The sequence below is a fragment of the Geodermatophilus sp. DSM 45219 genome, assembly GCF_900104025.1.
In the GTDB taxonomy this organism is placed as follows: Bacteria; Actinomycetota; Actinomycetes; order Mycobacteriales; family Geodermatophilaceae; genus Geodermatophilus.
The window spans coordinates 337,678-453,020 of record NZ_FNIQ01000001.1 but is presented as its reverse complement, the minus strand read 5'-3'; the positions used below and the strand labels follow the sequence as shown (position 1 = coordinate 453,020).

Annotated in this window: 104 protein-coding genes and 3 tRNA genes (2 of these 107 only partly in view); 58 read left to right on the top strand and 49 right to left on the bottom strand. The window is 74.0% G+C overall.

The features are described 5' to 3' along the window. The 6 genes from BLR12_RS02175 to BLR12_RS02150 all read right to left on the bottom strand — a co-directional run. Positions 1 to 1,231: the 5' end (the start) of a putative bifunctional diguanylate cyclase/phosphodiesterase gene (locus BLR12_RS02175; RefSeq protein ID WP_091372841.1), read on the bottom strand. It extends 1,259 nt beyond the left edge of the window; only the first 1,231 of its 2,490 coding nucleotides appear in the window; the start codon lies at positions 1,229 to 1,231; the stop codon falls past the left edge of the window. A gap of 154 nt (positions 1,232 to 1,385) precedes the next feature. After that, on the bottom strand, positions 1,386 to 3,182 hold the full coding sequence (locus tag BLR12_RS02170; RefSeq protein WP_143018680.1) for a S8 family serine peptidase: 1,797 nt from the start codon (positions 3,180 to 3,182) through the stop codon (positions 1,386 to 1,388). Positions 3,183 to 3,402: 220 nt separating this feature from the next. Next, positions 3,403 to 4,344 (bottom strand): septation protein SepH, encoded by a 942-nt coding sequence (gene sepH / locus BLR12_RS02165; RefSeq protein ID WP_091372836.1) that lies wholly within the window; start codon positions 4,342 to 4,344, stop codon positions 3,403 to 3,405. A 206-nt stretch (positions 4,345 to 4,550) separates the two neighbouring features. Continuing rightward, on the bottom strand, positions 4,551 to 6,002 hold the full coding sequence (locus tag BLR12_RS02160; RefSeq protein WP_255363245.1) for a family 14 glycosylhydrolase: 1,452 nt from the start codon (positions 6,000 to 6,002) through the stop codon (positions 4,551 to 4,553). Positions 6,003 to 6,196: 194 nt separating this feature from the next. After that, on the bottom strand, positions 6,197 to 7,309 hold the full coding sequence (gene serC / locus BLR12_RS02155) for a phosphoserine transaminase (RefSeq protein WP_091372833.1): 1,113 nt from the start codon (positions 7,307 to 7,309) through the stop codon (positions 6,197 to 6,199). Positions 7,310 to 7,406: 97 nt separating this feature from the next. After that, the gene (locus BLR12_RS02150) at positions 7,407 to 8,531 is read right to left on the bottom strand and encodes a citrate synthase 2 (RefSeq protein ID WP_091372830.1); all 1,125 of its coding nucleotides are present in this window, start codon (positions 8,529 to 8,531) and stop codon (positions 7,407 to 7,409) included. Between the two features lie 174 nt (positions 8,532 to 8,705). Between BLR12_RS02150 and pdxH the strand changes: the two genes are divergently transcribed. Next, on the top strand, positions 8,706 to 9,356 hold the full coding sequence (gene pdxH, locus BLR12_RS02145) for a pyridoxamine 5'-phosphate oxidase (protein ID WP_091372828.1): 651 nt from the start codon (positions 8,706 to 8,708) through the stop codon (positions 9,354 to 9,356). 138 nt (positions 9,357 to 9,494) lie between these two features. Beyond that, positions 9,495 to 10,778 (top strand): MFS transporter, encoded by a 1,284-nt coding sequence (locus BLR12_RS02140; RefSeq protein ID WP_255363244.1) that lies wholly within the window; start codon positions 9,495 to 9,497, stop codon positions 10,776 to 10,778. 141 nt (positions 10,779 to 10,919) lie between these two features. Here the strand turns inward: BLR12_RS02140 and BLR12_RS02135 are convergent, their stop codons facing one another. Further along, positions 10,920 to 11,363 carry an organic hydroperoxide resistance protein gene (locus BLR12_RS02135; RefSeq protein WP_091372822.1) on the bottom strand — a complete coding sequence of 148 codons (444 nt, stop codon included), beginning with the start codon at positions 11,361 to 11,363 and terminating at the stop codon, positions 10,920 to 10,922. A 135-nt stretch (positions 11,364 to 11,498) separates the two neighbouring features. Further along, positions 11,499 to 12,176: a UdgX family uracil-DNA binding protein gene (locus BLR12_RS02130; RefSeq protein WP_091372819.1), complete on the bottom strand. Its 678-nt coding sequence runs from the start codon at positions 12,174 to 12,176 to the stop codon at positions 11,499 to 11,501. 88 nt (positions 12,177 to 12,264) lie between these two features. On the opposite strand from BLR12_RS02130, the gene BLR12_RS02125 reads away from it, so the two are divergent. From BLR12_RS02125 to BLR12_RS02110, 4 genes are all read left to right on the top strand, one after another. Further along, positions 12,265 to 13,176, top strand: a complete 912-nt coding sequence (locus BLR12_RS02125; protein ID WP_091372815.1) for an ABC transporter ATP-binding protein — start codon at positions 12,265 to 12,267, stop codon at positions 13,174 to 13,176. Then, on the top strand, positions 13,173 to 14,363 hold the full coding sequence (locus BLR12_RS02120) for an ABC transporter permease (protein WP_091372812.1): 1,191 nt from the start codon (positions 13,173 to 13,175) through the stop codon (positions 14,361 to 14,363). Before BLR12_RS02125 ends, BLR12_RS02120 begins: the two co-directional genes overlap by 4 nt. Before the next feature lie 47 nt (positions 14,364 to 14,410). Then, positions 14,411 to 15,391, top strand: a complete 981-nt coding sequence (locus BLR12_RS02115; RefSeq protein ID WP_091372809.1) for a TIGR03557 family F420-dependent LLM class oxidoreductase — start codon at positions 14,411 to 14,413, stop codon at positions 15,389 to 15,391. A gap of 89 nt (positions 15,392 to 15,480) precedes the next feature. Then, on the top strand, positions 15,481 to 16,338 hold the full coding sequence (locus tag BLR12_RS02110) for a tetratricopeptide repeat protein (RefSeq protein ID WP_091372807.1): 858 nt from the start codon (positions 15,481 to 15,483) through the stop codon (positions 16,336 to 16,338). An 806-nt stretch (positions 16,339 to 17,144) separates the two neighbouring features. Here BLR12_RS02110 and BLR12_RS02100 read toward each other — a convergent pair. Beyond that, positions 17,145 to 17,585: a hypothetical protein gene (locus BLR12_RS02100; protein WP_143018679.1), complete on the bottom strand. Its 441-nt coding sequence runs from the start codon at positions 17,583 to 17,585 to the stop codon at positions 17,145 to 17,147. Between the two features lie 129 nt (positions 17,586 to 17,714). Beyond that, positions 17,715 to 17,948: a hypothetical protein gene (locus BLR12_RS23865; RefSeq protein WP_143018678.1), complete on the bottom strand. Its 234-nt coding sequence runs from the start codon at positions 17,946 to 17,948 to the stop codon at positions 17,715 to 17,717. Between the two features lie 1,696 nt (positions 17,949 to 19,644). Here BLR12_RS23865 and BLR12_RS02095 point away from each other — a divergent pair. Further along, positions 19,645 to 20,133, top strand: coding sequence for a DUF4304 domain-containing protein (locus tag BLR12_RS02095; protein ID WP_176832306.1), 489 nt, complete (start codon positions 19,645 to 19,647; stop codon positions 20,131 to 20,133). 84 nt (positions 20,134 to 20,217) lie between these two features. Here the strand turns inward: BLR12_RS02095 and BLR12_RS02090 are convergent, their stop codons facing one another. The 3 genes from BLR12_RS02090 to BLR12_RS02080 form a co-directional block, all read right to left on the bottom strand. Continuing rightward, positions 20,218 to 20,886 carry a hypothetical protein gene (locus BLR12_RS02090; protein WP_091372796.1) on the bottom strand — a complete coding sequence of 223 codons (669 nt, stop codon included), beginning with the start codon at positions 20,884 to 20,886 and terminating at the stop codon, positions 20,218 to 20,220. 18 nt (positions 20,887 to 20,904) lie between these two features. Next, on the bottom strand, positions 20,905 to 21,228 hold the full coding sequence (locus tag BLR12_RS02085; RefSeq protein ID WP_143018676.1) for a hypothetical protein: 324 nt from the start codon (positions 21,226 to 21,228) through the stop codon (positions 20,905 to 20,907). A gap of 212 nt (positions 21,229 to 21,440) precedes the next feature. Next, complete coding sequence (locus tag BLR12_RS02080) at positions 21,441 to 22,373, bottom strand: SMP-30/gluconolactonase/LRE family protein (protein ID WP_091372792.1); 933 nt, start codon at positions 22,371 to 22,373, stop codon at positions 21,441 to 21,443. A gap of 125 nt (positions 22,374 to 22,498) precedes the next feature. Between BLR12_RS02080 and ppc the strand changes: the two genes are divergently transcribed. Together ppc and BLR12_RS02070 are read left to right on the top strand one after the other, a co-directional pair. After that, positions 22,499 to 25,294, top strand: a complete 2,796-nt coding sequence (gene ppc, locus BLR12_RS02075) for a phosphoenolpyruvate carboxylase (RefSeq protein ID WP_218120505.1) — start codon at positions 22,499 to 22,501, stop codon at positions 25,292 to 25,294. Further along, on the top strand, positions 25,287 to 26,396 hold the full coding sequence (locus BLR12_RS02070; RefSeq protein ID WP_091372789.1) for an inositol monophosphatase family protein: 1,110 nt from the start codon (positions 25,287 to 25,289) through the stop codon (positions 26,394 to 26,396). The genes ppc and BLR12_RS02070 overlap by 8 nt, the downstream gene beginning before the upstream one ends. 92 nt (positions 26,397 to 26,488) lie before the next feature. Here the strand turns inward: BLR12_RS02070 and BLR12_RS02065 are convergent, their stop codons facing one another. The 10 genes from BLR12_RS02065 to BLR12_RS02020 form a co-directional block, all read right to left on the bottom strand. Continuing rightward, complete coding sequence (locus tag BLR12_RS02065; protein ID WP_255363243.1) at positions 26,489 to 27,907, bottom strand: FAD-dependent oxidoreductase; 1,419 nt, start codon at positions 27,905 to 27,907, stop codon at positions 26,489 to 26,491. Positions 27,908 to 28,105: 198 nt separating this feature from the next. Further along, entirely contained in the window at positions 28,106 to 28,921 is an 816-nt protein-coding gene (locus BLR12_RS02060; protein WP_218120504.1) for a hypothetical protein, read from the bottom strand. Positions 28,922 to 28,960: 39 nt separating this feature from the next. After that, positions 28,961 to 29,770: an Fpg/Nei family DNA glycosylase gene (locus BLR12_RS02055; RefSeq protein ID WP_091372780.1), complete on the bottom strand. Its 810-nt coding sequence runs from the start codon at positions 29,768 to 29,770 to the stop codon at positions 28,961 to 28,963. Positions 29,771 to 29,851: 81 nt separating this feature from the next. After that, the gene (locus BLR12_RS02050) at positions 29,852 to 31,216 is read right to left on the bottom strand and encodes a cryptochrome/photolyase family protein (RefSeq protein WP_091372777.1); all 1,365 of its coding nucleotides are present in this window, start codon (positions 31,214 to 31,216) and stop codon (positions 29,852 to 29,854) included. Between the two features lie 53 nt (positions 31,217 to 31,269). Next, positions 31,270 to 31,590: a GNAT family N-acetyltransferase gene (locus tag BLR12_RS02045; protein ID WP_091372774.1), complete on the bottom strand. Its 321-nt coding sequence runs from the start codon at positions 31,588 to 31,590 to the stop codon at positions 31,270 to 31,272. 293 nt (positions 31,591 to 31,883) lie between these two features. Beyond that, positions 31,884 to 32,180: a hypothetical protein gene (locus BLR12_RS02040; protein ID WP_091372771.1), complete on the bottom strand. Its 297-nt coding sequence runs from the start codon at positions 32,178 to 32,180 to the stop codon at positions 31,884 to 31,886. A gap of 135 nt (positions 32,181 to 32,315) precedes the next feature. Beyond that, positions 32,316 to 33,821, bottom strand: coding sequence for an MFS transporter (locus BLR12_RS02035; RefSeq protein WP_218120503.1), 1,506 nt, complete (start codon positions 33,819 to 33,821; stop codon positions 32,316 to 32,318). Between the two features lie 364 nt (positions 33,822 to 34,185). Beyond that, the gene (locus BLR12_RS02030; protein WP_091372769.1) at positions 34,186 to 34,545 is read right to left on the bottom strand and encodes a DUF6578 domain-containing protein; all 360 of its coding nucleotides are present in this window, start codon (positions 34,543 to 34,545) and stop codon (positions 34,186 to 34,188) included. 119 nt (positions 34,546 to 34,664) lie between these two features. Next, a complete protein-coding gene (locus BLR12_RS02025) occupies positions 34,665 to 35,294 on the bottom strand; it encodes a dihydrofolate reductase family protein (RefSeq protein WP_091372766.1) in 630 nt (209 codons plus the stop codon). A gap of 49 nt (positions 35,295 to 35,343) precedes the next feature. Beyond that, a complete protein-coding gene (locus BLR12_RS02020) occupies positions 35,344 to 36,360 on the bottom strand; it encodes an RNA polymerase subunit sigma-70 (RefSeq protein ID WP_091372763.1) in 1,017 nt (338 codons plus the stop codon). Positions 36,361 to 36,486: 126 nt separating this feature from the next. Between BLR12_RS02020 and BLR12_RS02015 the strand changes: the two genes are divergently transcribed. After that, entirely contained in the window at positions 36,487 to 36,672 is a 186-nt protein-coding gene (locus tag BLR12_RS02015) for a hypothetical protein (protein WP_091372760.1), read from the top strand. A 134-nt stretch (positions 36,673 to 36,806) separates the two neighbouring features. On the opposite strand, the gene BLR12_RS02010 is transcribed toward BLR12_RS02015, so the two are convergent. After that, positions 36,807 to 37,208 (bottom strand): DUF4345 domain-containing protein, encoded by a 402-nt coding sequence (locus BLR12_RS02010; protein WP_091372756.1) that lies wholly within the window; start codon positions 37,206 to 37,208, stop codon positions 36,807 to 36,809. Positions 37,209 to 37,301: 93 nt separating this feature from the next. Between BLR12_RS02010 and BLR12_RS02005 the strand changes: the two genes are divergently transcribed. Both BLR12_RS02005 and BLR12_RS02000 read left to right on the top strand, forming a co-directional pair. Continuing rightward, positions 37,302 to 37,748, top strand: coding sequence for an SRPBCC family protein (locus tag BLR12_RS02005; protein ID WP_091372753.1), 447 nt, complete (start codon positions 37,302 to 37,304; stop codon positions 37,746 to 37,748). A 249-nt stretch (positions 37,749 to 37,997) separates the two neighbouring features. Continuing rightward, positions 37,998 to 38,219, top strand: coding sequence for an NADPH-dependent FMN reductase family protein (locus tag BLR12_RS02000; RefSeq protein ID WP_091372749.1), 222 nt, complete (start codon positions 37,998 to 38,000; stop codon positions 38,217 to 38,219). A 520-nt stretch (positions 38,220 to 38,739) separates the two neighbouring features. Here the strand turns inward: BLR12_RS02000 and BLR12_RS01995 are convergent. Then, complete coding sequence (locus tag BLR12_RS01995; RefSeq protein WP_143018675.1) at positions 38,740 to 39,129, bottom strand: hypothetical protein; 390 nt, start codon at positions 39,127 to 39,129, stop codon at positions 38,740 to 38,742. A 759-nt stretch (positions 39,130 to 39,888) separates the two neighbouring features. Between BLR12_RS01995 and BLR12_RS23860 the strand changes: the two genes are divergently transcribed. After that, entirely contained in the window at positions 39,889 to 40,200 is a 312-nt protein-coding gene (locus tag BLR12_RS23860) for a hypothetical protein (RefSeq protein WP_143018674.1), read from the top strand. Positions 40,201 to 40,511: 311 nt separating this feature from the next. On the opposite strand, the gene BLR12_RS01980 is transcribed toward BLR12_RS23860, so the two are convergent. Together BLR12_RS01980 and BLR12_RS24980 are read right to left on the bottom strand one after the other, a co-directional pair. Then, entirely contained in the window at positions 40,512 to 44,012 is a 3,501-nt protein-coding gene (locus BLR12_RS01980) for an NACHT domain-containing protein (protein WP_143018673.1), read from the bottom strand. Positions 44,013 to 44,073: 61 nt separating this feature from the next. Further along, positions 44,074 to 44,199 (bottom strand): hypothetical protein, encoded by a 126-nt coding sequence (locus BLR12_RS24980; RefSeq protein ID WP_255363242.1) that lies wholly within the window; start codon positions 44,197 to 44,199, stop codon positions 44,074 to 44,076. Positions 44,200 to 45,015: 816 nt separating this feature from the next. On the opposite strand from BLR12_RS24980, the gene BLR12_RS23855 reads away from it, so the two are divergent. Both BLR12_RS23855 and BLR12_RS01975 read left to right on the top strand, forming a co-directional pair. Then, positions 45,016 to 45,498 (top strand): hypothetical protein, encoded by a 483-nt coding sequence (locus BLR12_RS23855; RefSeq protein WP_143018672.1) that lies wholly within the window; start codon positions 45,016 to 45,018, stop codon positions 45,496 to 45,498. 1,306 nt (positions 45,499 to 46,804) lie between these two features. Continuing rightward, a complete protein-coding gene (locus BLR12_RS01975) occupies positions 46,805 to 47,158 on the top strand; it encodes a hypothetical protein (protein WP_143018671.1) in 354 nt (117 codons plus the stop codon). Positions 47,159 to 47,165: 7 nt separating this feature from the next. Here BLR12_RS01975 and BLR12_RS01970 read toward each other — a convergent pair whose 3' ends face one another. Further along, positions 47,166 to 47,516 (bottom strand): hypothetical protein, encoded by a 351-nt coding sequence (locus BLR12_RS01970; protein WP_091372729.1) that lies wholly within the window; start codon positions 47,514 to 47,516, stop codon positions 47,166 to 47,168. Between the two features lie 470 nt (positions 47,517 to 47,986). Here BLR12_RS01970 and BLR12_RS23850 point away from each other — a divergent pair, with 470 nt between their 5' ends. Continuing rightward, on the top strand, positions 47,987 to 48,991 hold the full coding sequence (locus tag BLR12_RS23850; RefSeq protein ID WP_143018670.1) for a hypothetical protein: 1,005 nt from the start codon (positions 47,987 to 47,989) through the stop codon (positions 48,989 to 48,991). 660 nt (positions 48,992 to 49,651) lie between these two features. On the opposite strand, the gene BLR12_RS01965 is transcribed toward BLR12_RS23850, so the two are convergent. Next, positions 49,652 to 51,574: an AAA family ATPase gene (locus BLR12_RS01965; RefSeq protein WP_091372726.1), complete on the bottom strand. Its 1,923-nt coding sequence runs from the start codon at positions 51,572 to 51,574 to the stop codon at positions 49,652 to 49,654. Between the two features lie 565 nt (positions 51,575 to 52,139). Between BLR12_RS01965 and mobF the strand changes: the two genes are divergently transcribed. From mobF to BLR12_RS01945, 4 genes are all read left to right on the top strand, one after another. After that, the gene (gene mobF / locus BLR12_RS01960) at positions 52,140 to 55,766 is read left to right on the top strand and encodes a MobF family relaxase (protein WP_091372723.1); all 3,627 of its coding nucleotides are present in this window, start codon (positions 52,140 to 52,142) and stop codon (positions 55,764 to 55,766) included. A gap of 161 nt (positions 55,767 to 55,927) precedes the next feature. After that, complete coding sequence (locus BLR12_RS01955) at positions 55,928 to 56,149, top strand: helix-turn-helix domain-containing protein (RefSeq protein WP_091372720.1); 222 nt, start codon at positions 55,928 to 55,930, stop codon at positions 56,147 to 56,149. Between the two features lie 285 nt (positions 56,150 to 56,434). Further along, positions 56,435 to 56,758 (top strand): hypothetical protein, encoded by a 324-nt coding sequence (locus BLR12_RS01950; RefSeq protein ID WP_091372718.1) that lies wholly within the window; start codon positions 56,435 to 56,437, stop codon positions 56,756 to 56,758. Between the two features lie 69 nt (positions 56,759 to 56,827). Next, the gene (locus tag BLR12_RS01945) at positions 56,828 to 57,937 is read left to right on the top strand and encodes a tyrosine-type recombinase/integrase (RefSeq protein WP_091372714.1); all 1,110 of its coding nucleotides are present in this window, start codon (positions 56,828 to 56,830) and stop codon (positions 57,935 to 57,937) included. A 24-nt stretch (positions 57,938 to 57,961) separates the two neighbouring features. Here BLR12_RS01945 and BLR12_RS01940 read toward each other — a convergent pair. Next, a tRNA-Arg gene (locus BLR12_RS01940) sits at positions 57,962 to 58,034 on the bottom strand. 95 nt (positions 58,035 to 58,129) lie between these two features. Here BLR12_RS01940 and BLR12_RS01935 point away from each other — a divergent pair. Beyond that, positions 58,130 to 58,507: a hypothetical protein gene (locus tag BLR12_RS01935; protein WP_091372711.1), complete on the top strand. Its 378-nt coding sequence runs from the start codon at positions 58,130 to 58,132 to the stop codon at positions 58,505 to 58,507. On the opposite strand, the gene BLR12_RS01930 is transcribed toward BLR12_RS01935, so the two are convergent. After that, positions 58,396 to 59,292 (bottom strand): alpha/beta fold hydrolase, encoded by an 897-nt coding sequence (locus BLR12_RS01930; protein WP_091372708.1) that lies wholly within the window; start codon positions 59,290 to 59,292, stop codon positions 58,396 to 58,398. The genes BLR12_RS01935 and BLR12_RS01930 overlap by 112 nt on opposite strands. A 123-nt stretch (positions 59,293 to 59,415) precedes the next feature. Between BLR12_RS01930 and BLR12_RS01925 the strand changes: the two genes are divergently transcribed. Genes BLR12_RS01925 through BLR12_RS01910 form a run of 4 tightly spaced genes read left to right on the top strand, consistent with a single transcriptional unit; the run spans position 59,416 to position 62,077 of the window. After that, on the top strand, positions 59,416 to 59,862 hold the full coding sequence (locus tag BLR12_RS01925; RefSeq protein WP_091372706.1) for an SRPBCC family protein: 447 nt from the start codon (positions 59,416 to 59,418) through the stop codon (positions 59,860 to 59,862). 40 nt (positions 59,863 to 59,902) lie between these two features. After that, positions 59,903 to 60,772 carry an NAD-dependent protein deacetylase gene (locus tag BLR12_RS01920; protein ID WP_176832305.1) on the top strand — a complete coding sequence of 290 codons (870 nt, stop codon included), beginning with the start codon at positions 59,903 to 59,905 and terminating at the stop codon, positions 60,770 to 60,772. Next, complete coding sequence (locus BLR12_RS01915) at positions 60,769 to 61,083, top strand: ParB N-terminal domain-containing protein (RefSeq protein WP_091372701.1); 315 nt, start codon at positions 60,769 to 60,771, stop codon at positions 61,081 to 61,083. The genes BLR12_RS01920 and BLR12_RS01915 overlap by 4 nt, the downstream gene beginning before the upstream one ends. 31 nt (positions 61,084 to 61,114) lie before the next feature. After that, complete coding sequence (locus tag BLR12_RS01910) at positions 61,115 to 62,077, top strand: MSMEG_6728 family protein (RefSeq protein WP_091372698.1); 963 nt, start codon at positions 61,115 to 61,117, stop codon at positions 62,075 to 62,077. Here the strand turns inward: BLR12_RS01910 and BLR12_RS01905 are convergent. The 3 genes from BLR12_RS01905 to BLR12_RS01895 are packed head-to-tail and all read right to left on the bottom strand — an operon-like array spanning position 62,047 to position 63,697. Beyond that, positions 62,047 to 62,922, bottom strand: coding sequence for a phosphotransferase family protein (locus BLR12_RS01905; RefSeq protein WP_091372696.1), 876 nt, complete (start codon positions 62,920 to 62,922; stop codon positions 62,047 to 62,049). The two genes, BLR12_RS01910 and BLR12_RS01905, sit on opposite strands and share 31 nt — an antisense overlap. Then, positions 62,919 to 63,338 (bottom strand): PaaI family thioesterase, encoded by a 420-nt coding sequence (locus BLR12_RS01900; RefSeq protein WP_218120502.1) that lies wholly within the window; start codon positions 63,336 to 63,338, stop codon positions 62,919 to 62,921. The genes BLR12_RS01905 and BLR12_RS01900 overlap by 4 nt, the downstream gene beginning before the upstream one ends. Beyond that, positions 63,335 to 63,697, bottom strand: a complete 363-nt coding sequence (locus BLR12_RS01895; protein WP_176832304.1) for a VOC family protein — start codon at positions 63,695 to 63,697, stop codon at positions 63,335 to 63,337. Before BLR12_RS01895 ends, BLR12_RS01900 begins: the two co-directional genes overlap by 4 nt. 91 nt (positions 63,698 to 63,788) lie before the next feature. On the opposite strand from BLR12_RS01895, the gene BLR12_RS01890 reads away from it, so the two are divergent. Then, positions 63,789 to 64,484, top strand: a complete 696-nt coding sequence (locus BLR12_RS01890; protein WP_255363241.1) for a YbaK/EbsC family protein — start codon at positions 63,789 to 63,791, stop codon at positions 64,482 to 64,484. A 12-nt stretch (positions 64,485 to 64,496) separates the two neighbouring features. Here BLR12_RS01890 and mscL read toward each other — a convergent pair whose 3' ends face one another. The 5 genes from mscL to BLR12_RS01865 form a co-directional block, all read right to left on the bottom strand. After that, a complete protein-coding gene (gene mscL / locus BLR12_RS01885) occupies positions 64,497 to 64,922 on the bottom strand; it encodes a large conductance mechanosensitive channel protein MscL (protein WP_091374215.1) in 426 nt (141 codons plus the stop codon). A gap of 4 nt (positions 64,923 to 64,926) precedes the next feature. Next, complete coding sequence (gene cpaB / locus BLR12_RS01880; RefSeq protein ID WP_091372689.1) at positions 64,927 to 65,574, bottom strand: Flp pilus assembly protein CpaB; 648 nt, start codon at positions 65,572 to 65,574, stop codon at positions 64,927 to 64,929. A gap of 88 nt (positions 65,575 to 65,662) precedes the next feature. Continuing rightward, positions 65,663 to 65,989 carry an FmdB family zinc ribbon protein gene (locus tag BLR12_RS01875; RefSeq protein ID WP_091372684.1) on the bottom strand — a complete coding sequence of 109 codons (327 nt, stop codon included), beginning with the start codon at positions 65,987 to 65,989 and terminating at the stop codon, positions 65,663 to 65,665. Positions 65,990 to 66,124: 135 nt separating this feature from the next. Next, entirely contained in the window at positions 66,125 to 66,688 is a 564-nt protein-coding gene (locus BLR12_RS01870) for a TetR/AcrR family transcriptional regulator (protein ID WP_091372682.1), read from the bottom strand. Continuing rightward, positions 66,685 to 67,281, bottom strand: coding sequence for a sugar O-acetyltransferase (locus BLR12_RS01865; RefSeq protein WP_091372679.1), 597 nt, complete (start codon positions 67,279 to 67,281; stop codon positions 66,685 to 66,687). The genes BLR12_RS01870 and BLR12_RS01865 overlap by 4 nt, the downstream gene beginning before the upstream one ends. Positions 67,282 to 67,397: 116 nt before the next feature. Between BLR12_RS01865 and BLR12_RS01860 the strand changes: the two genes are divergently transcribed. Next, positions 67,398 to 67,865, top strand: a complete 468-nt coding sequence (locus BLR12_RS01860; protein ID WP_091372677.1) for a nuclear transport factor 2 family protein — start codon at positions 67,398 to 67,400, stop codon at positions 67,863 to 67,865. Between the two features lie 74 nt (positions 67,866 to 67,939). After that, entirely contained in the window at positions 67,940 to 68,437 is a 498-nt protein-coding gene (locus BLR12_RS01855; RefSeq protein WP_091372672.1) for a MarR family winged helix-turn-helix transcriptional regulator, read from the top strand. Here the strand turns inward: BLR12_RS01855 and BLR12_RS01850 are convergent. The 4 genes from BLR12_RS01850 to BLR12_RS01835 form a co-directional block, all read right to left on the bottom strand. Beyond that, positions 68,430 to 69,137, bottom strand: a complete 708-nt coding sequence (locus tag BLR12_RS01850; RefSeq protein ID WP_091372669.1) for an AAA family ATPase — start codon at positions 69,135 to 69,137, stop codon at positions 68,430 to 68,432. The two genes, BLR12_RS01855 and BLR12_RS01850, sit on opposite strands and share 8 nt — an antisense overlap. A gap of 92 nt (positions 69,138 to 69,229) precedes the next feature. Continuing rightward, positions 69,230 to 70,750 carry a carboxyl transferase domain-containing protein gene (locus BLR12_RS01845; protein ID WP_091372666.1) on the bottom strand — a complete coding sequence of 507 codons (1,521 nt, stop codon included), beginning with the start codon at positions 70,748 to 70,750 and terminating at the stop codon, positions 69,230 to 69,232. Then, positions 70,747 to 71,925 carry a CaiB/BaiF CoA transferase family protein gene (locus BLR12_RS01840; RefSeq protein ID WP_218120500.1) on the bottom strand — a complete coding sequence of 393 codons (1,179 nt, stop codon included), beginning with the start codon at positions 71,923 to 71,925 and terminating at the stop codon, positions 70,747 to 70,749. The genes BLR12_RS01845 and BLR12_RS01840 overlap by 4 nt, the downstream gene beginning before the upstream one ends. A 210-nt stretch (positions 71,926 to 72,135) precedes the next feature. After that, positions 72,136 to 72,720, bottom strand: a complete 585-nt coding sequence (locus BLR12_RS01835) for a 5-formyltetrahydrofolate cyclo-ligase (RefSeq protein ID WP_091372660.1) — start codon at positions 72,718 to 72,720, stop codon at positions 72,136 to 72,138. Between the two features lie 182 nt (positions 72,721 to 72,902). On the opposite strand from BLR12_RS01835, the gene galU reads away from it, so the two are divergent. The 5 genes from galU (at position 72,903) to BLR12_RS01810 (ending at position 76,975) form a co-directional block, all read left to right on the top strand. After that, positions 72,903 to 73,817 carry a UTP--glucose-1-phosphate uridylyltransferase GalU gene (galU, locus tag BLR12_RS01830; protein ID WP_091372657.1) on the top strand — a complete coding sequence of 305 codons (915 nt, stop codon included), beginning with the start codon at positions 72,903 to 72,905 and terminating at the stop codon, positions 73,815 to 73,817. 41 nt (positions 73,818 to 73,858) lie between these two features. Beyond that, positions 73,859 to 75,268: a molybdotransferase-like divisome protein Glp gene (gene glp, locus BLR12_RS01825; protein WP_255363240.1), complete on the top strand. Its 1,410-nt coding sequence runs from the start codon at positions 73,859 to 73,861 to the stop codon at positions 75,266 to 75,268. An 8-nt stretch (positions 75,269 to 75,276) separates the two neighbouring features. Beyond that, positions 75,277 to 75,897 (top strand): GNAT family N-acetyltransferase, encoded by a 621-nt coding sequence (locus BLR12_RS01820; protein WP_091372656.1) that lies wholly within the window; start codon positions 75,277 to 75,279, stop codon positions 75,895 to 75,897. A 155-nt stretch (positions 75,898 to 76,052) separates the two neighbouring features. Next, positions 76,053 to 76,754, top strand: a complete 702-nt coding sequence (locus BLR12_RS01815; protein ID WP_091372653.1) for a divisome protein SepX/GlpR — start codon at positions 76,053 to 76,055, stop codon at positions 76,752 to 76,754. Positions 76,755 to 76,901: 147 nt separating this feature from the next. Then, positions 76,902 to 76,975 (top strand) — tRNA-Ala (locus BLR12_RS01810). Positions 76,976 to 77,040: 65 nt separating this feature from the next. Here BLR12_RS01810 and BLR12_RS01805 read toward each other — a convergent pair. The 3 genes from BLR12_RS01805 to BLR12_RS01795 form a co-directional block, all read right to left on the bottom strand. Next, complete coding sequence (locus BLR12_RS01805; RefSeq protein ID WP_143018669.1) at positions 77,041 to 78,027, bottom strand: hypothetical protein; 987 nt, start codon at positions 78,025 to 78,027, stop codon at positions 77,041 to 77,043. Between the two features lie 102 nt (positions 78,028 to 78,129). After that, entirely contained in the window at positions 78,130 to 78,912 is a 783-nt protein-coding gene (locus BLR12_RS01800) for an enoyl-CoA hydratase/isomerase family protein (RefSeq protein WP_091372649.1), read from the bottom strand. A gap of 16 nt (positions 78,913 to 78,928) precedes the next feature. Continuing rightward, positions 78,929 to 80,443 carry a dolichyl-phosphate-mannose--protein mannosyltransferase gene (locus tag BLR12_RS01795; protein ID WP_091372647.1) on the bottom strand — a complete coding sequence of 505 codons (1,515 nt, stop codon included), beginning with the start codon at positions 80,441 to 80,443 and terminating at the stop codon, positions 78,929 to 78,931. Positions 80,444 to 80,606: 163 nt separating this feature from the next. Here BLR12_RS01795 and rsmI point away from each other — a divergent pair, with 163 nt between their 5' ends. From rsmI to BLR12_RS01775, 4 genes are all read left to right on the top strand, one after another. Continuing rightward, positions 80,607 to 81,470, top strand: coding sequence for a 16S rRNA (cytidine(1402)-2'-O)-methyltransferase (gene rsmI / locus BLR12_RS01790; protein WP_091372644.1), 864 nt, complete (start codon positions 80,607 to 80,609; stop codon positions 81,468 to 81,470). 108 nt (positions 81,471 to 81,578) lie between these two features. Beyond that, positions 81,579 to 83,579, top strand: coding sequence for a primary-amine oxidase (locus tag BLR12_RS01785; protein ID WP_176832303.1), 2,001 nt, complete (start codon positions 81,579 to 81,581; stop codon positions 83,577 to 83,579). Then, a complete protein-coding gene (locus BLR12_RS01780; RefSeq protein WP_255363239.1) occupies positions 83,576 to 85,057 on the top strand; it encodes an APC family permease in 1,482 nt (493 codons plus the stop codon). The genes BLR12_RS01785 and BLR12_RS01780 overlap by 4 nt, the downstream gene beginning before the upstream one ends. 14 nt (positions 85,058 to 85,071) lie before the next feature. Next, positions 85,072 to 85,557, top strand: a complete 486-nt coding sequence (locus BLR12_RS01775; RefSeq protein WP_091372641.1) for a hypothetical protein — start codon at positions 85,072 to 85,074, stop codon at positions 85,555 to 85,557. 18 nt (positions 85,558 to 85,575) lie between these two features. Here the strand turns inward: BLR12_RS01775 and corA are convergent, their stop codons facing one another. Further along, complete coding sequence (gene corA / locus BLR12_RS01770; protein ID WP_091372639.1) at positions 85,576 to 86,682, bottom strand: magnesium/cobalt transporter CorA; 1,107 nt, start codon at positions 86,680 to 86,682, stop codon at positions 85,576 to 85,578. 105 nt (positions 86,683 to 86,787) lie between these two features. On the opposite strand from corA, the gene BLR12_RS01765 reads away from it, so the two are divergent. The 8 genes from BLR12_RS01765 (at position 86,788) to BLR12_RS01730 (ending at position 96,254) form a co-directional block, all read left to right on the top strand. Next, positions 86,788 to 88,290, top strand: coding sequence for an amino acid permease (locus BLR12_RS01765; protein ID WP_091372636.1), 1,503 nt, complete (start codon positions 86,788 to 86,790; stop codon positions 88,288 to 88,290). 102 nt (positions 88,291 to 88,392) lie between these two features. After that, positions 88,393 to 89,028, top strand: a complete 636-nt coding sequence (locus BLR12_RS01760) for a hypothetical protein (RefSeq protein WP_091372634.1) — start codon at positions 88,393 to 88,395, stop codon at positions 89,026 to 89,028. Between the two features lie 32 nt (positions 89,029 to 89,060). Next, positions 89,061 to 90,860, top strand: a complete 1,800-nt coding sequence (metG, locus tag BLR12_RS01755) for a methionine--tRNA ligase (RefSeq protein ID WP_091372631.1) — start codon at positions 89,061 to 89,063, stop codon at positions 90,858 to 90,860. Then, a complete protein-coding gene (locus BLR12_RS01750) occupies positions 90,857 to 91,741 on the top strand; it encodes a TatD family hydrolase (protein ID WP_091372628.1) in 885 nt (294 codons plus the stop codon). Before metG ends, BLR12_RS01750 begins: the two co-directional genes overlap by 4 nt. A 102-nt stretch (positions 91,742 to 91,843) precedes the next feature. Continuing rightward, positions 91,844 to 92,683, top strand: a complete 840-nt coding sequence (locus tag BLR12_RS01745; RefSeq protein ID WP_091372626.1) for a hypothetical protein — start codon at positions 91,844 to 91,846, stop codon at positions 92,681 to 92,683. Positions 92,684 to 93,317: 634 nt separating this feature from the next. Next, complete coding sequence (locus BLR12_RS01740; protein WP_091372623.1) at positions 93,318 to 94,421, top strand: resuscitation-promoting factor; 1,104 nt, start codon at positions 93,318 to 93,320, stop codon at positions 94,419 to 94,421. A gap of 145 nt (positions 94,422 to 94,566) precedes the next feature. Then, positions 94,567 to 95,292 carry a 16S rRNA (adenine(1518)-N(6)/adenine(1519)-N(6))-dimethyltransferase RsmA gene (gene rsmA, locus BLR12_RS01735; protein WP_255363238.1) on the top strand — a complete coding sequence of 242 codons (726 nt, stop codon included), beginning with the start codon at positions 94,567 to 94,569 and terminating at the stop codon, positions 95,290 to 95,292. Continuing rightward, on the top strand, positions 95,289 to 96,254 hold the full coding sequence (locus tag BLR12_RS01730) for a 4-(cytidine 5'-diphospho)-2-C-methyl-D-erythritol kinase (protein WP_091372621.1): 966 nt from the start codon (positions 95,289 to 95,291) through the stop codon (positions 96,252 to 96,254). The genes rsmA and BLR12_RS01730 overlap by 4 nt, the downstream gene beginning before the upstream one ends. Before the next feature lie 96 nt (positions 96,255 to 96,350). Here BLR12_RS01730 and BLR12_RS01725 read toward each other — a convergent pair whose 3' ends face one another. Then, complete coding sequence (locus BLR12_RS01725) at positions 96,351 to 96,956, bottom strand: TetR/AcrR family transcriptional regulator (RefSeq protein ID WP_091374200.1); 606 nt, start codon at positions 96,954 to 96,956, stop codon at positions 96,351 to 96,353. A 101-nt stretch (positions 96,957 to 97,057) separates the two neighbouring features. After that, on the bottom strand, positions 97,058 to 98,047 hold the full coding sequence (locus BLR12_RS01720; protein WP_091372619.1) for an acyl-CoA desaturase: 990 nt from the start codon (positions 98,045 to 98,047) through the stop codon (positions 97,058 to 97,060). A 167-nt stretch (positions 98,048 to 98,214) separates the two neighbouring features. Between BLR12_RS01720 and BLR12_RS01715 the strand changes: the two genes are divergently transcribed. The 13 genes from BLR12_RS01715 to BLR12_RS01655 form a co-directional block, all read left to right on the top strand. Continuing rightward, a tRNA-Gln gene (locus BLR12_RS01715) sits at positions 98,215 to 98,287 on the top strand. Between the two features lie 25 nt (positions 98,288 to 98,312). Continuing rightward, positions 98,313 to 99,809 (top strand): bifunctional UDP-N-acetylglucosamine diphosphorylase/glucosamine-1-phosphate N-acetyltransferase GlmU, encoded by a 1,497-nt coding sequence (glmU, locus tag BLR12_RS01710; RefSeq protein ID WP_091372616.1) that lies wholly within the window; start codon positions 98,313 to 98,315, stop codon positions 99,807 to 99,809. A gap of 50 nt (positions 99,810 to 99,859) precedes the next feature. After that, positions 99,860 to 100,840: a ribose-phosphate diphosphokinase gene (locus tag BLR12_RS01705; protein ID WP_091372613.1), complete on the top strand. Its 981-nt coding sequence runs from the start codon at positions 99,860 to 99,862 to the stop codon at positions 100,838 to 100,840. A gap of 356 nt (positions 100,841 to 101,196) precedes the next feature. Then, positions 101,197 to 101,901: a 50S ribosomal protein L25/general stress protein Ctc gene (locus tag BLR12_RS01700; protein WP_091372611.1), complete on the top strand. Its 705-nt coding sequence runs from the start codon at positions 101,197 to 101,199 to the stop codon at positions 101,899 to 101,901. A gap of 83 nt (positions 101,902 to 101,984) precedes the next feature. Further along, complete coding sequence (gene pth, locus BLR12_RS01695) at positions 101,985 to 102,551, top strand: aminoacyl-tRNA hydrolase (RefSeq protein ID WP_255363237.1); 567 nt, start codon at positions 101,985 to 101,987, stop codon at positions 102,549 to 102,551. 198 nt (positions 102,552 to 102,749) lie between these two features. Further along, complete coding sequence (locus BLR12_RS01690) at positions 102,750 to 104,246, top strand: sugar transferase (protein ID WP_255363236.1); 1,497 nt, start codon at positions 102,750 to 102,752, stop codon at positions 104,244 to 104,246. 153 nt (positions 104,247 to 104,399) lie between these two features. Next, the gene (locus tag BLR12_RS01685; RefSeq protein WP_218120498.1) at positions 104,400 to 105,650 is read left to right on the top strand and encodes a DUF1972 domain-containing protein; all 1,251 of its coding nucleotides are present in this window, start codon (positions 104,400 to 104,402) and stop codon (positions 105,648 to 105,650) included. Beyond that, entirely contained in the window at positions 105,647 to 106,396 is a 750-nt protein-coding gene (locus BLR12_RS01680; RefSeq protein WP_091372603.1) for a CDP-alcohol phosphatidyltransferase family protein, read from the top strand. Before BLR12_RS01685 ends, BLR12_RS01680 begins: the two co-directional genes overlap by 4 nt. Continuing rightward, a complete protein-coding gene (locus BLR12_RS01675) occupies positions 106,393 to 107,076 on the top strand; it encodes a hypothetical protein (RefSeq protein WP_091372601.1) in 684 nt (227 codons plus the stop codon). The genes BLR12_RS01680 and BLR12_RS01675 overlap by 4 nt, the downstream gene beginning before the upstream one ends. A gap of 224 nt (positions 107,077 to 107,300) precedes the next feature. Beyond that, a complete protein-coding gene (locus BLR12_RS01670) occupies positions 107,301 to 111,809 on the top strand; it encodes a PKD domain-containing protein (protein WP_091372598.1) in 4,509 nt (1,502 codons plus the stop codon). A 267-nt stretch (positions 111,810 to 112,076) separates the two neighbouring features. Continuing rightward, a complete protein-coding gene (locus BLR12_RS01665) occupies positions 112,077 to 114,188 on the top strand; it encodes a glycosyltransferase (protein WP_143018668.1) in 2,112 nt (703 codons plus the stop codon). Further along, complete coding sequence (locus tag BLR12_RS01660; protein ID WP_091372595.1) at positions 114,185 to 115,180, top strand: glycosyltransferase family 2 protein; 996 nt, start codon at positions 114,185 to 114,187, stop codon at positions 115,178 to 115,180. Before BLR12_RS01665 ends, BLR12_RS01660 begins: the two co-directional genes overlap by 4 nt. After that, positions 115,177 to 115,343, top strand: the 5' portion of a protein-coding gene (locus BLR12_RS01655; protein WP_091372593.1) for a polysaccharide deacetylase family protein. Its footprint extends 577 nt past the window's final position; the window shows 167 of its 744 coding nt (coding positions 1-167); the start codon lies at positions 115,177 to 115,179; its stop codon lies off the right edge, out of view. The genes BLR12_RS01660 and BLR12_RS01655 overlap by 4 nt, the downstream gene beginning before the upstream one ends.

Here is a 115,343-nt window from a genome sequence, read left to right as displayed (position 1 = left end):
GCAGGAAGTGCCGGCGGTTGGGCAGGCCGGTGAGCGGGTCGTGCAGCGAGCGGTGTTCCTGGGCCGCGGCCTCGGCCGCGAGCCGGTCGACCAGGTGCGCCTTGTGCAGCGACAGGCCGGCGTGGTTGGCCAGCGAGACGAACAGCCGCAGGTCGGCCTCGCCGAAGGTGTCCAGGTGGTCGGGCCGGTCGGTGACCAGCAGGACGCCGACGACGGTGTCCTCCACCCGCAGCGGCGCGGCGATGCCGTCCCGGGGCGTGCCGTCACCGGCCGGGCGCAGCAGCGGCTCACCGTCCAGGGCGGGCGTCCACCAGGCCGGCGCGGCCTCGAACGGCACCGGGACGACGGTCGTGCCGGTGAGCCTCAGGTGGGTGCCGGGCTCGGTGCCGGTGGGCAGCAGCACCAGCTCGGCGGACTCCGCAGCGAGCTCGTCGCGGGCTTCGACGAGCACGGCCTCGGCCACCCGCTCGGTGCGGACCGCGCCGCCGATGCGGTCGGTGAAGCGGTACAGCGACTCCAGCCGGGCGTGGCCGCGGCTCAGCGTCGAGTAGCCGCGGTAGGCCACGACGAGCACGGCGACGACGACGAGCAGCGGGACCAGGGCGCCGGGGCGGGTGACCAGCAGGACGACGCCCAGCAGCCCCACGCTGGCGTTGCCGAGCGACACGACCAGCACGGAGACGACGGCCTCGCGGAGCGCGCCCTCCGGGAAGCGGCCGGCCTTGACCGCGATGACCCCGATCAGGGTGGGCGCGCTGATGGCCTGGGTGGCCACGATGGCGGTGACCGCCGCGACGAGGCCGCGCACGCTCGTCGGGTCCCCGCCGGCCAGCACCGCGTGGTAGATCGTCTGGGAGAGCGCGGCCTCGAAGGCGAACAGCGCGAGGTTGAACAGCAGGGCCAGCCCGAACCGCCGCTGCCAGAGCAGGCCGAGCGCCGAGCCGAGGACGCTGGCCGCCACGTACCCGGTGGGGTCGCAGAAGGCCAGGCCGAGGACGAGCGGGATCTCGGCGGGGGTCGCCGAGATGGACTCCCGGCGGACCTGCAGGTGCACGACGCACAGCTCGGCGGCGAGGAACAGGGGGACCAGCGCCCACCAGGGGACCTCGTGGCTGGCCACGGCGGCGTCCACGCCCCGCAACGGCCCGGTCACCAGGGCGAGGGCGCCCGCGGCCAGTAGTCCGGTGGCCAGGACGACGACGACGTCGCGCCAACGTTCGCGCGCGGCCACGCAGCCACCTCCTGTCGCCGGTCCGGCAGTTCCTCCTCGGCATCGACAGGGGACCGACGGGTCTTGAGCCGGCCCCCCGGCGACTCACCCCCGAGGGGCGGACGCGCCAGGGGCGGGGAGCCCGGTGGACCCCCCCGCCCCTGAGCTCAGCAGCTCACCAGCCGTCGGCGACCCGCCAGCGGGCCCGTGACCAGTCGTCGGACCGCCAGCGCGCCCGCGTCCAGTCGTCGCCGCGCCACCGCGCGCGCTCCCAGCCGTCGGACTCGAACCGCATCTGCGTCCAGGTCCGGTCGCTCCACGCGATGCCGGTCCACGACGGCGTCGTCCAGGCGACCGGCGCCCAGGCGCCGCCGACCCAGCCGCCGCCCGCCCAGGTGGAGCCGCGCCACACGCCGCCCTGCCAGGCGGTGCCGGTCGTCGACGCGGCCGCCCAGCTGCGGGCGTCCCAGGCCGCGCCGAAGACGTCCTGCTCGCCGGTGAGCAGCGCGCCGGTCAGCGGGTCGGCGATGTGGCTGCCGCCGCGGGAGGCGTCGAGCGAGCCGGTGCCGGTGGAGCGGGCGTGCGTCTGCGTGTAGCCGGGCACCGAGCCCTTCTCCAGCAGCTCGACCGCGCCCTTGACGTCCAGCACGCCGGCGCCCTGCACCGGGCTGGCGTCCCGCATGAGCCGGTCGGCGCTGGCCGCGAGCAGGCCCTTGACCTGGTCCGGCGTCAGCCTCGGGTTGCGCTGCAGGAGCAGGGCGGCCGCACCGGAGACGACGGCTGCCGACTGCGAGGTGCCGGTGCCGCGGAAGAGCCGCTGCGTCGGGTCACCGGGCACCAGGCCCTCGGGGTGGCCGACGTCGGCCCACGAACCGGGCACGCGCAGGCTGACCACGGACTTGCCGGGCGCCAGCACGTCGGGACGGCGGGTCGTCGTGCCGGAGTTGGTCCAGGCGCCGACCGTGTCGTCCTCCGGCTGCGCGGTGCCCCGGTTGTCGCTGGACCCGACCGCGATGACGTACGGGTCGATCGCCGGCATGGTCAGGGGCCGGGGGCCGGACTCGCCGTCGTTGCCGGCGGCCACGACGACCACGATCCCGGCCCGCCAGGCGCTCTCGACCGCGTGGGCCAGCGGGTCCAGCTGGGAGGACTGGGTCGAGTCGGTGCCGTACGACAGGTTCAGCACCCGGATGTCGTGGCTGGCCCGGTTGGTGACGACCCAGTCGATGCCCGCAACGACCTGCGAGACGTCGACGGCGCCGTCGGAGGCGCCGGCCTTGACGTTGACGATCTTCGCGTCGGGGGCCATGCCCGCGAACCACTTCTGGTCGGCCTCGTTGCCGCGCGGGGCCGCGGAGTCGCGGCCGGCGATCAGCCCGGCCATGTGGGTGCCGTGGCCGTAGGCGTCCAGGGAACGGGTGTTGGCGGCCTGCGAGTCCAGCGACAGGTCCGGCCCGTCGACCACCTTGCCGGCCGCGTCGAGGCCCGGCACGCGGGTGACGCCGGTGTCGAGCAGCGCGATGCCGACCCCGTGACCGGTCAGCTTGCGGTTGCCGTCGTTCGGGTCGGACTTGCCCCACACCGTCTGCGCACCGGTGTCGCGGGTGATGCTGAAGATCGAGCCCATGTCGTGGGCGGCCTGCCACGTGCCCGTCGACAGCGTGGCCTGCAGGCCCTCGCCCGTGGTGTCGTCGCCCCAGCGCTCGTCGAGCGGGACCAGGGTGCCGTCCGGGGTCACCGCCCGCACGCCCTCGACCTGGGTCAGCGCCGCCAGGCGGTCGGCCGGTACCCGGGCCTGCAGGCCGTCGAGGACGTCCAGCCGGAGGTCGACCACCCCGCCCAGCCGCTGCACCTCGGCCGCGGCTGCATCGGCGCTCCCCTCCACGATCACGGGCACCAGGGGACCCTCCGGTGCGGTGGCGGCCGCGGCGGTGGGGGTCACCCCCATGCCCACCAGCGTGGCCGAGGCCATCGCCAGCACCGTGGCACGTGCGGCGGGGCGCGGCCGTGCCTCCTTGCCTGGTTGTCTCGCGGTCATGCGAGCCGTCCCCCTTCGTCCGTGATGAGTCCAGGACGACTGTGGGACGTGCACTGCGCATCTGACCAGGTACGGAGCGTGAGATCACCCGATGGGGAGGGCAACCCGCGGGTGCGCCGCAGGGCATCCGCGAGGGAGCCGCAAGGCGGCACCCTCAGCGGTGCCGGCGGACCCCGAAGACGATGTCCTCCCACGCCGGGATGCGGGCGCGCGGGTCCTCGTCGTCGTCCCCGTCGCCGCCCGGGCGGCCCAGGACGACGGTGTCGTGCTCGCTCACGTCGTCCTCGTCGGCGGGCACCGCGGGATCGGTGCGCCGGGTGCCGCTGTCGACGGGCAGCACCCGCCGCACGTCGTCGTCCTGCCCGGTGTCGTCGTCCTCGTCGCGGGCGAGCCGGGACGAGGCGGGCGCGGCCACGCCGTCGTCGTCGGGGACGACGACGGCTACCGGCCGGCCGCGGTGCACGGGGGCGGGCCGGTCGGCCGGCACGTGCGGGACGACCCGGACCAGGCGGGTGCCCTCGGCGAAGTCGGTGGTGGCGGCGTCGACCGGGGTGACGGTGCGCGCGGGGATGTCGTAGGCCCAGCGGGTGACGCCGGACTTGGCGCCGGCCTGCCAGGCGGCGGTGACCTGCCAGACGCCGTCGCCGGCGCGGTGGGCGTCCCAGCGGACGGCGTCGAGGTCGGCGCCGAGCAGCCGCAGCCGCTCGGACATGAACTGCTGCAGCGGGACCGACGGCGTCCCCTCGGACAGCCGCACCCGGGCCTCGCGGGCCTGCTCGGCCACCCGCTCGCGCTCCTGCAGCACGGGGTGGGCGAAGCGCATGATCCGCTCGACCCGGATGCCCGAGGCCTGCGCCACCTGCTCCGGGGTCTCCCCGGCGCGGATGCGGGCCTGGATCACCCGCGGCGGCAGGGTCACGCCGATCTCCACGTCGATCTGCCCCAGCCGGCGGGCGTCCCCGCGCGCCGCGGCGCGGACCCGCTCGTCGACCGGCAGCTCGAAGCGCTCGCCCTCCTCGCCCGGCTCGGCGCCGTCCAGGGCGAGGACCAGGTTCTGGCCGTCGTCGGAGAGGCCCACGAGGCGCAGCGTGCGCATGGGCGGCCTCCTGGTGCGTGCGCGGGGTCGGGGACGGCGGGCGGACCGACCCCGGGATGGGGGAGTCCACTACCGAGGCTATCCGCGCGCGCGGGACCGCGTCGGCAGGCTCGCCCGGCGTGGCGCACCGGTCCCCCCGCGACGTCCCCGGCCCCGTCCCGGGCACCGCCCCGAGCCGGCGAGGGGTGGGGAGGACGGGGCCTCCCTCACGCGTCGGGGCGGTACTCCGCGATGAACTCCGCGTACCGGCGCTGCCCGGTGCCCGAGGCGACGTCGTCCATCCGGAGCACGGTGAGGCCGAGGTAGCCCCACGTCGCGAAGGCCTCCTCGATGTTGTCCCAGCCCTCGTCGGACCGGACCCCGCCGGCCAGCGCGTTCTCGCCCTTGAGCTCGACGCCGGCCCGGTACGCGTGGTCGCCGACCCACTCGACCAGCGTCTGGGCCAGCGAGTACTGCGGCGGGACGTCCTGGTCGTCCATCTCCAGCGCGGTGAAGTGCAGGACCACCTCGCGCCGGCCGCCGTCGAAGCGGTTGGCCAGCTCGACGACCCGCTGGTAGCCGTGGCCGGTCTCCCACGAGTCCAGGTCGACGCTGGTCTGGACGAGCCCGGTGGTCACCTCGGCGGCCCGCGGGTGAGCCGGGTTCGTCATCGACCAGTGGATGCCGGGGACCTTGTAGCCGATGTCGGCCTCCGGGAAGTCCTGCCCCAGGGTGCGGATCACGGTACGGAGCACCCGCTCGCCGTGGTCGACGAGCGAGCCGTTGTACCAGTCCACGAAGTCGCGGCTGTACTGCGTGTCCCGGTACGCCAGGCTGGCGAAGAAGGCCTCGGCGTCCTCGGGCGGGCCGATCTCGTCCACCGACCCGAGGTCGGTGCCCCAGGCCCGGTTGACCGCCTCGAGCGAGCCGTACCGGCGCAGCGTCTGCACCTGCAGGTCGCGCACGGCCAGCGGGGAGTACGCCTGCAGTGCGCCCCGGGTCGGGTAGCCGGTGCCCTCGTCGTGCTGGTTGTAGGAGGGGTAGCGCAGCTCCCCGGACGGGCCCAGCGAGACGTTGACCTCCACGACCTCCTCGGCGTAGCGGTCGCCGTACTGCCGCTCGAAGGCGCGGGTGAAGTCGCGGTACTCGCCCATCACCACCCGGTCGGCCCAGCCCTGCACGCTCTCGGCGCTGGTGTTGCCCTGCTCGCTGCGGTGCTGCAGCCCGGTCGGGCCGAGGAGGACGCCCCGGTGTGTGACGTCGGCGTACTTCTCCCACAGCCACGACGGCAGCAGGCTGGTGTAGTCGTCGCCGACGTTCCCGCCGGCCTGGTGGAAGGACAGGATCGGCGCGAGGTCCAGGCCCTCGGCCGTGATCGCCTCGAACACGCGGTCGTAGTAGGCCCAGTCGAACCGGTTGTCCGCCGCGCCCTCGACGTCGCCCCACCACACGTCGACGCTCACCGCGTCCACGCCGTACCCGGCCACGGCCTCGAGGTCGGCCTCGAACGCCGGCCAGTCGGTCACCTTCAGCGGAGCCATGACGTTGGCGGTGAACTCCGGGTTCCCCAGCGCGACCGGGCCGGGCGGCACCGGGCCGTCGGCAGGGGTGGCTCCGGCGGGGCCGGCGCCGGCCAACAGCAGGCCGACCGCGGACAGGACGACCGTGATGCGCCTCACCCCGACGATGCTGCCGGACGGCCGGCCGGCCGTCGCGGGTCGGCTGGGCCCGGTCGGCGTGTCCCACCCGACACGCGGCCCGCGGCGGCCACCCTTCAGGGCCCCGCCGGCCCCGTTCAGAGGCTCGCCGCGAGCCTGCGAGCGGTGAGGAGGACGGGGTCCTTCTCCGAGGCGTGGGGGGAAGGGTGGTCCTCCTAGAGCTTCCCGACGACGAAGTCGATGCAGGCGGTCAGCGCGCTCACGTCGTCGGGGTCGACGGCCGGGAACATGCCCACCCGCAGCTGGTTGCGGCCGAGCTTGCGGTAGGGCTCCACGTCGACGACGCCGTGGGCCCGCAGCACCTTCGCCACCTCGGCGGCGTCGACGGAGGCGTCGAAGTCGATCGTCCCGACCACGTAGGAGCGGTGGTCGGGGTCCTTCACGAACGGCGTGGCGAACTCCGACTGCTCGGCCCACCCGTACAGCCGGGTGGAGGAGTCCTGGGTGCGCGCCACCGCGCCGGACAGCCCGCCGAGGGACAGCAGCCAGCGGATCTGGTCGGCCAGCAGGAACAGCGTCGCCACCGCCGGGGTGTTGTACGTCTGGTCCTTGCCGGAGTTGTCGACGGCGATCGACAGGTCGAGGAAGCCGGGGACCCAGCGGCCCGAACCCTTGACCTCCGCCACGCGGTCCAGGGCGTCGCGCGACATGAGCGCCACCCACAGCCCGCCGTCCCCACCGAAGTTCTTCTGCGGGGCGAAGTAGTAGACGTCGGTCTGTGAGACGTCCACGGGCAGCCCGCCGGCGGCGCTGGTCGCGTCGATGAGCACCAGCGCGTCGTCGGTGCCGTGCGGCCGCTGCACCGGCGCCATGACGCCGGTGGAGGTCTCGTTGTGCGCCCACGCGTAGACGTCGACGCCGTCGGTCGCGGTGGGCAGCGCCAGCGACCCGGGGTCGGCCTTGGCGATCACCGGGTCGCCGAGGAAGGGCGCCTCTGCCACGCCGGAGGCGAACTTCGCGGAGAACTCGCCGTAGGTGCCGTGGGCGCTGCGCTCGCGGATCAGCCCGATGATCGCGGCGTCCCAGAACGCCGTCGTCCCGCCGTTGCCCAGGACCACCTCGTAGCCGTCGGGCAGGTCGAACAGCTCGGTCAGGCCTTCGCGCACCTGGCGCACCAGGCCCTTGACCGGCGCCTGCCGGTGGGAGGTCCCCATGAGGGTCGCGCCGCTGGCGGCCAGCGCCTCGAGGGCCTCGGGGCGCACCTTCGACGGACCGCAGCCGAAGCGGCCGTCGGCAGGCAGGAGGTCGGCGGGGATGGTGATGCTCATCCGGGAGGACTGCCTCTCAGGGGTCGGGTCGAGCTGTGGCCCCGCTGCAGGGTCCCGCCGCGAGCTGGCGAGTGGTGGGGGGCAGCGGGGTCCTTTTTCAGGCCGGCTGGTCGACGGCCTTGACCGTGATCGTGTCGAAGCCCTCGACCTCCTCGGGCTTGCGCGGGGCCGGGCCGACGTAGCGGGCCGACGGGCGCACGAGGCGGCCGGTGTTCTTCTGCTCGAGGATGTGCGCGCACCAGCCGGCGGTGCGGGCGCAGGTGAACATCGAGGTGAACATGTGCGCCGGGACCTCGGCGAAGTCCAGGACGATCGCGGCCCAGAACTCGACGTTGGTCTCGATCGGGCGGTCGGGACGGCGCTCGCGCAGCTCCTTGAGCGCGGCCTGCTCCAGCGCCTGGGCGGCCTGGAAGCGCGGGGCGCCCAGCTCCTCGGCGGCCTTGCGCAGCACGCGGGCGCGCGGGTCCTCGGCGCGGTAGACGCGGTGGCCGAAGCCCATCAGCCGCTCGTTGCGGTCGAGCAGGCCCTTGACGTAGGTCTCGGCGTTCCCGCTCTGCTCCACGCCGTCGAGCATGTGCAGCACGCGGGACGGGGCGCCGCCGTGCAGCGGGCCGGACATCGCGCCGATCGCCCCGGACATGGCGGCGGCGACGTCGGCGCCGGTGGAGGCGATGACGCGGGCGGTGAAGGTGGAGGCGTTCATGCCGTGCTCGGCGGCCGACGTCCAGTAGGCGTCGACGGCGGCGACGTGGCGGGGGTCGGGCTCGCCGCGCCAGCGGACCATGAAGCGCTCGACGATCGTGGCGGCCTCGTCGACGCGCGCCTGCGGGACGGCCGGGACGCCGATGCCGCGGGCGGACTGCGCGACGTAGGACAGCGCCATGACCGCGGCGCGGGCCAGCTGGTCGCGGGCGGTCTCGCTGTCGATGTCCAGCAGCGGGCGGTAGCCCCAGAACGGGGCCAGCATCGCCAGGGCGGCCTGGACGTCGACGCGCACGTCGCCGCTGTGCACCGGGATCGGGAACGGCTCGGCCGGCGGCAGGCCCGGGCCGAACTTGCCGTCGACCAGCAGCGCCCAGACGTTGCCGAAGGTCACCCTGCCGGCCAGGTCCTCGATGTCGACACCCCGGTACCGGAGCGAGCCACCGTCCTTGTCCGGTTCGGCGATCTCCGTCTCGAAGGCGATGACGCCTTCCAGGCCTGGTACGAAGTCGTCGGCCATCTCGCATGCTCCTCTGCGCGCGGGACTCGTGCGCGCACGAGGGGCGGCGCACGACTGCGGTTGCGACCCTAGGCCGTGCCGACGCGCCGGGGACAGGCGGGGCGGGGAGGGCCGCGCGCCCGTCCGGCGGGCGGTGACGGCACGGGCCGCGGGCCCGGCTGGGAACATGAGGTGGTGGCCGACCTCTCCCGCATGCGCAGGGACTACGCGACCCGGGGGCTCCGCGAGGACGACCTCGCCGGCACCTGGGTCGAGCAGTTCGACCGCTGGTTCGCCGACGCCGTGGCCGCCGAGCTGCCCGAGCCCAACGCGGTCGTGGTCGCCACCGCCGACGCCGACGGGGCCCCCGACGCGCGGATCGTGCTGGTCAAGGGCTACGACGAGGCGGGGTTCGTCTTCGCCACCAGCTACGCCTCCGCCAAGGGCGCCCAGCTCGCGGTGAACCCGCGGGCCGCGCTCGTCTTCCCCTGGCACGCGCTGCAGCGCCAGGTCCGGGTGACCGGACGGGTGGAGCGGGTCGGGGAGGCCGCCAGCGACGACCTGTGGGACCCGCGCCCCCGCGGTGCGCAGCTGGCCGCCGCGGCGTCGGTCCAGTCGACGACGGTGGACTCGCGCGCGGAGCTGGTGGAGCGGTTGCGCCGACTGGACGCCGAGACGCCGGAGGACGAGAAGCTGCCGCGCCCGGCGGTCTGGGGCGGCTACCGCGTGGTGCCCGACTCGGTCGAGTTCTGGCAGGGCGGGGCCGACCGGTTGCACGACCGGCTCCGTTTCGTGCGCGACGACGCGGAGGGGGGCGGCTGGTTCGTCCAGCGCCTCGCGCCGTGAGCGGGCCGGAGCGCGGACATCGCAGCGAGCGACGAGCGGAGCGTCCCGCGGGAGCGGACCGGTGACGGTGTGAGCGGTCCTCCGGGAGCGCCCCACCCGGTCGACCCGGTCGAGGGCGGCGGCCCCGTCGAGGAGCCGGTGCCGCTACCGCCCCGGGGCCGCCGCCGCGCCTGGACCATCGACACGACCCCGCTGCAGGACCCGCACTACCGGCGGCTGTTCTGGGGCGTGGCGGCCACCATGGTCGGCCAGCAGATGACGCTGGTCGCCGTCCCGTTCCAGGTCTACGCGCTGACCGGCTCGTCGCTGCTGGTCGGCGTGACCTCGCTGGTGGCGCTGGTCCCGCTCATCGTGTTCGGCCTGGTGGGCGGCGCGATCGCCGACTCGATGGACCGCCGGCGGCTGATGCTGGTCACTGGGGTGGGGTCCGCGGTGACCAGCGCGCTGCTGGCCGTCCAGGCGCTGCTGCCCGGCGGTGGACACCTGTGGCTGCTGTGGGCGCTCACCGCCGCCCTGTCCGGGTTCACCGCGGTCAACCAGCCGACCCGCAGCGCCGTCATCCCGGCGATCGTCGGGGCCGAGGGCGTGCCGGCGGCCAACGCGCTGGCCATGACCGTGCGCCAGGTCGGCGTCATCGTCGGGCCGCTGCTGGCCGGCCTGCTCATCGGCTTCGGCAGCCTGCCGGTCACCTACGCGGTCGACGCGCTCGGGTTCCTGGTCGCCGTCCTGCTGCTGCGCGGCCTGCCGCCGCTGCTCCCCAGCCGGGACGCCGTGCCCCTGCGGCTCGGTGCCGCGGTGCGCGGGGTGGGGGAGGGCTTCGCCTTCCTGCGCACCCAGCCGGTGCTGCTGATGACCTTCGTCGTCGACGTCGTCGCGATGCTCTTCGCCTGGCCCCAGGCGGTGTTCCCCGAGCTGGCCGCCGGCCGGTTCGCCGACTCGCCCAACGGCCTCGGCTGGCTGTTCGCCGGCATCTCGATCGGCGCGCTGCTCATGGGGGTGACCTCGGGTTGGGTGTCCCGGGTGGACCGGCAGGGCGCGGTCGTGGTCGTGGCGATCGCGGTGTGGGGCCTGGCGATCATCGGGTTCGGGCTCGCTCCGACGCTGTGGCTGGCGGTCCTCTGCCTGGCCGTGGCCGGCGCCGGCGACATGGTGAGCGCGGTGCTGCGCTCGTCGATGCTGCAGCTGGCCGCGCCGGAGGAGATGCGCGGGCGGATGCAGGGGGTCTTCCTGGTCGTCGTCGCCGGCGGGCCGCGGCTGGGCGACCTACGGGCCGGCGCGGTGGCGAGCGCGGCCGGGGTGACCGCCGCGATGGTCTCCGGCGGCGTGGTCGTGGTCGTCGCGATGGCGGTCGTCGCGCTCGCGGTGCCCTCGTTCTGGCTCTTCCGCGCCTCCCGCTCGGCGCAGCCCTCCACCCGGGACTGAGGACGTCGAGTCCCACGGACTCGTGGCGATCCCGGCCTGATCACCACGAGTTCGCAGCACTCGATGACGAGGGGCGCCAGGGCGGCCCCGGCAGGGACCCGCCGCGAGTTCGCGGGCGGTAGGGGGGCAGGAGGTCCTGTCTCAGGCGGCGGAGGCCGCCGGGACGACGTGCAGCCCGACCGCGACGTTGCCCGCCGTGGCGCGCGAGTAGGGGCAGACGGTGTGCGTCTTCTCCATGAGCCGGAGCGCCTGCTCGTCGTCGAGCCGGGGGAGCCGGGCGAAGAGGTCGACGCCGAGGCCGAAGTCGCCGGGGGCTCCCCGCAGGAAGTGGACCTGGGCGGTGACCGAGGAGCCCTCCAGGGCCTCCGGGGTCAGCCCGAGGTCGCGCAGGCCGAAGCGCATGGCGCTGTGGAAGCAGGCGGCGTAGCCCGCGGCGAACAGCTGCTCGGGATTGGTGCCCGGGCCGCCGTCCCCGCCCATCTCCGCGGGTCGGGACAGGCTCGCGGTCAGCCGGCCGTCGGAGGTGCCCACCTCCCCGGTGCGGGCTCCGGACGCCGTTGCCTCGGCCGTGTAGACGCGATCCATGGGCACCGTCCTACCCGCTGCGAGGAACCTGCGCAGGTCGATCGCCCGGCCGGCCTCGCCCGCCCCCGAGAGGGGCGAGGACCGGCCGGGAGTCCACATCCTCCTGAGTCCGGTCCGGCCGCTGCCACCGGGGCGTCAGGCGAGGGCGTGCGCGACGACCCGCAGGTCGGCGACGAGGGCGTCGTAGGCGGCCGCCCGTGCCTCGTCGGGGGTGCGCAGGATCGCCGAGGGGTGCGTGGTCGCCAGCATCCAGGTCTGGTGCGGGGCGTCCTCGTCCTCGTCGGCCGCGGCGGCGAACAGCGTGTCGGCGCCCGGCGGGGTCCACGGGAGCAGCTGGCCGCGCTCCTTGGTGATCCGGAAGGACGGCGAGATCAGCGCCTTGGCGGCGGTGGCGCCCAGGCAGACGACGACCTCGGGTTGCAGGACGGCGAACTCCGCCTCCAGCCACGGCCGGCAGGCCCGCAGGTGCTCCGGGCCGGGCGTCTGGTGGATCCGCCGCTTGCCGGTCTGCGTGAAGCGGAAGTGCTTCACGGCGTTGGTGATGTAGGCGTCGCTGCGCTCGATGCCGGCGTCGCCGAGCGCCCGGTCCAGCAGCCGGCCGGCCGGGCCGACGAACGGCTCGCCCTTGCGGTCCTCCTGGTCGCCGGGCTGCTCGCCGACGAACACGACGCGGGCGGTCTCCGGCCCCTCGCCGAACACCGTCTGGGTCGTGCCCTGCCACAGCTCACAGGCCTTGCACCCGGCGGCCGCCGCCCGCAGCCCGTCCAGCCCCACGCCGGTCGGCGGCTGCGCCGGCACGTTCTCCTGGCTCATGCCCCGATGACACCCCACGCGGCGTCCCGGCGCGACAGCAGCCGGCCGATACCGTTGCCGCCGGCAACGGACGGGGGCAGGAGGACGGGTGCTCGAGTTCGACGGGCTGCACAAGAGCTACGGGCCGAACCGGGTGCTGGACGGCGTCTCCTTCGCCGTCGCGCCCGGCTCCATGTTCGGCTTCTGCGGGTCCAACGGCGCCGGCAAGACGACGACGATGCGGATCGCGCTCGGCCTGGTCCGCGCCGACGCCGGTGAGGTCCGCTGGCAGGGGCGGTCGCTGGACCAGGCGCTGCGCCGCCGCATCGGCTACATGCCGGAGGAGCGCGGCCTCTACCCCAAGATGCGGGTCGGCGAGCAGCTGGCCTACTTCGCCCGGCTGCACGGGCTGGACGGCGCCGCGGCCGCCCGCGCCGCCGAGCACTGGGCCGGGCGGCTCGGCCTCGGCGAGCGCCGCCGTGACCCGGTCGAGAAGCTGTCGCTGGGCAACCAGCAGCGGGTGCAGCTGGCCGCGGCCCTGGTCAGCCGGCCGGAGGTGCTCATCCTCGACGAGCCGTTCTCCGGCCTGGACCCGGTCGGCGTCGACGCGCTGGCCGAGGCGCTCCTCGAGCAGGTCCGCGGCGGCGTCCCGGTCGTGTTCTCCAGCCACCAGCTCGACCTGGTCGAGCGGCTCTGCGACGCCGTCGGCATCCTCGCCCGCGGGTCCATGGTCGCCGCCGGACCCGTCGCCGAGCTGCGCCGCCGCGAGTCCGGCCGGCTGCTGCGGGTCGTCGTCCCCGACGCGCCGCCGGGCTGGGCGGCCGTGCTGCCCGGCGTCCGGGTGGTGTCGGAGCAGGCCGGCGACACCCTGCTGGAGCTCGGCCCCGGCGCCGACGACCAGGCCGTGCTGGCCGCCGCGCTGCGCACCGGGAGGGTCGCGCACTTCGCCTGGCGGGAGCCCAGCCTGGTCGAGCTGTTCCGCGAGGCGGTCGCCGAGCCGGCCGGCGAGGCGGCAGCGTGACGTCGTCCGGTCCCCGCACGCCGGGCAGCGCCGCGCTGGTCCGGATGGTCGCGGCGCGGGAGGTCTCCAGCCGCCTCCGCGACAAGAACTTCATCGTCAGCTCGGTGGTCATCCTCGTGCTGCTGCTGGGGATGATGGGCTTCCAGGTGGCGGTCAGCGGCGGCGACGAGCCCAGCCGGCTCGCCGTGGTCGCCGACGACGGCCGGCTGGGGCCCGCCCTCGAGGCGCAGGGCGAGGCCGTCGGAGTCGACGTCGAGGTCGTCGACGTCCCCGACGAGGCCGCCGCGCGGGCCGCGGTCGAGGCCGAGGAGGTCCAGGCCGCGCTCGTCGACGGGACCGGCCCCGCCCCGGAGCTGGTGCTGGCCGACCGGGACCCCGCGCTGGAGGCGGTCGTGGGCGGCGCGGTCAGCGGGCTGGCCGTCTCCGACCGGCTGCTGGAGGCCGGCGTCGACCTGCAGTCCCTCCCCGAGGTGGCGGTCAGCCCGATCGGCGGCGAGGAGGGCGACGGCCAGCAGGTCGTCGTGGCGATCATCGGCGTGGTCCTGCTCTACGGCCTGCTGATCCTGTTCGCGCAGTTCGTCGCCCAGGGCGTCGTGGAGGAGAAGGCCAGCCGGGTGGTGGAGCTGCTGCTGGCCACCATGCGGCCGTGGCAGCTGCTCGCCGGCAAGATCCTGGGCCTGGGCCTGCTCGGGCTGGGGCAGATCGTCGTCATCGCCGTCGTGGGGGTGACCGGCGCGCTGGCCCTGGACCTGGTCGACGTCCCCGGGGAGCTGATCGGCACCGTGGCCTCCGTCGTGGCCTGGTTCGTCCTCGGCTACGCCTTCTACGCCTGCGTGTTCGCCGTGGCGGCCTCGCTGGTCAGCCGGCAGGAGGACCTCGGCAGCGTCCTCGCGCCGGCGTCCATGGTGCTCGTCCTCGGGTTCTTCGTGGCGCTCCAGGCGGCCGGCGACCCCGACGGCACGCTGGCCACGGTGACGTCCTTCGTGCCCGGTCTCTCGCCGCTGGTGATGCCGGTGCGCCAGGCGGCCGGGGAGGTGACGGGAGGAGAGGTGGCGCTGGCCGTCGTCCTCATGCTGGTGACCATCGCGCTGGCCGTCCGGCTCGGCGGGCGGGTGTACTCCGGCGCCCTGCTGCGCACGAGCGGGAAGACCAAGCTGCGGGAGGCGCTGCGCGCCGAGCGCGGCTGAGCGCCGCCACCGGGTTGCCTCCCGCCGGCCCCGGGTAGCGCGGCGCCATGGGCATGCAGCTGGGCTACACGATGATGACCGAGCAGGCCGGGCCGAAGGACCTGGTCCGGCACGTGGTCGGCGCCGAGGAGGTGGGCTTCGACTTCGCCGTCAGCAGCGACCACTTCTTCCCGTGGCTGGACGAGATGGGCCACTCGCCGAACGCGTGGGTGACCCTCGGCGCCGCCGCCCAGGCCACCAGCCGCATCGACCTGATGACCTACGTGACCTGCCCGATCATCCGGTACCGCCCGGCCGTGGTGGCCCAGCAGGCCGCGACCCTGCAGCTGCTCGCCGACGGCCGCTTCACCCTGGGCCTGGGAGCGGGGGAGAACCTCAACGAGCACGTCGTCGGGGAGGGCTGGCCGCCGGTCGCCGTCCGGCACGAGATGTTCGCCGAGGCGGTGCAGATCATCCGCGAGCTGCTGACCGCCGACGGCTACACGACCTTCCACGGCGACCACTACTCCGTCGACGGCGGCCGGCTCTGGGACCGCCCCGAGGGCGGCGTGCCCATCGGCATCGCGGTGTCCGGGGAGAGGTCGGTGCAGCTGGCCGGCGAGTTCGGCGACGTGCTGATCGCGACCGAGCCGAGGTCCGAGCTGGTCGAGGGCTTCGACGCCGCCGGCGGCGCCGGCAAGCCGCGGGTGGCCCAGATGCCGATCTGCTACGACACCGACCGCGCCGCCGCCGTCACGCGCGCCCACGCGCTGTTCCGCTGGTTCGGGCTGGGCTGGAAGGTCAACGCCGACCTGCCCGGGACGGCGGGCTTCGCCGCCGCCAGCCAGTTCGTCCGCGAGGAGGACGTCGCCGGGAGCATCCCGTGCGGGGACGACGTCGACGCGGTGATCGAGGCGGCCCGGGCGTACGCCGACGCGGGCTTCACCCACCTCGCGCTGGTGCAGATCGGCGGGGACCACCAGCAGCCCTACCTGGAGTGGACGGAGAAGAGCCTGATGCCGGCCTGGCGGGAGGCCTTCGGCAGCTGACCACCGCCGGGTGACCGGCACTTCCTCCGACGGGTGAGAACGCCCGTCCGGAGGACGACGGCGCGTCGGGCCGCCGCCATGATCGCCGCATGCGGGAGGACCTCGACGGGCGCCTCCGGCGGCTGCGAGCCTGCCGGGACGCCGATGCCGTCATCGAGCTGGGTTGCGACCTGGCCGATGCCGGGCGCGACGCCGACGCCGAGCGCTGCTTCCGCCGGGCCGCCGAGCTGGGGCACGCGCTCGGCTGGTTCAACCTCGGGAACTCGCTGGCCGCGCGCGGCCGGGTCGAGGACGCCGTCGACGCCTACGAGCGCGCGCTGGCCGGCGGTGAGCGCGACGCGTGGGTGAACCTCGGCCTGGTGCTCGAGGAGCTCGGCGACCTGGCCGGCGCGATGCGCGCCTACCGCGGCGCGGGCGCGGCCGGGGACACCCAGGGCGGGCTGCAGCTGGCGTTCCTGCTGTACGAGCAGGGCGAGCACGACCAGGCGCTCGCGGTCGCGCAGGTCCACGCCGCGACGGGGGACGACGTCGCCGCCGCGGTGGTCGCCTGCTGGCGGTGGGCCGCCTCGCACGACACCTCCCTGGAGGCCGACCTGCGCGCCGGCGCCGACCGGTTCCCCGGCGCGCGGGTCGCGCTGGCGTCCCTGCTGCGGGTCACCGGCCGGGCCGGCGAGGCGCGCTTCACCCTGGAGCGCGGCGCGAAGCTGGGTGAGGCCCAGGCGTGGCTGCCGCTGGGCAACTTCTACGCCGAGCACCTGCGCGACGAGGAGGCGGCCGAGGAGGCCTACCGCGCCGGCATCGCCGCCGGCGACACCTTCTGCCACCACAACCTCGCCGTCCTGCTGGCCGACCGCGGCGACCTCGACGGCGCGGTCGAGCACTTCCGGCTGGGCGCCGCCGACGGGGACGACCTGGCAGCGCAGGCCCTGCGCGAGCTCGGCGGCTAGAGCCTGTCCTGCGGATCTCGTGCGCCAGCACTGCTGTCCGTGTCCCGGAGCGGCCCACATGAGGACGACAGAAGACGTCCTCCGGCGGCGAACCTCGCACCGTGGTCCGCGTGAGACAGTGCGCCAGCCATGGTGACGCGGGAAGAGCGCGACTTGCTCCAGTCGGTCCTCGGTGACCTTTCGCAGCCGGACCCCTACCCACAGACTGCCAGCCCCGACGAGCACGATGCCTGGATGGGCCGGGAGGAAGCGGAGTCCGCGCTTGCTGGTCTGATCAGCACGGTGCTGGCCGATGGTCGTGTGGACGAGACGGGTCTGGACAAGGCTCGAGTCCTCGCTGGTCTGTCCGAGACTCGCGCTGGCACCGACAGGACCGAGGCAGCGCTCAGCGTTCTCACTCGATGGACCTGATCGGCCGCCAGTTCCACCGACTGGATGACAGCGTCCTGGTGGCGCCGAGCGGCCTCGAACACACCCCCTAGCCTCCGAGGCATGCAGCGGCCGTCGTGGCGTAGCCCTGTGCGTTGGTGGTTGATCACTGTCTTCGCCCTGATCGGGTTGGCCGCGGCCATCATGGGCCTCTGGTGGACGGCAGTTGGTATGGCCTCCTTCGTCGCCGCTCAACTTGCCAGCATCGCTCACGAGCGCCGCAAGGCAGTGAGACAGGATCTCCGAGCCGACCCGTGATCCTGAGCGGTCCACTGACGAACACGGGTGTCCCTTCAGGCCGCCTTCACGGCGAGCCCGGCTGGGTGTCCCATAGCGGCCCACTTTGGGATGCCCTGGCCTCCTCGGAAGGACGGCGGCTACCCGTCCCGTAGCACCCCGTCGGGTAGGTCCTCGGGCGGGTAGGAGAGCTTGAGCTTCGTGACGAGGCGACCCAACGCCTCCAGGACCGTCGGCAGAAGCAATGCGTGCCGGGCTTCCTTCGGCACCTCTTCCACTCGTCCGGCGTCAAGGTGCAGCCGGACGAAGTGCTGCTTGCGGCCCCGTGCGATCCGCTCGGGCAAGAACCAATCATCCGGCGGGGTCTTGTCAGGCCAGACGACCGCGATGCTGAGGTCCAAGGCGGGCGCTTTGCTCGTGGACGTCCACCAGGCGCGCCACTCGGCGCTCTCATTGAAGAGTGGCTCGACCCGCGCGGCCTCTCGGAAGATGTGGCGGGTCAAGCCGTTGTGAACTCCCATGCCTTCCCAGAGTTCGAATCGCAGCCAGCGCTGGTCGACGGTCTCAGGGGACTCGGCCACTGGCGCAGGGTAGCCAGGCGGTGCGGCTGCGGGCGGCATCACTGGAAATGCCCCATAGGCCGCCCTCGAGGTCAATCTCGGCCTGCGTCCCACAGCGGCCCACTACGGGACAGCGAACGCGGCGGGTCTTCACCGACGGCGACAACCCGTAAGCCAGCGACGGGCAGGCGGCGTGCTCAGGATCAACAAGCCGATCAGGCCGCCGACCGCCGGCTCTATCGCCGGCTCGACATGCTCGGGGTTGATCCAGTAGGCGACCCCTACAACAACGGTGACGATGCCGACATAGGCGACCGAGAGCACAGCCAAACCAGTGCGTAGCGACTGGCTGTCATTCGTCGGCTTGGGTCCGCGTGCCTTCATCCCGCCAGCATGAGTCGCGCCATGAGTCGCGCGCCGACTCTGAGGCGGACGCGGCAGCCGAAGTCCCTGAACGAGTGAGCGCTCGCACCGCGGAGCGGATGTCTTTGGTACCGCCCTCACGGCGAGCCGGCGATGGTGGTCCCGAGAGGCCTACTTCGGGACAGCTGACACCCGCTCTCTAGCGCTCGGCTAGCCATCCCCTGACACGGGTGACGCCGCCAAGACCCCAGCAGCAATGGGGACCAGGCTCGCTAAGGCCACCCAGACCAAGACCCCGGCGATGCCGTCAGCACGGAGCTCTGGGTCTAGGAACGCTCCGACGCTCACGATGACGAGCGCACCGACAGCGCCAGGAGTCAGTAGGGTCCGACCGCGCCGACTGAGAAGTCGCCTCGCCCCTACAGCAACACCGTCACGATGACTGCCGACGGCACCCACAGCCAGGTCGCGACCGGCGAGTCGCTGAAGAGACGTGCAGCGCCAGCCATGAGGACCGTCATCGCGGCCGCTGCAATGCCCAGCCAGCCAGCGGCTGTAGCTGTCGACGGTCGTGCTTCGCCCAGGGGCCACATCGCGTGAGGTGGCGCATGTGGCGGAGTCGCACCGGGTGGGCCCACCGAGGTCACGCCGCCAAGGTGCCCACCTAGGGACACCGGGCTACTGCCGCCTGGCCTTTGCTCTTCATCGTTGAGCGACCGTCACAACGACGAGGGCCAGCGACCCCGCCAGGAGCAGGACGTACACCCAGTCTGGCCAGGACCCGCTGTTAGACCACCAACTGTTCGCGAAGAGCACGGCGGACAGCGCGGCAGGAACCAACACCATCCACAACAGGGGTCGGGGTCGGCTGCGAGAAGACCCGGCCTCGTCCCGTGCCTGACCCGGACGATCCCCGGAATCCGGCTCCATGATCGTCACCTTGCGGTGCATGACTGCCGAGTGCAACCGAGGACGCCCTCTCGTGCCCTCTGGGGCCGCCCTCTGACCGGGCCGACGCCGGCGCCTCGAACGGGCCATTCAGGGGCTGCCGTGCCGAGATGAGCGGTGGCCGGGGTGGGCGTTGGAGAGTTCCGGCGCGCCCACCCCGGGTGCCTGCGCAGGCCCGGCTCGAACGGGCAGCTCCCCTCCACAACGGACGCATGGGCCAGGCGTGGCAACCCATGCGCCGAGGCTGCGGCCAAGGCCGTCGGGCCACCAACCCCGTCGGCGCATCCAATTCTGGCAGCACGCAGCGGCCCGCCGCGTCATCAATTGGTGCGTCCCAAAGCGGCCCAGTCAGGGACGCGGTCTGCGCGTTCGTCGTCCCAGGGCGACCCTGGCGATCCCCCTCTACTAGCCTCGCGCAGTGCGATTCTGGCCCAGAAAGAGAGGGCAACCGGACGAGCCCGACGACGTGCGGTGTCCGCGCTGTGGACATTCGACCCGGCTCCATCCACGGCCAGAGCAGACCGACTTGACGGCTTGCGCCCAGTGCATCTGGGAAGAGGACCACGACAAGCGGGACGACACCGACATGTGTCGCCTCCGCTACGGGCGGGTTTGATCGGGTACCCGCCGGGGCGCTGTGGACCAGTGCCCACAGGCCGCCTTCACGGCGAGCACGGCCGGTGCCCCGGAGCGGCCCACTCTGGGACACGAGGGGATGAAGGAGGCGCCTCTCCCGGTGCCCCACGCAGCCATCGTTCACCATGCGCGTGTGGCCCTCGCACCGGATCGGTACAAGCGAATGCTTCGGCAGGAGATTGCCCCCGCGCTCCGCGACCTGGGCATGACGGGCTCCTCGGCCAACTTCGTCTTGCCGGACCCGGACCACTACCTGCTCGTGGGCTTTCAGGGTTCCCGGTCCAACACTGCAGCGGGAGCTCGCTTCACCGTGAACCTGGCTGTGATCAGCAAGGCGGCGTGGAGGGAACGATGGCGGCCGTGGTGGGGCAAGCCCTCGGCCACAGTGCAGGGTCCCGTAGGAACCTACATGCGACTGGGCGAACTGATGCCCAAACACGACGACGTGTGGTGGGGGCTGACACCTGATAGCGGCACCGCGACGCTGGCGGCGGAGGTGGTCCAGGCCGTACAGCAGTTTGGTCTTCCCTGGCTGTCGCAAGTCCGCCACTGGAGGAACGGAGCGAGCCTGCCGGTGTCCTGTAGCGGCCCACTTTGGGACATCGAGGATTGCGGAGGGTGACTGGCCGGCTGAGTGCTCAACCACGTGCGCGGCCGCGCCCGGGCGGAGGTTCACTGCGACGTGTGCGTTCCCGTTCTCTGCGACCTAGGCCCAAGCGAGGACGGTGAGTTCGCGCTCGCCTGACCAGTAGATGGCTCGGGGCCTTCGGCGCCAGGGCACCGGCCACGCGCTGGTGCGGTGTTGCCCCAGTAGCCGAAGCGAGGGGGAATCGACCAGGGCCAGGCCCTGGGCTGTCGTGAGGACGACCCGGCCCGCGTTGTCGGCAGTGAGCCGCACAGCACCCCGAACATCCGGGTCCTGGAGTATTTGCCAGAGCCAGCTCGCCTTGTCCGAGGCGACCTCGGTCAAGTCGTCATCGAGTAGCGCCAGACGGAGCCCCGCATACGGGGATCGCAACTTGTGTAACAGCCCGCCTGGTGCGACGTCGCGCACCAGCGCGTGACCGAAGCTCTCGTCATGGCCGATATCGACCATGCCGAGCACGGCCACCGTGCCCTGCGGGGTCCGGCAAGCCGCCAGCCCACGCGGCGCCTCCTCCCTGCTGACCGTGTGCCATGTCCGCTCGTCGAGCGTGAAGACGGCTCCACTGCCGAGCGCCCATAGGCGGGCACGACCCGTGGCCGTGGGCAGGAGGAAGAACGGCGGCTCTGCGGGCAGCCTTCGCAGGACCTCGCCCGTCACGGTGTTGATGAGCTTGGACGTCGGTCGAAACCAGCGGCTGACGACCGCCACCCCCGAGCCGAGGTCCAGCATCGTCTGTTCGTGCTCATCTTAGCCGGTGCCGAGGCCAGCGCCTCGGCTTGTCCCGACGAGTGGCTTCGGGATGACGCTGACGGGCGTGAGCCCGCGGTAGGTCAGTAGCAGGCCGCTGCCGTCTGCCCGGAGGTGTCCGTCAGCGATGGGTGTCAGCTTGCGCCCCACGGTCGCGGTGCCGCTGTCGACGTCGACGACCACCCACGGCCCGACTGCCGCGTTCGACTCGAGAGCCGCGAGCACCAGGGGACCGTCGTCCTGGCAGACCAGCCGGCTCCAGGGGTCGATCGGTGCCGGGGCGGTGTGGACGGCGAGCGCGGACTTCCTGAACTCCGTCATCACCGTCCGATCGCCATGTCTCCCCGTGCCGTAGCGGTGCCGTCCCGAAGTGAGCGGCCCGCGACAGGTCATCGGCGAGCGGAGGGATGGCCCTGTGTTCCGTCGGTTGCCGCGGTGTCCCTGAAGCCGCCCTTGGGACGAGGGCGGTGACGTACACGATCCGCACGACAGGCCCTCGGAACCCACCGGTCGAGCCGATGCCGAGTCGGCCGGCCTCATCCCTCCTGTCGCAGCGCCCCCAGCGGGCCGCGGTACGGGGACGCCGGCGGGCCGGTGACCCCGGGGTGGGCGGTGAACAGCCGGCCGGCGTCGGGCTGGGCGGCCCGCGCGGCGTCGTCCAGCCCCTGGGCGGACGTGCTCACCACCAGCACGTCGCGCCCCGGCCCGGCGAACGCGCAGCTGGAGGTCTGCTCCACCGGGACGTCGACGACGGCGAGCGGCTCCCCGTCGGGCGACCAGCGGCGCACCTGCCCGCCGCCCCACAGCGCCGTCCAGAGGCAGCCGTCGTCGTCGACGGTCAGCCCGTCGGCGACGCCGTCGCCCCCGTCGAACTCGAGCAGCACCCGGCCCGTCCCGAAGGCGCCGGTCGCGAGGTCGTAGTCGAAGGCGTGCACCACGCCGGGGCCCGAGTCGGCGAGGTAGACGGTGCGGGCGTCGGGGGACCAACCGATCCCGTTGGAGACCGTCAGGCCGTCGAGGACCGTGGTGACCGTGCCGTCGAGGTCCAGGCGGTAGAGGGCGCCCGCGCCGGGCCGCTCGTCGAAGGCCATGGTGCCGGCGAAGAACCGGCCGGCCGGGTCGCAGGCCGCGTCGTTCATGCGGGTGCCGCCGTCGGCCTCGGTGCCGCCCTCGCCGGTCAGGGTGAGCAGCACCCGCGCCTCGCCGTCCCCGGTCAGGTGCGTGAAGCCGCCGCCGGCGGCGAGCAGCCAGCCGCCGGCGGCCGCGGGGACGACGGCGCCCACGGTGTCCCCGCCGCGGTGCGTGGCGACCTCGGTCAGCGCCCCGTCGGTGGACACCGCGGCCCGGCGGACCAGCCCGGCGGTGATGTCGACCCAGAGCAGCTCGCCGCGCCCGGCGTCCCACGTCGGGCCCTCCCCGTGGGCGGCGGCGGGCACGGCGGCGGCAGGGGTCGCGGAGATCCGGTGCACGTCCCCATCGTCGGGGGAGCGGCGTGCCGGCGCGACACGCTGCCGTGCAGGTGCCTTCCGCGCGCGAGAGGCACCTCGGACGGGCGCGACATCACCGCGTCACACGGGCGGTCGATACTCACCGCGTGTCCGAAGCCACCGTCGACGTCGCGGACCTGCGCCACCACGGGGGAGGCGGGACCGACGCCGCCGACGCCCCGCTCCGGGAGGACATCCGGCTGCTCGGCCGGGTCCTCGGCGAGGTGATCGGCGAGCAGTCGGGGGACGACGTCCTCGCGCTCGTCGAGTCCACCCGCGTGGAGGCCTTCCGGCTGCGCCGCTCGGAGGTCGACCGCACCGACGTCGCCGCCCGGCTCGGCGGCCTCGACGTCCGCTCGGCCAACCACGTCATCCGCGCGTTCGTGCACTTCTCGCTGCTGGCCAACCTCGCCGAGGACGTCCACCACGAGCGGCGCCGCCGGTTCCACCGCATCGAGGGCTCCCCACCGCAGCAGGGCAGCCTGGCGGCCACGTTCGACCGGCTCGACGCCGCGCACCTCGACCCCGGCGTCGTCGCGCGCGAGCTGGCCGGCGCCCTGGTCGCCCCGGTGGTCACCGCCCACCCGACCGAGGTCCGCCGCCGCACGGTCTCCCGCGTCCAGCGGCAGATCACCGAGCTGATCCGGCGACGTGACCGTTCCATCCCGGGCGAGGTCGACGACGCGGCATGGACCGCGGAGCTGCACCGTGCGGTGCTCACCCTGTGGCAGACGGCGCTGCTGCGGCTGTCCCGGCTGCGCCTGGCCGACGAGATCGACGAGGCGCTGCGCTACTACGAGCTGTCGCTGTTCGAGGTGGTCCCGGCGATCAACACCGAGCTGCGCCGGGCGCTGCGCGAGCGCTGGCCCTCGGCCGGGCTGGACCGGCCGGTGCTGCTGCCCGGCTCGTGGATCGGCGGGGACCGCGACGGCAACCCGTTCGTCACCGCCGACGCCGTCCGGCTGGCCAGTACGCGGCAGGCGGAGACGGCGCTGGGTCACCACCTGGCCGAGCTGCTGGCGCTGCACGACGAGCTGTCGGTGTCCGACCGGCTGGTCACGCCGACGCCCCAGCTCGCGCACCTCGCCGAGGTCTCCGGCGACGACTCCCCGTTCCGCGCCGACGAGCCCTACCGGCGCGCTCTCCACGGCGTCCACGCCCGGCTGGCCGCCACCGCGCAGCGGGTGCTCGGGTCGGTGCCCGGCCAGGCCCCGCACGCCGTCCTCGAGCCGTACGGGACACCCGAGGAGCTGCTGGCCGACCTCGCCACGATCGACGCCTCGCTGCGCACGCACGGCGCCGGCGCGCTGGCCGACGACCGGCTGGCCCGGCTGCGCGAGTCCGTGGAGGTCTTCGGCTTCCACCTGGCCGGGCTGGACGTGCGGCAGAACTCCGCCGTCCACGCCGAGGTGGTCGCCGAGCTGCTCGCCTGGGCCGGGGTGTGCCCGGACTACGCCGCGCTGAGCGAGGAGCAGCGGGTCGAGCTGCTGGTCGGCGAGCTGCGGATGCGCCGACCGCTGGTGCGCCCGGACGCCGCGCTCTCCGACCTCGCCCGCGGCGAGCTCGACGTGCTGCTCGCCGCCGCCGGCCAGGTGCGCGCCCTCGGCCCGCAGGCGGTGCCGAACTACGTGATCAGCATGTGCGAGTCGGTGAGCGACGTCCTCGAGGTCGCCGTCCTGCTCAAGGAGGTCGGCCTGCTCGACCCCGGCGGGGAGGGCGGACCGACCTGCCCGGTCGGGATCTCCCCGCTGTTCGAGACGATCGGCGACCTGCAGCGCGCCGCGGAGACGACGGCCGCGGTGCTCGGCCAGCCGCTCTACCGGACCCTGCTGCGCAACCGGGGCGACGTGCAGGAGGTGATGCTCGGCTACTCCGACAGCAACAAGGACGGCGGGTACCTCGCGGCCAACTGGGCGCTGTACCGGGCGGAGCTGGCCCTGGTCGAGGTGGCCCGGCGCGAGGGCGTCCGGCTGCGGCTGTTCCACGGCCGCGGGGGAACGGTCGGCCGCGGCGGCGGCCCGAGCTACGACGCGATCCGCGCCCAGCCGCCCGGCGCGGTCGCCGGCCAGCTGCGGATCACCGAGCAGGGCGAGGTCATCGCCGCCAAGTACGCCGAACCCGACCGAGCCCGGCGCAACCTGGAGGCCATGGTCGCCGCCACGCTGGAGGCCAGCCTGCTCGACACCGAGAACCTGGGGGACGACGCCGAGCCCGCCTACGCGCTGCTCGACGACCTCGCCGCCCGGGCGCAGCAGGCCTACCGGGCGCTGGTGCACGAGACGCCGGGCTTCGTGGAGTGGTTCCGCGCGGCCACCCCGATCGGCGAGCTGGCCGAGCTGAACATCGGCAGCCGCCCGCCGTCGCGCAAGGCCGGGGACTCCATCGCCGACCTGCGCGCGATCCCGTGGGTGTTCAGCTGGTCGCAGGCGCGGATCATGCTGCCCGGCTGGTACGGCACCGGGTCGGCCTTGGAGAGCTGGGTCGCGGGCGACCCGGCACGGCTCGCCCGGCTGCAGGCACTGCACAGGCGCTGGCCGTGGTTCCGCACGATGCTGTCCAACATGGGCATGGTGCTGGCCAAGACCGACCTCGACCTCGCCGCCCGCTACGCCGGGCTGGTGCCCGACGAGGCGCTGCGGCACCGGGTGTTCGACCAGCTCACCGCCGAGCACGGGCGCAGCTGCCGGATGCTGCTCGCGGTCACCGGCGACGACCGGCTGCTGGCCGACAACCCCTCGCTCGCGCGGTCGATCCGCAACCGGTTCCCGTACCTGGAGCCCCTGCACCACCTGCAGGTGGAGATGCTGCGCCGGCGCCGGGGTGGAGACGACGACGAGCTGGTCCGCCGCAACATCCAGCTGACCATCAACGGCATCGCCACGGCCCTGCGCAACAGTGGCTGAGCCGGAGGCGGCCTGGCCGGCCGGACCGCACCCGGCCGCGCTCCGGGTCGCCACCGGCGGCGCCGAGGTCCGCGCCGCCGCCGAGCGGCTGCGCGTGCCGGTCGCGGCGCTGGCCACGGCACTGCTCGACCCGGGTCAGCGGCTGCTCGTCGACGGCTCGGGGCTGTCCGGGCTGCTGCGGCGGCAGTGGGCGGACGACGGCGTGGCCGAGGCCGTCCTGGTCCGCCGGCTCGGCGTCCGGGCCGACCACCCGGCCGTGGTCGCCGCCGCGGCGGCCTGGGGCTGCGAGCGGGTGCGGGACGGGCACGACGACGACCGGCTGGCGGTGCCCCCGCCGCCGGACGGCGCCCCGCTGACCGACCGGTTCCTGCACGCCGCCGCGCTCGCCGCCACCCGGGTCGAGGTGGCCGTGGCGCTGGCCCGCGACGCCGGCCAGGACACCACCAAGTCCGACGGCAGCCCGTCGCTCGGTGCCGACGAGGCCGCGCACCTGGCCGCGGCGCGCGCGCTGCGCCCGCTGGGGGTGACCGTGCTGAGCGAGGAGCGCTCCGACCGGCCGGTCCCCGGCGACGAGCCGTGGGTGGTGCTCGACCCGCTCGACGGCACCGGCAACTTCCGGGCCGGACTGGCGCCGTGGGCGTTCTCCGCCGCGCTCGTCCGGGACGGCCGCCCGGTCGCCGGCCTGGTGGCCGACCTCTCCTCCGGCCGCCGGTGGTCCGGCGCGGTGGGGTCCGGGGCGCACCGCGACGGGGTGCCGGTGCGCCCGCGGGACGCCGGGACCGTCGTCGCGCCCACCGCGCCGTCCGGGTCGGCCGTGCAGGTCCCGCGGAGCGCGCGCCGCGTACGGGTCACCGGCTGCACCGCCGTCGACGTCTGCCTGGTCGCCGACGGTGCCGCGGGCGCCTGGCAGAACCTCGACCGCAGCGGCACGCACGTGCACGACGTCGCCGGCGGGCTGGCCCTCCTCGCCGCGGCCGGAGGGGTCGCGCTCGACCCGGACGGCGACCCGCTGCACCTGCGGCCGGACACCGAGAGGCTGATCCGCTTCGTCGCCGCCGGGACCGAGGAGCGGGCGCGGGAGCTGCTGCGCGAGCTCACCTGACCGCCGACACAGGAGGAAACACCCACGCCCACGGCCCCCTTGCAGGGGCCCGCTGCGAGCTTGCGAGCAGTGGGGGGCAAGGGGGTCCTCGTTCAGCGGGTGCGGGCGGCCGCCTCCTTCACCGCCGCCAGCAGCGTCTCCCACTCGTGCAGCGTCGTGCGGGCCCGCCCGCGGGTGGCGCCGAGCGCGACCTCGGCGGCGTCGATGGCCCGCCAGTCCTCCAGCAGCACCGGGTCGGCACCCGTGGCGCGCAGCGCCGCGACGAGGTCGTCCGCGCCGCCGCCGCCGGGACGGACGACGCCGGCCGCGACGTCGGCCAGCAGCGTGGCCACCGTCTCCCGGGCGTCGTGCTTGTTGGTGCCCACGACGCCGGTGGGCCCGCGCTTGATCCACCCCGCCACGTACTCGCCGGGCGCGGGCTCCCCGCCGCGCAGCACCCGGCCCAGCTCGTTGGGGACCGTCCCGCGGTGCGGGTCCAGCGGCAGCTCGGGCAGCTCGCCGCCGCGGTAGCCGACCGAGCGGACGACGAGGTCGGCGGGCAGGACGGCCGTCTCGCCGGTCCCCGAGGCCCGGCCGTCCTGGTCGACCACGGTGCGCTCGACCTCGACGCCGGTGACCCGGTCCTCGCCGAGCAGCCGCACCGGGCGGGAGAAGAAGCGCAGCGTCACCGTCGCCCGGCCCGGTCGCGGCACGTGGCCGGCCCACTCCCGCAGCACCGCCAGGTTCCGGGACACCACCCGGTCGGTAGCCGCCCGCTCCTCGGCCGCGCCGTCCAGCTCCAGGTCGGCCGGGTCGACCAGCACGTCGGCCTCGGCCAGCTCGCCGAGCTCGCGCAGCTCCTGGGTGGTGAAGGTGGCCTGGACCGGACCCCGGCGACCCAGCACGGTGACCGCCTCCACCGGGGCCGCGGCCAGGGTGTCGAGCACGTGCTGCGGCATGTCGGTCGGCTCGAGCTCGGCCGGGGTGCGGGCCAGCACGCGGGCGACGTCGAGCGCCACGTTGCCGACGCCCACCACGACGACCGAGCGGGCCCGCGCCAGCGCCGTCTCCACCGTCGACCGGTCGGCGTCGGGGTGGCCGGTGTACCAGGCGACCAGCTCGGTCGCGGCCAGGCTGCCGGGGAGGTCCTCACCGGGGATCGCCAGCTGGCGGTCGAGTGCGGCGCCGTAGGTGTAGACGACGGCGTCGACCGCGGCGTGCAGGTCGCGGCAGGACAGGTCCCGGCCGATCTCGACGTTGCCGACGAAGCGCACCGCCGGGTGGTCCAGCGCCCGGTGCAGCGTGTCGCGGATGGCCCGCATCTTGGGGTGGTCGGGGGCGATGCCGTGCCGCACCAGGCCGAACGGCGTCGGCAGCCGGTCGATGAGGTCGACGGCGACGGGGACCTCCTGCTGCCTGGTCAGCGCCTCGGCGGTGTAGATGCCGGCGGGGCCGGCGCCGACGACGGCCACCCGCAGTCGCGCAGGAGGGGAGGGGGGACCGGGGTCATCGTCGACCGACACGACAGGCATCCTGACCCGGCGGGGAGGCGAGCACCAGGCTCCGGGAACCCTCGGGCCCGCCGCGGGCACGGTGGCGTGCTGGAACGGCCTCGTCCAGGGCCGGCCCCGTCCAGAGGCTCACCGCGAGCCTGCGAGCGGTGAGGAGGACGGGGTCCTTCTCCGAGGGGTGGGGAGGACGGGGTCCTTCACGGGGAGGACGAGGTCCTCCTAGCAGCTGTGGTCGTGGTCCAACCCGTCCTCGACGTACTGGGTGAGGACCACCCGCCCGCCGCCGACGAGCGGGTCGCGCTCGCAGGCCTCGCGGGCGCCGGCCAGGGTGGTCGCGCCGGCCAGCCAGCTGTCGAGCTCGTGCAGCGGGCTGTCCGCGGGCACCGGGCCGGCGATCCGGCGCCACTGGTAGCCGGTGGAGTAGAGGCCGACCTCGGCCCCGATGACGGTCAGCCGGGTCGTCATCCCCTCCAGCGCCGCGCGGTTGCGGGCGCGGGCGGGCGCCGACCCGGTCTGCCAGGTGTTGGTCGTCTCGACGTCGAGCCACCAGCGGTACCGGGCCGGGTCGGGGTCGAGCCCGGCGTCCACGGCGGCGGGGACGAAGAAGTCGGTCACGGTGACGGCGGCGCGTTCCCAGCCGTACCGCCACGAGCAGGCCCGGCTGTTGTCGCCGTCGCAGCGGCCGTAGGGGGTGAGCCCCCCGGTGGGCCAGGTGGTGACCAGGTCGCGGACCTGGCCGGGGTTGGCGGTGTTGACGTAGAGCTGCACCTCCGGCTGGGCGGGGACCTCGCCGGTGGCCTCCTCCGCCGCCCACGCCAGCTGCTCGGCCAGGCACGGGTTGGGCCGGGTGGCCAGCCCGCCGTTGACGCCGACCACGGCGAACGCCGGGTCGCCGGGGAGGACGTCGTCGCACTGCGGGTGGGAGACGTCGTAGCCCACCTCGGGGGCGTCCCGAGCTGCCGCGGACGGCACGCCGCACGCCAGGGCGACCGCGGCGAGCGCGGCCACCCCGAGCGCGCGCCCCGGGCCGATCACCACGCCACGATAGGCGTCCGGGTGCGCTGCGTCACCGGATCAGACCGCCTGGCAGACCGGGCACCAGTGGAGGTTGCGGCCGACCATCGGCTCGGTCCGCACCGGCGTGCCGCAGATCCGGCAGGGCAGCCCGGTCCGCCGGTAGACGTAGTGCGCGTCCTCCCGCCGGACGGCGCCGCTGCGGCGGGTGCGGTGCTCCGGGCGGGTGGTGACGATCCGGCCCATCCGGACGCCGGAGCGCATGAGCACGACCAGGTCGGCCCACATCGCCGCCCAGGTGCCCGCGTCGACCTGCCGGCCGGGGCGGAACGGCGAGACGCCGTGCCGGAACAGGATCTCGGCGCGGTAGACGTTGCCGACGCCGGCCAGCACCGACTGGTCCATGATCAGCGCGCCGATCGCGGTGCGGCTGCCGGCGATCCGCCGGTGGGCGACGGTGCCGTCGCTGCGCGGGCGCAGCGGGTCCGGGCCCAGCCGGTCGAGGATGCGGTCGACCTCCGGCGCGGTGAGCACCTCGCAGGCGGTGGCGCCGCGCAGGTCGGTCCACACGCCGAGCCCGTCGGGGCCCTCGCCCTCCCAGCGCATCCGCAGCGCGCCGCGCGGCGCCGGCGGCGTCCCGGTGCCGGCGGTGTAGCTGCCGTAGAGGCCCAGGTGCACGTGCAGGGTGTCCGGGCCGAAGCAGGCGAACAGGTGCTTGCCGTAGGAGGTCACCTCCTCGAGCACCCGGCCGTCGAGCAGCGCCGCGCCGGCGGCGAAGCGGCCCTGCGGGCTGGTGACGTGCACGGGACGTCCGGCGAAGGCCAGCGACTGGTCCCGGGCCAGCCGGTTGAGCGTGTGGCCCTCAGGCACGGGCGGCTCGCCAGGTCATGCCCCCCAGCTTCGCCCCTGACCAGCGGGTGCGCCACGACGGCCGGGTGAGCCCGGCGACACTCAGCGGTCGCGGACCCGCTGGTAGCGCTCCAGCGCCACCCGGCGCTCCTCGGCGTGGTCGACGACCGGCAGCGGATAGCCGTCCGGGACGCCGTCCGGTGCCAGCCACGGCTCGTGCAGGTACCTCGCCGGGACGTCGCGCAGCTCGGGCACCCAGCGGCGCACGTAGTCGCCGTCCGGGTCGAACTCCTTGCCCTGCCGGGTGGGGTTGAAGACGCGGTAGTACGGCGAGGCGTCGGTGCCGGTGCCGGCGACCCACTGCCACCCGTGGTTGTTGCTGGCGAGGTCGCCGTCGACGAGGTGCTGCATGAAGTACCGGGCGCCGCGCCGCCAGTCGACGTGCAGGTCCTTGACCAGGAACGACGCGACGATCATCCGCACGCGGTTGTGCACGTAGGCCTCGCCGTGCAGCTGGCGCATCCCGGCGTCGACGATCGGGTAGCCGGTGCGGCCCTGCGCCCAGGCGGCGAACCGCTCGTCGGTGTCCGGGCCGGTGTCGTAGGCCATCGCGTGCATCCGCTCGTCCAGCGGCTGGCGGGCGGACTCCGGGCGGTGCCACAGGACGTCGGCGTAGAAGTCCCGCCAGGCCAGCTCGGTGCGGAAGCGGTCGGCCGACCCGGAGTCGAGGTCCTCGAGGTCGGCGAGCAGCGTGCGCGGGTGCACGCAGCCGTACTTGAGGTAGGCCGACAGCCGGCTGGTGCCGTCGGTGCCGGGGGTGTTGCGGCTCTGGTCGTAGCCGGCCAGGCGCGTGTCGTGGAAGCGCCGCCAGGCGTCGGAGGCGGCGGCCTCCCCTGCAGGGGGCAGCCGGACGCCGTCCGGGAGGGGGGCCTCCGGCGGTGCCTCGGAGCGGACGCCGGTCACCCACGGCACCGACCCCGGCCGCGGCGCCGGGGCGCGCCAGCCGTGCTCGCGCCAGGCGCGGGCGAAGGGGGAGAAGACGCGGAACGGCGTCCCGTCGGACTTGGTGACCCGGCCGGGCGTCACCGCGTACGGCGAGCCGGTGCGCACGAACGGGACGTCGCCCAGCGCCCGCTCGACCGCCGCGTCGCGCTGCCGGCCGTAGACGCCGGTGTCCGCCGAGACGTGCACGCTGACCGCGTCCACCTCGTCGGCGAGCTCGGGCACGATCCGCGCCGGGTCGCCGGAGCGCAGCACCAGGGCGCCGTCCACCTGCCCGCCGAGGTCGGCGAGGCAGTCCAGCAGGAACCGCCGCCGCGGCAGCCCGGAGGGCTCCCACAGGCGGGGGTCGAAGACGAACACCGGGACGACGGCGCCGTCGGGACCGGCGGCTTCCCGGGCGTCGAGGAGGGCCGGGTGGTCGGCCAGCCGCAGGTCGCGGCGGAACCAGATGAGCGCGGTGGGCACCCGCGCGAGCGTAGGCAGCTCCCGGCGGCCGCGCAGGCCCGCGGCCGGGCGGGTCAGCGGTCGGCGGTCGCCAGGCCGAAGTGCGGCCGGTCGGCCTCGGCCACGAGGTCGATGAGCTCGGGGTGCTGCTGGATGTAGTGGCGCACGAACGAGCAGTAGGGCAGCACGGTCAGGCCGCGCTCGCGGGCGGCGGTGAGCACGCCGGCGACGAGCGCCGAGCCGAGCCCGCGGCCGCCGACCGTGGGGTCGATCTCGGTGTGCGGCAACGCCATGGTGCCGTCCTCGACGTGGTAGCTGGCCAGGCCGACGACCCGGTCGCCGAGCCGGATCTCGAACCGTCCCCGATCTGGGACGTCGACCACGCTCGTCTCCATGCTGGGCTTCCCCCTCCGTTCGTCCCCGGCGCCGTTGCCGGGACGGACACGTTCGGAGACGGTAACGCCTCGGCGACCCGCGTTGCTCCCACCGGCCGGGGTGTCACCCGGACTCGTGGTGGCGTTGCCCGGGTCGGGTGTCCTGCCGGCAGGCGGGTCGCGCACCGACGACCGCTCCGTGACCTCGCCCGCCGCGCCGAGCCGCCGGCTGCGGCCGGCATCGTGGGCCGCTGGGACGGTGGAGTCGCCCGGCCCCCTCGGGTACGGGTGGTCGCGGCGTCGCCGCTGACCGGTCAGGGGCGCGGGTTGGTGCGGGTCCAGCCGCGGTCGTCGCGCTTCCGGCCCAGGGCCGCGGCGCACCGGCGGCAGACCTCCTGGACCTCCTCGGCGTGCCGGCCGGACTCCGGCTGGACGTCGGCCCAGCTCACGTGCGGGAAGCGAGCCAGCCGCGACCGGTGCAGCGACAGGCCGCAGACCGTCTCGTTGCGCCCGCGCTCCCACGCGTGGACCTCGCCGGAGGGGTAGCGGACGCCGTCGTCGGGGTCGACCCACTGGCCGGCCGCCGCGACCGCCGCATTGCGCAGTGCCATGCACCCGACCTACCCGCGGACGCCGCACCCCAGCCGGACGCGGGTGGCCGCGGCCGCAGCTCGCCCCACGCGGAGCGCGACGCGGCGACGGCGTCCTGCAGGTCGCTGCGAGCCGGTCCCGGAGAGCGGGATGGGTCAGGTGGAGCCCAGGGCGGGAGCACCCACGGTCGCCTCGGCCGCCGGGCCGTGGTCGGCGCCCGCCGGCGCGAGCGAGGTGCGGTAGGCGGCGGACAGCCGCCGGTAGGGCCGGCTGACCAGGGCGAGCAGGGTGACGAGCAGACCGATCAGGGCGGTGACCACGAACACCAGGGCCAGGCCGCGGTCGGGACCGGTGCCGAACCAGCCGCCGATCGCGCGGGCGCCGGCGCCGTCGGTCATGAACGGGATGACGACGAACTGCGTGACCGGGCTGATGAGGAACGCGGTCAGCGGCGAGGCGGCCTGCTCCACGCTCTGCGCGAAGCCGAACACCCGGCCCTGCCGCTCGTAGGGGACCACGCGCTGCAGCACGGTCTGCTCCGATGCCTCCGCGAACGGCATGAGGAACAAGAAGACGGTCATCCCGACCGCCAGAAGCACGATCGAGGACCGCAGCGGGAAGACCGCCGTCCCCAGCCACAGCGCGACGTTGACCAGCAGCAGCGTGCGGACCGGGGTGGCGCCCAGCCCGAACCGGGCGACGGCGAGGCCGCCGAGGATCATCGCCGCGCTCAGCGCCCCCCACAGCAGGCCCCAGACCTCGACGGACACCAGGGACAGGCCGTAGGCGTCCATCAGCGCCATGAACGTCCCGCCGAGGAAGTTGTTGAAGCAGGAGAAGGCGATCAACGCCATCAGACCGGGGACGCCGCGGATCAGCCGCAGGGTGCCGCGGACGTCCACGCCGCCGGGATCCGCCGCACCGCCGGACGGCTCGCCCTGCGCCGCCGCCGTGGTGACCACCCGGCGCTCGGGGATGTGCACCCGGGCGAGGTGCACCAGCGAGCCGGCGAGGACGGCGACGGCGAGCAGTAGCGCGTACCGCATGCCGCCGGCCGCCACCAGCAGGCCGCTGATCACCGAGGTGACCAGGAACGACACCCCGGACGTGGTGCCCACCAGCCCGTTGGCCCGGTCCCGCAGACCGTCGGGAACGAGCAGGGTGACCAGGGTGGGCAGCGCGATGGTGCGCAGGTTGCCGGCGATGACGCCGAGCATGAGCAGCACCACGAATGCCCACAGCCGCAGGCTCGCCGGGTCGCGGAAGGCCTCGGCCGGGGTGAGCAGATAGCCGGCCAGGCAGACCAGGTAGATCGCCAGCGACGTCGCCGCCGACGCCTGCAGCACCCGCTGCTTGTGGTGGTGGTCGACGATGCTGCCGAACCAGATGCCAGTGGTCGCCGTCGCCACCAGGAAGATCCCGGCGATCATCCCGGTGGCGAAGACCGAGCGGGTCTGCAGGTAGACCCAGAACGTCACCGCGAACCAGAGGGTGTAGTTCACCACCGAGACCAGCAACGCGTTGACCAGCACGTGGGCGAACGTCCGCTGGGTGCCGCTGCGCAGGTCCAGCCGCGGTCCGCCGGCCGCCGTCCCGCCGGGGCCGCCCGCGCCGGCCCCCTCCGCCGTGCCCGGGCCGCTCGCTGTCGTCCGCTCGTCCACGGCTCGTCGTCCTCTCCCCTTGACCACCCGCCCCCACGGACGCGCGCCCGACCGCCAGTTCTGACCGGCCGGTCGGCCGGAACTGATCGCCCGGCGGAGTCCGGGATCCCGAGCTCGACCGGAGATGGGCCTGCGGCCCACCCTCCCCCCGCCCTGCGACAGCCGGAGGGACGCCGGTTGCAGGGAAGCAGGCAGAGGTGTGGAGGCGCCCGATCGGCGAGCCTCAGGACGCGGCCACTGACGCGTTCCTACGCACAGTTGGTCTCGGTGTCCGGCGGCCCCTCGCCGAGGCTGTCACCTGGGCGGAGCCGCCGTCCCCGAAGGCGGCTTCGGGGACAGTGGGTCGTCGGACGGCCGAGCGCGGCTATCGGGAGGTCTGAACGGTGACGAGGAAGTCCCCGCTCCTCGAAGGAATCGCATCACCAGTCCACGGGTCCTCGAGAAGATCTTCGTCTGCCTCCTCGGAGGCGTGCAGTTCCTGGCCGCTCGGAACGCGGAGGACCGACGGCGCGTCCCGGTCCTGTACCACCTGGATCTCAGTCACGCGTCCCTGGACGCGCTCATCAGTCGACACATCGAGGCCACCGTGGTGACTCTCGATGAGACGGACCCCACCGTCCGGCTCCTCCCGGCGGAAGCAGTGGAAGTCCACGAGCTGATTCCGCTCAATCGCTTGCCCGCAGCACGCGTGCTCCCAGCCGCCGACCTCCACAACGACATCCACGGGAAGAGATCCTCGGCTCGTGCTCGGCAGCTCGTCGAGTGGGTTGCAGTGTCACCCGGGCTCGACTGTCGCCCTGAATGGGCCGCTCTGAGACAGACGAATGCCTCGGGACCTGACTGTCAGCCGGGTTGGTGGGTCGACGTCGCCGACCGCCGCCGACGCTGGTCCCGGGCGCTTGCGGCGTACACCAGGAGCACGTTGTCGGACCCCTCGAGCCGCCGGGTCTCCTGCAGTGGCAACCGCTCTGGAAGCCTGACGGTGAAGGCGGGGGCGCCGTCGCCGAGGACGCCGTTGCCGACCATCACGTGCAGCTCGTCCACCAGGCCCGCGGCGAGGAGGTCGTTCCAGACCGGGACGCTGCCGAAGACGAGGATGTCGGCGCCGTCCTGGGCCTTGAGCCGGCGGACCGCGTCGTGGGCGGCGGCCCGTCGGACCAGCTCCGACTCCCCCCAGCCGGCGAGGTCGTCGGCAGAGAGCGAGTCGGAGACCACCACCTTGCGCGCGGCGGTGTTGCGGCGGGAGATCTCCCGCTCGGTCTCGGGCTGCTCGGGGTCGTCGGCGACGGGCGGCCAGTAGGACCGGAACCCCAGGAAGGTGGTCCGGCCGAGCAGCAGGGTGTCGGCGGCACGCAGCCGCTCCAGGTTGTAGGCGCTGAACGACTCGTCCAGCGGCATCGCCATGAAGTCCCCGCCGGGGCCGGCGACGTACCCGTCGAGCGAGGTCAGGATGGTGACGACCAGCTTGCGCATCGGTGCGCTCCTCTCGGTGTGCCGGGCGCGCAGGTCGCGCCCTCACCCCTCACGAGTCGCGCGGCGCGCCGAGCTCATCGGTTGGCACGGACAATTCCTCGACCAGCGGCGCGAGGAAGCAGGTGAGCGCGGCGATCCGCCCGGCGTGCAGGGTGAGGACGGTGAGCCCTCCCAGGTGGTACGCCGTGCCGTCAGGGTGGCCCTGCCAGCAGACCAGCGCCGGCTGGCCGTTGGCGGAGGTGACGTCGAGCCGCCACGGTGTCTCGAACATCCGGGCCAGGAAACCGCGGACCGACTCGACCCCGTCGAACCACGCGGGCAGCGGCGGCATGGACAGCCGCACCTCGTCGACGAGCAACGCGACGAAGGCATCGACGTCGCGGGCCTGCCAGGCGGCAACCAGGTCGGCGACCAGGCGCCGCTCGGCCTCGGCACCGAGCTCGGCGCGGACCGCCCGCTGGGTCCGGTCCGGCAACCGGCGGGCGATCGTTGCACGAGCGCGCTGGAGCTGGCTGTTGACGGCGGTGACGCTGAGATCGAGGGTCTGGGCGGTCTCGCCCGCAGAGAAGGCGAGCACCTCACGCAGCAGCAGCACGGCCCGCTGGGACGCCGGCAGGTGCTGGAGCGCGGCGACGAAGGCGAGTTCGACGGCCTCGCGCGCGTCGTACGCGCTCGCCGGATCGACCTCCAACGCGTCCACCCGCTCGGCGGGGTAGGGCTCGACCCACACCGGTCCCTCGAGCGGGTCGCCCAACGCGTCGGGGTCCGTGCATGCGGGCCCGACGTCGAGGGAGAGCTGTCGCTTGGGCCGCTTGGCGCCGACCCGGAGGGCGGCGTTCGTGGCGATGCGGTAGAGCCAGCCGCGCAGGGACGACCGTCCCTCGAAGCCGCCGATCCCGCGCCACGCGCCGATCAAGGCGTCCTGCAGCGCGTCGTCGGCGTCGTGCGCAGAGGCAAGCAGCCGGTAGCAGTGGGCGTGGAGCTGCGCGCGGTACGGCGCGACGAGCTCCTCGAACGCCGTGTCGTCGCCGGCGCGGGCGCGTTCCACCAGGGCGTGCTCGTCCATCGCCGCCCATGGTGACCGACGTCGACGACTCCGTGACGAGACCGGCCGCGGCGCCACCTTCGGGCAGGAACAGTTCAGTTGGAGTGAGCCGCAGGAGGAACCTCCTGCGACCGTCTACGGGCGGAGATGGCCGCCGTCGCCGAGTACTCACCCGGCATGCTCACCGCCGCCTGCCTGGGCCTGCCCGCCACCGCGCGCGTTCTTCGGCGCACACGCCAGGAACACCTGCTGACTGCTCAGCAGACCGCGGCAGCCGCTGGGTGGGGCCCTCTGATGGCCGCGGCGGCGATCGGTGTCCTGTTCTTCCACTGACCAGGCGCAGCACCTCGCCGCGCAGCGCCGTGCAACGAACCCGCCATGGCCACGTCCTGCTGATCCGCAAGACCGACGCATGCCGTCCCGCAGGGGATCCCTCAGCGAGGCGGTGCGGGGCTGTGGCCGGCTGCTCATGGCGCCGGAGTGGTCGCGGATCGTCGGCGGAGGATGAGCAGAACCGGCGGCAGGAGCAGTTCGGTGACCATGAGGGTCTGGAACAGCGGGTGGGGCCGGCCGCTGGTCCTGACCGACACCAGGCGGGCCAGACCGCCCAGGAACGTGGTGGCGCACACGGAACGCAGGGCCCGCTCGTCGAGGTCCGGGTCACCGGCGAGGCGCCACATCACCGGCCCCTGCGCCGCCCACCACACGGCGTAGAAGCGCAGCACGCTGTCGTTGCTGGCCACGGTCGGCGCGCCACCGGGGATCGATGCCGTTCCGCGCAGGGCTACCGCGGTACCGGTGCCGGTGGCCACCGCGCCCGACAGCACGAGGGCCGCGCGGATGGCCCGGGTGGCGAGGACGGGGGTCATGCCGGGGACGGTCGGTCTTCGCGCGCCACGCGGTGAGTCTGTCAGCCTGACCAGCACGGTGGTCGTGGTTTGTCGAGACGGGCGGTGGGTGTTGTGGCGGTCGGCCAGGCGAGCATGGTGACGACAGCGTCGGCGGAGGACGTTCTGGCGTTCATCATGGATGTCGAGGCCTACCAGGCGGTGGACCCGCGCCTGAAGACGATCACGTGGGTCCGGCGCAGTCCCGGGGAGACGGTGTTCCGGTTCCGGCCTCGCTTGATGGGTATGCCGGGCCCTCGGACCACCCAGCGGGTCGTGCTCACTGCGGGCAGGCGGGTGGACATCATCCCGGTGCCCAGCCCGATGGATCGCATCGTGCTGTTCGCCGGGTTGCTGGAGTGCGTCGAGGAGGACGGGCTCGTCCGAGTGCACCGGCGCCTGGAGTTCCGCTTCGCGCGGCCGCTGTCGTGGCTGCTGGACCCGCTCATGCGGCGGTGGCTGGCCAAGGACGTGCCGGCCGAGCTGGCCCGCCTCAAGGCCCACCTCGAGGCCACCACCTAGGGCCTGCTCAACGCTGCGCCGCTGCTGCACGGCAGGCGGGTCAGCGGCGCGGCTGGGCGATCCTCCGTCCACCGTGACCGACCGGGAGAGTCCTGGGCGAGCACGCTCCTACGCCGTCCCGTAGGGGCACGGCCAGCGGGACGCCAGAGGTCGCTGGGGGAGTAGCCGGCCACCGTCCGCCTCAGCTCTTGCGCGGGCCTGCTTGGGGGTCACGTCACCCCGTCGCCACCCCGCGCCAGCGGGGCGACGGTGAAGGCCGTCCAGCTGCGCACCCTCGCCCGACACCTGGCCGACCGCCTGATCACCGGCTTCATCAACGAGCCACTGCAGGCCGCGATCCACACCTTCGTCCGCGCCGACGGGTTGATCTCGGTGACGCCGTACTCACCGCCCCTCCGATCTGCCGACGTACGGCATGTGGTCGGTCAGAAATCGAGCGTGAGGTTGCTCTGTCTCCACTGCCGCCCCTGACGCTCCTGTGGCCCGCATCGGGCGCGCGGACTGGCCGCTGACCAGCACCTTTGTGGTGCCCCCGGCAGGATTCGAACCTGCGACACACGGTTTAGGAAAGTGTTCCAGGCATGATGTGACGTCGTCGGGATTGAGCGGATATGCCTTCTGAGCAGCATTTTTACGGTTGATGGCTGAGTGCGGTCGATGGTTGTCGACGGGCGTTCTGCTGACAAACTGCTGACATGGTGCTGACAGGCGGCGGCTCCCCAGTCCTCTGGGCGCCGTGTCGTCACCGGCCGAGCGTGCCGGCGGCGGCGCGTCGCCGGAGGGGGCTGCCCGTCCTTCGGGATGGGCCTGCGGCACCCACCCTTCGCCCGCGCTGCAGCCGGATAGACGCTGATGATGGCGGGCAGGGAGGGTGTGGGGACGCTTGGCGCCTGTGTCGGGGACGCCTACACTTAGCCTTGCCTGTCGCGCTGAGCTTCAGGAAGTGGGCCCGGCTCCTCTCCGGACGGTGAGCGGCCGGGCTTCGCGCTGTCTACGGCGCCGACACGTCCTCGGCCGCGGTGATGTCCGCGATGCGCGCTCGCCAGGTACCTCCGGCGGAGTGGCTCCAGGCCAAGGCGTCGGCGACCCACAAGAGCGGGTCGCCGTGCGGCGGCAGGTGCACGTAGCGAAACGGTTGGGGTCGGGCGAGGCGGCGGAGTTCCTCGATGAGCACCTGACGGTCGCGTTGGTCGCGCCCTTGGCGCGACTCGATGATCAGTCGCTGCACTCCGCGGTCGAGAAGCGGGTTGACCATGCGACGGAAGCTCTCGGCGCGGACGTCGGTGTCGCGGCCCTTGCCATAGAAGGCCAGCGCCGACAGCTGGCCGCTGCCTACAACTGCGTCGAGGATCTGTCGGCGGCGGCTGTCGCGCTCGGTCACGAAGTGCCACCGCCGCTGCCCGGGCAGGCAGAACGACCGAACGAGCCGGCGTAGCCCGTCTACGTCTCCGTCCGCGACGACCGCGACGCACACGTGGTAGTTCGACCCACGGGCCGACTCATCGACGAATGCCTGGGCGGTCAACCGGCTGCCAGGCGGGCCCGCTCGGCTTCACCTCTGTGATGCCAGGCTTCAGGCAGGATCGGCTCCCTCAGCTGCTGCACGAGCAGCATTCTGGACGACCGGCGAAAGACCGGAACCTGGGCATGCGCGAGGCACAGCCTCACGAGCGAGGAGCTGTCGGGAGGCGGGGCCTGCACGTGCCCGCCGATGACGGCGGTCCACCCGCTGATCCGCACAGGTGAGTACATCGCGAACTCCCCCCGCGTGATTGGCTACCCGCGACTCCTCATGGACATTGCGGCTGACCTGCGATTTCCCGTTGGCCAGGACTGGACGTGGACGGCTCGCGCTGAGCGTCTTGGGGACTGGCGGCAGCTCTCCGGTGATGGCGCGGCAGCGATCGGCTGTCTCGCGAACTGGCTTCGGGCTGCCGTCCCCACTCGTCCGTCGGCCCCACTGCCGAAGTCGGTGGCCCGCATCCCGCCCGATCAGCGTGCCGGCTGCCTCGGTCGCCGGAAGGGCGAGGAGTTCAAGCAGGCAGCCGAAGAAGTCGAGTTTCTGCAGTCCGAGGACGAACCACGAACGTACAGAGAGATTTTCGAGGCTTAAGAGGAGTATTTCGACAAGGTCTGGTACGTGCGCAGCCTGATCCTGCATGAGGAGATCGAAGACGGCCGCCACGAACCCCTTGCGCCTGACATCGCTGCGGGAGCTGAAGCGGCTCGCCGAAGGATTGAGGAGCGCTACGGCGCCGAAAGCGTTGGCCCCTGGGACGACTGGCACTGGGGCTTCGTCAACGGCAAGTTGTCGGCTCTGTGCTGGGTGCTGGGCAACGAATGGGATTTTCTCGATACCTCGACGCTCTTGAGGGTAAAGCCGGTGGACTGGGGTCGAGGCCGGTGCGCGAGAGACCGACCGGCAGCCCGGGGCGGTATTGCATCCGCTTAAGGCGCCGGAGGCCCGTGGTTAGAACCTCGGACGACATATAGCCGCTAGTCAGAGCGGATAGCCTGGAATTCGAACCTGCGATGGGTGTCACCCCATAGCGGCTTTGAAGAGAGCCGACACGTGCTCTTCACCTCCCAGGTGATCACTCAGGCCCCACCGTGCCGACTCACCGCTTTGCGGCCTCTACCGGCTGAGCCGCAGGTACGCCTTCATAGCGCGGTCTCTCAATGCGACGGCAGCTCCAGGGCAATGCGCGGGCACACGTCCATAAAGCGAATTTGTGTACGCAAGGCTGCCACGGGCCCCGGGCGTTACGAGCGGCTGGTCAGCCACTCAAGCCATGAGTCAACCGCGGATACGGATCGGAGCGCCGCCACCAGCCGCGCCACCTCCCACGGGTCATCGGTGCTGCGCAGTGCGGCGAGCACCCCGGCGTGGGCCTGCTCCCGCTCGACAGCCGTAGCCACCAGGGCGGTCAGCGCATCCACCAGCCCCGGGATGGAACCCGGTTCGGCGGTGGGCAGTGCGGCGAGCAGCCGGGCGCGGGCCTGCTCTCGCTCGGCGGCGGTGGGCTCCAGCGCGGTCAGCGCCGCTACCAGGGCGGGCACGACCCCGGGGTCGGTGCTGAGCAGCGCGGCCAGCACCCCGGCGCGGACCTGTCGCTGCTCGACAGCGCTGGGCTCCAGCGCGGTCAGCGCCGCTACCAGGGCGGGCACGACCCCGGGGTCGGTGCTGAGCAGCGCGGCCAGCACCCCGGCGCGGGCCTGCTCCCGCTCGACAGCGCTGGGCTCCAGCGCGGTCAGCGCCGCTACCAGGGCGGGCACGACCCCGGGGTCGGCGGTGAGCAGCGCGGCCAGCACCCCGGCGCGGGCCTGCTCCCGCTCGACAGCTGTAGCCACCAGGGCGGTCAGCGCTTCTACTGCGTCCGCGACCCACATCGCGTCACCCGTCGCGCATAGTGCGGCAATCACCTCGGCAGAGGCCTGCTGCCGCTCGGCGGCGGTGGGCTCGAGGGCGGTCAGCGCCATCTCCAGGACGCTCACGGCGAGCAAGTCGGAGGTGGACAGCGCGGCGAGCACCCCGGCGCGGGCTTGCTGCTGCTCGGCGGCAGTGGGCTCCAGTGCGGGTAGCGCCCCCGCCAGAAGTGCGACAGACCACGGGTCATCAGTGCTGCGCAGTGCGGCGAGCAGCCGGGCGCGGGCCTGCTCCCGCTCGACAGCGCTGGGCTCCAGCGCGGTCAGCGCCGTCACTACGTCCGCGACCTCCCCCGGATTGGCGGTGAGCAATGCGGCGAGCAGCCGGGCGCGGGCCTGCTCCCGCTCGACAGCGCTGGGCTCCAGCGCGGTCAGCGCCCCCACCAGTCGCGCCACCTCCCCCGGGTCGGCGATGAACAGTGCGGCCAGCACCCCAGCGCGGGCCTGTTCCCGCTCGACAGCGCTGGGCTCCAGCGCGGTCAGCGCCGTCACTACGTCCGCGACCTCCCCCGGATTGGCGGTGAGCAATGCGGCGAGCAGCCGGGCGCGGGCCTGCTCCCGCTCGACAGCGCTGGGCTCCAGCGCGGTCAGCGCCCCCACCAGTCGCGCCACCTCCCCCGGGTCGGCGATGAACAGTGCGGCCAGCACCCCAGCGCGGACCTGCTCCCGCTCGACGGCCGTAGCCACCAGGGCGGTCAGCGCATCCACCAGCCCCGGGGTAGACCACGGGTCGGCGGTGAGCAACGCGGCCAGCACCCCGGCGCAGGCAGGCTCGTTGGACCGTGCCCAGTGCGCAGTCTGGGCGACCGCACCCGGCACTCGAGAAGCGCTCCTCGCGCGGCAGTCGTGAAACACATCTTGATGGGCTGGAGTCCAACTGCTGGGTTGGGATTCCTCCGCGATCGCGAGGAGTAGATCGTCGATCTCGTTGGCGGCCTTCTGCCGAGCGGGGTCGGCCGGGGTGTGAACGGCTTGATCAAGCAGCCGTTGCAGAAGGGCTCCTTGCTGCCGCTCGTTGTGGGCGGCGATCGCGGCTGGCGCGGTGACCTTCCAGTCGGGGTCGAACCACAGATGCGGCAGCAGGACGTCCGCGGCCGTGTCCGCGTCGAGCGTGGCGATGTGCTCGGCGACGCAGTGCTCCAGGACGGTGCGGTGGACGAAGCGCCGGGTGACTCCACCCTCGCCATCCCATCCCGCCATCGGCACCACGGCCTCGATCGCCTGCCCCTGCCCGTCCGATGGCCTACTCGGTTGGGTGAAGGTGTCGGCCCAGTTCCCCAGACCGGTCGGCGTGATGCGGTCGCGGACCGCGGACCAGGCCCACTGCGCGAGCACTGCCTCGCAGGCGGTCACGTCGGGCGCGGCGCCGGGCCCTGGCGCGTTCGCCACCCACCCGCGGTGCAGCAATCGTCGGACCAGGCGCCGGTACAGCAGCCGGCTGCGCTCCGGCAGCGCCCGGTCAGCCGGGTCCGTTCTTTCGCTGATCAGGCAGTAGAAGGTGAGTATCAGTGGGATCACCGCGACCCGGGCCAGGCTGCGGCGGGCCCGCAGTTGGTCAATGAGCGCATTGCCGCGGTCGGGGTCCGCGGCGAACCAGTGCCGGATGAAGGCCTCGACGTCGGCCGGGTAGTAGAGGTTCTGAACCTCGACGATCCGTGGCCCGTCCTCGCGTCCCAGGCGCCGGCGGTAGGTGGCCTCCCAGGCCGCCGGGCGGCTGGTTACCACGACGCGCCACCCGTGCAGTGCAGCCAGCTCGTGTAGCCGGCCGCTCTGGGCGGCGAGGTCGGCGGCCTCGTCGAGGCTGTCCACAACCATGAGCACCCTTTGGCCGGGCAGGGTGAACGTCCGGCGGAGCCGGTCGACGGTGTCACCGGCTCCCGGGTCGCTGTGCCCCGCGCCAGAGGCGAATGCGGCCGCCACCAGCGATTCGCGCGGGCTGCCGAGGCTCTTGACCCACTGGTCCCAGGTGGTGAGCAGCGGCAGCTCCACCTCATCCAGGTTCGCGCCGCTGTCCAACGCCACCAGGGCCGCCTGCGCCGCCTCCCGCGCGTAGCGGCGAGCCAGCCATGTCTTCCCCGACCCGGGACCACCCAGCACCACGAGCATCCGCTGGCCGTTCAGCGCCTCCGCGGCGCTGATCACTCCCCCTCCGCTCCCGCCAGCGCCCGGGGCGGAGCCGGTGCCGCGCACCTGCAGCCGCCTCTCCAGCGCCAATGGTGCCTGCTGGGCGGGATGCCACACCGACACGTCCCAGTCGGCGACCCGGGTTTGCAGGTAGGCCATGACTTCAGCGGCCGTGCTGGCGGCCACCAGAGCGGACACGAGGTCGTCCAGCTTCCCTTCGGTTCGCCGGCCCCGGGCCTCGGCCCGGGCCACGTGCTCATCGACTGCGTTGCGCAGCTCTAGGACCGCCGGGAGCAGCACCGGCTCGGCGGCCGTCAGCTGTTGGGTAAGGGCGCGGTAGGTCTCCTCGACCGCGCGCTCGGCGATGTCGTGGTGGGGCTCCGTCCCCCAGTACGCCCGGTCGTGGGCTTTTGCCGCGTTCAGGACCCGTGCGGACACCGCCGACGGGTCGAAGTTCAGCTTCGCAATCGCGTCGCGGTCCGCTCCAAACCGCGCGACGACCTCCGTAGCGCGGGCTAGGCCAAGCTCAATTTGCTCAGGGAGGAACCTCTCGCCCTCCGCCCATTGCCGGATGCCCGCGGTGACCTGCCGATGCAGATCCCGAGTCTGGCCGTCGGCCCCGTACCGGGCCTGCCCGTACTTAACCAACTCCCCGAGGGCGGTCCTGGCAGCGAGCAGCGGACCGCCCAGCGTGGCGATCGCGACCGTCGCCAACGCCCCGGCCAGTCTTGAGAGGTCCCCCGAGCTAGGCACCAGCAGCCCCGTGATCCACGGCTCAAATGATGCCCCGCCCGACCGCCGACCACGGGCGCACGCCCGTCAGGTCGTTCGGCAGGCGGGCCATGACCTGCGCGCGCACGGCCAGCGGCACGTTGCCGAGCTGGTCAGCCTGCCCCGGCACGGGAGGGCGGTGTGGCGTAGGAAGCGACTAGCGCGGTCAGGCCGCCGCTTGCCGCAGCGCCAGCCGACGAGCCCGATTTTCGACACCGATAAAGCAGCACGTACGGTGCCACGCCAGAGCACCTGACATGATGGCCACACCACCGGAGGGCCCCCACCGGGCGGGGAGGGTTCGCATAGTGGCCGGGTGCATGCGCCTTGGAAAGCGCACGGCGGGAGACCGCCCGTTGGTCCGGGCTATGCCGATGTCCTGATCCATCACAAAGCGGAGGGCGTGGGATTCGAACCCACGATGGGTGTCACCCCATAGCGGTTTTCAAGCCTGATATGGGGGCTTTGCGAACCAACGCCGATCAACCGTTTCCGCAGGTCAACCGCGGTATCGCTGAGACCGGTGACTACCGCCAATGACCCCTACGTGCCCGTACTACGGGCACGTAGCGGGCACGGCCGTTCGGGCCCTGGGGCCAGCTCCCGGCCAACAAGGGGTCAGCCGCCGGCACGACTCGTCTGCGTCGCTCGGAGTCGGCTGGGTTCATGCAGCACCTGATGACGGGCACCGCATGCGGTATGCCGCTGTCCCTGTCGCCCGCGCTGACTGCGGCGGCCGAGGGCGGGAGCGGCACGGCCCCCATCGCAGTCACCTGCAGGCGGCCTGTGCTCGGCCCTCCATCATGCCCTCGCGGTCGGCGCCCCGGAGGCGACACCGCCCCATCCCCGCAGGAGCCTCTCCGACTGCACCGGCCGCCGGAAGGGCGCTGCGCGTCCCTTGTTGCTGCGACTCGCCCCCTCACGAGGGCACCCCTATGGTGACCCCGTGGCTTGGGCGTCGGGTTTGTTTGCAATTGCTGGCGTGCTCATCGGCGGGACGCTGTCTATTTGGGGTCAGAATCAGGCTCGTCGTTCGCAAGCGAGAGAGGCTGACCTCAAGGCTCGTCAAGATGCCTGCGTTGCCCTACTTGCCGCCGTGCGAAAGTTTCGCCGCTTCGTCATGTATGCAGACGTGACATTCGAGATCATCCCAGCCGAAGGCGACTCCAAAGGTACGGTGATTGCAGCGGAACGCAGGGAGTTCGACGCAGAGATCGACGAGGCCTTCGCCCGCCTCCTTATCGTAGCTCGGTCAACACAAATTGTTGAGTCAGCCAAACTTCTAACCTCCGGGGTCAACGATTTTATCAGGGCGCGGGCCACCTACGGCAGAGGCAAGGTGCCCAACGATACTGTTCGCCACTTGCGTTCACTCGAGTACACCTTCGCCGAAACGGTCACGCAACAGTTAGCCCCGCTATCGCCGTAGCGGACACCCAGTCGCCACAGTCAGTTTAGGAGGCGTAGACGCTCCAGCGGCGAACGCAGACGCGACCCACAGTGATATGGGAGCCACGCGGCTGCACATGGCTATCCCGGACATGATTGTGGCCTTGTCATTGGCCTGCGCCGACCTATCCCAGCAGGTCTCTGACCAGCGGTTATAGCGCTGAGTGTGATTGACGGTCGACGGGCGGAAGCGGGCGTTCTGCGGACTATCTGCGGACTCGGGGCGGACTATCGACGGAGTCGGAGGACCGCAGTCAGGAGCGACGCCGCCCCGCAGCCGGCCGAGGATGCCGCCTGCAGCGGGTCGCCGGAAGGGCGCTGACGCGTCCCTATCGGGATGGGCCTGCGGCCCACCCTTCCCCCGACCCGCCGCAGCCGGAGGAGGCCGGTTGTGCGGAAGCGGCCAGAGGAGTGCGACGGGCGCAGATCCACCATCCGCCCCGACGTCGCCAGTGAGCAGCAGACATCGCCCGAGCAGCCACCGGAGCACTGGGGGATCACTCCACGGCACGAGCCGCTCGAGATCGGCGGGAGGCGGAGGGGGAGACCGCAGCACCGCGCATCGGGGCGAGACTCCGCCGGAGACCTGCTGGACCGTGCCGGCTCAGATTTGGGTTGCGACGTCTGCCGGCAGGCGGTGGGTGCCCTGCCAGTTGTCAACCGCGGACCTGCAGTAGTCCCCCAGTAGTCCTTAGGTCCGAGTGAACGCGGTCGGGGCGGTGCCGCCCGCACCTGTGGACAACGGCGGTCGTCCACAGAAGCGCAGGAAGCAGGCCCGTGGCAGCGACCAAGCACGGACGCTGCCGGCACGAGCCAAGCGGAGGAGCGATGGGCGGAATGAGTCCGGTCGTCGACGGCCAAGAGCATGAAGGCTGGGTGGGGCCGCTACGAGCACGCGTCCCTGACCGCCCTCATTCTGCCCGCCGCCGACATCAACGTGTTGTCCCAGTAGGTGCGGCTGGGATGCGTTGACCAGCGCAGAACCGCAAAGCTCCCCTATGAGCTGCGCGGATACGCTTCAGTCAATCAGGGTCAATGAGACCCAATCACAAAATCATGTGCCCAAATTGTGCCCCAAGAGATGGGAAGTGGAGTCTGCGCGTTGTAGGCGTCGACGGCGCCCTGGACCTGCGAGTGGTCGATCATCGGCCAGCCGCGGGCGGCCAGGGAGCCGACGAACAGGCCGCCGTCGAGGGCGTGGGTGGGCAAGCCTGAGGAAAAGGAACCGCGCCATGCCGACGACCGTGCGAGGAGGGGTGTCAGCCGAGGCCCGTAGCTTCCCGCGCATGACGACCAACGAGCTGCTCAACCGTGACAACTGGCACGTCAGGGCTTGGCCCGACACCTTCCCGCAGCCACCGGAGGCCTGCGCCGCGGTTGCGGCCATGACGAAGCTCGGCGAGGTGCACGTCATGGTCAACCCGGGCGCAGAAAACCTCTGCACCCTGGAGCACCTGCCGGAGGACGTCGAGCGACTCATCGAGGACTACGTGGCCAAGGGCCCGGACGGCGGCTGGAACCCGTTGGCCAGGGGACACGGGCACGCCACCTTCCTGTCCGCCGGTGAGACGACGGTCCTGCCGAAGTCGCAGCCGTCCCTAACGCCGGCCCAGCTGGAGGCGGCGCTGCGCCGGGGGTGACTAAGGGTCAGGCCGCTGGCTGGACGGGGCCAGCCAGCCAGGATCGCGCCACACTGCTCGGGTGACCTGCACCCCATAGCGGAGCCCGTTCAGCCATGTGGTCGTCGGCCATCAGCGGCTCGTCCTCACCCCGCTTGCATACGTAGCCGAGCAGTTCCCGCTCCAGCCCTGAGGCGGCCGGCTTCCCTTGCTCGTCGTGGGCAAACAGCAGCCAGAGGGCCACCAGATGTGACGACACGTTTCGGATGCCGTCCGCGACGGAGTTGTCGGCGGCCACCAGCCCCGACCAGCCACGGTTCCGCAGCATCGAGCGGAACGACGCCGCGGACGGGTGGACCGCGGTGCGCTCGGGCCACACCGCACTGGGCGTGTACCCGGCGGGGGAGGGGATGTCTGCTCCGGCGTCGAGTCAGCCGCGTAGCCGATGCTCGTCGTGCGCACCGGCTCGGGCGTCGACAGAGGCGGCCTCTTGCGCGTCGAGGTCTCGGGAGACTCTTCGTCATCCCCAACTTGATTGACGGATGTGCCGCTGACCTGCGCGGATGACCCGAACCAGCGTTCTGACCTGGGTTTATGGGTGCGGGAGGCGGTTGGCTCCCGATGGTGGGGTACGGGCAACTTGCGGACTTTTTGCGGACTGTGTGCGGACTGCAAGGCCGGCGTTCGGTGCCCGGCGGCCTGGGTCGCTGCCTGGGGACTGGCGGGCTTGCCGACCCTCGCTGCGGGCCGCACATCTCCGGCGCCCCCGCCCTTGATCAACGCCGGCTGGCCAGGAGGCGCACAGCAGCGGCTTAGAGTCTGTCGCCTCCTGGAGCTAGCCTCCGTCGCATGCGCCCCACGGTCCTAGAAGGCCGCGTTTTGCAGGCCGTCGACGCACTCCGTAAAGGCATTACGCCCGAAGACGATCTCACTGAATGCAAGGCTAGGTGGCCGGAGAAGACGACAGCCCGACAGCTGGCTGGGCTCTGCAATAAGGCCGCTGGAGAGCCGGTCGTCTACATCATTGGTGTCCATGACAGGACCGGTGCCATCATGGATCCTGGCCCGGTCGATCCCGCCGATTGGTGGGCGGGGATGCGCGGGCAGTTCGACCAGACTCCGCCGGACGTATTGACTCACTTATCAATCGCCGTCGGAGATGGCGAGTTCGTCCACGCTTGGGCGTTCGACACCAGTCGAGCACCGTTTGTCGTAAAATCGGACGGATCCAAGCTAGAAGTGCCGATTCGTGATGGCACATCTACTCGCTCTGCCCATCGGCACGAACTGTTGCGGATGCTACTCCCACAGGTTACGACGCCCCCTTCAAGTCTGCTGCTCGCACGTCTCTCTGCAACTTGGAGAGGCGCAGAGGAGGAAGGGGAGCTACAGTTCGGAAGGAGGAGGCCAGCGACGCCAGAATCGGCAACAATCACCGGCGATGGCAAGATATTCGTAGAGCATGTCGGGCCGGCCGCAATCATGTTGCCAGCTCACGGCATGAAGGCTCGCATCCACTTTGCCGACCAGGACTTGGGGATTCGTATCGGCGCCGGATCCCTTCGCATTGTAAAGGAAAAGAAGCAGACAGCTGCGCATGGCATCGAGATCCGCGACGACGGCGTCGTGGTGACCGGGGCGGGATTGTTGCCGCTTCTGTTTCGTGGAGATCTGCCCTTGGAGCTAATGGCAGTATTTGAGAGTGCAATAGCTGCCACGCTCAAGATCGAGCTTGCCGTAGTCGGCTCTAATCGACCCATTCGACTCGATGCGCACCTCCGTCAGCAGCCCGCCTCTTCGCCCGAACGCGTAGTCTCAAATGTGCGGTCGCTCAATCGCTTCGGCAGCGGTTGAGCCTTCAGTGCGGCTTGACCTCCACTACAGTTGAACGCCCGGTCGCCTCGGCCGGGCTAAGCGGCATGGCGAACTAAGCCCGTCCACGACGGCGCGCCGACGGGCTGAGTTGACGCTTTCCATGCCGCTTGGATGTCGTCGGCGCCGACCAGCGGGCCGATCATGTCGACGCGGTCGACGTCGGCCAACTGTGACTCCGCCTCCGTTCGCGTCCCACCGGCAGCCACGATGGCTGACGGGTGTCCCATAGGCGGCCTTCAGGGCGAACCTCCGTCCCGATCAGAGCTGGGACGTGCGCGACTCGAGGACCCAGAACTGACCCGGGATGCACGACTGCGTGTGGTGATCAATGGAACCCGAGCCTGAGCTGCGGGTTTGTGGTTGGGCAGTGTTGGCCGCCGACGACCGATGTTGGCTGAGTTGCGGACTTTTTGCGGACTCTGCGGACTGTTTGCGGACTAAGATGATGTGGTATGCGGGCCCACCCGAGCCGTCCTAAGGGTCGGGCGACTGCTCCACAGCCAGCCGAGGGTGCCGGCTGCAGCGGGTCGCCGGAAGGGCGCTGACGCTTCCCTATCGAGATGGCCTGCGACCCACTCTTCCCCACCCGCTACCCTGGATAGGGGCTGGCTGTGGGGATCGGACAGGAGTGTAATGCGTCTACGTGCTCTCATTCATGAATTCCGTCACCGTCCGGTCAAGGTCTGGCGGGGCTGATCCTAAGGCTCGTGCGATGGCCGACCCGTCCGCGTCCTTCTTGTAGTGGCGGCCTCGCAGGCGCATGAAGAGTCTGTCAAGTACGTCGGCGCCAGCGACTAGCTGAAGTCGCTCGGTCGGCCAGCGCAGATTTACATCGTTCTCAGCGGAAGTCCACAGGTCGTGTATGCGATTCCTGATGTCTCCGCTGCCAGGTAGCCGATTGGCGACGAGGTCCTGCATTTGCGAGAGTGTCACGCGCTCGCGGGCCATACTGGCGCGGAGACGATTGTCGACTAGTCGTACAGGCTGCAGCTCCCAGGCAACGCGTTTGATGATCACCTCGGGGCGTAGGTCGTCCACTATGTCATCTAGGGTTGTTTGCACCTCGTCCTCGGTCACGGACGTGTCTCCGGAAGCATTGAGCACGGCCGCTATAGACTCTGTGTCGAGCAGATAGTTCTCGAGTTCACGCCTTGGCAGAACGTAGACGGCTCCCGCCGCTTGGAGGCGTTCAATCAAGCGGTGCGGCAGCTCATCCCGATCCCGAACGAAGAGGACGCGCCGCCGGTCGGCCTGGTCAGCTGCCGCAAGCCACTCCCCAAGGGTCTCTGCATGGCGGGCGTTGTCTCCTCCACCCGTCGGTATCACGGATACTCGGGGATTCCGGACTAACCGAGGGAACCATGTGGCTAGGATCGCCTCGTCGCTGCGTCCCTCGCATAGCAGGATCCGATCTGCGCTGAGCACGTCGCTCAATCGGACGCCGAGGCCCGAGAGCACCTCGGCGGGGTCGCCGTGAATGGGCTTTAGCGTTGAGGTGCCCTGCCTCCGAGCGACGAGCAACAGATTCCCGGGCGCCCCGCTCCAGTCAATCATCACTGGACTGTGCGTTGCGACGACGAAGAGTCGATTCCTACTCCAATCTCGCAATAATCCGAGGAGGGCCCGTTGGGCCGCTGGATTGAGGTTAGTCTCGGGTTCCTCAATCACGACGGTGGAGGGACCCGACCGGGTCAACCCAACAACAATAGTCATCAGAAGTTGCTCGACACCGCTGCCCACGTCTTTAATATTGTGCCTGAAGTCGGTGACGTAGGGGTCTTCGAACGCGACCTCAATAAGGTTTCCGGTAGTTGGAGTGACAAGTCGTCCTACCTCCGGAACGATTTCACTGATGAGACTCTGGATGGCAGCAAATAGGCTAGGCCTGTTGGTTTGGAGGTGGAGTAGTACGTCAGCGAGATTGGCTCCCGTGGGATCCAAGGTGGGATCTGACATAAGCTGGCGCTGACGCGTAGTTCCAGGTCGCAAGGCCTGGAAGTGGTAGTACCGGGCTCGCCAGGCTTTCAGCCCTCTAAATATTGGGGCGTAGTCAGAGAGTAGCTGCTCGTTGCCTTGGATCTGGATGCCACTCGAACCTATGCGGACCGATCTATCGTACGGTGCCCTCAGGCCCCGCCCTAAGGGCACGGCCTCAAGAGTGTCAGGCGTGGTTGCCGCCAGTGTCTTCACGCTGTCTCGGTCCGGAAGTGGGCCAACAATATCAGTGACTGTGAAGTCTGAGCTCTCGCTGAATCTTAAATTAATCCAACTTAGAGCGCCCTGCGCTATTAACCGCTGCCCTTCAGCGCTCCGGCCAAGAAGGGCCGCACGATCCTCGTCTGACAGAGCAAAGCGGGCTACAACCTCGGCGGGGTCCTTGCTTCCGGCATGACGGGCTACCTCCGGGACCCTAGTACCCGTTACGACATCAAGGCCGGACAGTAGGGCGCTTTTCCCGGTGTTGTTGGCGCCGGCAATCAGAATTAGGCCCGTAGAAGGCAGCTCCCAGCCGACCTCAGAAAACGCTCGGAAATGCCGTAGCGTGACGTGCTCTAGTCTCATTGGGAAGGTTTCATCCCTCTCGTGCGTTCGACTGGTCCAAGCCGACCGCTTGCTGAACCAGGGATTCAGCGTATGAGTCGGCGATCCTCCGATGCTGCTTCATGGGAGCAGTGCCGCCCAGTGTGGGACACCTCGATGCGGCTTGCCGCCTTCAGGTGCAGCGGCCCCGCAGCGCCCGCGACGCGTCCTATGCTCGTACTGGCTTCGGGTCGGCGAGTGGACGGGTCGACCGTGAGTTTCGGCTGACGGCATTTCTAAGGGCCTGCTCCAACCGGATCCAGCAGAGGAACCATGCCTGGCCGGGGCGACCCGAAAGTGGACGCACTGCCCCCAGCTGACACAAGAACAGCTTGACTTGCGATAGCCAACAATCACCCACTCTGTACAACTGTCCAGCGTAGGCCGCTCCGTCGGCACACGGAGAGCCATCGCCAACCGACATTGACCAAGGATTTACTGACTGACGGCACGAATGCTACCTTGGTAGCCAGCTCGGACCCCGCTTCGCGGGGTCCTTCGCTATTTCTAGGGGTGACGCGTTGGCAATTGCTGGCAGGTATTGATAATGCGCGGCGGAGTCAAGTTCTTCACCGGCGCGCCCGTTGTGGCACGGCACTACGTCGAGGCCGGCCGGCGCCGCGTCGATGACTACTACCTGGCCGAAGGCACCGGCATCGCCCGCCGCTACACCGCCACCCCCGGCGCGCCGGTGGAGCAGCTGGCGCCGATGACCGGCGACGCCTACGAGTCCTGGGTGGCCGGCCTCGACCCCGACACCGCAGACCCACGGGGCCGACTGCGCACCGACGACCGGGCGGTCCGTTTCGTCGAGGTGATCGTCAACGGCCCGAAGTCCTGGTCACTCGCGGCCGCCCTGCACCCCGACGTCGCCGCCGCGTACGACGCGGCCCAGGACCGGGCCGCCGAGCAGATCATCGGCTGGCTCGCCGCCCACGCCACCACCCGCATGGGCCCGCGCGGCGGCCAGGTGCAAGTACCGGTGGAGACGCTGGAGGCCGCGACGGTGCGGCACCACACCTCCCGGGCCGGGGATCCGCACCGGCACCTGCACCTGCAGGTCAACACGCGCGTCCTCGCCGCCGACAAGTGGCGGGGGCTGCACACCGTTGGTGTCCGCGACTTCATCGGCGCTATCAACGGGATCGGGCACGCCGCGGTGGCCTGCAACCCGGCCTTCCGTGCCGCACTCGCCGTCCACGGGTACTCCCTCGACGGGACTGGAGAAGTACTGGAGCTTGCTGACTACGTCGGCGCGTTCAGCGCCCGGGCGGCGCAGATCGGCCGCAACCTGGAGCGCTACGAGCAGGAGTGGATCTCCGCGAACCCTGGGCGGACGCCGGGGCCGGCATTGCGCCGGGCATGGGACGCCCGCGCCTGGGCCGAGGGTCGACCGGACAAGGTCACCCCCCGGCCCGGCGAGGACCTGACCGCTCGGTGGGTGACCGAGCTGGTCGCCCTCGGCTACCGCGACCGGAACTGTCCGGTCGACCTGGTCCCGGTGCCGGTGGGCGGGCTGGACCGCGACGCCGCGGTCGACACCGTGCTGGCCCGGCTGGCGGCCGGGGGGTCGGCGTGGAACGCCGGCGACGTCCGCGGCCAGGTCGAGCAGCTCATCGCCGCCACCGGGATCGTCGCCGACCCTGCGGTCCGGATCGAGCTGGCCGAGGACCTCACCGACCGCGCCTTGGCCGTCTGTGTGCCGCTGCTGGACCGTGACGGCGTGCCCGAGCACATCCGGGCGTGGACCTCCCGGCCGGTGCTCGACGTGGAGGCCGACCTCACCGCTCGGCTTGCCACACGCACCGTAGAGCTGCACTCCGGCAGGCCGGAACAGGCGGGGGTGACACCGCCCGTGGTGGCCCGGTTGGACGCCGGCCAGGCGGCAGCTGCCACCGCGCTGGCCGGTGACCGAGGGCTGGTCGTCGTCGAGGGTGCGGCGGGGGCCGGGAAGACCACCCTGCTCGCGGCGGCCCGTGACCTGCTCGAGGCGCAGGGCCGGCGGCTGGTGGTGGTCACCCCGACGCTCAAGGCGGCCAAGGTCGCCGCCGCCGAGGTCGGCGCGCGAACGGGGTCGGTGGCGTGGCTGGCGCACCAGCACGGCTGGCGCTGGGACGACGACGGCACCTGGACCCGGCTGGCACCCGGGGACACCGACCCGTTCACCGGTATCACCTACGCCGGCCCGCAGGACACGGCCCGGCTGACCGCGGGGGACCTGCTGGTGGTCGATGAGGCCGGCATGCTCGACCAGGAGACCGCCGGCGCCCTGCTCACCCTCGCCGACGAGCAGCGAGTACGGGTGGCACTCGTCGGGGACCGGCAGCAGCTGGCCGCGGTCGGCCGGGGCGGTGTGCTCGACCTCGCCGTCCGCGCCGTGGACCCGGCGGCGCACGTCACTCTGGACGCGGTGCACCGGTTCACCCGCACCGACGACACCGGCAGTGTCACCCCGGACGACGACTACGCGGCCCTGACGATGGCCATGCGCGTCGGGGACGACCCCGGTGCGGTGTTCGACGCGCTGGCCGCCCGCCGGCAGATCACCGTGCACTCCGATCCGGCGGCGCTGCAGGAGGCGCTGGCCGAGCTGGCTGCGGCCGGCCACCAGGACGGAAAGGCGGTGGCGGTGGTGGTCGACACCCGCGAGCAAGCCGTCGCGCTGAACGCGGCAGTCCGCGAGCGGCTGACCGCCGAGGGTCGGGTCGACGACATCCGGGCGGTGAGCACCCGGGCTGGGCAACGGATCGGCGTGGGCGACCGGATCACCACCCGCCGCAACGACCGCGACCTGGGGGTGGCCAACCGCGACACCTGGACCGTCATCGCCGTCGACGAGACCGGCGGCCTGCTTGTCACCCCTGCCTGCGACCGGCCTGGTGGCAACGTCGCCCCCGGCAAGGTCAGCCCCGGCGGGGGACGGGAGCGGCTGCTGCCCGCCGACTACGTCACCCCGCACGTGGAGCTGGCCTACGCCAGCACGGCCCACGGCGTGCAGGGCGACACCGTTCCCGCCGCGCACATGGTGGTCGGTGAGCACACAGGCGCCGCCTCGGCCTACGTGGGGATGACCCGCGGGCGCACGGCGAACACCGCCCACCTGGTCGCCGCCGACCTGGCCGGGGCACGGGAGGAGTGGATCGCGGTGTTCGGCCGCGACCGGGCCGACCTCGGCCCCGGCCACGCCGCTGGCCTGGCCGCGGCCGAGGCGGCCCGCTCCGCCCCGGCCCGCCCGCTGGAGGAGGCGCTGGGCGCCCTGCGACGGGCATGGACCGCCGAGCAGCGTGGCCTCGACCAGCTGGCCTTCCTGCAGCGGCTGCAGACCACCTACCAGCGCCAGGTCGCCCTCGATCTCGACGGAGCCGCCGCGGTGTCCGCGGCCAAGGTGGCTCACCAGGCGGCGGTAGGCGAGGCCGACGCAGCGCGGCAGCGGGTCGAGGCCGTCGGAGCGCTGGTCGGCGCGGCAGCGGAGCGGACCAGCGCGTCGTTGCTCGCCCGCTGGGACGCCGACCGGGACGTCGCTGTGCAGGCCGCCTGCACCGTGGCCGACGGGCCGGGCCGGCTGCAGCTGCGCCGCGCCGCCGTGACCCGCGCCGGCGGACGGCTCGACGACTGGGCGCGGCGCTGGCGGCCGCACCTGCCGGACTTGCCCACCGACCCCAACGCGATCGCGGAGGTCGCCGGCCGGGACGACGACCGGCCCAGGCTGCAGGCCGCCCTGGGCGCCGCTGCCCGCCGGGCAGCCGAACAGGCTCATCCGCAGCACGCCGAGCTGCGCGCCGCTGCCGACACCGCCCAGCGGGCAGCCGACCAGGCCCAGCGCCGGCTGGACGCCGCCCGCCGACGGCACGACGACCGCCTGGCCGGCACCGCACCCGCGAGCAGGGAGTCCGCCGCACGGCTCACCGAGGCGCAGCGCGAGCTCGCCGCCGCCCGACAGCGGCTGACCGACACCCGCACCCGCATCACCCGCCTGCACGCCGAGCCGGCGCTGGCCGCCCTGCCCTCCGGCCGGCTCGACGACGAACGCCTCGCCTGGGGTGTCGGCCACGACGCCGACACCCGGCGGCGAGCGGCGGATCGGCGGCCGGCCGCCCCGCCTCCGGAGGAGCGTCTCCCGTCGCTGTACGGCGGTCGGGCGGTCGACCACCGTGGTCCGTTCCCCGGGCGGTGACCGCGACCGCGACGGCAGGCGGGGCAGGTTACGTCGAAGTGCGGCGAACTGGAGAACAACTGAAGCCCTTCGGGCCAATCTCGGCCGCAGATGTCACTCAACGGCCGAAAACGGCGCCTTCTCCCCACACAGGCGCCCACCGACCCGACAGGAGCCCCGCCGTGCCCGACCCCATCGCGAGCCACCAGCCCGACCTGCTCACCATCACCGAAGCCGCCGAACTCCTCCGCGCGCCCGTCGCCACGCTGCGGTACTGGCGGCACCAGGGCACCGGCCCGCACAGCTTCCGCCTCGGCCGCCGCGTCCTCTACCGCCGCGAGGACCTGCACGCCTGGATCGACACCCAGCACCGCCAGGACTCCGCCGCCAGCGGCCGGTCTTGATCAGGGACTGTTGTGTCCGACAGTATGGGCCCGCTGGAGATCCGGTTCACCCCGATCGGCGCGGAAGCACCGCATCGGCCGGCCCTCCGCCCGCCACGTCCTGGCCACCGCCGAACCGACCGCGGTCACCACCACCAGTGGGGCCGGAGCCTCGCTTCACACCGGGCCCGACGAGCGAGAGCGAGAACTGGAGGTCATCGCCCTGGACGTGCAGCCGCCCGACGGCGGCCAGGCCTGTCTGCTGGTCATCCACGTCATGCCGACCCAGTTCTGAGGAGAGGTCCCATGACCGAGCGCACCCCGCCGACCGTCACCGCCGACTCGCCGATCGGCCCCGATGTCGACCTCGACACCGACGACGTCCGACTGCCCGACGGCACCCGGCTCACCGGGCAGCACGCCGACGAGATCGTCGACGAGGTGCGGCGTCGTGCGGGCCGCCCGTCGCTGACCGGCGAGCCAGCCGTCTCCCCCCGCATCGCCTTCCGGGTCACCCCCGACGTCCGCGACCGCGCTGCTGGGATCGCCGCCCGCGAGGGCAAGACCATCTCCCAACTGGCCCGCGAGGCACTCGAGGCGCGGGTCGCCGGGGCGGAGCGACGACCATGACGAGGGGTCCAGATCCGAGTCGGGGCTGCACACCGACGTGCGGCCGGATGTGCATGGGAGGCATGGACGATGGCCTATAAGCGCGGAGACCGCTGGGTCGGCTTCTACCGGGACGCGGCCGGCAAGCAGCACACGAACGGCAAGTTCCATCGCAAACTGGACGCCGACCGATGGGAAGAGGAGCAGAAAGCCGCCATCCGCAACGACGTCTGGGTTGACCCGGGCCGATCGAAGCAGACCGTCGGGCAGTGGGCGGAGACGTGGATGGCCGGCCGCGTGCACCTGAAGCCGAAGACGCTCGCCTCGTACCGGTCGCTGTTGACCACCCAGGTACTGCCGACCTGGGAAGCCGTTCCGCTGACGAAGATCCGCCGATCGGACGTCGTGGCCTGGGTGGCAGCCATGCGGGCCACCGGGCTGTCCGCCTCCCGCACCCGGCAGGCCTACCACCTCCTGACGTCGATGCTGGAGGACGCCGTCAAGGACAGCCGGCTCGCACGCAACCCAGCAGCCGGAGTCGACCTACCCCGTCTGCCCAAGTCCGAGCGCCGGTACCTCACCCACGCCCAGCTCGCCGAGCTCGCGGACGGATCCGGACCGCACCGCCTGCTGGTCCTGGTGCTCGGCTACACCGGCCTGCGCTGGGGTGAGGCCGCGGCCATCCGGGTTCGCCGCGTGGACCCGCTGCGAGGCCGGATCGCCATCGTGGAGTCCGTGGTCGACGTCAACGGTCAGTTGATCTTCGGCCCACCGAAGACGCACCAGCACCGGACCGTCGTCGTGCCGCGGTTCCTGCGGGAGGAGCTGACCCAGCAGATCTCCGGTAAGTCTCCTGAGGACCTCCTGTTCTCCTCGCTCATCGGCACACCGCTCCGCGTCTCGAACGTGCGCCGTCGGTGGTTCGACCGCGCGGCAGCCGCTGCCGGCATCCCTGGGTTGACTCCACATGAGCTACGGCACACGGCCGCGTCCCTGGCCATCGCCTCCGGGGCCAACGTGAAGGCCGTGCAGTCGATGCTCGGACACGCCAAGGCAGCGATGACGCTGGACCTCTACGGCCACCTGTTCGGGGACGAGCTGGACGCCCTCGCCGACCGCCTGGACGCCGCTCGTGCTGACATTTTGCTGACATCGGGCCGATCGGGCGCCCAGGTGGTCGCCCTTGAGCCCGGCAAATAGCCCTCTGACCTGCAGGTACGCCAGTGCCCCCGGCAGGATTCGAACCTGCGGCACACGGTTTAGGAAACCGATGCTCTATCCCCTGAGCTACGGGGGCTCGTCGGCGCGGGGCCGACCGGGGCGTACCGGTCGAGGTTAGCGGGCGGCCTCCGGAGCCTGCCCCCGGCGCCCCCGGGTGGATACCGTCGGAGTGTGGTGGTAGTCGTCGAGCTGGTGGTGCTCCTGGCGCTCCTCGGCCTGCTGCTCTACGCCCTGGGCGTCTGGTCGGTACGGCCGGCGGTCCGCGCAGGTGCCGGTGCCGACGGGCTGCCGGCGCGCTCCCCGGCCGAGCTCGCCGCCGCGGTCGCCCGTGCCCGCTGGGCGCCGGCGCACGACGAGGTCGACGGCCGGACGCGGGTGCTGCTGCGGCGCTCCTACCCGGGCCCCGACGGGCTGCCGGTCGTGCTCGAGGACCGCGTCTACACGGCCTTCGCGGCAGCCGACCCGGCGTGGGAGGCGCGCTTCACCGAGGCGATGTCGGGTGCCCGGTTCCGCTGCTCGTACCTGAACGCGGAGGAGTCCGCGGACTGACCGGCCCGGTGGACAGCCTCCAGGACCAGCCGCACGATCCTCCGCGGCCGGTCGGACTGGGGCGCGTGGCCGGCCCACGTCAACGGGACGAAACGAGACCCCGGGACCAGCGGCAGGTAGCGCACCGTCTGCCCCGAGGCGACCCAGTCGGCCACGCCCTGGACGAGCGTGACCGGGCAGTCGATGCGGTCCAGGCCGCGGGGGACGTCGAGCATCAGCCCCCACAGCAGGGTGCGCCAGAAGTCGCGGGAGTCGGCGAAGCCCTCACGGGCTCCGATCGCCTCCTCGGTGGAGGTGCTCCACGGGCGCGCCTTGAGCGGTGCCAGCAGTGCCGCCCGGCCGACCTTCGAGCGGGACAGCGGTTCGATCAGCGGTGCCGCCGTCCGGGCGACGACCCGGGCCAGGGCCATGCCGGCGCCCTGGACCAGCCGCTCCGGGGGGACGTTCAGCCCGGACGGCGAGATCGCGACCACCGACCGCGCGCGACCGCGCGCGGCCAGCTCGATCGCGACCCGGGCGCCGAGGGAGTTGCCGAGCACGTGCACCGGGCCGACGCCCTGCGCGTCGAGGGTCCGCTCGACCGCGTCGGAGATCGCGCCGACGGTGGGCCGCTCCACGAGGGCCGGTGAGCGGCCGACCCCGGGCAGGTCGACGTCCAGGACGTCGAAGTCCGGCACCAGCAGGTCCACGACGGCGGCGAAGTCGCGGCGGGAGCTGCCCATGCCGTGGAGCAGCAGCAGCGGCTCACCGGAGCCGGTGCGGGTCAGGGAGAGCAGTTGGTCCACGCAACCAGCGGTACCCGGTTGCCGGGACGCCGATCGGTGAGTCGCACCACGTGCGCCGTCCGGCCCTGCGCCGTCCGGGTCCCCTGGCGACGGCCCCGCTGGTGACGACGGCAGGATGGGGGCATGGGTCAGGTCGTCGCCACCGCGGAACGGGTCGTCTCGGCACCGGTGGACCGGGTGCGGTCCGCTCTCGCCGACTACGAGGGGACGCGCGCGCGGGTGCTCCCGGAGCAGTTCAGCGCCTACCGGGTCGAGTCCGGCGGCCAGGGCGCGGGCACCCGCGTCGCCTGGCGCTTCGCCGCCACCTCCAAGCGCGTGCGCGACCAGGTGGTCGAGGTGACCCAGCCCGACCCCGACACCCTGGTCGAGACCGACACCCGCTCCTCGATGGTGACCACGTGGACGCTGCACCCGGCCGACGCCGGGCTGACCACCGTGCGGGTGCGCACCACCTGGAACGGCGCCGGTGGCATCGGCGGCTTCTTCGAGCGGACCTTCGCGCCCAAGGGGCTCCGCCGGACGTACGAGGAGCTGCTCGGCCGATTGGACCGCGAGGTCACCGCCCCCTGAGCCCGCGGCGCGGGTGGCCGGCGAGGGGGACCATGGCGGCGTGACCGCTGTCCCCACCGCCGTCGACCCGGCCGCTGCCGCGGACCCCGGCACCCTCGACGCACTGGCCGGGCTCGTGCGGGACGGCGACGTCGTCGTGCTCTCCGGCGCCGGGCTGTCCACCGACTCCGGCATCCCCGACTACCGCGGGGCGACCGGCTCGCTGCGCCGGCACACGCCGATGACCTACCAGACGTTCCTGCGCGACCCCCGTGGCCGGCACCGCTACTGGGCCCGCAGCTTCGTCGGCTGGCCGCAGATCCGGGACGCGCGGCCCAACGCCGGGCACGCCGCGGTCGCCGACCTGCAACGGGCCGGGCTGCTGAGCGGGGTCGTCACGCAGAACGTCGACGGACTCCACCAGGCCGCCGGGGCGCGCGACGTCGTCGAGCTGCACGGCGGGCTGGACCGCACCGTCTGCCTGGCCTGCGGGGACGTCGCCGACCGCGGCGAGCTGGACCGGCGGCTGCGCGCGGTCAACCCGCGCTTCGGGCCGCACGTCGACGAGGTCAACCCCGACGGTGACGCCGAGCTGCCCGACGAGGTGCTCGACGGCTTCGTCATGGTCGAGTGCACGGCCTGCGGGCGCGGGCCGCTCAAGCCCGACGTCGTCTTCTTCGGCGAGTCGGTGCCGCGCGACCGGGTGGACAGCTGCTTCGCGCTGGTCGAGCAGGCCGCCGTCCTGCTGGTGCTCGGCTCCTCGCTGACGGTCATGAGCGGCTACCGGTTCGTGCTGCGCGCGGAGAAGCTGGGCATCCCCGTCGGGCTGGTCAACCTGGGCCCGACCCGCGCCGACGCGAAGGTCGACGTCCGGGTCGACGCCTCCCTGGGGACGGTGCTGCCCGAGCTGGTCCGCCGCGTCGCGGCGTGAGCCGCGACGTCACCCGCACCGACGACGGCCGCTGGCTGGTCGTCGGCGGCCGGCGCTGGCGGGCGGCCGACCCCGCCCTGCCGGACGACGTCCGGGCCCGGCTGCTGCACCACCTCGGTGTGGCCCGCTCCGCCGTCCGGACCGCCGGCTCCGCTGGGGACGACGCCGCGCTGGCCGCCGCCCGCGCCCGGGTGCAGCTGGCCAAGACCGGGCTGGGGGAGCGCGGCACCGCCTGGTGGGACCAGGACGACGACGCGCGCCGCGCCCGCTGGGAGGCCGCGCTCGCGGCGCTCGACGCACAGGGCGGTTGACGCCTCGTCGGGACGGGCAGGAAGGCGATCGATGCAGACCTTCCTGCCCGTCGCCGACTTCGAGGAGAGCGCCCGGCTGCTGGACTCGCCCCGCCTGGGCAAGCAGCGGGTCGAGACGCTGCAGGTGCTGCGCGCCCTGGAGCTGCCCGACTACGGCTGGACCTCGCACCCGGTGGTCCGCATGTGGCGCGGCCGCACCCCCGCGCTGGTCGCCTACGGGCTGGCCACGGTCCGGGTCTGGCGGGAGCGCGGGTTCGCCGACACCACGCACACCCTGATCGCGGAGTTCGCGCCCGACGTGGTCGGCGTGCCGCAGGAGGAGCTCGCCCGCGCCGGGATGCTGCCCACCTGGGTCGGCGACGAGGCGGTGCACCTGTCGCACCGGTCGAACCTGCTGGCCAAGGAGCCGGACTTCTACCGGCCGCTGTTCCGGCCGGTCTTCGGCGCCGAGCCCGAGGACCTGCCCTACGTCTGGCCCGAGCCCGACGACGTGCCGCCGGCGGCGCCGCCCGAGGGCACGCGGGTGTGGGTGGTCCGCCCCCGCTCGCACAACGAGCTCGGCGCCTGCCTGGCCGCCGGCGTGGTGGGGCTGGGCACACAGTCGGGCATCGACGTCGACGCCACCGGGCTGTCGCCGGTCGAGCTGCGTGCGCTGTCCAAGGAGATCTCCGGCCGCCGCCCGGCCAAGGACCTGCGCCAGCTCTCGGCCTTCCTCGACGAGATCCGCCCCGGCGACCCGGTCGCACTGCCCGTCGAGCACGGTGCCGGGCTGCTGGTCGGGGAGGTGCTCGGCGACTACCTGTTCCAGGGGCGCGAGCTGCTGCCGCACCGCCGTCCGGCCCGCTGGGACCGCGTCGTCCCCCGCGCGGCGGCCCGCCCACCGGCCACGCTGCAGGACCCCCGCGCCCTGTTCTCCGTCGTGATCGACCCCGACGCGCTGCCACCGGCGCTGGCCGGCACGACCTACCGCGAACCCGCGCTGCCGCTGGCCTGAAGCGAGGCCGCCATCCGGTCGTCCGCGGCCGGTCGCAGCTCCGGGTGCCCGGTGGCGACGGCCAGCGTCCACGCGGCCGCGTGCAGCCGGCGCAGCTCCAGCCACGGCGCCAGGTCCTCGTCCGCCGGCGCACCCGGGTAGACGTCGACGGCCGCCCGGCCGTCCAGCCGCGTGGTGGCACGCAGACAGGCGAGGTCCCAGGCGCGCGGCCCGGGACAGGTGTCCTCCAGGTCGGTCCACCGCCAGCCGTCGGGCGTGGCCAGCAGGTTGCCCGGGTGCGCGTCCCCGTGCAGCGCGACGACGTCACCGCCCACCTGCGGGCGCAGCTCCTCGAGCCGGGCGGCCAGCAGCTCCAGGCGCTCCGGGGCGGCACCCCAGGCGTGACCCAGCGCGAGGAAGCGGGTCAGGTCGTCGAGCGGGGTGTCCAGCGGGGACCCGGTGACCGGCAGCACGGCCAGGTGGTCGTGCAGCCCCGCCAGCGCGGCGCCGACCTCTCCCGGCGACGGCGCGACGGGCAGCACCTCGACGTGGCGCCAGAAGGAGAGCTCGAGCCCGGCGTACCGGTGCGGACCCGGCGGCAGCAGGTCGCTGGGCGGCACGACCGGTGCCCCGGCGGCGGCGAGGGCACCGGCGAGGGCCACCTCACGGGTGAGCGAGCGCAGCGGGGCGGGCCGCAGCAGCGGCGTCAGGGTGGCCACCCGGGCCACGACGGGCGCGGGCGCCAGGTGGACGACGACGTTGACGCCGTCCCGCAGCACCCGTGCCTCGCCCGCCGCGACCCCGTGGGCGGCCGCGACCGCCCGGGCGGCGAGCAGAGCCCGCCCCGCCCGGACGGAGGAGCTCACGTGCCCGGCCGCCGGACGTTCTGCAGCCGCACCTGACCACGGGCGACGAGCTTGCCGTCGTCTGCCCGGGTCAGCAGCACCTGCCAGAGCTGCTGGGTGCGGCCCTGCTGCACCGGCTCGGCGACGACGTCCAGCCGGCCCTCGGTCATCGAGCGGATGAAGTCGGTGTTGTTGTTGACGCCGACGGCGAACTGGCCGGAGTCGGCCACCGCCACGCTGGCCCCGATGCTGGCCGCGGACTCGATCACCGCGCAGTACAGCCCGCCGTGCACGACGCCCCACGGCGTGTGCTGCTCGGGGCCCAGCTGCACCGTCCCGGTCACCCGGGTCCCGCTGACCTCGCCGACGTCGAACCCGGTCGCGGCGACGAACCGGCTGGCCGAGGCCAGGTCGACCGCGGGCAGGTCGGCGCTCACGCGGCGTCCCACACGAGGCAGAAGGGGTGGCCCACCGGGTCGGCGTAGACGCGGAAGTCGCCCCCGCCGCCGGGCAGCTTCCGCGCCCCGAGCGCCAGCACGCGGGGCTCGGCCTCCTCGACGTCGGCCACCCGGACGTCGAGGTGGAACTGCTGCGGTCGCTCCGGGTCCGGCCAGTCCGGCGGCCGCAGGCCGGGTGCCTGCTGGAACGCCAGCCGGTACCCCTGCCCGGTGACGACGACCCAGTCGTCGCCCGGTGAGCCCTTGCTCACCTCCATCCCCAGCAGGTCGGCGTAGAAGGTCGCGAGCGCATGGGCGTCCGGCGCGTCGATGACGACGGAGTGCAGCTGGCCGATCATGGAGCCCATCCTGCGGGCCGGGCGGGCGCCGGACCAGCGGGTACCCGGCCGCCCGGCGCGACGATCCGGCCACCGGGGCAGGATCGTCGGCGTGGACCCCTCGACCGCCCCCCGCCTCGGCACGCTCACCTGGACCCCCGCAGCCGAGCGGCCCGAGCTGCTCGCCGCCCCGGTGGCCGCGGCGCTGGGCGCGCTGACCGGTCCGGCCTGGGTCGCCGAGATCGACGCCGAGCTGGCCGACACCGCCGCCTTCACCGACGCCTACGGGGTGCCACCGGAGGTCTCGGCGAACTGCGTGGTGGTCGCCGCCCGCCGGGCCGGGCAGACCGAGCTGGCCGCCTGCCTGGTGCCCGCGACCACCCGCGCCGACGTCAACGGGCTGGTGCGCCGCCACCTCGGCGCGCGCAAGGTCTCCTTCGCGCCGCAGGACGTCGCCGTCGCGGAGAGCGGCATGGCCTACGGCGGCATCACGCCGCTGGGACTGCCGCCCTCCTGGCCGGTGCTGGTCGACCCGGCCGTCGCCGCCGCCGACCTGGTCGTCATCGGGTCGGGGGTCCGGGGCAGCAAGCTCGCCGTGCCCGGGACCGCGCTCGCGGCGCTGCCGGCAGCGGAGGTCCTCGAGGGGCTGGGCCGGCCGCTGACCGACCAGCCGCAGCCCACGAGGGCGGCGCCGGCCGAGCGGGCCCCCGACGACCGCGACGTCGGGTGGGGTGAGCGCCCCGACGAGGTCGCCGCCGACGACCGGCGCTACCTCGAGGACCGCCCGCCGCACTGGGGCAGCGACTGAAGAAGGACCCGCCTACCCCCCACCGCTCGCCGGCTCGCGGCGGGCCCCTGTAGCGGGGCCGGCCTGCTGGGCGCGCAGCAGGTCGCGGATCTCGGCGAGCAGCTCGACCTGCGTCGGCTGGGCCGGGCCGGGCTCCTCGCCTCGGGAGCGTCGCTCGACGAGCGCCTTCATCGGCAGCACGACGAGGGAGTAGATGACCGCCGCGGTCAGCGCGAAGGTGACCAGCTGGCTGACGAACGCGCCCCAGGTGAACACCTGCCCGTCGACCTCGAAGGCGCCGCCCAGCTGCCCGCCGCCGCCGGCCAGGTTGACCAGCGGGGTCAGGAACGAGTCGGCGAACTGGTCGACGACGGCGGTGAACGCCGCACCGATGACGACGGCGACGGCGAGCTCGACGACGTTGCCGCGCAGCAGGAAGTCCTTGAAGCCTCTGAACACCGCGTCATCCACCCACACGGGGTGCAGGGGGGCCAGCACCCGGCGGCGGGCGTGGCGGCAGGCTCAGCGTGAGCGTGGACGTGGTGGCCGCGGCGGCCAGCCGGGCAGCGGTGTCGGCGTCGACGGCGAGCAGCAGCAGGCCGTCGTCGTCCGGTCCGGGAGTGGCCAGGACCGGCGCGCCGGCGGCGACGACCTCGGCCCGTGCCGCCCCCGGGGCGGTCGCCAGCACGTCGACCCGGTCGCCCGGGTGGACGAGCGCGCTGACCGCGAGGTCGGCGGGACGCACCGGCGCGGCGACCTGCCCCGCGACGAGCTGCCCGGTCACCGCGGACCCCACCAGGCCGGCGTCGGTGACCGGCTCCCCGGCCCGGACGCCCCCGGCGAGCGCCTGCCCCACGGCGGCGGCCGGGTCCTCGACCGCGCCGGCCGGCCGTAGGGACGGCGGGTAGCGGGCGACGGTCAGGTCGCCCTCGCCGAGGACGGTGCCCGGCGCGAGGTCGGCCGCGGCGACGACGACCGGGACGGTGGCCGGCGCGCCCGCCGGCGCCGGCGCGGGGCGCAGGGCGAGGACGAGCGCGGCGACGGCGAGCGCTGCGGCGAGGGCCTGCCGAGCGGCGTGCAGCGGCCGGCGCGGGCGGCGGAGGCGGACCATGGGTCCACGCTGGCCGCCCGCCGCCGGCGGCGGGGCGCCGGGTGCCGGGTTGTGGAGGGCACGCCCGCCTGTGGACCGCGCCCGCGGGTCAGCTGGCGGCGGCGTTGCTCGACGACGAGGTCGAGCCGGTGGACGAGGACGAGCTCGGGGTGGAGGCGGGGGTGCTCGCGGCGGCGGGCGCGGCGTCCTTCTTGCCGTTGGACGACGAGCCCGACTCGCTCGACGCGGCCTTGGACCGGCTGTCGGTGCGGTAGAAGCCCGAGCCCTTGAAGACCACGCCGATCGAGCCGTAGACCTTGCGCACCGGGCTGCTGCACTCGGGGCACTCGCTCACCGGGGCGTCGGTGAAGCTCTGCACGACCTCGAACTGGTGCTTGTCGTCGGGGTTGGTGCAGGCGTACTGGTACGTGGGCACGGTGCGGGTACTCCTCGTCGGACGGGCCGGGCTGGCACTCCTCCCCGGTGACTGCCAATGATGCGCGCCGCGGCGTCGTCCGTCCACGTGCGGTCCACGACTGCGGGCCGCGCGTCGCGCGGGCGTGGGACCGGCTCAGCCGGCGAGCCGGTGCAGGGCGGAGCGGATCTGGACGGCGTCCATCGGGTCGGTGGACAGGGCGCTGTGCAGGACCAGGCCCTCGACCAGCGCGTCGACCTCCCGCGCGGTGACGGGGTCCAGGTGGTGCTCGAGGCTGCGGCGGCTGCGGGACATCCAGTCCTGGGTGACCGCGCGCAGCGCCGGGTCGCGGGCGGCGGCGACGTAGAGCTCGATGGCGAGCACCAGGTCGCGCTGGGAACCGAGCAGGTCACCGGTCAGGTGCTCGACCAGCGCCTCGAGGGCCGCCACCCGGTCCGGCGCGGCCCGCATGCGCTGGTCGAAGCGGGCCGCGACCGTGTCGACGTGCCGGGTGAACGCCGCGGCCAGCAGCTCGGTGAGCGACCCGAAGTGGTAGGTCAGCGACCCCAGGGGGACGTCGGCCGCGCGGGCGATGGCCCGGTGCGTCGCGGCGGCGACGCCGTTCTCGGCGATGACGTCGAGCGTGGTGGCCACCAGCCGGTCGCGCCGGCCCGGGTCGTACCGGCGGGCCCGCCGGGCCGGGGCGGGGGAGGTGCTCACCGGCCGGTGGCGTCCAGCGTGCGGACGACGCGGGCGGGGTTGCCCACGGCGACCACGTCCGGCGGCAGGTCGCGGGTGACCACCGCCCCGGCGCCGACGACGGTGTTCTCCCCGATGGTCACGCCGGGCAGCACGATCGCCCCGCCGCCGAGCCAGACGTTGTCGCCGATCGTGATCGGCTCGGCCGCCTCCCACTTGGCCCGCCGGGGCTCGGGCTCGACCGGGTGGGTCGGGGTGAGCAGCTGGACGTTCGGCCCGATCTGGACGTCGTCCCCGATGGTGATCGGCGCGACGTCCAGGGCGACCAGCCCGAAGTTGGCGAAGCACCGGGCGCCGATGCGGATGTGGGTGCCGTAGTCGACGTACAGCGGCGGCCGGATCTCGGTGCCCTCGCCGACGGCGCCGAGCAGCTCCTCGAGCAGCCGGCGGCGCAGCGGGCCCTGGCGGACGGTCGTCGCGTTGTAGGCGTCGGCCAGGTCCAGGGCGCGGGTGCTGGCCTCGCCGAGCTCGGGGTCGTCGGCGATGTAGAGGTCGCCGGCGAGCATCCGCTCGCGCATGGTCCGGGTGTCACCGGCGGCCGGCTGGGACCTCATAGGAACAACCGTACACATGGGGTCGGCCGCTCCGTCACGTCCCGTCCGGACGGGCGACCGGCCGTGCGGCGGGGCAGGATCCGGGGGACCCCGACGCCGAGCAGGAGAGCGCCCCCGTGTCCGAACCCCGTCCGCCGTTCCCACCCTTCGACCGCGACAGCGCCCTGGCCAAGGTGCAGGCCGCGGAGGACGCCTGGAACTCCCGCGACCCGCACCGCGTGAGCCTCGCCTACACCGAGGACTCGGTCTGGCGGAACCGCGACGAGTTCCTCACCGGGCGGGCGGAGATCGTCGGGTTCCTGACCCGCAAGTGGGAGCGCGAGCTGGACTACGTGCTGCGCAAGAGCCTGTGGGGCTTCACCGACGACCGCATCGCCGTCCGGTTCCAGTACGAGTGGCACGACGCGGCCGGCCAGTGGTTCCGCAGCTACGGCAACGAGCTGTGGGAGTTCGACGAGCGCGGCCTGATGCGCCGCCGCGAGGCCAGCATCAACGACGTCCCCATGGCCGAGGGTGACCGGCGCTTCCACGGTCCGCGCCCGGAGTCCGAGCGCGGCGCGGGGCACGACATCCCGCTGCGCTGACCGTCGTCCACCCGTCGGCTCCTCCGGGCGCCGGCCAGGCCGGGGCCGGCTCGCGCACCAGTACCGTTCCGCCCGTGGCGCAGCAGTGGCTCGACGAGGACCAGCAGCGGATCTGGCGGACCTGGCTCACGGTCACCGAGCTGCTGCCGCGGGCGCTCGACGCCCAGCTCCAGCGCGACGCCGGCCTCAGCCACGCCGCCTACGTCGTCCTGGCGATGCTGTCGGAGGCGCCGGGGCGCAGCCGGCGGATGAGCGACCTGGCTCGGCGGGCCAACCAGTCGCAGAGCCGGCTCTCGCACACCGTCGCCCGCCTGGAGGACCGCGGCTGGGTGCGTCGCGAGCGCGCCTCCGAGGACGGCCGGGGCAACCTCGCCGTCCTGACCGACGCCGGGTGGGACGTCGTCCGCTCGGTCGCCCCGGGCCACGTCGACGCCGTTCGGGCGGCGCTGTTCGACCCGCTCACCGACGAGCAGACCCGCGCCCTCGGCGAGGCGCTGCAGGCCGTGCTCGAGCGGCTGGACCCCGACCACAGCCTGCGCATGCAGGAGGAACCGAGCCCGGCCGTCAGGTGAGGTGGCGCAGGAAGGACGACGGGTCGCCGAGGAACTGCCGCCAGCTGGCGGTCAGCTCCAGGTCGGCCCACCGCGCCTCGCGCAGCCCCCAGGGGCCGACCTCCAGCAGGTGGGCGCCGGGCAGCGCGGCCAGCACGGGGGAGTGGGTGGCGACGACGACCTGGGCGCCCACGGCGACCAGCTCGGTCAGCCGCACCACCAGCGAGAGCGACGCCGTGAACGACAGCGCGGCGTCCGGCTCGTCGAGCAGGTAGAACCCGCGGCGGGTGGCCCGGCTGCCGAACAGCGCCAGGAAGCCCTCCCCGTGCGAGAGCTCGTGGAGGCTCGGCTCGCCACCGAGCGACTCCAGGTAGCCGTAGAGGCCGTGCAGCGTCTCGTCGCGCAGGAAGTACGCCCAGCGGTCGGCGCCGGGGCTGCGCTCGACGACCAGGTCCAGCGACCCGGGCTCGCTGCGCCGCGTCTCGTGGCGGGTGTTGACCGAGCCGCCCTCGGCGTTGAGCCCCAGCGCCGCGGCGATCACCTCCAGCACCGTCGACTTCCCCGAGCCGTTCTCGCCGACCAGCACGGTGGCTCCGGCCGGGAGCTCCAGCCCCTCGCGCAGCACCTGGGCGACCGCCGGCACGGTCAGCGGCCACACGCCGTCCGGCAGCCGGGGTGCGTCGGGGTCCGGCTTCAGCCGGCGGACGGGCCGTCGGTCCACGCCCGCATCCTGGCTCACCGTCCCGGGTCCTGGCTCAGCACCGGTCGTGAGCCAGGAGCCCGGGTGACCAGCTCAGCTGATCACCGGGACACTCAGCGGCCGAGGTGGCGGTAGCGGTGCAGCCGGGTGCGGAAGCGCTCGCCGTCGTCCCGGCCGAGCAGGTTGGCCAGCTCCTCGCCGAGCACCCGCCCCAGCCGCCGGCAGAACTCGACCGGCTCGTCGGCGGCGTCCGGCCGCTCGGGGACGACGCGGTCGACGATCCCGGCCCGCCACAGGTCGGTGGCCCGCACGCCCTGGTGGGCGGCCATCTCACCGGCCCGGTCGACGGTGCGGTGCACGATCGCCGAGGCGCCCTCCGGCGGCAGCGGGCCCAGCCAGCCGTTGGCCGCGGCCAGCACCCGGTCGGCCGGCGCCAGCGCGAGCGCCCCGCCGCCGGTGCCCTGGCCCAGCAGCACCGACAGCGTCGGGGCGCGCAGCATCACCAGGTCCTGCAGGCAGCGGGCGATCTCGGCGGCCAGCCCGCCCTCCTCGGCCTCCTTGGACAGCGCCGCACCCGGGGTGTCGATGAGGGTGACCAGCGGCAGCCGCAGCTCGGCGGCCAGCCGCATGCCGCGCCGGGCCTCGCGCAGCGCCGCGGGCCCGAGCGGCGCCGACGGCGACTGCCCGCGCCGGTCCTGGCCGAGGACGACGCACGGCGCGCCGCCGAAGCGGGCCAGCGCGAGCAGCAGCCCGGGGTCCTTCTCCCCGGCGCCGGTGCCCGACAGCCCGACGACGTCGGTGGCCGCCGTCCGCAGCAGCCGGCGCACGCCGGGCCGGTCCTCCCGGCGGGAAGCGGTGACGACCTCCCACGCGCTGCGCCCGTCCTCGGGGTCGTCGGCCTCGGTGCCGTCCTCGGGGGTGGGCCGCTCGGCGCCGGCGACGTCCCGGTGCCAGGTCTGCCGGGCCGCCAGCACCCGCAGCGCCCGGTCGGCGACCTCGGCGATCTCCCCGTGCGGGACGACGGCGTCGATGAGGCCGCGCTCGGCGAGGTGCTCGGCGGTCTGCACGCCCTCGGGGAACGGCTCGCCGTACAGCGCCTGGTAGACCCGCGGGCCGAGGAAGCCGATCGACGCGCCCGGCTCGGCGATCGTCACGTGCCCGAGCGACCCCCACGAGGCCAGCACGCCGCCGAACGTGGGGTGCCGCAGGTAGACCAGGTACGGCAGCCCGGCCTCCTTGTGCCGGGCGATGGCCGCGGTGATCCCGATCATCTGCAGGAAGGCGACGGTGCCCTCCTGCATGCGGGTGCCGCCGGAGACCGGCGCGGCCAGCAGCGGCAGCCCCTCCTCGGTGGCCCGCTCGACCGCGGTGACCAGCCGCTCGGCGGCGGCGACCCCGATGGAGCCGGCGAGGAAGCCGAACTCCCCGGCGACGACCGCGACCCGCCGTCCGCGCAGCAGGCCCTCGCCGGTGACGACCGCCTCGTCCTGCCCCGACCGCTCCGCCGCCCGGGCGAGCTCCGCGGCGTAGTCCTCCGGCACGTCGCCGACCGCGACGGGGGAGTCCCAGCTCTGCCAGGAGCCCGGGTCGAGCACCAGGTCGCGCAGCCCCCGCGCGTCGAGCCGACCCGTCACGAGGACAGCCAGGCGCGGATCGCCTCGTTCGACGAGCCCAGCACCGGCGGCGCGGCGTGCTCGCGGCGGGTGGTCTCGGTCTCGCCGTCCGGGCCGGACGCGAAGAACCGCAGCGGCGGGCCGGGGAGGGTCAGCGGGCCGGCGGTGGCGTGCTCGACGGCGATCTTCAGCCCCTGCGACTCCAGCTGGTCCCAGGCGTAGACGTCGTCCAGCGTCCGCACCTTGCCCGCGGGCACCCCGGCGGCCGACAGCCGGGCGAGCAGCTCCTCGGCGGGGATGTCGGCGAACACGCCCTCCAGCAGCTCGATGACCTCCTGGCGGCGGGCGACCCGCTCGCCGTTGGTCGCCAGCCCGGGGGCGTCGGGGTCCAGCCCGAACTCCGCGCACAGCCGCCGCCACAGTCCCTCGCTGCCGCAGGACAGCTGCACGCTGCCGCCGCCGGCGCAGTGGAACAGCCCGTAGGGGGCGATCGAGGGGTGGTGGTTGCCCTGCGCCCGGTTGACCTGGCCGGCCACGGTGTACGCCGTCCCCTGGTAGGCGTGCACGCCGACGACGGCGGCCAGCAGCGAGGTCCGCACCACCTGGCCGCGGCCGGTGCGCTCGCGCTCCAGCAGCGCGGCGAGCACGCCGTACGCGCCGTACATGCCCGCCAGCAGGTCGCTGATCGGGACGCCGACCTTCTGCGGGTCCTCGGGCCCGGGCCCGGTCAGCGACATGAGCCCGCCCTCGCCCTGGGCGATCTGGTCGTAGCCGGCCCGGCCGCCCTCGGGGCCGTCGTGGCCGAAGCCGCTGATGGCCAGGGTGACCAGCCGGGGGTTGAGCCCCGCGAGCACGTCGGTGCCGAAGCCGAGCTTGGCCAGCGTGCCGGGCCGGAAGTTCTCGAGCAGCACGTCGGCGCGGCGGACCAGCTCGGTGAGCAGGGCCTTGTCGCCGTCGTCCTTGAGGTCGAGGGTGACCGACTCCTTGTTGCGGTTGGCGGAGAAGAAGTAGGTCGACTCCCGCCCGTCGGGGGTGTCGACGAACGGCGGCCCCCAGCCGCGGCTGTCGTCGCCGCCGTCCGGCGTCTCCACCTTGATGACGCGGGCGCCGAGGTCGCCGAGCATCATGCCGGCGTGCGGCCCGGCGAGGGCGCGGGTCAGGTCGACGACGAGGATGCCGTCCAGCGGTCCGGGCACGGGTGCCTCTCCCATCGGTCAGAGCCGGCCGGGGACGACGGGGACCGGCCGGGACGGCGGTGCTCCGACGATCCCGGCGCGGCCGGGGATCTGTGTAGGACGACGAGTGCGGGGACGGCGACCGGGCTCGGGTGGCACGGTGCGACCTCCCTGCGGCGTCGGTGGGGCGGTGAGATCGGGGCCACTCTCTCAGTGACCGCGGCGCCCGGCTCAGCCCAGGTCCTGCCAGCCACCCGAGGGGGTCACCACCGCGGTCACCCGCCGGTCGTGCGGCTCCACGGGCAGCTCGTCGACCAGCTCGTCGTCGAAGACCACGGCCACCAGCCGCGCGTCGGGCCGGGCGTGCTGCAGCGCGCGGTCGTAGTAGCCGCCGCCCCGGCCCAGCCGCACCCCGGTCCGGGACACCGCCACCGCCGGGACGACGACCACCTCGGCGGTGCCGATCGCGGTCGGGCCCAGCCGCGGCCCGACCGGCTCGAGCAACCCGAAGCGGCCCGGGGCCAGCCGGCCGGTGTCGACCGCCCAGGACAGCTCGCGACCGTCGGTCGGGACCACCGGGAGCAGCACGCGGGTGCGGAGCTGGGTGAACGCCGCCGGGAGCCGGCCGGCGCCGGGCTCGGTGGGGTCCGGGGCGAAGGCGGCCAGCGTGCGGGTGTCGGCCAGGCCGCGCAGCAGGGCGGTGGTGACCGCGGCGCCGGCGGCCGCGCGCTCCTCGGGGCTGCGGGCCTCCCGGCGGGCCAGGAACCGGGCGCGGAGGGCGGCCTTGGCCTCGCTCGCGTCGCCCCCCGTGGTCACCGTCGAAGGCTAGCCAGCCCACCGGCCCGGCGGGCGGGCCGACCGTGCCCGGTCGGCCGGGGACCGGGTTACCAGGGCGGGTCTGACGGACCTCTGGCCTCGGTAGCGCCGCCCGGTCGGCGCTCCGCCTGTCCGGCCCTCCCATCGGCATGGGTGCGTCGGACACGCCTTAGGCTCCGGCCATGCCGACTCCCAGCACGCGCCCGGCGCGGAAGGCCGTCATCCCCGTCGCCGGGATGGGGACCCGCTTCCTGCCGGCCACCAAGGCGGTGCCCAAGGAGCTGCTGCCGGTGGTCGACCGGCCGGCGCTCCAGTACATCGTCGAGGAGGCCGCGCGCGCCGGGCTCGGCGAGGTGCTGATGGTCACCGGCCGCAACAAGGCCGCGATCGAGGACTTCTTCGACCGCCACCCCGAGCTCGAGGCCGCGCTGGAGAAGAAGGGCGACGCCTCCCGGCTGGAGGCCGTGCACGCCTCCACCGACGTCGCCCAGGTGCACTTCGTCCGGCAGGGCGAGGCCCGCGGGCTGGGCCACGCGGTGCTGCAGGCCGCCGCCTTCGTCGGGGACGAGCCGTTCGCCGTCCTGCTCGGCGACGACCTGATCGACGCCCGCGACCACCTGCTCGAGCAGATGCTGCAGGTGCAGGCCGAGCACGGCGGCTCGGTCGTGGCGCTGCTCGACGTGGGCCGGGAGAACATCGACAAGTACGGCGCGGTCGCGGTGGAGGACGCCGGCGGGGACGTCGTCGCGATCACCGGCCTGGTCGAGAAGCCGCCGGTCGACGAGGCGCCCAGCAGCCTGGCGATCATCGGCCGGTACGTGCTGGCCCCCGAGGTGTTCGGCGTGCTGCGGGAGACCCCGCCCGGCCGCGGCGGGGAGATCCAGCTGACCGACGCGCTGGCCACCCTGGTCGAGCGCGGCGAGCCGGTGCACGGCGTGGTCTTCTCCGGCCGCCGCTACGACACCGGCGACCGGCTGGACTACCTCAAGGCCGTCGTCCAGCTGGCCGCCGAACGCGACGACCTCGGGCCGGACTTCCGCGCCTGGCTGACCGGGTTCGTGGCCGACCTGCCCGGCGCGGGCGCGTCGCAGGCCTGAGCCGGAGCCCGCAGGGGGCAGCATCGGTCCCCGTGGTGGGCATGACCGAGGACGACAGGGACGGGACGGTCCCGGCGCAGCGGGACACCACGGCGCTGGACCTGCGCCAGGGCACGCCGGTGCGCGACGTCCCGGGGGCCGCCGTGGGCACGGTCGTGCACGAGACGACCGCCATCGACCGCGGCCAGGTACCACCGCCCCCGGCCGCGCCCGCGCCGCCGCGCAGCGTGGAGCAGCACCTGGACGAGATCCTCTCGGCGGTGCCGCAGCCCGACCCGATCGAGCTGGCCGTCCTCGACGCGCAGGGTCTGCTCTGCGCCGAGGAGGTGGTCAGCCAGCGCGCGCTGCCGGCCTTCGACCAGGCCGCGCTGGACGGGTACGCCGCCCGCGCCCTGGACGTCGAGGGCGCCACCCAGGTCGAGCCGGCGCTGCTGTCCGTGGTGGGGGAGACCGCGGCCGGCCCCACCGGCCCGGCGTCCATCGGCCCGGGGATGGCGCAGAAGGTGGCCGCCGGCGCGATGCTGCCGGCCGGCGCCGACGTCGTCGTCCCCGCGGTGTGGACCGACGGCGGGATGGCGACCGTCGCGGTGCACGCCGCCGTGGAGCCCGGCGGCTACGTGCGCCGGGCGGGGGACGACGTCGCGCCGGGCACCACCGCGGTGCGGGTCGGCACCCCGATCGGCCCGGCGCAGATCAGCCTGCTGGCCGCCGTCGGGCGCGACCGCGTGCAGGTGCGCCCGCGGCCGCGGATCGCCGTCCTGTCCGCCGGCGGCGAGCTCGTCGACATCACCACCACCCCGGGCCCGGGGCAGGTGGTCGACGTGAACAGCTACGCGCTGGCCGCCGCGGCCCGTGACGCCGGCGCCGAGGCCTACCGCTGGGGCATCCTGCCCACCGAGCGGCGCCGGCTGTCCGAGGTGCTGGAGAGCCAGCTGCTGCGCAGCGACCTGGTGCTGATCGCCGGGACCTTCGCCACCGAGGGCGACGCGGTGCAGGAGGCGCTCGCCGAGCTCGGCCCCATGCAGTTCTCCCAGGTGACGATGCACCCGGGGCCGGTGCAGGCCTTCGGCCGGCTGGGCCGGGACTCCGTGCCGGTCATCTGCGTGCCCGGCGAGCCGGTCGCGGCGCTGGTCGCCTTCGAGGTCTTCGTGCGCCCGGCGATCCGGATGACCCTGGGCAAGCGGCAGCTGTTCCGCCGCACCGTGCAGGCGATCTCCGCCGAGCGGCTGCTCTCCCCGCTGGGCTACCGGCAGTACCTGCACGGCCAGGTCATGCGGCACCCCGACGGCGGCTACGTCGTCGAGCCCCTGGGGGACGGCGGTGGCGACGGCGGGGAGGCGATGCTGGCCCGGATGGCGCGCGCCAACTGCCTGATCGTGGTCGACGAGGACGTCACCGAGGTCTCCGCCGGGGGCCTGGTCACCGTCATCCCCCTGCTGCTGGGCGGCTGAGCGGCGCCGTGGTCGACCCCGCGCTGCGGCCCGGCTGGCCCGCGCAGCTGGCCTGGGGCCCGGTCGAGCTGCACCCGCCGCGCCGTCGGGACGCCGAGGAGTGGAGCCGGGTCCGGATCGCCAACGAGGCGTGGCTGGCCCCTTGGGAGCCGACCGCGCCCGGGCCGTGGGCGGCGCGGCACACGCCGAGTACCTACCGGGCGATGCGCCGGGCGGTGCTGCGCCGTGCCTCGATGGGCATGTCCCTGCCGTTCGTCCTCCGGGTGGAGGGCCGCCTGGCCGGCCAGGTGACCATCGACAACGTCGTCCGCGGGGCGCTGCGCTCGGGGAACCTCGGGTACTGGATCGACCGCTCGGTCGCCGGCCGGGGGATGGCCTCGCTGGCCGTGGCGATGGTGTGCGACCACGCGTTCGGACCGGCCCGGTTGCACCGGCTGCAGGCGGACATCCGCCCGGAGAACGCGCCGAGCCGGGGGCTGGTGCAGCGGCTGGGGTTCCGTCACGAGGGGTTGCTGCGGCGGTACCTGGACATCGACGGCGACTGGCGCGACCACGACACCTTCGCGCTGCTGGCCGAGGACGTGCCCGGGACCGTGCTCGCCCGCTGGCGCTCCGGCGTACCACGCTGACGGCCGGTGGTCGGGTGTCGCCGTGTCGACACGCCGCCGTCGCGGCACTCCAGTCACACGACTCTCCGTGACACGCCCGCGCGCCTCACCCGATCGGGGCAGTGCAGGCCGTAACTTCGCCCGGCAGGTGACGCGTGTGACGGGTGGTGTCTCAGATGGGTTCGGGTGTACTGCTGGCCGCTCTGGTCGTGCTGTGGTTCGTCGTGCTGGTGCCCATGGTGGTGACCCGCGGTGACTCCTCGGCGGCCGGTGCCACGGGGGCCGACGCGGGACGGACGCTGCAGCGGCGGCGGGCGGTCGACCCCGCGGTGTTCGCCGAGACCGAGCGGGTCTCGATCGACCGGGCCGCGCTGCGGACCTCCGGGGAGCTGCGGGTCGACGTCCACGCGATCCGCCGCCGCACGCTGGCCGGCCTGGTGGCGCTCACCCTGCTGGCGCTGGTCGGTGCGCTGGCCTGGAGCCCGTGGCTGTGGATCGCTCAGGGTGTCCTCGACCTCGCCGTCGTCGCCTACCTGATGGTGCTGCGGGCCGCTGCACGCCGGGAGCGGCTGGCCGCCCGTCGTGCCGCGCGCGCCGCCGCCCGCACCGCGCGCCGGCCGGCCGCCCGCCCGGTGCCCGCACCCCGCCCGGCCCCCGTGGCCGAGGAGGAGGTCGCCGGGGGTCACCACACCGCCGGCCTGCCGCACCCGAGCCTGCCGCTGGCGCCGGTGCACCCGCTGCGCCCGGGCCGGGTCGTGGCCGCCCGCGCCGCCGCCCCGGCCGGCTGGCAGGACAGCGCCGTCGTGGGCCTGGACGACGACGACATCGGCTTCGCCGACATCGACGTCTACCAGCCGCGACGGGTCGCCAACGGTTGAAGGACCACCCTTCCCCCCACGCCTCGCAGGCTCGGCGCGGGCCCCTGAAGGGTGGCCGCCCTGCCCCACCGCTCGCGGGCTCGCGACGGGGCCCTGCAGGGGGGTCGGCGGCACGGCTGGAGGCGGGCGGTAAGCTCGTCTCGGTCAGGGGCTGTAGCGCAGTCCGGTAGCGCACCTCGTTCGCATCGAGGGGGTCAGGGGTTCGAATCCCCTCAGCTCCACCCCGACACGGCAAGAGCCCCGCCCGGTCCTCCCGGTGCGGGGCTCTGGCCGTCTGTGGGGGCGGTCAGACCCGGGTGCGCACCCGGGTCGCCGTCCCGATCGCCGCCTGCCTCGCCAGCCTGGTGCCGTGGCGCAGCTGCTCGCCGCCGAGCACCGCGCGGTGCCGCACCGACTCGCCCACCAGGACCGCGACCGGGGCGGCCGTGCGGCCGAGGTGCCGAGCCGTCTCCCCGGCCTGCAGCGCCCGGTGCCGCGCCGACTCCGCCACCGTGGCCGCGACCGGACCGGTCACGACGGCCAGGTGCCGGGCTCCCTCCCCGACCAGCAGCGCCCGGTGCCGCGCCGACTCGGCCGCGGCGGCCGCCACCGGGCCGGCCACGCGGCGGGCGTTCCGTACCGACCGCCGAGCCTGCGCGGACACGGCCAGGACCTGCCCGGCGACCAGGTCGGCGGGGGACGGCGGTGCCGGCGCCCACGGCCGCTGCGCCCACAGCCGCCGGGGCAGCGGCTGGGGCACGACCGGCTGCCGGGCCCGTGCCCGGGCGACGCCGAGACCCGCGGCCACCGCGGCCAGGCCGACCGCCGCCACCACCGGCGCGCGGCGCCCTGCTGCCTGGGTGTCGGTGTCCACCGGGACGGCGGTCGCTGCTGCGACGGCGGTGTCCACGTCGCCGTCGGTCGCTGCCGTGGTGTCGCTGCTCGCCGGCTCGGCCGGCAGCAGCGACTGGGAGGCCTCGCGCGAGGCGTCGATGCCGTAGTGCCGGTACAGGTCGGCCTCCAGGGCCTGGGACAGCTCGAGGGCGCCGCCGGACGACGGCGCGCCGGTCACCTGGGTGCGGGTCACGGTGACCACCACCTGGTCACCGGCCCCGTCGGCGTCCAGGGCCGGGACGACGGCGCTGACCCCCTCGACCTCCACGTAGAACCACTCGGGCACCCCGGTCGCCTCGTCGGCGAGGACGGCGGTGCAGGCGCCCAGCTCGACCCCCTCCCGGTCGACCACCGTGCGGCCGACCCAGTTCCTGGCTTCATCGCGTCCTGGCAGGCCCACTGCCGCCTCCTCGTGCCGGTGCTGCCGGGGGCCGGTGTGCCGGCCCGCTCCTGCTGGGTGGCTACCCGGCCCCGCGGACCGCAACCTGGCCGCCCGAGCCGGTCAGCGCGGGGTGCGGAAGTCCGGCCGGCGCTTCTCGACGAAGGCCCGGACCCCCTCCCGGCCCTCCGGGTCGCCCGCGGACTCGGCGATCAGCCGCGCCTCGTCGTCCAGGTGCTCCTCGAGGCCGCGCACGGCGGCGCTCCGGACCAGCGCGCGGGTGCGCACCATCGCCCGCACCGGCCCGGCGGACAGGGTGTGCGCGAGCGCGACGGCGGCGTCCCGCAGGTCGTCGTCCGTCACGACTCGGGCGACCAGGCCGCACGCCTGCGCCTGCGCGGCGTCCAGCGTGCCGTCGGTCAGCACCAGGTCCAGGGCGCGGGCCGGGCCCAGCGCGTGCGCCAGGGTCCAGGAGGTGCCGCCGTCGGGGGAGAAGCCGATGGCCCCGTAGGCCGGCCGGATCCGCGTCGAGCGGGCGCAGACGACGAGGTCGCAGGCGCCCAGCAGCCCGACGCCCGCCCCGGCGACCGCACCGTGCACGCCCGCGACGACCGGCACCGGGGTGGCCAGCAGCGCCCGCACGACCACGTGCCAGTCGGCGGCCAGCTGCCCGACCTCGGCACCGGGGTCCTCCGCCGCCGCGAAACCGCGCACGTCGCCGCCGACGCAGAACCGCGGGCCGTCGGCCAGCAGCAGCACCGCCCGGGCCGCCGGCGGGCGGCTGCGCAGGGCCTCGCCGAGGGCCGTGGCCATCGCCGGGTCGACGGCGTTGCCGGTCTGCGGCGAGGCGAGGGTGACCCGCCAGACGTCGCCGTCGAGGTCGGTGCGCACCGGCCGGTCGGTCATCGTCGTCCTCCGGGGGTCAGTACCAGGACGGGAACCACATCCGGTCCAGCCACTCCGCGTGCGACAGCGGCTGCCCGGTCAGGACGGGGAAGAAGAAGACGAAGGTCGCCGCGACGACGCCGACGTAGCCGGCGACCACGCCCAGGCCCACCTGCCGGCGGAGCCGGGGGGCACCCGGGCGGCCGAGCACGTCCTGCAGCACCAGGACGACGGCGAGCACGAAGAAGGGCAGCACCGGCGCGGTGTAGAAGACGAACATCGTGCGCTCGGGGTTGAGGAACCAGGTGCCCCAGCCGGCGGCGATCGCCACGGCGACGAGCAGCGCGGCCGGGTCCCGGCGGGCGACCAGCCGCCAGGCCAGCCAGACCAGCGCCGGCGCGAAGGCGAACCAGAGGGTCGGCGTCCCCACCATGAGGATGTAGCGGATGACCTGGTCGCCGGCGGCGTCGGTGAGCCCCTGCGGGTTCCACAGCAGGATCGGCCGGCCGTTGACCAGCCAGCTCCACGGCCCGGACTCCCACGGGTGCGGCGTGGACAGGCCGTTGTGGAAGGCCAGCCACTCGGCGTGCTGGTGCCACAGCGAGCGCAGCGCGTCGGGCACGAACGGGAACGCCGTCCCGGGGTTCTGCTGCGCCCAGGCCTTGCCCTGCGAGGTCTCGCCGAGGAACCAGCCGGTGAAGCTGGCGACGTAGGTGAGCACCGGGACGGCGGCCAGCGCCCACACCGCCCCGGGCAGGCCGCGCCGCGCGGCGACGAGCGCCGGCCGGGGCACGCCGGCCTCCCGCCAGGCGGCGCGTTCCCAGAACAGGCTCAGCACCGCGAACGCGGCGAGGGAGTACACGCCGCTCCACTTCACCGCGCAGGCGCAGCCGAACAGGAACCCGGCGGCCAGCCGCCAGCCGCGCGGGCCGAGCCGGAAGCCGGTGGCGGCCGCCCCGTGCGCGCGGATGCGGGTCCGGACGCGGTCCCGGTCGACCACCAGGCAGGCCACCGCGGAGAGGACGAACAGCTGCAGGAAGACGTCCAGCAGCCCGATGCGCGAGAGGGTGAAGGCGATCCCGTCCAGCGCCAGCAGCAGGCCGGCGACCAGGCCGAGCAGCGTCGAGCCGGTCAGCCGCCGGGCCAGCAGGGTGAGGACGACGACGGCGAGGCTGCCGGCGACCGCGGAGGGGAACCGCCAGCCGAACGAGTCGTAGCCGAACAGCCCGATGCCGCCGGCGATCAGCCACTTGCCCAGCGGTGGGTGGACGATGAACGTGTAGCCGCGGTTGTACTCGTGCCCCCACTCGAGCAGCTCGCGCGCCTCGGGCGGGTAGTACGCCTCGTCGAAGAGCAGGTCGGGCGGGTAGCCGAGGTCCCACAGCCGGACGGCGAAGGCGCCCACCCCCAGCAGCGCGGCGAGCAGCCACGCCGCGCGGCGGTCCGCGGGCAGCGGCGGGGTCGTGTCGCGGCGGGGGCGGGGGAGCGGCCGGCGGCGGGTCGGGACCTCGCCGGGCTCCCGGTCCGTGCGCTCGGGAGCCAGCACCGCCATGCGGCCAGGGTAGTGAGCGGACCCCGCCTGCCCCCCCCGGCGCTGGCGAGCTCGGCGCCCGGCCCCGTCCAGAGGCTCGCCGCGAGCTTGCGAGGGGTGAGGAGGACGGGGTCCTTCGACCTGCAGGCGGGCCGACGGCGAGCGTCGTGACAGGCTCGCGGTCATGGTCGGACGGCTCGTGCTCGGTGGCGCTCCGCTCGGGCAGCCCGGGGACGTCGGCCCGCGGCTGCGCTCGGCGATGGCGACGGCCGACGTCCTGGCCGTCGAGGACACCCGCCGGCTGCACCGGCTGGCCGCCGACCTCGAGGTGCAGCTGTCCGGGAAGGTGGTGACCTTCCACGAGTCGGTCGAGCGCTCCCGGCTGCCCGGGCTGCTGACCGCGCTGGCCGAGGGGCGGACCGTGCTGCTGCTCACCGACGCCGGGATGCCGTCGGTCTCCGACCCCGGCTACACGCTGGTGCGCGCGGCGATCGACGCCGGCGTCGCGGTCACCTCGGTGCCCGGACCGTCGGCGGTGACGACGGCGCTCGCGGTCTCCGGCCTGCCGGTGGACCGCTTCTGCTTCGAGGGCTTCCTGCCGCGCAAGGGCGGCGAGCGCCGGTCCAGGCTGGCCGGCCTCGCCGACGAGCGCCGCACGATGGTCTTCTTCGAGTCGCCGCACCGGCTGGCCGACGCGCTGACCGACGCCGCGGCCGCGTTCGGGCCGGACCGCCCCGCCGCCGTGTGCCGGGAGCTGACCAAGACCCACGAGGAGGTCCGGCGGGGGGCGCTGTCGGAGCTGGCGGCGTGGGCTGCCGACGGCGTGCGCGGGGAGATCACCGTGGTCGTGGGCGGCGCACCGGTGGCCCCGGTGTCGCTCTCGCCGTCGGAGCTGGCGGCGGAGGTCGCCGCGGAGGAGGCCGCGGGCGCCACCCGCAAGGACGCCATCCGCGCCGTCGTCGTCCGCACCGGGCTGCCGCGCCGCACCGTCTACGACGCCGTCGTCGCCGCGAAGGGCGGCGAGCAGGCGGCGAGCGGGGGGTCCTAGCGCGGATCGGCCGTGAGCCCGGTCCTTGTGTGACTTAGGTCACTGCCCCTACGGTCCGGCCTCACCGCCCCGGGCCCCCCCGTCCGGGCACGCTCCCGGAGGAAGCCCGTGGTCATCCAGCTGCCCCAGCCCACCACCACGACGAGCCGGCACCCCCTCGAGCCGCTCGACGCGGAGGAGATCGCCCGGGCGTCGGCCATCATCCGCGAGCAGCGCGGGCAGGACCCCCGGGTCCGCTTCGTCTCCGTCGCGCTGCAGGAACCGGACAAGCGCGAGGTCCTCGACCACGACCGGCAGGGGACCGAGCCGCCGGAGCGGGTGGCCTTCGCCGTGCTCTACGACCGCGGGCACCAGCAGACGATCGAGGCCACGGTGTCCCTGACCTCCGGGGTGGTGACGTCGTGGGAGGTCGTGGAGGGCGTGCAGCCGGGCGTGATGCTGGAGGAGTTCTTCAGCACCGAGGAGATCACCCGTGCCGACCCGCGCTGGCAGGAGGCCATGCGCAAGCGCGGGGTGACCGACTTCTCGCTGGCGATGATCGACCCCTGGGCCGCCGGCTACGACATCGAGGACCCGCTCGGCCGCCGCCTCATCCGGCCGTTGACGTTCGTCCGGACCCGGGAGGACGACAACGGCTACGCCCGGCCCGTCGAGGGACTGGTCGTGCTGGTGGACCTGGACAGGATGGAGGTCATCGACGTCCGTGACCACGGGGTCGTGCCGCTCCCGGAGAAGGCCGGCAACTACGTGCCGGAGCTGGTGTTCGACGACGACAACCGGCCGGCCCACACGGCGATCCGGGACGACGTCCGGCCGATCGAGATCACCCAGCCCGAGGGCCCCAGCTTCACCGTCGACGGCCACCACGTGAGCTGGCAGAAGTGGCGGCTGCGGGTCGGCTACACCCCCCGCGAGGGGCTGGTCCTGCACCAGGTCGGCTACGAGGACCGCGGGCGCCTGCGCCCGGTCGTCTACCGGGCGTCCCTGGCGGAGATGTACATCCCCTACGCCGACCCGGCGCCCACCCACCGGATCAAGAACGTCTTCGACGAGGGCGAGTACGGGGTCGGGCTGCTGCTCAACCCGCTGCAGCTGGGCTGCGACTGCCTGGGCGAGATCCACTACTTCGACGTCGTCGCCAACGACCAGGACGGCCAGCCGCTGACCATCGCCAACGCCATCTGCATGCACGAGGAGGACTACGGCGTCGGCTGGAAGCACACCGACTTCCGCACCGAGAAGATGGAGGTCCGCCGCTCCCGCCGGCTGGTCATCTCCTGCTTCGCCACCGTCGGCAACTACGAGTACGGCTTCTTCTGGTACCTCTACACCGACGGCTCGATCCAGTACGAGGTCAAGCTGACCGGCGTCATCTCGACCGGTGCGGTGCCGGTCGGCGAGCAGCCGCGCTTCGGCACCCTCGTCGCCCCCGGCCTGTACGGCCCCCACCACCAGCACTTCTTCAACGTCCGGCTCGACATGCAGGTCGACGGCGAGCGCAACTCCGTCTACGAGGTCGACGCCGCCGCCCTGCCACCCGGCCCGGACAACCCCTACGGCAATGCCTGGGTCACCCAGAAGACGCTCCTGGCGCGGGAGAGCGAGGCGCAGCGGCTGATCGACCCCTTCGTCGCCCGCACCTGGCAGGTCGTCAACCCCTCCTCGGTCAACGAGCTGGGGCAGCCGGCGGGGTACAAGCTCGTGCCGGGGGAGAACGTGCTGCCCCTCCAGCAGGAGGGCTCGCAGGCCTGGAGCCGGGCGCAGTTCGCCTACAAGCACCTCTGGGTGACGCAGTACGACCCGAACGAGCGCTACGCGGCCGGGGACTACCCCAACCAGAGCCAGAACGCCGGCGGCCTCCCCGAGTTCGTGAAGGCCGACCGGTCGCTCGACGACCAGGACGTCGTCGTCTGGTACTCCTTCGGCGCCCACCACGTGGTGCGCCCCGAGGACTGGCCGGTCATGCCCGTGACCTACGCCGGCTTCCACCTCAAGCCGGTGAGCTTCTTCGACGGCAACCCGGCCCTGGACATGCCGCGCTCGACACCGGCCTGCCACGCCGACGGCGGGCACGCCGGTGGGAGCGCCCGCGAGCAGGTGTCCGAGTGAGCACCCGGCCGGACACCACCGGTGTGCACTCCGACCAGGGGCTGGCCCACGGCTCGATGAGCCAGGTCGAGGTCATGGCCCAGTCGGTGGCCGGCATCGCGCCGACCGCGGTCATGGCCACCGGCCCGGCGCTGATCGTCCTCTACGCCGGCACCGGGGCCTGGATCCCCTACCTGATCGCGACGGTCGTCGTCGTCCTCATCGGTCTGTGCGTCGCGCAGTTCGCCCGGCGGATGGCGTCCTCCGGCTCGCTGTACAGCTACGTCGCCCGCGGGCTGGGACCCACCGGCGCCTTCGCGGCCGGCTGGGGGCTGGTGATCGGCTACACCTGCATCGCCATGGTCGGCGTCGTGGGCACCGGCATCTACCTGGGGAGCTTCCTCACCACGATCGGCGTGCCGGGGGACTCGACCGCCGCCCAGCTGGCGGCCTTCGGGGCCGCCGCCGTCGTCGCCGGGGCCTTCGCCGTCGCCGGGATCAAGCTCTCCACCCGGCTCGGGCTGGTGCTGGAGATCCTGTCGGTCGGTGCGGTCCTCACGGTCTTCGTCGTCGTCCTGGTGCGCAACGGGTTCGCCGTCGACGCGTCCCAGTTCCGCCTGGACGGGGTCTCCTTCGACGGCGTCACCTTCGGCATCGTGCTCGCCGTCCTCGGCTTCGTCGGGTTCGAGAGCGCGGCCAGCCTCGGCGCGGAGGCACGCAACCCGCACCGGACCATCCCCCGGGCGGTCGTCGGCAGCGCGGTGCTGGTGGGACTCCTCTACGTCTTCGCCGCGTACGCGTCGGTCCTCGGCTTCGGTGGGCCGGAGGCCCTGGCCTCCAGCGGGGCCCCGATCAGCGACCTGGCCGGCGACAACGGGCTCGGCGGGGTGACCTGGCTGATCGACCTGGGGGTCACGGCCTCCTTCTTCGCCGTCGTCATCGCCAGCATCAACGCCGCATCGCGGGTGCTCTACACCATGGGCGAGGAGGGGGTGCTGCCGCAGGCGTTCGGGCGGGCCCACCGGGAGCACAAGACGCCGCACGTGGCCATCTGGGCGATCACCCCCGTCGTGGGAGTCGTGCCGGTCGTCATGCTGGCGACGGGCACGACCCCGCTGAACATCTACGCCTACACCGGGACGATCGGCACGTTCGGCTACATGCTCGCCTACCTCCTGATGGCGATCGCACTGCCGGTCTTCCTGCGCAGGCGGAACGAGGCCAAGCCGCTGTCGGCCGTCCTGGCGGTCGTGGTCGTCGTCGCGCTGCTCTACGTCTTCTACAAGAACGTCGTGCCGGTGCCGCCCTCGCCGTACAACCTGCTGCCGTACGTCTTCGCGGGTGCGCTCCTGCTGGGCCTGGCCTGGTTGCTCTACGTCCGCGCCACCGCACCGGAACGGGTCCAGGACGTCGGGACGACCGAGGAGGAGCCCGTGCCGGTGGAGACGGTGGGGGCCGAGCGGGCGCCCGAGGGAGACCTGCCCACGGGTCGGGTGTGAGGGGCGGGTCCAGCGTGCCCGGGCCGGCGGTCGGGGCGCAGGTCCTCGGTGAGGCGGCCGCCGCCCTGGGTGCCGGGTGCATCGCCCTGCACCTGGTGGCGGCCGCCTCCCCGGGGCACGGGGGCGGGCCGGTCGCCGTCCTGCTGGTCGCCATGGCCGCCGCCTGCGTGCCGTGCGTCCGGGGGCTCTGGCGCAGGCCCACCGTGCGGACCTGGGCGATGACCGGCGGCATGTACGCGGCGATGCTCGCGGCCCACCTGCTGGTGCTCACCGGGCCGGGGGGTGGGGCGGCCGCGGCCCGCGCGCACGCCCACACGGGCGCCCTGACGTGGTCGGAGCTGGCCGTGTGGTCGGGGCTCGGGCTGGCCGGGGTCCAGGTCGCTCTGGCCGCGGCCGTCCTCCTGGTCCGCACGGCGCAGGCCCGGCCGTCCCTCGCCGGCGTCGTCCGACGGCGCCGGCCCGGTCGTGAGGGCCGGGACGGGGGCGCCGCCGCCGTCTGACCGGCACGGCGCGGCCGCTCACAACCAGCCGTTGCGCTTGAACCCCCGGTGGAGCAGCACGCAGGCGGTCACGATGAGCAGCAGCACCACGAAGTAGCCGTAGCGCCACCGCAGCTCGGGCATGTACTCGAAGTTCATCCCGTAGATGCCGGCGATCGCCGTGGGGACGGCGATGATGCCGGCCCACGCACTGATCTTGCGCATGTCCTCGTTGTCGGCCATCGACGTCCGGGCCAGCGACGCCTGCAGGATCGAGGTGAGCAGCTCGTCGAGGGCGGAGACCTGGTCGCGCACCCGGATGGCGTGGTCCTCGACGTCGCGGAAGTAGGACCGCATCGCCGCCGGGACGACGTCGATCTGCTTCTCGGCCAGCTTCTCCAGCGGCACCTCCAGCGGGGACACCGCCCGGCGCAGCGACAGCAGCTCCCGCTTGAGCTGGTAGAGCCGGCCGATGTCGTCGGTGCGCTCCGGGCTGAACACCGAGGCCTCCAGCTCCTCGACGTCCTCCTCGACCGCGGTGGCGACGTCCACGAAGGAGTCGACCACGCTGTCGGCGACCGCGTAGAGCACCGACGAGGGACCCAGGCACAGCAGGTCGGGCTGGGACTCCAGGCTGCGGCGCAGGTCGGCCAGGCCGCCGTGCTCGCCGTGCCGCACGGTGATGACGTAGTGCGGGCCGACGAAGACCATCACCTCGCCGGTGTCGACGACCTCGCTGGTCGCGGTCAGCCGGTCGTGCTCCACGTAGCGGGCGGTGGTCAGCACCATGAACAGGACGTCGTCGTAGCGCTCGAGCTTGGGCCGCTGGTGGGCGTACACCGCGTCCTCGACCGCCAGCGGGTGCAGCCCGTAGTGGCCGGCGATGGTGCCGAGCTCCTCCTCGGTCGGCGCGTAGAGCCCGAGCCAGACGAAGCCGCCGCGGTCCACCGCCGCCCGCAGCGCCTCGTGCGGCTCGACCGGGGGTTCGCGGCGCCCGTCGACGTAGACGGCGCAGTCGACCACCGGGCCGGCGCCGTCCGGTCGGGACGGCGTCGTGCGCGGCCGGCCCTCGGGCCGCGGGCGGGTCGAGGGCAGCTCCGTCGGCAGCACGCCGGACGTCTCGCGGGGGACCTCCGTGCCGGGCATCCGCACTCCTCTCCGACCGGGTCGACGCAGGCAGCGTAGGCATGCGGTCCGGCCCGTCCCGTGCCACGCTGCCGGGGTCCGACCGTGCCGTGGGGAGGGGACGTCGTGGCCACCAACACCCGCCGGGTCAAGTCCGTCGAGGAGTCGATCCGGGACACCGACGAACCGGAGCACCGGCTCAAGAAGAACCTGTCGGGCCTGGACCTCACCGTCTTCGGCGTCGGCGTGATCATCGGCACCGGCATCTTCGTGCTCACGGGCATCGTCGCGCGCGACCAGGCAGGCCCGGCCGTGGCGATCTCCTTCGTCATCGCCGGCGTCGTCTGCGGGCTGGCCGCCATCTGCTACGCCGAGTTCGCCTCGACCGTGCCGGTGGCCGGGTCGGCGTACACGTTCTCCTACGCGACCTTCGGCGAGTTCGTCGCCTGGATCATCGGCTGGGACCTCGTCCTCGAGCTGGCCCTGGGCGCGGCGACGGTGGCGGTCGGCTGGTCGGGCTACCTCAACCAGCTGCTCGACGACGTCGGCACGCCGCTGCCGACGTCGATCGCCGGCGAGACGGCGACGGTCAACATCCCGGCGATCCTCATCGCCCTGGTGATGACCGGCGTCCTGATCCTCGGGATCAAGCTCTCGTCCCGGGTGACCGCCATCATCGTGGCGATCAAGCTGGTCGTCGTCCTGCTGGTGATCGTGGTCGGGTTCTTCTACACCAGGGCTGCGAACTACACGCCGTTCGTCCCGCCCGCGCAGCCCGCGGCCGCGGGGGAGGAGGGCTGGCTGCAGACGCCGCTCATCTCGGTGCTCACCGGGTTCAGCCCCGGCACGTTCGGCTGGGGTGGCGTGCTGGCCGGCGCGGCGATCGTGTTCTTCGCCTTCATCGGCTTCGACATCGTGGCGACCGCGGCCGAGGAGACCCGCGACCCGAAGCGGGACATGCCGCGCGGGATCCTCGGCTCGCTGGCGATCTGCACCCTGCTCTACGTGGCGGTCTCGCTGGTGGTCGTGGGGATGCAGAACTACACCGAGCTGAGCGCGACCGCGCCGCTGGCGGGGGCGTTCTCCGCCAACGGGATGCCGGTCTTCTCGAGCATCATCTCGCTGGGCGCGCTGGCCGGGCTGACCTCCGTCGTGATGATCCTGATGCTCGGCCAGTCACGGGTGCTGTTCGCGATGAGCCGGGACCACCTGCTGCCGCCGGCCCTGGCGAGGGTCCACCCGCGGTACGGCACCCCGTACCGCATCACGATCGCCACCGGCATCGTGGTCGCGCTGCTCGCCGGGTTCATCCCGCTCACCGCCCTCGCCGAGCTGGTGAACATCGGCACGCTGTTCGCCTTCTTCCTCGTGTCGATCGGCGTCTGGGTGCTGCGGCGCACCCGCCCGGAGCTGCACCGTTCCTTCCGGGTGCCGCTGGTCCCCGTGCTGCCGATCGTCTCGGCGCTCGCCTCGCTGTGGCTGATGACCAACCTCCCCGTCGACACGTGGCTGCGCTTCCTCCTCTGGATGGCGCTGGGCATCGTCATGTACTTCGCGTACGGCCGCAGCCACAGCCGGATGGCCACCGGGGCGCGGATGTCGGCGGCCGAGAACATCGCCCGCCAGTGACCCCCTCGGAGGGGTGAGGCCACCCGCTCAGGCCCTCCAGCGGCCCGCCACGCACGCCGACCCGACCGGTGACCGTCGTCCCCGGCCAGGGAGAGCGCCACCGTGGCGAGCACCGTCCTCGACGCCCGCGGGACCCCGCGCGCGGCGTCGCCGTCCACCGGCCGGCGCCGGCCGCCGTCCACCGTGCTGGCGGCCGCGGCCATCGGCGCCGTGGAGGCCGTGGCGCTGCTCGCCGGTGGGCTGACCGGGCTCGACGGCCTGCTGCTGTCCGCGGTGCGGCCGCCCGGTTCCGTCGCGGCGCTCCTGCTGCTGCTCCTCGCGGCCTGGGTCGTGCTCTGCGCCGGTGGCGGCGTGCTGCTGCTCGACCGGTCCGGACGCCGGCTCTACACCGCCGTGGCGACCGCCGAGGTCGCGCTCGTGGGCGCCCTGCTGGCGCTCGCGCTGCTCACCCCGCTGTTCGACGCGCTGCCGGTCGCCCTGCCGCTGCCCGCCCTCGCGCTGCTGGCCCTCGGCCTGCCGGTCGGGAAGCTGCTGCTCGTCGGCGCGCCGTCGGTCGTCGCCTGGGTCGCGGCGGGGCCCCGCGCGCCCCGCCGTCCCGAACCCGCCGCCGTCGGCGCCCGGACCCGGGTGGCCACCCTCGCCGTCATCGGCCTGGCCCTGGTCGCCGTCGCGCTCGGCACCCCGGTGCCCGACACGGGGAACGACGCGCCGGCGACGGCGGGCACCAGCCAGCGCTGAACCGGGTGGACGCCGCCGCCTAGGCTCGTGCCGTGAGTGATCGGCACATCCTGACCGCCGTGGCCTGGCCCTACGCCAACGGCCCGCGGCACATCGGCCACGTCTCCGGCTTCGGCGTCCCCTCCGACGTCTTCAGCCGGTACCACCGCATGGCCGGGGACAAGGTCCTCATGGTCAGCGGCACCGACGAGCACGGCACGCCGATCACCGTCGCGGCCGACGCCGAGGGCGTGAGCCCGCGGGAGATCGCCGACCGGAACAACCGGATCATCGTGAACGACCTGCAGTCGCTGGGGCTGAGCTACGACCTGTTCACCCGGACGACGACCGGCAACCACGCCGCGATCAGCCAGGAGATCTTCCTGGGGCTGCTCAAGAACGGCTACGTCTTCCCGAAGACGACGCTCGGCGCGATCAGCCCCTCGACCGGCCGCACCCTGCCCGACCGCTACATCGAGGGCACCTGCCCCATCTGCGGCTACGACGGCGCCCGCGGCGACCAGTGCGACAACTGCGGCAACCAGCTGGACCCGACCGACCTGATCAACCCGGTCAGCCGGATCAACGGCGAGACGCCGAAGTTCGTCGAGAGCGAGCACTACTTCCTCGACCTGCCGGCGTTCACCAAGGCGCTCGGGGACTGGCTGGCCACGCGGAAGAGCTGGCGGCCCAACGTCCTGAACTTCAGCGTCAACCTGCTCGACGACCTCAAGCCGCGCAGCTACACCCGCGACATCGACTGGGGCGTGCCGGTGCCGCTGGACGGCTGGCGCGACCGGCCCGACAAGCGCATCTACGTGTGGTTCGACGCCGTCGTCGGCTACCTGTCGGCGTCGATCGAGTGGGCTCGCCGCTCCGGCGACCCGGACGCGTGGCGGCAGTGGTGGCAGGCGCCGGACTCCGACGCCTACTACTTCATGGGCAAGGACAACATCGTCTTCCACTCCGAGATCTGGCCCGCCCAGCTGCTCGGCTACAACGGCGAGGGCGACAGGGGCGGCGAGGCCGGCTCGCTCGGCCGGCTCAACCTGCCCACCGAGGTCGTGTCCAGCGAGTTCCTCACGATGGAGGGGCGGAAGTTCTCGAGCAGCCGCCAGGTCGTCATCTACGTGCGCGACTTCCTCGCCCGCTACGACGCCGACGCGCTCCGCTACTTCATCGCCGTCGCCGGCCCGGAGAACCAGGACACCGACTTCACCTGGTCGGAGTTCCGCCGCCGCAACAACGACGAGCTGGTCGCCGGCTGGGGCAACCTGGTCAACCGCTCGGTGTCGATGGCGGCCAAGAACGTGGGCGCGGTGCCCACCCCCGGCGAGCTGACCGACGACGACCGCGCCCTGCTGGCCACGACGTCGGGCGCCTTCGGCCCGGTCGGCGAGCTGCTGTCCCGCAACCGGCAGAAGGCCGCGATCGGCGAGGCGATGCGGGTGGTCGCCGAGGCGAACAAGTACCTGTCCGACCAGGCGCCGTGGAAGCTCAAGGAGGACCCGTCCCGCCGGGACACCGTCCTGCACACGGCGCTGCAGGCGATCAAGGACTGCAACGCCCTGCTGACGCCGTTCCTCCCGCACTCGGCCCAGCAGGTGCACGAGCTGCTCGGTGGCGACGGCGTGTGGTCGGTCGCCCCGGAGATCCACGAGGTCACCGACCTCGACGACGGTTCGCCGTACCCGATCATCACCGGCCCCTACGACCAGGGACAGGCGGTCTGGGCTTCCACGCCGCTGGCCGCCCCCGGAACGCCGCTGGCCCCGCCGAAGCCGATCTTCACCAAGCTCGACGAGTCGGTGGTGGAGGAGGAGCTGCGCCGGCTGGAGGAGGGCGGCGCATGAGCCGCTCGGCCGCCTCCCGCGCGAACAGGCGGGGCGAGCCCCCGCCGTCCCCGGAGCCGCTGCCCTCACCGGCGCTGGACAGCCACACCCACCTCGACATCGTCCTGGGGGAGCGGCCCGCCGACGGCGAGCACGGGGAGTGGGCGGACGACGACGCCGTGGACGCCGAGATCGCAGCGGCGGTCGCGGTGAACGTGCCGCGGCTGGTCCAGGTGGGTGTCGATGTGGCGTCGTCGCGCTGGTCGGCGGCGCTGGCCGAGCGGCACCCGAACGTGCTCGCCGCGGTCGCGCTGCACCCGAACGAGGCCGGTGCGGGTGCGGCGATCGACGACGCCCTGGCCGAGATCGACCGGCTGGCGGCGCTGCCCCGGGTGCGCGCGGTGGGCGAGACCGGCCTGGACCGGTTCCGCACCGGGCCGGAGGGCTGGGCGGCCCAGGAGGCGTCGTTCCGCGAGCACGTCCGGATCGCGAAGCGGCACGGCAGCGCCCTGGTCATCCACGACCGGGACGCCCACGAGGAGATCCTCCGCGTCCTGGACGACGAGGGCGCCCCCGAGCACACGGTGTTCCACTGCTTCTCCGGCGACGCCGTCTTCGCGAAGGCCTGCGTCGAGCGCGGCTTCGTGCTCTCCTTCGCCGGCACGCTGACCTTCGGCAACGCGGGCCACCTGCGGGAGGCCGCCGCGCTGGCGCCGGTCGGCCAGCTGCTGGTGGAGACCGACTCGCCGTTCCTCACCCCGGCCCCGTACCGCGGCCGGCCCAACGCCTCCCGGCTGGTGCCCCACACGGTGCGCGCGCTGGCCGACGTCACCGGCGTGCAGCTCGAGGAGCTCTGCGCCCACCTCACCGCGAACGCCGAGCGCGTCTTCGGGAGCTGGTGAGCGGACCCTCCCGCCGCCCGCCACGTGCACGCTCGCGGCGGGCCCCTGCAGGAAGGCCGTTCCGGTCCGTCACGTCGCGCGGTTCGGGGGGACACTGACCCCGTGGGCCGCCTCATCGCCGTCGTGCTGTTCATCGCCGTGCTGGTCCCCGGCGTCCTGCTGGCCCGTGCCTGGGCCCTGGCCGCCGGCCGCCGGGCCGTCGCCGCGGCGGCGGTCGGGTTCACCACCCCGACCCCGGAGGGGCTCGCCGTCGTGGCACGCCAGGCCCAGCACGGACGGCGGGTCCGGAGGCTGGGCCTGCTCCTCGGCGTGGCCGCCATCGGCGCCAGCATCGCCGTCTTCGCCGAGGCGTCGGTGTTCCTCTGGCTGCCCGCCCTCGTCCTGGGTCTGCTGCTGGGCGTCGTCCTGGCGGAGGCGACCCGCCCCCGGTCGCGCTGGCGGACCAGCTCGCCCGCGCGCCGTCCCCGCCAGTCCGAGCTGATCTCGCTGGTGCTGCTCTGGTCGATGCGCGCGGTCGTCGCCGCCGAGCTGGTCGTCGCCGTCCTCATGTGGCGGCGCGGGGAGCTGCCCGACAGCGTCGGCTGGGTGGCGGTTGCCGTCCCGCTGGTCGCCTGGGTGCTCGCCGAGGTGGCCCTGCTGCGCGCACTGGTGCGCCCGCTGCCCGCCGAGGGTGCCGACGTGCCGGTCGACGAGGCGCTGCGCACCTGGACGGCGCACCTCGTCGCCGCGGCCGTCAGCGTGCTGGCGCTGCTGCCGCTCGGTGCCCTGCTGCTGGCGGCCGGCATCGACCTCGGCGACCGGGTCACAGAGGGCATCGACCTGCTGCCGGTGGCGCTGGTCGCGGGTGGCTTCGCGGGACTGGCCGCCGGCCTCGCCCTCGCCGTCTTCCTGGTGACCTGGCTCAAGCCCGTCCGGGTGGACGACCGCGCGCTGACGACGTGACCCGTGACATCGTCGTCCTCCGGACGACACCGCGGCCAGGTGCCGTGCCCGACCTGCCGTGAGCCGCACCCGGTGCTCGATCGCGGGAGCCTCCGGCCCCCACTCCTCGCCCCGCCTCCCGGGGCGGCACCCGTGGGCACCGCGGCCAACATCCGTCCCCGACCTGCCGTGAGCCGCACCCGGTGCTCGATCGCGGAAGCCTCCGGCCCCCACTCCTCGCCCCGCCTCGCGGGGCGGCTCCTGCCAGCACCCTGGTCGATGACCGGTCCACGTCCGCGAGGCCGCTGACCCGTTCTGGTCGCTGTCACACCGTGGGCTTGGTCACCCCTTAGATCTCACGCTGCGCATCTGTCACACCCGTCCCACCAGGCGCGTCGGTCACCGAGCGTGTCGGCGCGTCCCCGAGTCGACACGTCGTCTCGCTGGTTCACTCGTCGCGCACCGTCGCCAGACGCATCGTGTTCGTTATCGTGTCGTGACCAGCCGGGGTGGGGAACCGACCCGGAGGGCACCACGACCGGGAGCCTCGCCTCCCGGTCGTCTGCCGTCCGAGCCGGGTCGCGCTCGGTACCCGCCAGCCGGCGTGTGCCCGGACGCGTGCCTCCTCCCGGGTCTCCTGAGCCCTGGAAGTGTCGTGCCCCGATCGCTGAAGTCCGTCCTCTTCGCCCTGGTCCTGATCGGACTCGTGGGCGGCTCCGTGGCCTACTTCGCCGCGCAGAAGTCCCTGACGCTCACCGTCGACGGGCAGGCGCGGGAGATCCGCACGTACGCCGCCACCGTCGGTGAGGTGCTCGCGGACGAGGGGCTGCAGACGCAGTCGCACGACGTCGTGCTCCCGGACGCCGAGTCCGCCGTCGCCGACGGCGACTCCGTCGTGGTCAACCGGGCCCGCCCGCTGACGCTCACCGTCGACGGCGTGTCGCGCGAGGTCTACGTGACCGCGCTGTCGGTCGACGAGGCGCTCGCGCAGCTCGGCTACCGCGCCGAGGGCCTGGTCGTCTCGGCGAGCCGCAGCGAGCGGCTCCCGCTCGACGGGATGGCGCTGTCGATCACCACGCCCAAGGACGTCACGCTCGTCGTCGACGGCCAGGAGCGGGTCGTCACCACCACCGCCGCCACCGCGGGGGACCTGCTGGCCGAGCAGGGCGTCACCCTGGGCGGGACCGACCGCACGAGCCTGTACCCGCGGCAGCCGCTGCTGGCCGGGATGCGGCTGCAGGTCTACCGCGTGCAGGTCAGCGAGGTCGGGGTCACCGAGGTGCTCGACTACGAGCGCGTCGAGACCGAGGACCCCGAGGCGCTCGAGGGCGACGACACCGTGATCCAGGAGGGCGTGGAGGGTGAGCAGGTGACCACGTTCCGCGTCACCGTCACCGACGGCGTCGAGACCGGCCGCGAGCAGCTGTCCACCACCGTCACCCGCGAGCCGGTCGACGAGCTGGTCACCGTCGGCACCAAGGAGCGCCCCGCCACGTCGGGCAGCGTCCCGGCGACCGCCGACGGGCTGGACTGGGCGGCGCTGGCCAAGTGCGAGTCCGGTGGCCGGCCCAACGCGGTCAGCGGCACGGGCAAGTACCGCGGCATGTACCAGTTCTCCACGACCACCTGGGCCGCGGTCGGCGGTTCCGGCGACCCGGCGGCCGCCTCCGCGGAGGAGCAGACGATGCGGGCCCAGATGCTCTACGCCCGTTCCGGCGCCGGCCAGTGGCCGCACTGCGGCTCCAGGCTCTTCGGCTGATCGGGTCCTGCTGAACACCCCGGCCGAGCACACCGAGCTGCTGGGTCCGGCCGCGATCCGCGAGCTGGCCCAGCAGCTCCAGCTGCGTCCGACGAAGAGCCTCGGGCAGAACTTCCTGCACGACGCCAACACGATCCGGCGCATCGTGCGGACCGCCGAGCTGACCGCCCAGGACGTCGTCCTCGAGGTCGGCCCCGGCCTCGGCTCGCTCACCCTCGGCCTGCTCCCCGCCGCCGCCCACGTCACCGCCGTGGAGATCGACCCCCGGCTGGCCGCCCTGCTGCCCCGCACGGTGGCCGAGCGGGCGCCCGCGCTGGCCGGCCGGCTGACCGTCGTCGAGGCCGACGCGCTGCGCATCCGGGAGATCCCGGGGCCGCCTCCCACGGCGCTCGTGGCCAACCTGCCGTACAACGTGGCGGTGCCCGTCCTGCTGCACCTGCTGGAGCTGCTGCCGACGCTGCGGCGCGCGCTCGTCCTCGTGCAGGCCGAGGTCGCCGAGCGGCTCGCCGCGGCGCCCGGCTCGCCCGCCTACGGCGTGCCGTCGGCGAAGGCCGCCTGGTACGGGGAGGTCCGCCGCGCCGGCAACATCGGCCGCCGCGTCTTCTGGCCCGAGCCCAACGTCGACTCCGGCCTGGTCGCCCTCGACCGCCGCCCGCCGCCGCCGGGGGACCGCGCCGCCACGTTCGCCGTCATCGACGCCGCGTTCGCCACCCGCCGCAAGGGGCTGCGGGCGGCGCTGGCCCGCTGGGCCGGCAGCCCCCCGGCCGCCGAGGCGCGGCTGCGCGCCGCGGGCATCGACCCCGCCACCCGCGGCGAGCAGCTGTCGGTCACCGACTTCGCCCGGCTGGCCGCGACGGAGGCGCCGGCATGAGCTGGTCCTCACCCGGCGGTCCCGGCCGGCTGGCGGGCGACGGCACCGTCGTCGCCCGCGCCCCGGCCAAGGTCAACGTGCACCTGGCCGTCGGGCCGCTGCGCCCCGACGGCTTCCACGAGCTGCGCACCGTCTACCTGGCCGTCTCGCTGTTCGACACGGTGACCGTGGGCCCGGGCGACGGGCTGTCCCTCGCCGTCACCGGCGAGGGGGCGACGGGCACCGGGCCCGACGCCGTCCCGGCGGACCGCCGCAACCTCGTCTGGCGGGCCGCCGAGCTGCTGGCCGAGCGGGCGGGGGTGCCGGCCGACGCCGCCATCACAATCGACAAGTCGATCCCGGCCGCCGCGGGGCTCGCCGGCGGCAGCGCGGACGCCGCGGCGGCGCTGGTCGCCCTCGACGCGCTGTGGGGCACCCACGCCACCCGCGGCGAGCTCACCGCGCTCGCCGCCCGGCTCGGCAGCGACGTCCCGTTCAGCCTGCTCGGCGGGGTGGCCCTGGGGTCCGGTCGCGGGGAGCAGCTGTCACCGGTGCTGGCCCGCCGGCGGTGGGACTGGGTGCTGGGCATCGCCGGTGAGGGGCTGTCCACGCCGGCGGTCTACGCCGAGCTGGACCGGCTGCGCGCCGAGGGCCGTGTGCCCGGCGGCGAGCAGCTGTCCTCGCCCGACCCGGTGATCGCGGCGCTGCGCAGCGGCCCGGTGCCCGCGCTGGCCGCCGCGCTGGGCAACGACCTGCAGCCGCCGGCGCTCTCGCTGCGCCCGGACCTGCGGCGGGCCCTGCGGGCCGCGACCGGGGCCGGTGCGGCCGCGGCGGTCGTCAGCGGCTCGGGCCCCACGGTGGCCGCCCTCGCCGAGGACGAGGACGCCGCCGTGCGGCTGACCGCGGTGCTGGCGGGCGAGGGCGTCTACCGCACCGTGCGCGCCGTGCACGGGCCGGTGCCCGGCGCCCGGCTCGTCGGGTGAAGGACCCCTCCACCACCCGGCCCCGTCCGGAGGCTCGCCGCGGCCCCGTCCAGGGCACCGCCCTGAGCTCGCGAAGGGTGGGGAGGACGGGGTCCGTCAACCGGTGAGAGGGCCACCGGGAGGACACCGGGTCCGCAGGTGCGCGAGGCCGTCGTAGGCGAGGTCGACCAGGTGGGCCGCCACCTCCTGCTTGGTCGGCGACCCGCGCTCGAGCCACCACTGGCCGACCTGGGCGACCATCCCGACCAGTGCCTGGCTGTACAGCTCGGCCAGCGCCGGGTCGGGGCCGCGGTCGCCGAACTGCGCGGCGAGGACGTGCTCGACCCGGTGGGCGACCTCGCCGATCAGCGACGGCGCGCCGTCGGGGGCGCCGGCCACGGGGGAGTCGCGGGAGAGCACCCGGAAGCCGTCGGTGTCCTGCTCGATGTAGTCCAGCAGCACCAGGGCCGCGCGCTCCAGCAGCTCGCGGAGCGGGCCGCCGGCGGCCAGGGCCGAGGTGAAGCGGTCCAGCAGCCGCTGCATCTCCCGGTCGACGACGACGGCGTAGAGGCCCTCCTTGCCGCCGAAGTGCTCGTAGACCACCGGCTTGCTGACGTCGGCGCGCGCGGCGAGCTCCTCGATGGAGGTGCCCTCGTAGCCGCGCTGGGCGAAGACCTCCCGGCCGACGTCGAGGAGCTGCGCCCGCCGCTGGGCGGCGGTCATCCGCACCCGGGACCGGGCCGGACCGCCGGACCCGCTGCCCGGCGCGGGCGCCCGGTGGGGGCCCGGTCGCCCGCGCGGGTGCGGCGGTCCCGCGGGGTCGTTCAGGACGTGGCCGTCACCGGCGTGCGGCGCTTGGCCGCCAGCCGGACCGGGTCGGGCCACTTCACGCCGTGGGCCCAGCCCAGCTTCTCGAACACCCAGATCACCCGGGCGCTGATGTCGATCTGCCCGCGCAGCACGCCGTGCCGGGCGCAGGTCGGGTCGGCGTGGTGCAGGTTGTGCCACGACTCCCCGGCGCTGAGGATCGCCAGCGGCCAGAAGTTGGTCGCGCGGTCCCGGGAGGCGAACGGACGGTCGCCCAGCACGTGGCACACCGAGTTGATCGACCAGGTCACGTGGTGCAGCAGTGCCATCCGCACCAGCCCCGCCCAGAAGAACGCCGTCCAGGCGCCGGTCCAGCTCGCCGTCACCAGGCCGCCGATGACCGCCGGCAGGGCGAGGCTGAGGAAGGCCCAGAGGATGAACAGCCGGCTGGTGCGCCGCAGCGCGTCGTCCTTGAGCAGGTCGGGGGCGTAGCGCTCGGCGTTGGTCTGCCGGCGGTCGAACAGCCAGCCCAGGTGGGCGTGCCACATGCCCTTGAGCAGCGCGCGGGCGTCGGTGCCGTAGCGCCACGGGGAGTGCGGGTCGCCCTCGCGGTCGGAGAAGGCGTGGTGGCGGCGGTGGTCGGCGACCCACTGCACGACCGGCCCCTGGATGGCCATGCAGCCGACGACGGCCAGGGCGATCCGCAGCGGGCGGGCGGCCTTGAACGAGCCGTGGGTGAAGTAGCGGTGGTAGCCGACGGTGATGCCGAGCAGGGTCAGGAAGTAGAAGCCGACGGCCAGCCCGACGTCGAGCCAGGACAGGCCCCAACCCCAGACGGCCGGCACGACGGCGGCCAGGGCCAGGAACGGGACGACGACGAAGACGTACAGCGTGACCTGCTCGAGCACCCCCTTCTCCTTGCCGAAGGCGTTGGCCGGGAGCCCGGCGTCGGGGACGGCGGGCCGGAGGACCGGGGCCGTGGGCCGGGTGGTGGCGGGAGCGGACAAGCGGCCTCCAGGTCGCGTCGTGCGGTCCGGCGAGGCCGCCGTACCGGTACGGCTCCGTAACCTACGTCACCGTAGGGAGGCCTGCCTCCCGGGCGCCGGAGCGGGGTCGGTGGACCGGGCGCCTAGGCTCACGGAGGACGCCGGACCGGTGTCCACGCCGTCCGCAGTGGGGGATGGGGTAATCGGCAGCCCGCCGGCCTTTGGAGCCGGGAAGTCTCGGTTCGAGTCCGAGTCCCCCAGCAGCAGCCGATGCCCGAGGAGACCCGTGTCCGAACCGCTGCAGCCCGGTGCCGCCCCCGAGGGCGGGATCGCCGCCGTCGTCGTCCTCGCCGCCGGGCAGGGCACCCGCATGAGGTCCGCGCTGCCCAAGGTGCTGCACGCCCTCGGCGGGCGCAGCATGCTCGGCCACGTCCTCGCGGCGACCGAGCCGCTGGCCGCCCGGCACACCCTCGTGGTCGTCGGCGCCGGCCGCGAGGCCGTCGAGGAGCACCTGGCGCAGGTCGCCCCCGGCGCGCAGCCGGTGCTGCAGGCCGAGCAGCGCGGGTCCGGGCACGCGGCGGCGGTCGCACTGGCCGCCGTCCCTGAGCTCGAGGGCCCGGTGCTGCTGGTCAACGGCGACGCCCCGCTGCTGACCGCCGGCACCCTGGCCGCGCTCGTCGAGGGCCACCGCGCGGCGGGCAGCGTGTTCACGGTCCTCACCTCGGAGGTCGGGGACCCGACGGGGCTCGGACGCATCATCCGCGGCCCCGGCGGTGAGGTGCGGGCCATCGTCGAGGAGCGCGACGCCACCGACGAGCAGCGGGCCGTCCGCGAGGTCAACGCCGGCGTCTACGTGGCGAACGCGGCGACCCTGCGCCGGGTGCTGAGCGGCCTCGCGACGGACAACGCCCAGGGGGAGCAGTACCTCACCGACGCGCTCGCCCCGCTGGCCGACGGTGGGGCTCCGGTCGCCGCCGTCCGGGCCGCGGACCCGGACGACGTCCTGGGGTGCAACGACCGCCGGGAGCTCGCCGCCCGTCGCCGCACGCTCAACGACCGGGTGCTCGACGAGCTCATGCGCGCCGGCGTCACCGTCGTCGACCCGGCCACCACCTGGGTCGACGTCACCGCCACCGTCGCGCCCGACGCGCTGCTCGAGCCCGGCGTCCACCTCCGGGGGACGACGTCGGTGGCCACCGGCGCCGTCGTCGGACCGGACACCACGCTGGTCGACGCCGCAGTGGGCGAGGGCGCCACCGTGCTGCGCTCGCACGTCCTCGGGTCCGAGGTCGGCCCGCACGCCACGGTCGGCCCGTTTAGCTACCTGCGGCCGGGCACCCGGCTGGCCGCCGGGGCCAAGGTCGGGGCCTTCGTCGAGACGAAGAACGTGCAGGTCGGCGAGGACTCGAAGGTGCCCCACCTGTCCTACGTCGGGGACGCCACCATCGGCCGCGGCGCCAACATCGGGGCGGCGACGGTCTTCGTGAACTACGACGGCGTGGCCAAGCACCACACCCACGTCGGCGACCACGTGCGGATCGGCTCGGACACCATGCTGGTGGCTCCGGTCACCGTCGGGGACGGCGCCTACACCGCTGCCGGCTCGGTGATCACCACCGACGTCCCCCCGGGGGCGATGGGCGTCGCACGGGCGCGCCAGCGCAATGTGGCAGGCTGGGTGCGGCGGCGCCGTCCCGGGACGGCAGCCGCGCGGGCCGCCGAGGCGGCCGGGGATGCAGGGGCCGAGACGGCGGCCGACACCCACGCGGACGCGTCCGAGTAGGGCCGGCCGGGTCGGCCCGCCGACGCGACGAGCAGGGGTATGACGAGCCGATGAGCGCGATCCGGCAGACCACCAGCAAGAGCCTGATGCTGTTCTCCGGCCGGGCCCACCCCGAGCTGGCCGACGAGATCGCCGGGCACCTGGGCGTGACGCCGACCCCGACCGCGTCCTACGAGTTCGCCAACGGTGAGCTGTTCGTGCGGTTCGAGGAGTCCGTCCGCGGCTGCGATGCGTTCATCGTGCAGAGCCACACCGCGCCCATCAACACCTGGCTCATGGAGCAGCTGCTCATGGTCGACGCCGCCAAGCGCGCCTCGGCCAAGCGGATCACCGTCGTCGCCCCGTTCTTCCCCTACGCCCGGCAGGACAAGAAGCACCGCGGCCGCGAGCCGATCTCCGCCCGCCTGGTCGCCGACCTGTTCAAGACCGCCGGCGCCGACCGGCTGATGACCGTCGACCTGCACACCGCGCAGATCCAGGGCTTCTTCGACGGCCCGGTCGACCACCTCTTCGCGCTCGACCTGCTGGTCGGCCACGTCTGCGATCGCTGGGCCGACCGGGACATCACCGTGGTCTCGCCGGACGCCGGGCGGGTACGGGTCTCCGAGCGGTGGAGCGACAAGCTGGGCGGCGCCCCGCTGGCGTTCATCCACAAGACCCGCGACCCGATGCGACCGAACGAGGTCGTCGCCAACCGCGTCGTCGGCGAGGTCGAGGGCCGGGTCTGCATCCTGGTCGACGACATGATCGACACCGGCGGCACGATCGTGAAGGCCGCCGAGACGCTGTTCGAGGCGGGCGCGGCCGACGTCATCGTCTGCGCCACCCACGGCGTCCTCTCCGGGGCGGCGGTCGACCGGCTCAAGAACAGCCGGGTCAGCGAGGTCATCGTGACCAACACCCTGCCCATCGAGCCGGAGCGCCGGTTCGACAAGCTCACCGTCCTGTCCATCGCCCCGCTGCTCGCCCGGGCGATCAAGGAGGTCTTCGAGGACGGCTCGGTCACCAGCCTCTTCGACGGCGCGTCGTGACCGTCGCCCTGCCGGGCGACACCGCGGTCCTCCGGACCGCACCGCGGCCAGGTGCCTTGCCCCTGCTGGGCTGAGCCCTCCCCGTGCCCCGGTCGGGAGGTTCTCCGGGCCCCCGCGACCGGTCCACTCCGGCTCCCCGCCGTCCCCGGCCTGGTAGCCGGGCGTCCCGTCCCCGCCGCGGTCAGGTGCCGTCCCGGCTCGGGTACGCTGTACGGGTTGCCCGGCGAGGGAGACGGCCCCCCGTACTCCGTGATCGACGTGCCACGTTCCTCAGGGGGCAGAGCCCCTCCTCGACGGGCGTGCCGCGCCGTGTGCCGGCCACCGACCCGGATCCACCTCTTGAGGAGCACACCACAGTGGCTGACTTCCGCCTCGTCGCCGAGGCCCGCACCGAGTTCGGCAAGGGCAGCGCCCGCCGCACCCGCCGGGCCGGTCGCGTCCCCGCCGTCCTGTACGGGCACGGCCAGGACGTCGTGCACCTGTCGCTGCCGGCCCGCGAGTTCGCCGCGGCGCTGCGCAACGGCGGCACCAACGCCCTGATCACCGTCGTGCTCGACGGCCAGGAGCAGCTCGCGCTCACCAAGGCCGTGCAGCGCGACCCGCTGACCCGCACCCACGAGCACGTCGACCTGCTGCTGGTCCGCCGTGGCGAGAAGACCACCGTCGACGTGCCGATCGTCGTCGTGGGCGAGCCGGGCATCGACGCCATCCCGAACCACCAGCTGAACACCGTCTCGATCGAGGCCGACGCCACGAACCTGCCCGACACCATCGAGGTCGACGTGACCGGCCGGACCGCCGGTCAGGGCATCACCGCCGGCGACCTCGTCCTCCCGCAGGGCGCGACGCTGGTCACCGACCCCGAGGCGCTCGTCATCGGCTTCCTGGGTGCGCCGACCGCCGAGGCCCTCGAGGCCGAGCTCGCCGAGGCCGAGGCCGAGGCCGGCATCGAGCGCGAGGAGTCCGCGCCGGCCGAGGAGGGCGTCGGCGAGGGCGACGTCGTCTCCGAGCCGCAGGACCAGGGCAGCGGCGAGTCGATGGAGTCCGCCGAGAAGGGCTGAAGACCCTGAGTGAGGACAGCACGTCCCGCAGGGGCGCCGGCGACGCCGGCGCCCCTGCGGTCGTCTCCGCGGGCCCCTTCCTGGTGGTCGGGCTGGGCAACCCGGGTCCCGCCTACGCCGGCAACCGGCACAACATCGGCGCGGTGGTGCTCGACGAGCTGGCCGCCCGCGCCGACGTGAAGTTGTCCCCCGGCAAGGGGAAGCGGGCCCGGACGCTGATCGGCGAGGGACGGCTGGCCGGCCGCCGCGTCGTGCTGGCCCGGCCGACCAGCTACATGAACGAGTCCGGCGGCCCGGTCCGCGGCCTGCTGGACTACCACTCCGTCCCGGCCACCGACCTCGTCGTGCTGCACGACGAGCTGGACATCCCCTTCGGCACCGTGCGGCTCAAGCGGGGGGGCGGCGAGGGTGGCCACAACGGCCTGCGGTCGGTCACCCGCTCCACCGGCACCAAGGACTACCTGCGGGTGCGGGTCGGCATCGGCCGCCCGCCCGGTCGCCAGGACCCCGCCGACTTCGTGCTCAAGGACTTCTCCGGTTCCGAGCGCAAGGAGCTGGACCTGCTCGTCGCCGAGGCGGCCGACGCCACCGAGGAGCTCCTGGCACTGGGGCTCGAGGCCGCCCAGAACGTCGTCCACCCCCGCACCTGACGCGCCGCCCCGGGTGGGTGAGTCGTCCTCCCCAACGGGTGAAGACACCCGCTGCGCGTTGACCCCGGTCGTGACTCGCTGTGATGGTCCTTGCGAGGTCGGGCGCTTCGCCCGGGGGGAGCGCCTGGTCACGGACGCGCAGCAGTCCCCGCGTGGGTGACCCCGACTACACGTTGTCACACGTGTCCGGGGGGAACCGTGCTGCTCGATCACTCGACCGTCCGTCTCGGGACGGCGCAACCCGCACCCACGACGACCGCCGCCGCTCCGGGCACCGGTCGCCGCGCCCGGATGCGGCCCGGCGCCGCGGCCTGGGTCCGGCGGTACTCCCTGGTCCTCACCGTCTTCGAGGTCCTGGCCGCGGCGGCCGCCGGGGCCGCGGTGCTGGTCACCCACCCGGGCGCCACGCCGACCACCTCGCTGTTCTGGGCCAGCGTCGGCCTCGTCGTCGCGTGGCCGGTGCTGCTGCACGCCTCCGACGCGCACGCCGAGCGGGTGTTCGGCAGCGGGAGCGACGAGTACCGCGCCGTCGGCAGGGCCGGCTTCCTGCTGCTCGCCGTCGCCGGCTTCGCCTCGTACGCCGCCGACCTCGACCTCAGCCGCGCCCTGGTCGTCGGCGCCGTCCCCGCGCTGACCCTCGGCACCCTGCTCGGGCGGTTCACCGCCCGCTGCACGCTCCGCGGCCTGCGCGCGCAGGGGCGCTGCACCAAGCGGGTCGTCGTGGTCGGCCGGGGGACCGCCGTCCTGGAGCTGGTCGACCGGCTGCGCCGCCAGCAGTTCGCCGGCCTGGAGGTCGTCGCGGCCTGCGTGACGCCCGACGACCGCGACCGGGTGGCCCGGGCCGCCGGCGTCCCGGTCGGCGGGCTGGACGACGTCCCGGCGCTGGCCGCCCGGCTCGGCGCCGACACCATCGCCGTCACCTCCGCCAGCGAGACCGCGGCCCAGTACCTGCGTGCGCTGTCGTGGCAGCTGGAGGGCACCGGCATCGAGCTGCTGGTCGCCCCCGGCCTGATCGAGGTCGCCGGCCCGCGGCTGCACATCCGCCCGTTCGAGGGGCTGCCGCTGCTGTCGGTGGAGCAGCCGCGCTTCGAGGGCTGGCAGCGCGTGGTCAAGGGCGGCCTGGACCGCGCCGTCGCCGCCGTGGCGCTGGTCCTGCTCGCGCCGGCGCTGCTCGCGATCGCCGTCGCCGTCAAGGTCACCAGCCCCGGGCCCGTGCTCTACCGGCAGGAGCGGGTGGGCGTGAACGGGCGCTGCTTCACGATGCTGAAGTTCCGCAGCATGGTGGTCGACGCCGACCGGCAGGTCGACGGGCTGCAGGCGCTCAACACCTCCGACGGCCTGCTGTTCAAGATGCGGGTCGACCCGCGGGTGACGCCGGTCGGCCAGGTGCTGCGCCGGCTGTCGCTGGACGAGCTGCCGCAGCTGCTCAACGTGCTCGGCGGCGCCATGTCGCTGGTCGGCCCGCGCCCGCCGCTGCCCGGCGAGGTCGCCCGGTACGACACCTCGGTCAGCCGCCGGCTGCTGGTCAAGCCCGGGCTGACCGGCCTGTGGCAGATCTCCGGCCGGTCGGACCTGCCGTGGGAGGAGGCCGTCCGCCTGGACCTGCGCTACGTGGAGAACTGGTCGCTGGCCATGGACCTGCTCATCCTCGTCAAGACCGTCCGCGCCGTCGTCAGCAGCGCCGGGGCCTACTGACGGCGCGTGCCCCGTGCGGGTGAGAGGACCCGCGGGAGGACTGCCGCGGGCTCCGTCCTCCGTCGATGCTCACCGAGGGCGAGGGGGACCGTGCAGCGCACGGGGCCGTCGTCCGAGCTGCACGGACGGACGACGGAGGCCCAGGTGGACCGCGTGAGCATCGCCATGGTCGGCACGCGGGGCGTGCCCGCCCGGTACGGCGGCTTCGAGACGGCGGTCGAGGAGATCGGGCGCCGGCTGGCCGACGCCGGGCACCGGGTCGTCGTCTACTGCCGCACCGTCCCCGGGTCACCCGAGCAGCCGCCGGCCACGCACCTGGGCATGGAGCTGGTGCACCTCCCGGCCGCCCGTCGGCGCTCACTGGAGACCCTCAGCCACACCGCCCTGTCGGTCCGCCACCTGCTGGCGCACCGCACCGACGCGGCGATCCTGTTCAACGCGGCCAACGCCCCGCTGCTGCCCGCGCTGCGCGCCGCCGGCATCCCGGTCGCCACGCACGTGGACGGGCTGGAGTGGAAGCGCGCCAAGTGGGGCGGTGCGGGACGGCGGTACTACCGCGCCGCCGAGGCGCTCGCCGTCCGCTGGTCCGACGTCCTCATCGCTGACGCGCAGGGCATCGCCGACTACTACCGCGACGCCTTCGCGGCGCCGACCACGCTGCTGACCTACGGGGCGCCGCGGATCGAGCCCGGGTCGCACCGGCTGGCCGAGCTCGGGCTGGAACCACGCGGCTACCACCTCGTGGTGGCCCGGTTCGAGCCGGAGAACCACGTCGACCTGGTCGTCGAGGGGTACGCCGCCAGCGCCGCCACCAGGCCGCTGGTCGTCGTCGGCTCGGCGCCCTACGCCGACGAGTACACCGCCCGCGTGCACGCGCTGGCCGACGACCGGGTCCGGTTCCTCGGCGGTGTCTGGGACCAGGAGCTGCTCGACCAGCTGTACGCGAACTGCGCCACCTACCTGCACGGCCACTCCGTTGGGGGCACCAACCCCTCGCTGCTGCGCGCGATCGGTGCAGGCGCGGCCGTCACCGCCTTCGACGTCGACTTCAACCGCGAGGTCGTCGCCGATGCCGGCCGGTACTTCCGCACCCCGGCCGACGTGGCCCGCGAGGTCGAGGCCGTCGAGGCCGAGCCCGACCGGGTGGCCCGCTCCGGGCAGCGCGCCCAGGAGCTGGCCGGCGGCTACGACTGGGACCGGGTCGCCGCCGGCTACGCGGAGCTCGCCCGCACGCTGGCCGAGCGCCGGTTCCCGGCCCGCCGTCCCTCGGGGCGGCGCGGGCCGACCGCGGCCGACCTGCTGGTGGCCCGGCCGCAGCCGGTCCCGGCGCCGCCGGGTGCCGTCCTGCTGCCCGCCCCGGCCGCCGCCCCGGCGGTCGAGGACGTCCCGGTGGCCCGGCCGTGAGCGCCCTCGTCGGGGCCCGTCCCCCCGAGGCCCTGCGGACGACGCTGGGCCGGCTGGCCGCCGCGCAGAAGGGCGCGACCGGCGCCCCGGCCTACTCCCGCTTCGTCAACCGGCCGCTGGGCCGGCTCCTCGCCGCGCTGGCCTTCCGCGCGGGTCTGACGCCCAACGCCGTCACCGGGGTCAGCGCCGCCACCACGGCCACCGGCATCGCGCTGCTGGTGCTGGCGCCCCCCTCGGTCGGGGTGGGGCTGGCCGTCGCCGCCTGCCTGGTGCTGGGCTACGCGCTCGACGCCGCCGACGGCCAGCTCGCCCGGCTGCGCGGCGGCGGGTCGCCGGCGGGGGAGTGGCTCGACCACATGGTCGACGCCGCCAAGCTGCTGACCCTGCACCTCGCCGTGCTCGTCGCGCTGTACCGGGCCGGGGCCGTCGACACCGAGCTGCTGCTGATCCCGCTCGGCTACTGCGTCGCCGACGGCGCGCTGTTCTTCGCGATGATGCTCAACGAGGCGCTGCGCGCGCGGCACGGTGCCGCCACCCGCGCCCAGCCGTCGGCCGCGAGGGCCGGCGTGCGCCGGTCGCTGGTGTCCCTGCCCACCGACTACGGCGTCCTGGCCCTGTCGTTCCTGCTGTGGGGCGCACCGGCCGCGTTCCTGACCGCCTACGCCCTGCTCTTCCTGGCGACGGCGGCACACCTGGCCCTCGGGTCGGTGAAGTGGTTCCGAGAGATGGGCAGGTTGCCTCGATGAGCACCCCGATGGACGACGGCGCGCAGGCGCGCGGGCGGACCGGTCGACGACGCCTCGCGGTCGGCGCGGCCGTGGTGACCCTGGCGCTCGCGGCGGTGTCGGTCGTGTGGTCGGTGTCCGGCGACGGCGAACCGTCCGCCGCCGCCGCACCCGCCACCACCACCGTCACCACCGACGCCCCGCCGGGCACGCCCGCCCCCGCGCCGCCGGCACCCACCGGTGCGGCGCCGCCCTCCGGGACGCCGTCGGCCGAGGGACCCGTGGCCGCGGACCAGCTGCCGCCCAGCCTGGCCCCGGTGGCCCTCGACGGGACCGCCGAGGCAGCCGACGGGACCAGGGTGACGGTCGAGCGGCTGGAGGCGGTCGACGGGACGGCGCTCGCACCCGGCGACGTCGGCGGACCGGCGTTGCGGGTCACCGTCCGGCTCGAGAACGGGTCCCGCGGAGCCGTGGACCTCGACGACGTGGTGGTGCGCCTGACCTCGGGCGCGGAGCTCACGCCCGCCCCACCGCTGGGTGACCCGTCGGCGGCTCCGCTCACCGGCACCGCCGCACCGGGCGAGACGGTCGAGGGCGTCTACGTCTTCTCCATCGCCGAGGACGTCCGCGACCTGGTCACCGTGTCGGTCGGGTACCGCGTCGGCGCACCCTTCCTCGTCTTCGCCGGCCCGGCCGGCTGACCCCTCCCCGCGCTCCACCCGGACGGCAGGGCCCGACCTCGGTCGGGCCCTGCCGTCCGTCGTGCCCGCCCCCCCGGACGGGTGCACACGGTCCGTGACCGTCGCTTGATTGCGCAGTGTCACTGGATCAGGGGATACGGGGCCTCGATCGTCACGCTTAGTGTCCACCCGCTGGTCGGCGCTGCCGGCAGCGTGACGTGCGTACGAGCGGGGGAACGCTTCAGATGACTGCACTCTCGGCGGCTTGGTCCAAGTCGCTGCTGACCGGGCTGGTGGCCCTCGCGGTGGGGATGGGCTCCGTCCTCCCCACGGCCGCCCTGGCCGACACCGCGCCGCTGGACCCCGCGGCGCCCACCACGCCGCCGACGGTGTCCGCCGACGCGCTGCCCACGGCACAGATCGACGGCGTCGCCTGGGCGCAGGTCGTCAGCGGCACCACCGTGTACGTGGCCGGCCGCTTCGGCCGCGTGCGGCCGGCCGGCGCCGCCCCGGGCACGCAGGAGACGGTGCGCAACAACCTGCTCGCCTACGACATCCGGACCGGCGAGCTGATCAGCTCCTTCGCCCCGGACCTGAACGCGCAGGCGCTGGCCCTGTCCGTGTCGCCGGACGGCTCGCGCCTCTACGTCGGCGGGGACTTCACCGTCGCCAACGGGCAGCCGCGCAGTGGCGTCGCCGCCTACGACACCGCCACCGGCCAGCTGGTGAGCACCTTCCGCCCGGCGGCGAACAGCACCGTCCGGGCGATCGCCGCCACGAACGGCACCGTATACCTCGGCGGGGAGTTCAGCGCCGTCGGCTCGAGCGCGCGGTCGCGTCTCGCCGCCGTCTCCGCGGCCACCGGCGAGCTGCTGCCCTGGGCCCCCCAGCCGGGCACGGGGTCCACGGCGGGCAACTGGGTGCCCAACGACCCGGCCGCCAACGCCCGCACCAGCAACTCGGTGCTGGCCATGGTGCTCGCGGGGGACGACCAGGTCGTCGTCGCCGGCCGGTTCGACACCCTCAACGGCACCAAGGCGACCGGGGTCGGCGCGCTCGACGCGACCAGCGGTGCCACCCGGCCGTTCGCGGCCAACCGGTACATCACCAACCAGGGTGCCCACTCCGCCGTCTGGAGCCTGAGCACCGACGGCGCCGACGTCTACGGCACGGCCTACGACTTCTACGGCCCCGGCTCACTCGAGGGCACCTTCGCGGCGAGGGCGAACGGCGGTGCGGTGCGCTGGTTCGCCGACTGCCGCGGTGACACCTACTCCGCGTTCCCGGTGAACGGCGCCGTCTACACCGCGTCGCACGCGCACAACTGCCGCAACATCGGGAGCTTCCCGGAGACCAGCCCGGCCAGCTACTGGCACGCGAACGCCTTCAGCTCGGCGCCGTACACGGTGAACGCGAACATCGACACCGGCGGCCGCGGCGTGATGGCCGGCCAGCCCGCGCCGAACCACCTGGCGTGGCACCCGACCTTCGTCGCGGGGACCTTCACCGGTCAGTACCAGGCGGGCTGGACGGTCACCGGCAACCAGGACTACGTGGTCTACGGCGGCGAGTTCCCGTCGGTGAACGGCCGGCCGCAGCAGGGGCTGGTGCGCTTCGCCGTCCCCCGCCTCGCGCCGAACGCGGTCGGCCCGGTGCGGGCCGGCTCCTCCGGCCCCACCGCCACCGCCGTCCAGGGCGGCATGCGGCTGTCGTTCCCGGCGGCGTGGGACAAGGACAACGAGCACCTCACCTACCGCGTCCACCGTGACTCCACCACCGGGGCCCCGGCCTGCGTCGTGACCGCGCCCTCGCGCTGGTGGCAGCTGCCGACCCAGGCCTGCACCGACACCGGTGCCACCGCCGGGTCGCACCGCTACCTGGTCTCGGTGAGCGACGCCGCCGGTAACCGCGTGGACTCCGCCTGGACGACGGTCACCGTGCCGGTCGCCAGCAGCGGCACGGCCACCCGCGCCTACGAGCGCCTGGTCGCGGCGCACGGTGCCGTGGACCACTGGACGCTCGGGGAGTCGACGGGCCCGACGGCCTTCGACCACTCCGGTGCGGCCGACATGGGCATCGGCACCGGCGTCACCCGCGGCGCCACCGGCGCCGTCACCGGCGACCGCGACACCGCCTTCCGGTTCAACGGGACGTCGTCCGGCTCGCTGTCGGCGACCGCGCCCGCCGCACCGGCCCCGCAGAACTTCTCGGTGGAGGCGTGGTTCCAGACGACCACCACCCGGGGCGGCAAGATCGTCGGCTGGGGCAACGCGCGGACGGGGCTGAGCCCCAACTACGACCGGCACGTCTACATGGACGCCCAGGGCCGGCTGCACTTCGGTGTCTACAGCGGTGGCATGCGGATCCTGAGCACCACGGCTGCGCTGAACGACGGCCGGTGGCACCACGTCGTCGGATCGCTCAGCCCCGCCGGGATGCAGTTCCACGTCGACGGGCAGCTGGTCGGCACGAACCCGGCCGTGGTGTCCGCCGAGTCGAAGGACGGGTACTGGCGCATCGGTGGCGACACCAGCTGGGCCACCGGGCTCGACTGGTTCGGCGGCCAGATCGACGAGGTCGCCGTCTACCCGAGGGCGCTCTCGACCGCCCAGATCACCGAGCACCACCTGGCGGCCACCAGCGGTGGACCGTCGAACACGGCGCCGACGGCGGCGTTCACCTCCTCGGTGAGCGGCCTGGCGGTGTCGGTGGACGGCTCGTCCTCCGCCGACGCCGAGGGGCCGGTGGCCTCCTACGCGTGGGACTTCGGCAACGGCTCCACCGGCACCGGGGCGAGGGCGTCGCACACCTACGCGGCGGCCGGGACCTATCCGGTGAGGCTGACGGTGACCGACGCCGCCGGGGCGACCGGCACGGTGACCCGCTCGGTGACCGTCACCGCGCCGCCCGCGCCGCCGGCCGTCGGTGCGGTGGCCACCGACACCTTCGGGCGCGAGGTCACCGGTGCCTGGGGGACCGCCGACCTCGGTGGGACCTGGACGGTGACCGGGGCCTCGGCGAACGCCACGGTCACCGGCGGGTCCGGGCGGATCAGCGCGGCCGCGGGCGGGACGAGCGCGGCGACGCTGCCGGTCTCGGTCCGGGACGTGGACGTGCGGTCCGACGTGGTCGTCGAGCGGGCGCCCACCGGTGGCGGCAGCTACGTGTCGCTGGTGGGCCGCATCGTCGGCTCGGACCGGTACACGACCCAGTTGCGGTTCAGCGCCACCGGGTCGGTGACGGCGAGCCTGACCAAGGTGGCCGGCGGCACGGAGACCGTCCTCGGCTCCTACCGGATGCCCAGCAACTACACGCCGGGCAGCGCGCTCAAGGTCCGCTTCGCGGCCGAGGGTGCCGGCCCCACCACCCTGCGGGCCAAGGTCTGGGCCGCCGGGACCACCGAGCCCACCGGCTGGCAGGTCACCGCGACCGACGCCACGGCGGCGCTGCAGCAGGCCGGGGCCGTGCGCCTCGACCTGTTCCAGTCCTCCACCGCGACGGCCGCGCAGACCGTGCGGCTGGACGACCTGCAGGTCGTCCAGCCCGGCGCCACCCCGCCGCCGGCGAACGCGGCGCCGACGGCGGCGTTCACCTCCTCGGTGAGCGGCCTGGCGGTGTCGGTGGACGGCTCGTCCTCCACCGACGCCGAGGGGCCGGTGGCCTCCTACGCGTGGGACTTCGGCAACGGCTCCACCGGCACCGGGGCGAGGGCGTCGCACACCTACGCGGCGGCCGGGACCTATCCGGTGAGGCTGACGGTGACCGACGCCGCCGGGGCGACCGCCACGGTGACCCGCTCGGTGACCGTCACCGCGCCCACGGCGCCGGAGCTGCCGGCGAACACCGCGCCGACGGCGGCGTTCACCTCCTCGGTGAGCGGCCTGGCGGTGTCGGTGGACGGCTCGTCCTCCGCTGACGCGGAGGGCCCGGTGGCCTCCTACGCGTGGGACTTCGGCAACGGGTCGACCGCGACGGGCGCGAGGGCGTCGCACACCTACGCGGCGGCCGGGACCTACCCGGTGAAGCTGACGGTGACCGACGCCGCCGGGGCGACCGGCACGGTGACCCGCTCGGTGACCGTCACCGCGCCGCCGGCCCCGGAACAGCCGGTGGACACCGCCCTGGCCCGGGACGCCTTCGGGCGTGCGGTCGCCGGCGGGTGGGGGACCGCCGACCGCGGCGGGATCTGGGCAGTCGGCGGGACCGCGGCGAACGCCACGGTGGCCGACGGGTCCGGGCGGCTGACCGCCGCGGCAGGGGCCGGCACGAACGCCGGGCTGCCGGTCTCGGTGCAGGACGTGGCGATCCAGGCGGGCGTGCTGCTGGAGCGGGCGCCCACCGGCGGCGGCAGCTACGTGTCGCTGGTGGGCCGCAACGTCGGGAGCTCGACCCGGTACGGCGCCCAGCTGCGGTTCAGCGCCACCGGCTCGGTGACCGCGACGCTCTTGCGGACGGTCAACGGGACGGAGACCGCCCTGGGCTCGTACCGCCTCGCGGGCACCTACGCCCCGGGCACGGTCCTCGCCGTGCGGTTCGAGACGCAGGGCGCCGGCACCACGACCCTGCGGGCCAAGGTGTGGGCTGCCGGGTCCGCCGAGCCGGGGGACTGGCAGGTCAGCGCCACCGACGCCACGGCGGCGCTGCAGCAGGCCGGCACGGTGCGGATCGACCTCTACCACTCGGCGAACGCGACCAGCGCCCAGACGCTGCGCGTGGACGACGTGTGGGTCGGGGCGGCCGGCACGAAGCCGTGACCCCGAGGGGGCCGGTGGGGATCCCCACCGGCCCCCTGGGGGAGCAGCGACGAGCGGACCGGCCTGCGGGCCGGTCCGCTCGTCGGCGTCCGGGGCGCTGCGGGGCCGGGTCACCCCGTGGAGGGAAGACGCCCCGCACCGGGGCCCGGAGGATGGGCGGACCGGGTGCGGCGGTCCCGAGCCACCGCCCGGACGGGGGAAGGGACGGCCTGCTGTGGGACGCGGCGGACGAGGCGGGACGCGCACGCCCGGACGGGGACGGCACCGGTGACGGCGACCGTCCTCGCGCCGTTCGGACCGCCGGCCACCCCGCCGGGGGACGACGCGCCGCTCGGCGTGGTCGTCGTCTCGTACGGCAGCGCGGAACTGCTCCGGCGCAACCTGGCCCCGGCCGGCCTCCCCGGTCCCGACGTGCGCGTCGTCGTCGTCGACAACTTCTCCTCGCAGGCCAACCGGCGCGCCGTCGAGGAGCTCGGCGCCGCCTCCGGCTGGCACGTCGTCGGCATGCCCGACAACCGCGGCTTCGGCGCGGCCTGCAACGCCGGTGTCGCGGTCGCCCGCGAGCTGGGGTGCCGCACCTTCCTCTTCCTCAACCCCGACGCGGTGATCACGCCGGCCGTCGTCGCCGAGCTGCGGGCGCAGAGCCTGCACGAGCCGCTGTCGGTCATCAGCCCGCGGCTGCTCTCCTCCGACGGCGAGGTCGTCTTCCTCGCGGCGCGCACCGACCTGCGCGACGGCCGGGTGCGGCGCCGCCCGAGCGCCGACGGACCGCGCACCGACGACCCCGGCGACTGGCTGTGCGGCGCCTGCGTGGTCGTGCACGACGAGCTCTTCACCCGGATCGGCGGGTACGACGAGGGCTACTTCCTCTACTGGGAGGACGTCGACCTCGGCTACCGAGCGGTCGCGGCCGGCGCCACGGTGGTCCTGCGCGAGGACCTGGTGGCCGTGCACGACGAGGGCGGCACCCACGGGGAGGGGCGCCGGGGCAGCGCCAAGTCCGCCCTCTACTACCGCTGGAACTGCCGCAACCGGCTGGCCTTCGCCGCGCGCCACCTCGACCGCCGGGCGCTGCTGCGCTGGGTCCGGGCCACCCCCGCGGTCAGCTGGGAGATCCTGCTGCGCGGCGGCCGGCGGCAGCTGCTGCAGACGCCGTCGGTGCTCTGGGCGGTGGCGCGGGGCGCGCTCGAGGGCCTGGTCCGGGTGCTGCCCGCGCTGGTGCTCGGCCCGCGGCGGCCCCTCGCGCGTCCCCGGGTGCTGGTGGTCCACCCCGGCGCCGAGCTGTACGGCTCGGACCGGGTGCTGCTCGAGTCGGTCGGCGCGCTGCTGCGCGACTCCGAGGTGACGGTGGCGCTGCCCGGGCACGGCCCCCTGGTCGCCGAGCTGGAGGGCCGCGGCGCCCGGGTCGTCGTCCGCCGCATGCCGGTGCTGCGCAAGGCCGTGCTGCGGCCGGCCGGCTCGGTCCGCCTGCTCGCCGACGCGCTGCTGGGTCTGCCCTCGGCGCTGGCGCTGCTGCGGACTGCACCGGCCGTGCACGTGAACACCACCGTGCTGCCGTCCTGGCTGCTGCTCGCCCGCCTGGCCCGCCGCCGCGTCGTGTGCCACGTGCACGAGGCCGAGTGGCCGGGGCCCGCGGTCCTCCAGCGGCTGCTGCTGCGCACCCTCCTGGCGGCCGACGTCGTCGTGGCGAACAGCCGGTTCACCGCCGAGGTCCTCATCGGGCTGGTCCCGGCCCTGGCGGGCCGGACGGCCGTGGTGGCCAACCCCGTGCCCGCCCCGGTGGACGCCGTCCCCGCCCGGGAGCGCCTCGACAGCCCGGTCCGCCTGCTGTTCGTGGGCCGGCTGTCACCGCGGAAGGGCCCGGACGTCGCGATCCGCGCCCTGCGCGTGCTGCTCGACCGGGGTGTCGACGCCCGGCTCACGGTCGCCGGCTCGGTGTTCGAGGGCTACGAGTGGTTCGCCGACGAGCTGTGGGCGGAGGTGACCGCGTCGGGGCTGGCCGACCGCGTCGAGCTCCTGGGCTTCCGGGACGACGTCTGGCCGCTGCTCCGCGGGGCCGACGTGGTGCTCGTCCCCTCCACGCTCGACGAGTCCTTCGGCAACGCCGCGGTGGAGGCGGTGCTCGCCGCCCGGCCGGTCGTCGTCAGCGACCTGCCGGGGCTGCGGGAGGCCGTCGACGGGTTCGCGGCCGCCCGCGTGGCCGAGCCGGGACGGCCGGAGCGCTGGGCCGACGCGGTCGCGGGGCTGGTCGCCGACTGGCCGGGCGCGCGGTCCGCCGCGCTGGACGACGCAGCCCGCGCGCGGGAGCGGCACGCCGTGCACCGCTTCGCCGCCGGTCTCCTCGAGGCCGCGCAGGCGACCGGGACGGTGGCGCGGTGAGCGCGGCCACCGCGGGGCCGGCGGTCACCGGCACCGTCCGCGTCACGATCGCCGTGCCGACCTACCGGCGCCCCGACGGCCTGCGCACGGCGCTGCCCCTGCTGCTCGACCAGGCCCGGGCGGTCGGTGGCCGGTACCTCGCGGACGTCCTCGTGGTGGACAACGACCCCGGGGGCAGCGGCGCGGCGGTCGTGGCGGAGCTGGCCGCGCCCGAGCTGCGGTACGTCGGCGAGCCGACGCCGGGGATCGCCGCCGTCCGCAACCGCGCGATCGACGAGGCCGGCGACAGCCGCCTGCTCGTGTTCATCGACGACGACGAGCGGCCGATGCCCGCCTGGCTGGCCTCCCTGGTCGGCACCTGGGAGGCCACCGGTGCCACGGCGGTCGCCGGTCGCATCGTCGCCGAGTTCGCCGGTGAGCTGGACCCGTGGCTGCGGGCGGGGGACTTCTGGCGCCGCCCCAGCATGCCGAGCGGTACGCCGGTCGACGTCGTCGCGACCGGCAGCCTCCTGCTGGACCTCGAGCAGCTCCGGCGGGCCGGCGTCCGCTTCTCCGCCGAGCTCGGGCTCGGTGGGGGCGAGGACACGCTGTTCAGCCACGTGCTGGCACGGGCCGGCGGCCGCATGGTCTGGTGCGACGAGTCCGTCGCCGTCGACGCCGTCCCCCCGGACCGGATGACCCGGTCCTGGATCGTCACCCGGATGTGCAGCCAGGGGAACACCACCGTCCTCGTCGAGCTGCGGCTGGCCGGGTCCCGGTGGGCCCGGACGTCCGTGCGCGCCCGCGGCGTGGCCGGGGGCCTCCTCCGCGTCGCCGTCGGCGCGGGTCGCTGCGCACTGGGCGAGCTGGTGGGTTCCGACCGGCACCGGGCTCGGGGCCTGCGCGTGGCCTGCCGGGGCGCCGGCATGGTCGCGGGGGGCTGCGGCGTGGCCTTCCACGAGTACGCGCGGGACGGCCGCCGGTGGCGACTGGCGTGGGGAGGAGCCCGATGAGTGCCGCGACGACCGCCCGGAGCGTGGTCGAGGGGGCCCGGCGCAGGGTCCGGCGGGGTGCCGGGACGGTGCTGGGCTCGGCGGTGGAGCTGCGCACCGGTGCGTCCGACGTCGTCCTGACCTTCGACGACGGTCCCGAGCCCGGTGGCACCGACCGGGTGCT

What these genes read in the sequence shown, in the direction of transcription:
- BLR12_RS02170 (WP_143018680.1), bottom strand. Translation starts at nt 3,182, where the DNA reads ATGGCCTCGGCCACGCTGGTGGGCATGGGGGTGACCCCCACCGCCGCG.
- sepH (WP_091372836.1), bottom strand. Translation starts at nt 4,344, where the DNA reads ATGCGCACGCTGCGCCTCGTGGGCCTCTCCGACGACGGCCAGAACCTG.
- serC (WP_091372833.1), bottom strand. Translation starts at nt 7,309, where the DNA reads ATGAGCATCACCATCCCCGCCGACCTCCTGCCTGCCGACGGCCGCTTC.
- BLR12_RS02150 (WP_091372830.1), bottom strand. Translation starts at nt 8,531, where the DNA reads ATGGCCGACGACTTCGTACCAGGCCTGGAAGGCGTCATCGCCTTCGAG.
- BLR12_RS02135 (WP_091372822.1), bottom strand. Translation starts at nt 11,363, where the DNA reads ATGGATCGCGTCTACACGGCCGAGGCAACGGCGTCCGGAGCCCGCACC.
- BLR12_RS02130 (WP_091372819.1), bottom strand. Translation starts at nt 12,176, where the DNA reads ATGAGCCAGGAGAACGTGCCGGCGCAGCCGCCGACCGGCGTGGGGCTG.
- BLR12_RS02115 (WP_091372809.1), top strand. Translation starts at nt 14,411, where the DNA reads ATGGGCATGCAGCTGGGCTACACGATGATGACCGAGCAGGCCGGGCCG.
- BLR12_RS02110 (WP_091372807.1), top strand. Translation starts at nt 15,481, where the DNA reads ATGCGGGAGGACCTCGACGGGCGCCTCCGGCGGCTGCGAGCCTGCCGG.
- BLR12_RS23865 (WP_143018678.1), bottom strand. Translation starts at nt 17,948, where the DNA reads ATGAAGGCACGCGGACCCAAGCCGACGAATGACAGCCAGTCGCTACGC.
- BLR12_RS02090 (WP_091372796.1), bottom strand. Translation starts at nt 20,886, where the DNA reads ATGCTGGACCTCGGCTCGGGGGTGGCGGTCGTCAGCCGCTGGTTTCGA.
- BLR12_RS02065 (WP_255363243.1), bottom strand. Translation starts at nt 27,907, where the DNA reads ATGCCTGTCGTGTCGGTCGACGATGACCCCGGTCCCCCCTCCCCTCCT.
- BLR12_RS02045 (WP_091372774.1), bottom strand. Translation starts at nt 31,590, where the DNA reads ATGGAGACGAGCGTGGTCGACGTCCCAGATCGGGGACGGTTCGAGATC.
- BLR12_RS02040 (WP_091372771.1), bottom strand. Translation starts at nt 32,180, where the DNA reads ATGGCACTGCGCAATGCGGCGGTCGCGGCGGCCGGCCAGTGGGTCGAC.
- BLR12_RS02025 (WP_091372766.1), bottom strand. Translation starts at nt 35,294, where the DNA reads ATGCGCAAGCTGGTCGTCACCATCCTGACCTCGCTCGACGGGTACGTC.
- BLR12_RS02020 (WP_091372763.1), bottom strand. Translation starts at nt 36,360, where the DNA reads ATGGACGAGCACGCCCTGGTGGAACGCGCCCGCGCCGGCGACGACACG.
- BLR12_RS02015 (WP_091372760.1), top strand. Translation starts at nt 36,487, where the DNA reads ATGGCCGCCGTCGCCGAGTACTCACCCGGCATGCTCACCGCCGCCTGC.
- BLR12_RS02010 (WP_091372756.1), bottom strand. Translation starts at nt 37,208, where the DNA reads ATGACCCCCGTCCTCGCCACCCGGGCCATCCGCGCGGCCCTCGTGCTG.
- BLR12_RS01975 (WP_143018671.1), top strand. Translation starts at nt 46,805, where the DNA reads ATGACGACCAACGAGCTGCTCAACCGTGACAACTGGCACGTCAGGGCT.
- BLR12_RS23850 (WP_143018670.1), top strand. Translation starts at nt 47,987, where the DNA reads ATGCGCCCCACGGTCCTAGAAGGCCGCGTTTTGCAGGCCGTCGACGCA.
- BLR12_RS01965 (WP_091372726.1), bottom strand. Translation starts at nt 51,574, where the DNA reads ATGAGACTAGAGCACGTCACGCTACGGCATTTCCGAGCGTTTTCTGAG.
- mobF (WP_091372723.1), top strand. Translation starts at nt 52,140, where the DNA reads ATGCGCGGCGGAGTCAAGTTCTTCACCGGCGCGCCCGTTGTGGCACGG.
- BLR12_RS01950 (WP_091372718.1), top strand. Translation starts at nt 56,435, where the DNA reads ATGACCGAGCGCACCCCGCCGACCGTCACCGCCGACTCGCCGATCGGC.
- BLR12_RS01945 (WP_091372714.1), top strand. Translation starts at nt 56,828, where the DNA reads ATGGCCTATAAGCGCGGAGACCGCTGGGTCGGCTTCTACCGGGACGCG.
- BLR12_RS01925 (WP_091372706.1), top strand. Translation starts at nt 59,416, where the DNA reads ATGGGTCAGGTCGTCGCCACCGCGGAACGGGTCGTCTCGGCACCGGTG.
- BLR12_RS01910 (WP_091372698.1), top strand. Translation starts at nt 61,115, where the DNA reads ATGCAGACCTTCCTGCCCGTCGCCGACTTCGAGGAGAGCGCCCGGCTG.
- BLR12_RS01895 (WP_176832304.1), bottom strand. Translation starts at nt 63,697, where the DNA reads ATGATCGGCCAGCTGCACTCCGTCGTCATCGACGCGCCGGACGCCCAT.
- cpaB (WP_091372689.1), bottom strand. Translation starts at nt 65,574, where the DNA reads ATGGTCCGCCTCCGCCGCCCGCGCCGGCCGCTGCACGCCGCTCGGCAG.
- BLR12_RS01865 (WP_091372679.1), bottom strand. Translation starts at nt 67,281, where the DNA reads ATGAGGTCCCAGCCGGCCGCCGGTGACACCCGGACCATGCGCGAGCGG.
- galU (WP_091372657.1), top strand. Translation starts at nt 72,903, where the DNA reads ATGCCGACTCCCAGCACGCGCCCGGCGCGGAAGGCCGTCATCCCCGTC.
- glp (WP_255363240.1), top strand. Translation starts at nt 73,859, where the DNA reads ATGACCGAGGACGACAGGGACGGGACGGTCCCGGCGCAGCGGGACACC.
- BLR12_RS01815 (WP_091372653.1), top strand. Translation starts at nt 76,053, where the DNA reads ATGGGTTCGGGTGTACTGCTGGCCGCTCTGGTCGTGCTGTGGTTCGTC.
- BLR12_RS01800 (WP_091372649.1), bottom strand. Translation starts at nt 78,912, where the DNA reads ATGACCGACCGGCCGGTGCGCACCGACCTCGACGGCGACGTCTGGCGG.
- BLR12_RS01795 (WP_091372647.1), bottom strand. Translation starts at nt 80,443, where the DNA reads ATGGCGGTGCTGGCTCCCGAGCGCACGGACCGGGAGCCCGGCGAGGTC.
- rsmI (WP_091372644.1), top strand. Translation starts at nt 80,607, where the DNA reads ATGGTCGGACGGCTCGTGCTCGGTGGCGCTCCGCTCGGGCAGCCCGGG.
- corA (WP_091372639.1), bottom strand. Translation starts at nt 86,682, where the DNA reads ATGCCCGGCACGGAGGTCCCCCGCGAGACGTCCGGCGTGCTGCCGACG.
- BLR12_RS01750 (WP_091372628.1), top strand. Translation starts at nt 90,857, where the DNA reads ATGAGCCGCTCGGCCGCCTCCCGCGCGAACAGGCGGGGCGAGCCCCCG.
- BLR12_RS01730 (WP_091372621.1), top strand. Translation starts at nt 95,289, where the DNA reads ATGAGCTGGTCCTCACCCGGCGGTCCCGGCCGGCTGGCGGGCGACGGC.
- BLR12_RS01725 (WP_091374200.1), bottom strand. Translation starts at nt 96,956, where the DNA reads ATGACCGCCGCCCAGCGGCGGGCGCAGCTCCTCGACGTCGGCCGGGAG.
- BLR12_RS01705 (WP_091372613.1), top strand. Translation starts at nt 99,860, where the DNA reads ATGAGCGCGATCCGGCAGACCACCAGCAAGAGCCTGATGCTGTTCTCC.
- BLR12_RS01675 (WP_091372601.1), top strand. Translation starts at nt 106,393, where the DNA reads ATGAGCACCCCGATGGACGACGGCGCGCAGGCGCGCGGGCGGACCGGT.
- BLR12_RS01670 (WP_091372598.1), top strand. Translation starts at nt 107,301, where the DNA reads ATGACTGCACTCTCGGCGGCTTGGTCCAAGTCGCTGCTGACCGGGCTG.